General features: G+C 36.9%; 101 protein-coding genes and 1 tRNA gene (2 of these 102 cut by a window edge). 52 read left to right on the forward strand and 50 right to left on the reverse strand.

What is annotated here, in order from left to right; translation table 11 throughout:
• The 6 genes from KFE94_13990 to KFE94_14015 form a co-directional block, all read left to right on the forward strand.
• Positions 1–627 carry the 3' portion of an NAD-dependent epimerase/dehydratase family protein gene (locus KFE94_13990; protein ID UTW65754.1) on the forward strand. It extends 42 nt beyond the left edge of the window, so 627 of the gene's 669 nt are visible here — the last part of the coding sequence; its start codon lies off the left edge, out of view; the stop codon is at positions 625–627.
• A 12-nt stretch (positions 628–639) separates the two neighbouring features.
• The gene (locus KFE94_13995) at positions 640–1605 is read left to right on the forward strand and encodes an alpha/beta hydrolase (protein UTW65755.1); all 966 of its coding nucleotides are present in this window, start codon (positions 640–642) and stop codon (positions 1603–1605) included.
• 97 nt (positions 1606–1702) lie between these two features.
• Positions 1703–4333 (forward strand): valine--tRNA ligase, encoded by a 2631-nt coding sequence (locus tag KFE94_14000; GenBank protein ID UTW65756.1) that lies wholly within the window; start codon positions 1703–1705, stop codon positions 4331–4333.
• Positions 4334–4337: 4 nt separating this feature from the next.
• Positions 4338–6239, forward strand: a complete 1902-nt coding sequence (locus KFE94_14005; GenBank protein UTW65757.1) for a hypothetical protein — start codon at positions 4338–4340, stop codon at positions 6237–6239.
• Positions 6226–7314, forward strand: a complete 1089-nt coding sequence (locus tag KFE94_14010; protein UTW65758.1) for a hypothetical protein — start codon at positions 6226–6228, stop codon at positions 7312–7314. Before KFE94_14005 ends, KFE94_14010 begins: the two co-directional genes overlap by 14 nt.
• 252 nt (positions 7315–7566) lie before the next feature.
• Entirely contained in the window at positions 7567–8694 is a 1128-nt protein-coding gene (locus KFE94_14015; GenBank protein UTW65759.1) for a phytase, read from the forward strand.
• On the opposite strand, the gene KFE94_14020 is transcribed toward KFE94_14015, so the two are convergent.
• From KFE94_14020 to KFE94_14030, 3 genes are all read right to left on the reverse strand, one after another.
• Complete coding sequence (locus KFE94_14020) at positions 8691–9671, reverse strand: hypothetical protein (GenBank protein UTW65760.1); 981 nt, start codon at positions 9669–9671, stop codon at positions 8691–8693. The genes KFE94_14015 and KFE94_14020 overlap by 4 nt on opposite strands.
• A 68-nt stretch (positions 9672–9739) precedes the next feature.
• Positions 9740–11023, reverse strand: coding sequence for a hypothetical protein (locus KFE94_14025; GenBank protein ID UTW65761.1), 1284 nt, complete (start codon positions 11021–11023; stop codon positions 9740–9742).
• Positions 11024–11049: 26 nt separating this feature from the next.
• Positions 11050–13863 (reverse strand): TonB-dependent receptor, encoded by a 2814-nt coding sequence (locus KFE94_14030; GenBank protein ID UTW65762.1) that lies wholly within the window; start codon positions 13861–13863, stop codon positions 11050–11052.
• 291 nt (positions 13864–14154) lie between these two features.
• Here KFE94_14030 and KFE94_14035 point away from each other — a divergent pair, with 291 nt between their 5' ends.
• From KFE94_14035 to KFE94_14070, 8 genes are all read left to right on the forward strand, one after another.
• Positions 14155–15039 carry a UDP-2,3-diacylglucosamine diphosphatase gene (locus KFE94_14035; protein UTW65763.1) on the forward strand — a complete coding sequence of 295 codons (885 nt, stop codon included), beginning with the start codon at positions 14155–14157 and terminating at the stop codon, positions 15037–15039.
• Between the two features lie 6 nt (positions 15040–15045).
• Complete coding sequence (locus KFE94_14040; GenBank protein UTW65764.1) at positions 15046–16029, forward strand: glycosyl transferase; 984 nt, start codon at positions 15046–15048, stop codon at positions 16027–16029.
• Between the two features lie 88 nt (positions 16030–16117).
• Entirely contained in the window at positions 16118–17023 is a 906-nt protein-coding gene (locus KFE94_14045) for a hypothetical protein (GenBank protein UTW65765.1), read from the forward strand.
• A gap of 580 nt (positions 17024–17603) precedes the next feature.
• Positions 17604–21203, forward strand: a complete 3600-nt coding sequence (locus KFE94_14050) for a right-handed parallel beta-helix repeat-containing protein (GenBank protein UTW65766.1) — start codon at positions 17604–17606, stop codon at positions 21201–21203.
• Positions 21204–21394: 191 nt separating this feature from the next.
• Positions 21395–23176, forward strand: coding sequence for a hypothetical protein (locus tag KFE94_14055; GenBank protein ID UTW65767.1), 1782 nt, complete (start codon positions 21395–21397; stop codon positions 23174–23176).
• Positions 23177–23457: 281 nt separating this feature from the next.
• Entirely contained in the window at positions 23458–25857 is a 2400-nt protein-coding gene (locus tag KFE94_14060; GenBank protein ID UTW65768.1) for a hypothetical protein, read from the forward strand.
• A gap of 65 nt (positions 25858–25922) precedes the next feature.
• Positions 25923–26630 carry a hypothetical protein gene (locus KFE94_14065; GenBank protein ID UTW65769.1) on the forward strand — a complete coding sequence of 236 codons (708 nt, stop codon included), beginning with the start codon at positions 25923–25925 and terminating at the stop codon, positions 26628–26630.
• Entirely contained in the window at positions 26630–27439 is an 810-nt protein-coding gene (locus KFE94_14070; GenBank protein ID UTW65770.1) for a hypothetical protein, read from the forward strand. The genes KFE94_14065 and KFE94_14070 overlap by 1 nt, the downstream gene beginning before the upstream one ends.
• On the opposite strand, the gene KFE94_14075 is transcribed toward KFE94_14070, so the two are convergent.
• Positions 27436–27783, reverse strand: coding sequence for a hypothetical protein (locus tag KFE94_14075; protein UTW65771.1), 348 nt, complete (start codon positions 27781–27783; stop codon positions 27436–27438). The genes KFE94_14070 and KFE94_14075 overlap by 4 nt on opposite strands.
• A 204-nt stretch (positions 27784–27987) precedes the next feature.
• On the opposite strand from KFE94_14075, the gene KFE94_14080 reads away from it, so the two are divergent.
• From KFE94_14080 to KFE94_14165, 18 genes are all read left to right on the forward strand, one after another.
• Positions 27988–28872 carry an ABC transporter ATP-binding protein gene (locus KFE94_14080; protein ID UTW65772.1) on the forward strand — a complete coding sequence of 295 codons (885 nt, stop codon included), beginning with the start codon at positions 27988–27990 and terminating at the stop codon, positions 28870–28872.
• A gap of 18 nt (positions 28873–28890) precedes the next feature.
• Positions 28891–32469: a hypothetical protein gene (locus KFE94_14085; GenBank protein ID UTW65773.1), complete on the forward strand. Its 3579-nt coding sequence runs from the start codon at positions 28891–28893 to the stop codon at positions 32467–32469.
• Between the two features lie 103 nt (positions 32470–32572).
• Positions 32573–33088 carry an SRPBCC family protein gene (locus KFE94_14090; protein ID UTW65774.1) on the forward strand — a complete coding sequence of 172 codons (516 nt, stop codon included), beginning with the start codon at positions 32573–32575 and terminating at the stop codon, positions 33086–33088.
• 107 nt (positions 33089–33195) lie between these two features.
• A complete protein-coding gene (locus KFE94_14095) occupies positions 33196–33402 on the forward strand; it encodes a YqaE/Pmp3 family membrane protein (protein UTW65775.1) in 207 nt (68 codons plus the stop codon).
• Between the two features lie 387 nt (positions 33403–33789).
• Positions 33790–34695 (forward strand): hypothetical protein, encoded by a 906-nt coding sequence (locus KFE94_14100; protein ID UTW65776.1) that lies wholly within the window; start codon positions 33790–33792, stop codon positions 34693–34695.
• Between the two features lie 376 nt (positions 34696–35071).
• Entirely contained in the window at positions 35072–35773 is a 702-nt protein-coding gene (locus tag KFE94_14105) for a suppressor of fused domain protein (GenBank protein ID UTW65777.1), read from the forward strand.
• Between the two features lie 17 nt (positions 35774–35790).
• The gene (locus KFE94_14110) at positions 35791–36306 is read left to right on the forward strand and encodes a DUF4738 domain-containing protein (protein ID UTW65778.1); all 516 of its coding nucleotides are present in this window, start codon (positions 35791–35793) and stop codon (positions 36304–36306) included.
• 58 nt (positions 36307–36364) lie between these two features.
• Positions 36365–37552: a hypothetical protein gene (locus KFE94_14115; protein UTW65779.1), complete on the forward strand. Its 1188-nt coding sequence runs from the start codon at positions 36365–36367 to the stop codon at positions 37550–37552.
• Between the two features lie 200 nt (positions 37553–37752).
• The gene (locus KFE94_14120) at positions 37753–38367 is read left to right on the forward strand and encodes a hypothetical protein (protein UTW65780.1); all 615 of its coding nucleotides are present in this window, start codon (positions 37753–37755) and stop codon (positions 38365–38367) included.
• A gap of 127 nt (positions 38368–38494) precedes the next feature.
• Entirely contained in the window at positions 38495–38947 is a 453-nt protein-coding gene (locus tag KFE94_14125) for a hypothetical protein (protein UTW65781.1), read from the forward strand.
• Positions 38948–38981: 34 nt separating this feature from the next.
• Entirely contained in the window at positions 38982–39464 is a 483-nt protein-coding gene (locus tag KFE94_14130) for a hypothetical protein (GenBank protein UTW65782.1), read from the forward strand.
• A 72-nt stretch (positions 39465–39536) separates the two neighbouring features.
• Positions 39537–39911: a DUF2007 domain-containing protein gene (locus KFE94_14135; GenBank protein UTW65783.1), complete on the forward strand. Its 375-nt coding sequence runs from the start codon at positions 39537–39539 to the stop codon at positions 39909–39911.
• A gap of 15 nt (positions 39912–39926) precedes the next feature.
• Positions 39927–40985: a histidine kinase gene (locus KFE94_14140; GenBank protein ID UTW65784.1), complete on the forward strand. Its 1059-nt coding sequence runs from the start codon at positions 39927–39929 to the stop codon at positions 40983–40985.
• Positions 40972–41685, forward strand: a complete 714-nt coding sequence (locus tag KFE94_14145; protein UTW65785.1) for a response regulator transcription factor — start codon at positions 40972–40974, stop codon at positions 41683–41685. Before KFE94_14140 ends, KFE94_14145 begins: the two co-directional genes overlap by 14 nt.
• Before the next feature lie 155 nt (positions 41686–41840).
• Positions 41841–44177 (forward strand): TonB-dependent receptor, encoded by a 2337-nt coding sequence (locus KFE94_14150; GenBank protein ID UTW65786.1) that lies wholly within the window; start codon positions 41841–41843, stop codon positions 44175–44177.
• Positions 44178–44189: 12 nt separating this feature from the next.
• A complete protein-coding gene (locus KFE94_14155) occupies positions 44190–44996 on the forward strand; it encodes a DUF4249 domain-containing protein (GenBank protein UTW65787.1) in 807 nt (268 codons plus the stop codon).
• An 18-nt stretch (positions 44997–45014) separates the two neighbouring features.
• Complete coding sequence (locus tag KFE94_14160; protein ID UTW65788.1) at positions 45015–45323, forward strand: hypothetical protein; 309 nt, start codon at positions 45015–45017, stop codon at positions 45321–45323.
• A 79-nt stretch (positions 45324–45402) separates the two neighbouring features.
• Positions 45403–45717: a thioredoxin family protein gene (locus KFE94_14165; protein ID UTW65789.1), complete on the forward strand. Its 315-nt coding sequence runs from the start codon at positions 45403–45405 to the stop codon at positions 45715–45717.
• Between the two features lie 2 nt (positions 45718–45719).
• On the opposite strand, the gene KFE94_14170 is transcribed toward KFE94_14165, so the two are convergent.
• Together KFE94_14170 and KFE94_14175 are read right to left on the reverse strand one after the other, a co-directional pair.
• Positions 45720–47372: a tetratricopeptide repeat protein gene (locus tag KFE94_14170; protein ID UTW65790.1), complete on the reverse strand. Its 1653-nt coding sequence runs from the start codon at positions 47370–47372 to the stop codon at positions 45720–45722.
• A gap of 18 nt (positions 47373–47390) precedes the next feature.
• Positions 47391–48773 (reverse strand): VWA domain-containing protein, encoded by a 1383-nt coding sequence (locus KFE94_14175; protein ID UTW65791.1) that lies wholly within the window; start codon positions 48771–48773, stop codon positions 47391–47393.
• Positions 48774–49127: 354 nt separating this feature from the next.
• Here KFE94_14175 and ychF point away from each other — a divergent pair, with 354 nt between their 5' ends.
• Positions 49128–50228 carry a redox-regulated ATPase YchF gene (gene ychF, locus KFE94_14180; protein ID UTW65792.1) on the forward strand — a complete coding sequence of 367 codons (1101 nt, stop codon included), beginning with the start codon at positions 49128–49130 and terminating at the stop codon, positions 50226–50228.
• 163 nt (positions 50229–50391) lie between these two features.
• A complete protein-coding gene (locus KFE94_14185; GenBank protein ID UTW65793.1) occupies positions 50392–52860 on the forward strand; it encodes a TonB-dependent receptor in 2469 nt (822 codons plus the stop codon).
• A gap of 47 nt (positions 52861–52907) precedes the next feature.
• Here the strand turns inward: KFE94_14185 and KFE94_14190 are convergent, their stop codons facing one another.
• On the reverse strand, positions 52908–53075 hold the full coding sequence (locus KFE94_14190) for an Arc family DNA binding domain-containing protein (protein ID UTW65794.1): 168 nt from the start codon (positions 53073–53075) through the stop codon (positions 52908–52910).
• Positions 53076–53079: 4 nt separating this feature from the next.
• Positions 53080–53931 carry an SPFH domain-containing protein gene (locus KFE94_14195; GenBank protein ID UTW65795.1) on the reverse strand — a complete coding sequence of 284 codons (852 nt, stop codon included), beginning with the start codon at positions 53929–53931 and terminating at the stop codon, positions 53080–53082.
• A 162-nt stretch (positions 53932–54093) separates the two neighbouring features.
• Here KFE94_14195 and KFE94_14200 point away from each other — a divergent pair, with 162 nt between their 5' ends.
• From KFE94_14200 to KFE94_14225, 6 genes are all read left to right on the forward strand, one after another.
• Complete coding sequence (locus KFE94_14200) at positions 54094–56001, forward strand: gliding motility-associated C-terminal domain-containing protein (GenBank protein ID UTW65796.1); 1908 nt, start codon at positions 54094–54096, stop codon at positions 55999–56001.
• A gap of 71 nt (positions 56002–56072) precedes the next feature.
• Positions 56073–56624 (forward strand): RNA polymerase sigma factor, encoded by a 552-nt coding sequence (locus KFE94_14205; GenBank protein UTW65797.1) that lies wholly within the window; start codon positions 56073–56075, stop codon positions 56622–56624.
• Between the two features lie 35 nt (positions 56625–56659).
• Entirely contained in the window at positions 56660–57112 is a 453-nt protein-coding gene (locus KFE94_14210; protein ID UTW65798.1) for a hypothetical protein, read from the forward strand.
• Between the two features lie 10 nt (positions 57113–57122).
• Positions 57123–57584 carry a hypothetical protein gene (locus tag KFE94_14215; protein UTW65799.1) on the forward strand — a complete coding sequence of 154 codons (462 nt, stop codon included), beginning with the start codon at positions 57123–57125 and terminating at the stop codon, positions 57582–57584.
• 61 nt (positions 57585–57645) lie between these two features.
• Entirely contained in the window at positions 57646–58839 is a 1194-nt protein-coding gene (locus KFE94_14220; GenBank protein UTW65800.1) for an aspartate aminotransferase family protein, read from the forward strand.
• A 12-nt stretch (positions 58840–58851) separates the two neighbouring features.
• Positions 58852–59199 carry a DUF1801 domain-containing protein gene (locus tag KFE94_14225; protein ID UTW65801.1) on the forward strand — a complete coding sequence of 116 codons (348 nt, stop codon included), beginning with the start codon at positions 58852–58854 and terminating at the stop codon, positions 59197–59199.
• On the opposite strand, the gene KFE94_14230 is transcribed toward KFE94_14225, so the two are convergent.
• The 5 genes from KFE94_14230 to KFE94_14250 are packed head-to-tail and all read right to left on the reverse strand — an operon-like array spanning position 59196 to position 62353.
• A complete protein-coding gene (locus KFE94_14230) occupies positions 59196–59741 on the reverse strand; it encodes a hypothetical protein (protein UTW65802.1) in 546 nt (181 codons plus the stop codon). The genes KFE94_14225 and KFE94_14230 overlap by 4 nt on opposite strands.
• Before the next feature lie 9 nt (positions 59742–59750).
• Positions 59751–60125 (reverse strand): CoA-binding protein, encoded by a 375-nt coding sequence (locus KFE94_14235; GenBank protein ID UTW65803.1) that lies wholly within the window; start codon positions 60123–60125, stop codon positions 59751–59753.
• Positions 60122–60850: a DUF547 domain-containing protein gene (locus tag KFE94_14240; GenBank protein ID UTW65804.1), complete on the reverse strand. Its 729-nt coding sequence runs from the start codon at positions 60848–60850 to the stop codon at positions 60122–60124. The genes KFE94_14235 and KFE94_14240 overlap by 4 nt, the downstream gene beginning before the upstream one ends.
• A gap of 11 nt (positions 60851–60861) precedes the next feature.
• The gene (gene hutI, locus KFE94_14245) at positions 60862–62124 is read right to left on the reverse strand and encodes an imidazolonepropionase (protein UTW65805.1); all 1263 of its coding nucleotides are present in this window, start codon (positions 62122–62124) and stop codon (positions 60862–60864) included.
• Positions 62117–62353 (reverse strand): uroporphyrinogen decarboxylase, encoded by a 237-nt coding sequence (locus KFE94_14250; GenBank protein ID UTW65806.1) that lies wholly within the window; start codon positions 62351–62353, stop codon positions 62117–62119. The genes hutI and KFE94_14250 overlap by 8 nt, the downstream gene beginning before the upstream one ends.
• Before the next feature lie 156 nt (positions 62354–62509).
• Here KFE94_14250 and KFE94_14255 point away from each other — a divergent pair, with 156 nt between their 5' ends.
• Complete coding sequence (locus tag KFE94_14255) at positions 62510–63427, forward strand: patatin-like phospholipase family protein (protein UTW65807.1); 918 nt, start codon at positions 62510–62512, stop codon at positions 63425–63427.
• Positions 63428–63430: 3 nt separating this feature from the next.
• Here KFE94_14255 and KFE94_14260 read toward each other — a convergent pair whose 3' ends face one another.
• Together KFE94_14260 and KFE94_14265 are read right to left on the reverse strand one after the other, a co-directional pair.
• A complete protein-coding gene (locus KFE94_14260; protein ID UTW68285.1) occupies positions 63431–64792 on the reverse strand; it encodes a sugar transferase in 1362 nt (453 codons plus the stop codon).
• 59 nt (positions 64793–64851) lie between these two features.
• On the reverse strand, positions 64852–65733 hold the full coding sequence (locus KFE94_14265) for a hypothetical protein (protein UTW65808.1): 882 nt from the start codon (positions 65731–65733) through the stop codon (positions 64852–64854).
• Between the two features lie 374 nt (positions 65734–66107).
• Here KFE94_14265 and KFE94_14270 point away from each other — a divergent pair, with 374 nt between their 5' ends.
• The 3 genes from KFE94_14270 (at position 66108) to KFE94_14280 (ending at position 69982) form a co-directional block, all read left to right on the forward strand.
• Positions 66108–66773, forward strand: a complete 666-nt coding sequence (locus tag KFE94_14270) for a protein-L-isoaspartate(D-aspartate) O-methyltransferase (protein ID UTW65809.1) — start codon at positions 66108–66110, stop codon at positions 66771–66773.
• Positions 66774–66908: 135 nt separating this feature from the next.
• On the forward strand, positions 66909–68198 hold the full coding sequence (locus KFE94_14275; GenBank protein ID UTW65810.1) for an SH3 domain-containing protein: 1290 nt from the start codon (positions 66909–66911) through the stop codon (positions 68196–68198).
• A gap of 35 nt (positions 68199–68233) precedes the next feature.
• Positions 68234–69982 (forward strand): hypothetical protein, encoded by a 1749-nt coding sequence (locus KFE94_14280; GenBank protein UTW65811.1) that lies wholly within the window; start codon positions 68234–68236, stop codon positions 69980–69982.
• A gap of 1 nt (position 69983) precedes the next feature.
• On the opposite strand, the gene KFE94_14285 is transcribed toward KFE94_14280, so the two are convergent.
• The gene (locus tag KFE94_14285; GenBank protein UTW65812.1) at positions 69984–71099 is read right to left on the reverse strand and encodes an oxidoreductase; all 1116 of its coding nucleotides are present in this window, start codon (positions 71097–71099) and stop codon (positions 69984–69986) included.
• Positions 71100–71152: 53 nt separating this feature from the next.
• Between KFE94_14285 and KFE94_14290 the strand changes: the two genes are divergently transcribed.
• Entirely contained in the window at positions 71153–71461 is a 309-nt protein-coding gene (locus tag KFE94_14290; protein UTW65813.1) for a DUF3784 domain-containing protein, read from the forward strand.
• Between the two features lie 75 nt (positions 71462–71536).
• The gene (locus KFE94_14295; GenBank protein UTW65814.1) at positions 71537–72745 is read left to right on the forward strand and encodes an aminotransferase class I/II-fold pyridoxal phosphate-dependent enzyme; all 1209 of its coding nucleotides are present in this window, start codon (positions 71537–71539) and stop codon (positions 72743–72745) included.
• 59 nt (positions 72746–72804) lie between these two features.
• Here the strand turns inward: KFE94_14295 and KFE94_14300 are convergent, their stop codons facing one another.
• The 29 genes from KFE94_14300 to KFE94_14440 all read right to left on the reverse strand — a co-directional run bounded on the left by KFE94_14300 (position 72805) and on the right by KFE94_14440 (position 100294).
• Positions 72805–73155 (reverse strand): DUF4180 domain-containing protein, encoded by a 351-nt coding sequence (locus tag KFE94_14300; GenBank protein UTW65815.1) that lies wholly within the window; start codon positions 73153–73155, stop codon positions 72805–72807.
• An 11-nt stretch (positions 73156–73166) separates the two neighbouring features.
• Positions 73167–75386, reverse strand: a complete 2220-nt coding sequence (locus KFE94_14305) for a CRTAC1 family protein (protein ID UTW65816.1) — start codon at positions 75384–75386, stop codon at positions 73167–73169.
• A gap of 168 nt (positions 75387–75554) precedes the next feature.
• Positions 75555–77198 (reverse strand): hypothetical protein, encoded by a 1644-nt coding sequence (locus KFE94_14310; protein ID UTW65817.1) that lies wholly within the window; start codon positions 77196–77198, stop codon positions 75555–75557.
• A gap of 51 nt (positions 77199–77249) precedes the next feature.
• Complete coding sequence (locus tag KFE94_14315; GenBank protein ID UTW65818.1) at positions 77250–78155, reverse strand: cadherin repeat domain-containing protein; 906 nt, start codon at positions 78153–78155, stop codon at positions 77250–77252.
• A 130-nt stretch (positions 78156–78285) separates the two neighbouring features.
• Positions 78286–78837, reverse strand: a complete 552-nt coding sequence (locus KFE94_14320) for a hypothetical protein (GenBank protein UTW65819.1) — start codon at positions 78835–78837, stop codon at positions 78286–78288.
• A gap of 87 nt (positions 78838–78924) precedes the next feature.
• Positions 78925–79857 (reverse strand): hypothetical protein, encoded by a 933-nt coding sequence (locus KFE94_14325; GenBank protein UTW65820.1) that lies wholly within the window; start codon positions 79855–79857, stop codon positions 78925–78927.
• Positions 79858–79982: 125 nt separating this feature from the next.
• The gene (locus tag KFE94_14330) at positions 79983–80618 is read right to left on the reverse strand and encodes a response regulator transcription factor (GenBank protein ID UTW65821.1); all 636 of its coding nucleotides are present in this window, start codon (positions 80616–80618) and stop codon (positions 79983–79985) included.
• A 5-nt stretch (positions 80619–80623) separates the two neighbouring features.
• Positions 80624–82567, reverse strand: coding sequence for a tetratricopeptide repeat protein (locus KFE94_14335; GenBank protein UTW65822.1), 1944 nt, complete (start codon positions 82565–82567; stop codon positions 80624–80626).
• Positions 82568–82761: 194 nt separating this feature from the next.
• Positions 82762–83172: a nuclear transport factor 2 family protein gene (locus KFE94_14340; protein UTW65823.1), complete on the reverse strand. Its 411-nt coding sequence runs from the start codon at positions 83170–83172 to the stop codon at positions 82762–82764.
• Between the two features lie 2 nt (positions 83173–83174).
• Positions 83175–83699, reverse strand: a complete 525-nt coding sequence (locus KFE94_14345; GenBank protein UTW65824.1) for a TetR/AcrR family transcriptional regulator — start codon at positions 83697–83699, stop codon at positions 83175–83177.
• Between the two features lie 447 nt (positions 83700–84146).
• Positions 84147–85346 (reverse strand): FAD-dependent oxidoreductase, encoded by a 1200-nt coding sequence (locus KFE94_14350; GenBank protein ID UTW65825.1) that lies wholly within the window; start codon positions 85344–85346, stop codon positions 84147–84149.
• 3 nt (positions 85347–85349) lie between these two features.
• Positions 85350–85928, reverse strand: coding sequence for a hypothetical protein (locus KFE94_14355; protein ID UTW65826.1), 579 nt, complete (start codon positions 85926–85928; stop codon positions 85350–85352).
• 16 nt (positions 85929–85944) lie between these two features.
• Positions 85945–86451 carry a hypothetical protein gene (locus KFE94_14360; GenBank protein UTW65827.1) on the reverse strand — a complete coding sequence of 169 codons (507 nt, stop codon included), beginning with the start codon at positions 86449–86451 and terminating at the stop codon, positions 85945–85947.
• 78 nt (positions 86452–86529) lie between these two features.
• The gene (locus tag KFE94_14365; protein ID UTW65828.1) at positions 86530–87273 is read right to left on the reverse strand and encodes an SDR family NAD(P)-dependent oxidoreductase; all 744 of its coding nucleotides are present in this window, start codon (positions 87271–87273) and stop codon (positions 86530–86532) included.
• A gap of 64 nt (positions 87274–87337) precedes the next feature.
• Entirely contained in the window at positions 87338–87913 is a 576-nt protein-coding gene (locus KFE94_14370) for a Crp/Fnr family transcriptional regulator (GenBank protein UTW65829.1), read from the reverse strand.
• Between the two features lie 14 nt (positions 87914–87927).
• Entirely contained in the window at positions 87928–88590 is a 663-nt protein-coding gene (locus KFE94_14375; GenBank protein ID UTW65830.1) for a pyridoxamine 5'-phosphate oxidase family protein, read from the reverse strand.
• 51 nt (positions 88591–88641) lie between these two features.
• Positions 88642–89373: a carboxypeptidase regulatory-like domain-containing protein gene (locus tag KFE94_14380; GenBank protein ID UTW65831.1), complete on the reverse strand. Its 732-nt coding sequence runs from the start codon at positions 89371–89373 to the stop codon at positions 88642–88644.
• A 73-nt stretch (positions 89374–89446) separates the two neighbouring features.
• A complete protein-coding gene (locus tag KFE94_14385; GenBank protein ID UTW65832.1) occupies positions 89447–89824 on the reverse strand; it encodes a hypothetical protein in 378 nt (125 codons plus the stop codon).
• A 5-nt stretch (positions 89825–89829) separates the two neighbouring features.
• On the reverse strand, positions 89830–90225 hold the full coding sequence (locus tag KFE94_14390) for a hypothetical protein (GenBank protein UTW65833.1): 396 nt from the start codon (positions 90223–90225) through the stop codon (positions 89830–89832).
• Between the two features lie 59 nt (positions 90226–90284).
• Positions 90285–90812, reverse strand: coding sequence for a hypothetical protein (locus tag KFE94_14395; protein ID UTW65834.1), 528 nt, complete (start codon positions 90810–90812; stop codon positions 90285–90287).
• Entirely contained in the window at positions 90812–91198 is a 387-nt protein-coding gene (locus tag KFE94_14400; GenBank protein UTW68286.1) for a lactoylglutathione lyase, read from the reverse strand. Before KFE94_14400 ends, KFE94_14395 begins: the two co-directional genes overlap by 1 nt.
• A gap of 37 nt (positions 91199–91235) precedes the next feature.
• Complete coding sequence (locus KFE94_14405; protein ID UTW65835.1) at positions 91236–92129, reverse strand: ADP-ribosylglycohydrolase family protein; 894 nt, start codon at positions 92127–92129, stop codon at positions 91236–91238.
• 41 nt (positions 92130–92170) lie between these two features.
• The gene (locus KFE94_14410) at positions 92171–92800 is read right to left on the reverse strand and encodes a hypothetical protein (GenBank protein ID UTW65836.1); all 630 of its coding nucleotides are present in this window, start codon (positions 92798–92800) and stop codon (positions 92171–92173) included.
• Between the two features lie 27 nt (positions 92801–92827).
• Complete coding sequence (locus KFE94_14415; GenBank protein ID UTW65837.1) at positions 92828–93661, reverse strand: tetratricopeptide repeat protein; 834 nt, start codon at positions 93659–93661, stop codon at positions 92828–92830.
• A gap of 43 nt (positions 93662–93704) precedes the next feature.
• Positions 93705–96608, reverse strand: coding sequence for a type I restriction endonuclease subunit R (locus KFE94_14420; protein ID UTW65838.1), 2904 nt, complete (start codon positions 96606–96608; stop codon positions 93705–93707).
• Positions 96601–97248 carry an abortive infection family protein gene (locus KFE94_14425; protein UTW65839.1) on the reverse strand — a complete coding sequence of 216 codons (648 nt, stop codon included), beginning with the start codon at positions 97246–97248 and terminating at the stop codon, positions 96601–96603. The genes KFE94_14420 and KFE94_14425 overlap by 8 nt, the downstream gene beginning before the upstream one ends.
• Positions 97249–97251: 3 nt before the next feature.
• On the reverse strand, positions 97252–98460 hold the full coding sequence (locus KFE94_14430; GenBank protein UTW65840.1) for a restriction endonuclease subunit S: 1209 nt from the start codon (positions 98458–98460) through the stop codon (positions 97252–97254).
• Entirely contained in the window at positions 98453–100054 is a 1602-nt protein-coding gene (locus KFE94_14435) for a type I restriction-modification system subunit M (GenBank protein ID UTW68287.1), read from the reverse strand. The genes KFE94_14430 and KFE94_14435 overlap by 8 nt, the downstream gene beginning before the upstream one ends.
• Positions 100055–100084: 30 nt before the next feature.
• Positions 100085–100294: a helix-turn-helix transcriptional regulator gene (locus tag KFE94_14440; GenBank protein ID UTW65841.1), complete on the reverse strand. Its 210-nt coding sequence runs from the start codon at positions 100292–100294 to the stop codon at positions 100085–100087.
• 168 nt (positions 100295–100462) lie between these two features.
• On the opposite strand from KFE94_14440, the gene KFE94_14445 reads away from it, so the two are divergent.
• On the forward strand, positions 100463–100681 hold the full coding sequence (locus tag KFE94_14445) for a hypothetical protein (protein UTW65842.1): 219 nt from the start codon (positions 100463–100465) through the stop codon (positions 100679–100681).
• 235 nt (positions 100682–100916) lie between these two features.
• Here the strand turns inward: KFE94_14445 and KFE94_14450 are convergent, their stop codons facing one another.
• The 4 genes from KFE94_14450 to KFE94_14465 all read right to left on the reverse strand — a co-directional run bounded on the left by KFE94_14450 (position 100917) and on the right by KFE94_14465 (position 105701).
• Positions 100917–102302 (reverse strand): hypothetical protein, encoded by a 1386-nt coding sequence (locus KFE94_14450; protein UTW65843.1) that lies wholly within the window; start codon positions 102300–102302, stop codon positions 100917–100919.
• Between the two features lie 197 nt (positions 102303–102499).
• On the reverse strand, positions 102500–102994 hold the full coding sequence (locus tag KFE94_14455) for a hypothetical protein (GenBank protein ID UTW68315.1): 495 nt from the start codon (positions 102992–102994) through the stop codon (positions 102500–102502).
• A gap of 440 nt (positions 102995–103434) precedes the next feature.
• Positions 103435–103521: transfer RNA gene (locus KFE94_14460), tRNA-Ser, on the reverse strand.
• 125 nt (positions 103522–103646) lie between these two features.
• Positions 103647–105701 carry an HDIG domain-containing protein gene (locus tag KFE94_14465; protein UTW65844.1) on the reverse strand — a complete coding sequence of 685 codons (2055 nt, stop codon included), beginning with the start codon at positions 105699–105701 and terminating at the stop codon, positions 103647–103649.
• A 169-nt stretch (positions 105702–105870) separates the two neighbouring features.
• On the opposite strand from KFE94_14465, the gene KFE94_14470 reads away from it, so the two are divergent.
• The 5 genes from KFE94_14470 to KFE94_14490 all read left to right on the forward strand — a co-directional run bounded on the left by KFE94_14470 (position 105871) and on the right by KFE94_14490 (position 114941).
• Entirely contained in the window at positions 105871–107661 is a 1791-nt protein-coding gene (locus tag KFE94_14470; protein ID UTW65845.1) for a DNA mismatch repair protein MutS, read from the forward strand.
• A gap of 20 nt (positions 107662–107681) precedes the next feature.
• Positions 107682–108692, forward strand: a complete 1011-nt coding sequence (locus KFE94_14475) for a bifunctional oligoribonuclease/PAP phosphatase NrnA (GenBank protein ID UTW65846.1) — start codon at positions 107682–107684, stop codon at positions 108690–108692.
• Positions 108693–108695: 3 nt separating this feature from the next.
• Positions 108696–109220, forward strand: coding sequence for an FKBP-type peptidyl-prolyl cis-trans isomerase (locus KFE94_14480; protein UTW65847.1), 525 nt, complete (start codon positions 108696–108698; stop codon positions 109218–109220).
• The gene (locus KFE94_14485; protein ID UTW65848.1) at positions 109217–110077 is read left to right on the forward strand and encodes an FKBP-type peptidyl-prolyl cis-trans isomerase; all 861 of its coding nucleotides are present in this window, start codon (positions 109217–109219) and stop codon (positions 110075–110077) included. Before KFE94_14480 ends, KFE94_14485 begins: the two co-directional genes overlap by 4 nt.
• Positions 110078–110234: 157 nt before the next feature.
• On the forward strand, positions 110235–114941 hold the full coding sequence (locus tag KFE94_14490) for a PAS domain S-box protein (protein ID UTW65849.1): 4707 nt from the start codon (positions 110235–110237) through the stop codon (positions 114939–114941).
• Here KFE94_14490 and KFE94_14495 read toward each other — a convergent pair.
• Positions 114938–115343, reverse strand: partial view of a DUF1684 domain-containing protein gene (locus KFE94_14495; GenBank protein UTW65850.1) — the 3' portion only. 218 nt of this gene lie beyond the right edge of the window; the window shows 406 of its 624 coding nt (coding positions 219–624); its start codon lies beyond the right edge, outside the window — the gene reads right to left on this strand; its stop codon occupies positions 114938–114940. The genes KFE94_14490 and KFE94_14495 overlap by 4 nt on opposite strands.

Here is a 115343-nt window from a genome sequence, read left to right on the forward strand (position 1 = left end):
GGAGTGTTATTAGAATGTTTAAACCATTCAGATGTATCGGAAGTTTTGGTGATCGGAAGGTCATCTACAGGAATAACACATGACAAATTAAATGAATTGCAACACAAAGACTTTTCAGAATTCGATTCTATTTCAGATCAACTCAAAGGGTATGATGCCTGTTACGCGTGTATGGGTGTAAGTGCAGCCGGAATGTCAGAAGAAGACTATACCCGAATGACCTATGGTTTCACCATGGCATTGGCGCAAAAGTTATACGCGTTAAATCCAAATATGACCTTCAATTATGTGTCAGGACAGGGAACCAATTCTTCTGAAAAAGGAGGCAGCATGTGGGGACGTGTAAAGGGAAGAACCGAGAATGATATTTTTAAATTGGGTTTTAAACAGGCATTTGCTTTTCGTCCGGGAATGATCATTCCTGAAAATGGAATTCAACCAAGTAGCAAACTTTACAAAGTCCTGATCAATAATTTAACCTGGCTGTTGAAACTTATGAAAAAAATGGCTCCAAATTCGGTGGTAAGTACCACGCAGATCGGTTTGGCAATGATTCATGTTTCTAAGAATGGTTATGCGCAAAAGATTTTAGACCCAAAAGATATTCTTATTTTGGCCGGCCAATAAAAAGGTAGATTTATGGCGAAAAAGAGATGGAAAATTGGGGTGAGGTTGATTTTACTGATGCTGATTGTTCCGATTGTTGCATTAACCTATTTTCTATTTGCAAATGAAGCACCTATTCTGGAAGGGAAGATCATTTATGGTGAAGCCTATCGTCCCAATCAGGAATTGGATATTTATATGCCCACAGAGCGGAAACATGAGCAGATTCCGGTAGTGGTTTTTGTACATGGCGGAGCCTGGATTGGAGGTTTTAAGGAATCTGTGAATAGCAATCGTTTCAATGAAGTTTTTAATCGACTACGTGCCAACGGTTATGCCATTGTAAGCCCCAATTACACGCTGGCGCGAAATGGCAAAACACCTTTCCCGGATTGTATTCGAGATGTATATGAAGCCATGTATTGGGTGGAGCAAAAAGCAGATTCATTTGACTTTGATTTGAATAACGTAGGCATCTTTGGAGAATCCGCGGGCGCACATATCTCCATGATGGTGGCATTTGACTCGGCCCAGAAGTATACCGATAAAGTATTCACGTATCCATTGCGATATGTCGTAGATATATATGGCCCCAATGAACTACAGGGTATTTATCATCAACACACCGTAGACTCTATGAATGCACTCATTGAAGAATTACCGGAACCGATTAAGTCCAGTGTAAATATCACAGAACACCTGTTTGGATTTGATCCTAAAACCGATTCGGCACGAGCCACCAAATATTTAGTGGAAAACTCACCAAGAGTATATGCCCATCAGGAAGTACCTCCCACCTTGATCATTCAGGGCGATGAAGATTTAATTGTACCATTAAGTCAAAGTGTAGAATTGAGTCAAAAACTGGATAGTTTGGAAGTTGTAAATCATCTGCATATCATTCCTGAAGCCAATCACGGATTCATTGGAGCCTCTAAAGATCAGAAAGCACAAATTCATAATTGGATCTATGAATTTGTTGTGGAATATTATCAGTAATTGTTGATATTGTTCGTTTGATTTTATTGGGCTTTAGCCTAGCTGGAATAGACCAAAAAACTATTTTTGCCTCCATTAAAAAAATACAGATTTAGTAATGGAGATTTCAAGTAAATATGCCCCGGTAGAGGTAGAGAAGAAGTGGTATCAAACCTGGATGGATCAAGGATATTTTAATTCTAAGCCAGACGAAAGAGAGCCATTTACAATAGTCATCCCTCCACCAAATGTAACCGGTGTGTTGCATATGGGACATATGTTGAATAACACCATTCAGGATGTATTGATTCGTAAAGCCCGTATGAATGGGAAAAATGCGTGTTGGGTTCCGGGAACCGATCACGCTTCTATTGCTACGGAAGCAAAAGTGGTAGCGAAGCTGAAAGACGAAGGCATCAATAAAGCAGATTTAACACGTGAAGAGTTTTTAAAACATGCCTGGGATTGGACCGATAAACACGGTGGAATCATCTTAGAGCAATTAAAAAAATTGGGAGCTTCATGTGATTGGGATCGTACGGCTTTTACTATGGATGATATTCGTAGTGAGTCTGTAAATCAGGTTTTTGTTGATTTGTACAACAAAGGTTTGATCTATCGCGGTTACCGAATGGTAAACTGGGATCCCGAAGCGCAAACTACAGTTAGTGATGAGGAAGTAATCCATAAGGAACTGAACGGAAAACTATACTTTATGAAGTATATGGTTGAGGGGTCAGATGAATACTTAACTGTAGCAACGACACGTCCGGAAACTATTTTTGGAGATACTGCTGTTTGTGTAAATCCGAGTGATGAGCGTTACACACACTTGCACGGCAAGAAAATTATCGTTCCATTGGTAGGAAGAGTGGTTCCGGTTATTACCGATGATTATGTAGATGTAGAATTCGGAACAGGTGCATTAAAAATTACGCCTGCACACGATATTCATGATAAAGAGATCGGTGATAAAAATGGTTTGGAAACCATTGATGCGCTGAATGATGATGGAACTTTAAATGCTTATGGAATGCATTATGAAGGGAAAGATCGTTTTGTGGTGCGTAAGGAAATCGTAAAAGAATTAGAGTCTTTAGGTTTATTGCTTAAAGTAGAAGATTATACCAATAAAGTAGGAACCTCAGAAAGAACAGGTGCCGTAATTGAACCTAAAATTTCGGTACAATGGTTCCTGAAGATGGAAGAGTTGGCTAAGCCTGCTTTGGATTTGGTAATGGATGATGAGGTGAAGTTAATTCCTTCAAAATTCAAGAATACATACCGTCACTGGATGGAGAATGTACGTGATTGGTGTATTTCTCGTCAGTTGTGGTGGGGACATCAAATCCCGGCTTTCTATTACGGAAAAGGGGTAAACGATTTTGTAGTGGCAAAAACCATTGAAGAAGCATTGACTTTAGCGCAAGAAGCTACCGGAAATGCAGATTTAAAAGTATCGGATTTAAAACAAGATGAAGATGCTTTGGATACCTGGTTCTCTTCATGGTTGTGGCCAATGTCAGTGTTTGACGGCATTAGAAATCCGGAAAACGAAGAAATTAAATATTACTATCCCACAAATGTATTGGTAACTGCACCGGAGATTTTATTCTTCTGGGTAGCGAGAATGATCATTGCGGGAAATGAATATCAAGGTGCAAAACCGTTTAACGATGTGTATTTGACCGGGATCGTTCGCGATAAGCAAGGTCGTAAGATGAGTAAGTCATTAGGAAACTCCCCAGACCCAATCGGATTGATTGAGAAATATGGAGCGGATGGGGTACGTGTAGGAATGTTGTTGACGTCTCCTGCCGGAAATGATTTACCATTTGATGAAAGTTTGTGTGAGCAGGGACGTAATTTCTCAAACAAAGTATGGAACGCTTTGCGTTTGGTAAAAGGATGGGATAGTGATGACAGTATTGCACAACCGGAATCTGCTGTATTGGCCAATCAATGGTTTGAGTCTCGTGTGGCTGAAGCGATGAAAGAAATGGAAGATAGTTACTCTAAATTCCGTCTATCAGAAGCGCTAATGACGACTTACAAACTGGTTTGGGATGATTTCTGTGGATCTTATTTGGAAATGATCAAACCGGCATACCAGCAGCCAATTGATGGTAAAACATTAGCAGAAGCGATTGCCAATTTTGAGATCATCGTGAAATTAATGCATCCGTTCATGCCTTTCATTTCAGAAGAAATCTGGAGCTTGCTTACAGAAAGAGCAGAAAACGATCATATCATTGTAGCTTCATGGCCGGAGATGAAAGAAGTAAATCAAGAAATTCTGGATTTATTCAATGCCACTACTAATGTGGTGACAGAAGTTCGTACTTTCAGATTGAATAATGGAATTCCAAATAAAGATGCCATTAAACTGATGGTAAATGGAAAGTCCGGAGTAAGTGCTAAATTCGATTCTGTTTTAATCAAGCTTCTCAACCTAAGTGAAGTAACGACCGTAGAGGAAAAGCCGGAAGGTGTATTCACTTTCGTAGCAAATAATGCGGAATACTACATTCCTGTGGAAGGAATGATTGATGTGGAAGCAGAAACCGCAAAGATTGAAGAAGAATTGAAATATGTACAGGGATTTATGACTTCGGTAAATAAAAAGCTGGGGAACGAACGTTTCGTAAATAATGCACCTGAAAAGGTAGTAGCTATGGAACGTAAAAAACTAGCAGATGCTGAAGCTAAAGTGAAGATTTTAGAGCAACAATTGGCTGACTTGAAATAGGAATATGATATTTAACGATAATATCAGTTTTTTCTATGTTGTAGTCTTTATTGTTGTTTACAATGTCGCAAAATCATTTATAACCCATAAATCGGTTAAGAACATCTTATTGCTATTGGGAAGTGTAGTCGTATTGACTACACTCACCAATATCGCTTCATTGAGCTTGATTATACTCGCTTCTATTGGAGTGTATTATGGAGGTGTTTTCTTAAGTAAGAGAGAAAAGAATAAACCATTTCTGGCTTTATTTATTGGCGTTTTGATCACGCTCTTTGTACTGAAAAACTATAAGATAGCCGATTTTGACCTTTTACAACGGGTTGGATTGTCATACATCTTATTTCGTCTGATTCACTTTTTGATTGAAAGCTCAAAGCGTCAAATCCATCGATATAATCTTGGATCGTTTTTAAATTACATCATATTTTTTCCCACGTTTATTGCGGGTCCAATTGATGAATACAACAACTTCGATTATTGGGTAACTATAGATCGATTTAAATACGATACGGTGCTGTTTAAAACAGGGTTGTTTAAGTTATTTGTAGGAATCATCAAGAAGTTTGTTCTGGTTCCGGTAATTGCCGTATATGCAACAGATTTTGCTTTGTTTGAGGTGAATCATGTGTGGCAGGTAGGATTGATGTATAGTTTGTTGCTGTACTCTGCGTATATCATTTTAGACTTTTCAGGGTATTCGGATATGGCTATCGGAACAGCATATTTGATTGGAATTAAAACACCGGAGAATTTTGACAATCCTTATGGAGCCAAGAATCTATCAACGTTCTGGAAGAAGTGGCATATGACATTTTCGAACTTCCTGTTTAAATATGTATTTAAACCGGTCGTTGTGAATTTGTCCAGTTGGTTTCCAAACACCAAAAGACTTACCATTTCGCTATTGGGGTATTTAATCACTTTTACGATTTGCGGGATCTGGCATGGACCGACCATGAACTTTATTTATTGGGGATTATGGCACGGGGTGTTTTTATATTTCTATAAACTCTGGGAGATTTATGCATTGAAAAAAATGGTGCCTCAGGAAAGTTCTTCAACCCGAAAATTAATTTCCGAATATAGTGGCGTTTTGGTGACTTTTATAGTAGTGACCATCGGATGGTTTTTCTTTAACTATCAAACTGCAACGATATCGGTTATTGGCCAAAATTTATTCTCTTCAGGATCATCAGAGATGAAAGTGTCTACGGTGGTTTATGATAAAATGCCGGTTTTAGAAGTGGATTTACTTCAAGATGATTATGAGCAAATCTCCAGTATTGATATTGAACTTATTGGAGCAAGAGATCATGAGGTGTATATGTATCGAGATATTCAGCCCAATAATACCAACTCCTACTTTGTATTACCGCAAAGGTTGGATAAAGCACTATTTGAAGTGAATGTGAATCTGCATTTGAAGAACGGGCAACAGAAGCAATTGAAACAAGTCACCTATTACTTTAACAATGCTTTTTATCCTTCGGAATTACAGGCGACTTTATTTGGTCAGAATGCGCGAACCTTAATATCCGATTTAAAAGGGCAGGAATTAATGTTATCTGAAATTTATTTACCGGCAGAGTTTGAGGAATTTGTTTCGGCAGAAACGAGATATTTTGACGGTTATGGTTGGGCTATTCAAGCCAATTATAAGGAAATGCCTGAGTACGAAATTTGGGTAGAATACCGACCAAAAGGAGGAGAATGGCAAGTGGACACAGAGCATAGGGAAGGCAAGTATAATTTTTATCATATACATGGAAACTTTGCCCATGAAGGTCTCAACAGACATATTGCTCCGGGAGATTATGAGATCCGTTTAAAATATGTTTCCGGACTAAATAGTAGTAGATGGTTCTATACCACCGTTAAAATGGCAGATTATGTTAACAACTAAGAATGTATTGAAAAATAGTTTGTGGGTGTCGGCATGTTGCACATTACTTATTGTAGGTGTATTGATTCCTGGATATATCTTACTTCAGGATTCTTCAGATCAAGTGGAAGTTCCAAAAGGGAAGCATATCAAATCGGGAAGTAGATTGTTATATAGTTTTTTAGAGCAGGTCAAAGCGGATGAAGATTATCTGGTATTAGGAACCTCTGAAACTGGAATCTATATGGATGGATTGAATTTTTGGGGATTGCTGGATAAAGACTCCACTTTAGCACATCGTTTTTACAGTTTTGGAGGAGCAGGGAGATGTTCATATGTATATTTCCCATTGATTCTGGATAATCCCGAAGTATTTAAAGATTTAAACCTCATATTGTATATAAATCCCACGTATTGGAGAAAGGGACTCAATAATTTCAGAGAAGATTATTATAACAGATATATCGCCAATGGATTAGTAGGTGCAGTGAAGTCTCCAGCTAAAGATATAGGAATCTATGAGGAGTTTATGGCTCCCGTAGCTCCAATGGTTTCGGTTCCGGTATATGGGGCTAGAATCGTGGATAATTTTAGAAGTTTGTATTATCATGATTTAAATCAAATACTTTCTGAAAAAGAGCAGGATAAATTCCAAAAGAATCTGGTAGTGGATTCTGTGGGACTGAGAAATGTATACCAACAAATGACAGAAACGTTGGATATGGAATTAAATTCCACTCATGAATATGCCCAAAAGAATAACGGATTTACTGTGATAGATCAGGAATCGGAGTTCCAGTCCAATATGTTACGTGCTTTTATTCAATTGGTAGAGAAATATGATATCAATTGTTTGTTTTATGTAGGTCCGGTCAATGAAGTATATGGAATGCAGAAAAACCCGGATTATGTACCCGCGCATCATGAGGTGATGAAAGAAATCAAACAGATTTTGGATGAGCATCAACAACCATATTTAGATGGTACAGCTCAGGGTAAAATTCCCGGAACATTTTCAGATGTACAACATATCTCGGAATATGGGGCGTATTTAACAGCAATGCAGATCAAAGAATATTATGAAAAAGCTCAATAAAATATTCTACACGGTGGTACTGACTATTTTGTTTACAGCAGCTTGTGTCTATCTTTTGATGCAAGATAATGTAGCGGATATCCCATATATGTATCTGGAGTTTTAATCCTTCCATAAAGATCTATTACGATCTCGGAAAAGTTAGATTCTAATTACGGTAACATAGACAGGGCCTAAGTTAGCATGAAGTTAATATCGATTTAATTCAGAGTTATCATAGTGCCTCTAATTTTGTTTCAAATAAGAATTGGAATGAAATCACCTAAAAAAACAAGCATTAACTGGTCTTTGGCATTACTTACTGTAGGGTACGGTTTTTTAATGAATACCTGTATGACGGAGACCAGAGAATTTAACGATGCCATTGCAGTAGCTAAGGTTAAAGCGATGGCACAAACTACTCCGGTTTCTATTGATGATGATGCTGCAGACGACCCTGTGATTTGGATTAACTCAAAAGATAGTACCCATAGCTTAATCTTTGGAACCAATAAGAAAGAAGGAATCGAAGTATATGATCTGAAAGGAAACCGTGTAGCGCAGTATCCGGTAGGTCGTGTCAACAATATTGATTTACGTTATAATTTTATCTTGGGAAGTGATACCATAGATTTGATTGGAGCGACCAATAGGACGAGCAATACATTAAGCTTTTTCAGAATTCATCAGGATGGGAAATTAACCCCCGTGGGAGATTCTTCATTTGTTTCGAACATTGATCCGGTATACGGGTTTACCATGTACCAATCTAAAAAAGATTCTACGGCTTATGCTTTTGCGATTAGTAAGAAAGGACAGTTGGAACAATGGAAGTTAAACGGGGCGGATAGCAATTTAACCGGAGAAATTGTAAAGACGTATGATTTTGGAAATACCTGTGAAGGTCTGGTAGCAGATGATTATACAGGGTATTTATACATTGCTGAAGAAGATAAAGGAATCTGGAAATGGAATATTGATGCGCATAGTACGGAAGCTCCGGAATTGATTTTCTCATTGGAAAAGAGTACCAAACTAAAAGGAGATATTGAAGGGATTGCCTTGTATTATGTGGATGAAACCCAAGGATATTTGATTGCTTCAAGCCAGGGGAATAATACCTATGCGGTATTTGATCGTGAAGCACCGCATAAATACCGAGGAAGTTTTGCAGTGGAGGATGGGGATCAAATTGATGGTACAGAAGAAACCGATGGGTTAGATGTATTGAATTTGAGATTACCAGGATATCCAAATGGAATGTTGGTAATTCAGGATGGGTATAACATGGAAAATGGAGATACCATCAATCAGAACTTCAAAATTGTAGATTGGTCAGACGTGGCCAGAGGTATGAATCCACCTCTGGAAATTTCGAACGGATTTGATGCTTTACATTAAGGATTGTAAACTCTAAATCCTGGTAATACACCAGACTTAAATTCGCTAATGGTTACGTAAGACATACTGTTGGGCTTCCAGGTAACGGCTTCTCCTTGTGGTTCCGCCTGATACGTTAATCGAACCGGAATTGTTTGTAAAGCGTCTACAACCGTTTGATTCGTTTCACGTTTCCAGTAGTAGATATAATCATAAGACTTGATCAGGATATGTTTACCATCGGCAGAAATATCGGCAGCGGTAATCTTTTGATATCTGAAGTTCAAATCCCCGATGTGTTTTAAACCTGCTTCTTTGCCAAATGGAAGAGGTGCTTCTAAAGTCATCACCTTACACAAGGTAGTGTTTTTAGAGAAAATGAATAAATCTCCTGAAACCGGATCAATAAAGAATGCTTCTGCATTTTCAGGATCATCACTAGATGGATATGTTAACTCTAAAGCTTCCACTTGACGGATATCGCTCGAAATACTATCCGCCATAAAATCCGGTTCAGGAAATCTGTAAATAGTAATATGAGGTCTGGATTGGCTGTTATCTCCAATATCCCCCAGGTAGATGTAATCTAAGTTGTTTTGAGGCCCGAAACCGTAAGAAATATCTTCATAATCGCGTGCTTCAATCCCATGAATATCGTATCTCTTTTTTCGGGTGCCATCTTCATGATACAGGTAGATGGCTGCGTCAGAACCCGAATCTTCATGAAGCCAGTACATATTAGGATTTTTACGAGAAGCTAAAATTCCGGAAGCTTCTTCCAGGGTAGGCTGTAAAAGATTTGATGTGGGAACCTGTGCATTAAAATGGACGGTATCCAAATCTAATTGCAGAGAGTTATAACTGAGATCAAAAATCAAAGTATCCTCACCCGGGTTTTGAGGATCATCATTTTTATTTTTCTGAGTACAGCTAACCAATCCAATAGAAGCCATATAGAAACTCAAAATAAGCACGGTGTAATTAGAGATCTTATACATGATGCAAAATTATTTAGTAAATAAAAAAAGGCGCTGTAAACAGCACCTTTTCATGAAAAAGAATAAACTTATTTTGTTGCTAAAGCACCAAAATGAGAACTAGGGTTAGGTGTGGTGAAGGTAATTCCTCCTATAGATAAAGAACTAAACTTAGGGCTAAATGAAGTATATGCTCCAGTTAATGCGTTAGAACCTGATTTTAAGTGGAAATCCACATTTTCGATCGCCAGGTTTTCTAATTTACCAGTTTGAACATTGTAGTTTTCAAACATTGGATCGTTTTCGTTTATAGCGCCTGCCACATCGTTTCCGGTCATGCTTGCATCCAAAATACCATGAGTAGGGTAGAACTCATCTACCATGATTTGCTCATTTCCGTAGTACCAGCTGTAGTTACTTTTCGTATTTGCGATATCAGCAGCATCGTCACCACCTACAACACGTACACCGTATTTACAGTTTACCATTAAGTTGTTGTAGCTATTTCCACGTGCACCTTTTTCAATGTTAACAGATCCACCACGACCTTCTTTGTTTCTTCTCCATCCACAGTTTACAAATGTGTTGTTGTAAGAATTACAATCAGTTTGTGGAGATCGGCTTCCGGAGTTAGACCATTTTGTTCCGTTAGTCGCTAAGTTGTAGAATACATTGTAAGCCATATCACCTTCTACACCTGATTTTAGGTTGATCGCTTCACCACCAGTTTCACCAATGTAAGCCATGAAGTTGTGACAGATAGAAATTTTACCACCGATTACACGCATTCCATCATCAGCAGTGTTTAATAACTCAGAGTGGTGTAAAGCGAATTTGCCATCAATATTACCAAAGAAGATTCCGTAACGTGGGTCTCCTTCATCTTCTCCTTGCTCCACAAATACTGAACTTGGACCTGCAGGTGCTCCTGCGTACTCAATACGTGCGTATTTAATCGCTAACTCATCACAAGTAGCCGCACATTGGATACCTCCCCAAAGACCTAAATATCTGTTTGCTTCAGTTTGTTTGTCAGTAGGAACAGTAAATGTGACCATTTTTCCAGCTTCTCCTAAGATATATAATTTACCTCTTACTTGAAATTCCGGAGCAGTAGCTGATCCTAAATTATCACCGTCAAAGATGATTTTCGCGCCAGCTTTAATCGTTAGGGTTTGTCCTTCAGGAACTACCACATCTTCGGTAATGGTTACGATGGAGTTCCCATCCCATGTTCCGGAAACTTCTCCCGCAGCAGTTAATTCTTTAAATTGAGGAACTTGTTCTTCATCTTTACTACAAGATGCCATTCCGGTCATGAATAATAGCGAAAGCCCCAGCCCCCAAATTGATAGTGTACTTTTTGTTTTCATTTTTGATTTTAATTAATATATAGTCTTTATAATTTAAGTTTCACACCAAGTCTAAACTCTAATCCCACCTGCTCTGAACCGGTTAACACGTCATCTCCGGGATTCCCCTGATAAGGGAATTCTGAGTTTTCCTGACTCACAGGTTGTTTGATGAAAGTTTGATATTTAGAGTTCAATAGATTTCTCGCTTTGAGATAAACTGCAAAGTCTTTTTTGAATTCTTTTTCTATTGAGAAGTCCAATCTGAAGAAGTTTCCTTCCCACTCATCGTTATTGTAAAAGTTAGATACTGTCCGGATTCTCTCTCCTGTAAATGAACCGGAAATCTGTGCTTTGATGCCGTCAGAGAGTCCTTTGTATAGCAATGAGATATTCCCAATATGTGCAGATTGACCTTGCAACGGGCGTGTTTGATCAATGGAAGTTGTTATGATTGGAGAAGTATCATCATCAGGGTTTTCTCTGGACCGTAATGACTTTTGAGTAGTCACCGAAGAGTTGGTATAAGAGTAGTTGAATTTAACTCCAAGGGTTTTGTGATACTTGATGTAGTTAATCTCTAAACCATAATTAGTGGCGGTGCCAAAATTGTCAGGTCTCCGTACGATATCGTTAATACCAAAGTCTTTTCCGTCTGTTAATACATACTCAATCGGATCGTTGATTTGCTTGTAGAAGATGCCCACTAATAATTGATCGGTAGGGTTAAAATAGTTTTCATAACGTAAGTCCACATTGTGGGTACGAATCTTCTTTAAATCCGGATTACCCATTTCAATGTAGTCTTCCATTCGATACATATAAGGGATGATTTCAAAGTATCCCGGACGGATAATAGAGTAGAAGTAAGAGAAGCGTACGTTGCTCTTATCGCTTAGATTGTATTTCAAAGAAATACTGGGTAAATAATCTATATAGGTTGATGATTGAGAAGGAACCTGATCTGCACGAGGTGCTAAAAGTTCATAACCCTGATCCGTATGTTCCATACGTAATCCCCCAATAACTTCAATGAGTTGCGCGTGGTTTAATTTCACCTGTCCATATGCAGCTGCAATGTTTTGATGCGCATTGTTATTCAATTCATTTCGGGTAGAACCTTCCGGGTTACGGATTCTAAATTGTACATCACCATATTTTTCCCAGGTACCATATTCAGTAATATTTGGATCATCTGGTTTCCAGTCGTAACCGTAAGCCTGTACTGCAGGGTCCGGATTAAATCTGTATGTGACAATAAAGCTATTTCTGTTTTTCAATCGATATAAACCACCCACTTTAAAAGTCAGGTTAGATTGATCCGTTTGCAGATCAAAGGAGTAATCCAGTTTTCCGGTAATGTCTTTATCGGTGTTGTATTCCCAACTTCTTTGGTTATCTCCATCTTCAGCAATCAAGATGCTTTCCTGGTCCTGTACCAACGAGTAATTATTAACCGTTACAAAATCCGCATGATCGGGGCGTTTTTTTTGAGCCTTGGAATAAGCCACTACCCATTTGATTTTTTGGCTTTTGGTGATTTTATGATCTCCCTGTAGTGTATAATTGTTGATGAGATTTGTGGTTTGGCGAAAACGTTGACTGATCACTTTAGGAGTTGGATCTCCCGGATTAACACCCCACAAACGGCTCTTTTCTTGTTCTCGAAGTTGGTTGTTGTTTAAGTTCAGAAACAATCCCGAAAGTTGAATCTGATGGTTGGAATTGATGTAATAATCTGCCAATGCATTTAAACCGAATTGGGTGACACTATTGTAATAAAATCTTTCAGTCATATTGGTCAGTACGGGTAAACTACTTCCGTCTCTGGTTGTGCTTGGTTCAAAGCGTACAGACCTCGCTCCTGTGTGCATTTGATTAGCCGTTCCGGTTACAATCAATCCGAATCTCTTTTTTAAGAAGCGTTTCCCGTATGATAAAGAGGCATACATGTCCGGAGCAAATTCTTTGGTATAGGTTTCTCTGTTTTCGGTGGTGAAATCATCAGCAGAGGCTTTGTAATCCGGGCCATATTTTTGGAAAGGGCTGGTAGCATCGGTTTTAGAAGCATCAAAGTAGTGGAAGTTATTGTTGAAATAGATGGAATGATATCCCACAAATGCGTTGACTCTAAAAGTAGGTTTTTCAGGTGCTTTCTTCATCACCATATTTACCACACCACCTACAGCATCTCCTTCCATTTCTGGAGTAAGAGATTTAATGACTTCCAATCTCTCTAACAAATCAGAAGGGAAGAGGTCTAAAGAAACAAATCGGTTCTTATTGTTCGAACTCGGGATTTTGATCCCATTAACCAGGGTGTAATTGTATCTTTTAGGCATTCCTCTAATAATGGTAAATGAAGATCCGGTCCCACTTGGATTACTTTCCAGAGTAACGCCCGAAACACGTTGAATAACTTCGGCTACAGAGTTATCCGGAGAAAGCGCAATAGCCTCTGATGAAGTAATGTTAATCACCTGCTCGGATTTCTTTTCTTTTAAACGTGCTCCGGCCATGCTTCCCCCATTTACATTGGCAATGAGATTAAAGGAATTAAGTTGAGTCGCATTTTCTTCCATTTTAATCACTAAAGGAGAAGTATGCTGATCCATTTGAATGGTTTGAGACCAGTTTTTGAATCCCATAAAAGAAACTTCCAGTAAAATGGTTTGGGTATCAATTTCCGGAAAATGAAAACTCCCATCCATTCCTGAAACGGTATGTAGATTTAAGGAAGTGATTTTAACATGTGCGCCAATAAGTGGGAAATTTTGATCGTCTTTAATCACACCATTAAAGCTCTTAGCCCAACTTAATGAACTTAGAATTAAAAGAAAAAATGTAATGTATTGCTTCATCTTATTGTATAGATGCAAATAAGCAGGGTGAACTTATTTTAAAAGTTTCGGGTATGATAGAATTTGGTTAAGCTACCGTTAATAATCTACCGATCAAGTTTTATAAATTGTTAAATACACGAGTTAAAAACACCCAAATCGCAATACATTTCTTAATGTAGTTGTTACATAACATAATGATTATTTGAGTAATACTTAACGCAGAGAAAACGACACGATGAAATGCGCAGGGTAATTTTACAATGAAATCTATGTGATCTTCAAAGTTTAAATCGAAATAATTATTTAGCTATGACAAAGGAAAGTCAAAAAAGAGATGTAGAAATTGTGGTCATTTCGGATGTGCATTTAGCCACTTATGGATGTAGAGCACAAGAGTTATTAAACTACCTACAAACCGTTAATCCGGAGATCTTAATTCTTAATGGAGACATTATAGATATGTGGCAGTTTAACAAACGTTACTTTCCAACCTCACATATGAAGGTCATTAAATACATTACGTCTCTAATGGTTAAAGGAACGCAGGTATATTATATTACCGGGAATCACGATGAGATGCTGAGAAAGTTTAAGGGGTTTCAAATGGGCTCGTTCCAAATTGTCAATAAACTGGTTTTAGATTTAAATGGAGAAAAGGCATGGTTTTTTCACGGTGACGTTTTTGACGTGACTATGAAGCATTCCAAATGGTTGGCAAAGTTGGGTGGTCACGGATACGATATGCTGATTCTATTAAACACATTTGTGAATTGGGTAAGCCAAAAAATGGGGAGAGGTAGATTGTCTTTATCTAAAAGAATAAAAAATACGGTAAAGCAAGCCGTAAGTCATATCAACGATTTTGAAAAGATTGTTGTAGATATGGCCATGTATAAAAAATACGAGTATGTCGTATGCGGACATATCCATCAACCACAATCGTTAGAAGTTTTAGGCCCGGAAGGAAGAAAAGTGACCTATTTAAACTCAGGTGACTGGGTTGAAAATATGACCGCTCTGGAATTTAATAGAGGTCAATGGAAAATCTACGAATATTTAAAGGACCCTATAGCGCAAAGCTTAAATGGGGAAGAAACCGAATTTGATATTCGTGAAAATGAAATGATGGCGAATTCAAAAGAGATCTTTAATGATCTGGTAAAGGAGTTTGAATTTGACGCAGTTAAAATGTAGAAAAGAATGAAAGTATTATATGCAATTCAGGGAACAGGAAATGGACATTTAAGTAGAGCCAATGATATTATTCCCTTATTAAAAGAGATCGCAGATGTCGATGTGTTGATTAGCGGAATTCAATCAGATGTTACTATTCCGTTTCATATTAAATATCGTTTGAATGGATTGAGTTTTATCTTCGGTAAAAATGGAGGCGTAAACCTATGGCAAACGGTGAAGTCATTTCGTTTGTTTCGCTTGTTAAAAGACATATTTACATTACCGGTTCGTGAATACGATTTGGTGATTAACGATTTTGAACCTGTTTCTGCCTGGGCGGCAAAATTGAAAAATGTACCAAGTGTATCTTTAAGTCATCAGGCTGCTGTAATCGATGAAAAAGCGCCAAAACCGGAAAAGGATTCTAAATTGGGAAAGTTGATTTTAAAAAAATATGCCCCAAGTCAACAGTCCTATGGATTTCATTTCGAGAAGTATCAGGATCATATTTTCACACCGGTAATTCGTAAGCAAATTCGTGAATTAAAGGTAACCAATCGTGGACACTTTACGGTGTATTTACCTGCATATGGAAACGAGCTATTGATCAACTATTTGTCTCAGGTAGAAAATGCGAATTGGGAAGTGTTTTCTAAGTTCTGTACTTCAGAATTTCAGTATAAAAACGTAAAAGTAAAACCGATCAATAATGAGGCGTTTATCAGAAGTTTAGCATCATGTGCAGGAGTACTTTGTGGTGCGGGATTTGAAACTCCGGCAGAAGCATTGTTCATGGAAAAGAAACTGATGGTGATTCCAATGAGTAACCAGTATGAGCAGCAATGTAATGCGATGAGCCTAAAGAAAATGGGGGTGCCGGTACTGAAAGGTTTAAGTCAGGAAAGTGTAAGTGAAATTCAGGATTGGATCAATAAGGCGCGTAATGTTAAAGTAAATTACCCGGATATGACCAGGGAAATTATCGGGAAAGTGATCCGTGGTATTTAATATAGGTACCGAGCGGATTTAAAGTAGCCCGATGTGAATCCATATAAATAGAAATATTGGTTTACTTTTATCTTCTAAAATTTAAAAAATGAATTTAAAGAACCGCACAAATCTGATTGCTATTATTCTGTTTATTTTCCTTTCAGGAGTCACCTATGCACAGGAAGGGTATAAAATCACTACGGGAAAGAGACTCTTAAATGCCAAAGACAGTACTGTTTTTGTATTGGAAGTTGATCGCGCATTAGAAAAGGATGTAGTGAATTCCTGGAAAAAATCTCTGGAAAAAAGAAAAGTAAAAGCAGAAATTAAGAATGATCAATTGACCGTAAAAGGGATCATTATTGAAAGTGTGGATTCTGATCCAATGGACATTTATTCAACGGTAGTTCAACAAGACCATAGTGTAAAACTATATTCCGTTTTTATTATTGATGGTGTGAGAGTAGACCCGGATGGTAAAGAAGGAGTGAGTGTGAAAGTACGCAAGCTATTGGCCAACTTTGGTGCACAGGTTTATAAAGAAGTGCTGACCAGAGAATTGAAGGAAAAGAACGTGAAATTGAAAGAACTGATTAAGATTAGAGATAAAAACCTGGAAGATCAGGATGATGCAGAAAAGTCGATTCATAAAGACTCTTTAAGAATTCAAAGTGAGGAAACGGAGATTAGTTTATTAAAAGGGCAATTAGAAGGCGCAACGGATAGATATACCTCCAAGAAGAATAGTATTGCTTCAACCAATTATGCCAATAAAGATGATGCAAAAACTGCAAAATCGGAATTAAAAGAATTGGACAAGGAAAGAAAGGATATAGAAAAAGATATCGAAAAGCGAACGGATAAAATTTTAGATCTAAAAGCAGAGATCAGAAATCTATGGTATGAAATAAAACAACTCAAAGAGGCAGAAGAAAGAAATGAGGAAAAACTAATTCAGCAAAGGGAAGTGGTAAAAGCTGCCGAAGAAGAGTTAAATAAATATGGTCAATAGTATAATTTAGGTATTACGTTAAAACGGGAGCAATTGTTCCCGTTTTTTTTATGCCTTAAATTTTGAATACAATGAATTTCTGAATCCCGATTCGTAAAGTGGAATCAGATTTTGGTACGTAATATATTGTTATGGATGCCTAACATAATGATACATCTGAATCGAGAGTGTAAATCGTGATTTGATCTATCTGTTTGTTTAATAGTTGCTTGTGGGAGGTTTGAATGCTGTTGAGTACGTATTTACCACATTGAAAAAATCGTGTAAACCACATATAAATTTCCGTATTTACCCTGATGGATGAAATCGTGAACGTGTCGTACTTTGCCATGGTCTAAGGAGTAACTTACCGATTCTTTAGCGAACTATACTAAACAACACTTTATTCAATTAGGGTGGCATAACTTACTATTATGAAGCTAACTACCACAGGTATGCTGGATGCATATTACCCGATTTTACGATTTCAAAAAATCGAAATACCATATCTAAGAAGTCAGAAACCCGACTCACTGTTTATCAGGTAATCCCCCCATCCCAAACACGTATTTTCTATTTATTAACTTAAAACATAACAATTATGAAAAAAAACAAGACAAGTTTTTTGATTTTAATCTGTGCGATGCTGTTTCAACCCGCATTGTTCGCCCAGGAGACGGTCGTGCCCGAGGGCTTTAAAGAAGATGTACGGAAAGAGTACAACCAATTGGACCATCACCGCCAACACGAACTTCCGTTTAGCGAATATTATCGCTTTAAATTGGAAGATTACAAACGTATTCAGTCCACTCCTAGAAGTGCGATGGCCGTACCAACGCCTACTTCAGTTTGTGGAAATGGAGATTTTGAATCCCCTTTATCAACAGCAGATTGGTTTGGAGAATATGGATCATTAGATGCTGCTGATTTACCTGATTTCCCCAACTTTAGTACTGGATTTCAAAGTGGACCGATTAACTCTGCTTCATCCAGACATACTATTGTTCCTGCTGGAGCAGATCCAAATGTGCCAATTAATACCACGCCATCAGGTACCGGCAATTCTTTAAGGATTGGTAACCAGGTTAATGGTAATGGTGCAGAAATGATTTCTAAAAGATTCACTGTAACTTCAGCGAATGCCTTAACTGGTTTTTGGTATGCGGTGGTTTTACAAGATCCAAATCACCCAACAGAATCTCAGCCATCTTTTTGGGTGCGTGTGATCGACCACACTGCTGGAGGTGTTGAAGTGAGCGGATTGGTGAATCTAGGAAATGGATCTGAAAAGATTTATGCAGATTTGAATGACCCATTTTTTCAAACTCAAGGAAGTATCGCGTATAGAGATTGGACTTGTGTTCAAATGAATTTAACTTCATTAATGGGACATGATATTGAAGTAAACTTTATCAATGAAGATTGTGGTTATGGTGGTCACTATGGCTACACCTATATTGATGATTTCTGCGGAAGTTGTAGTGGAAACCCAACCGGAAATTTTGATATGGATATCAAAAAAACAGATACATGTGGCCCGGGTGAAATCTGTATAACTTATGAATTGCCAGAAGCTCCGGACGGAACTACAGGTGGATTAAGTGTAGTCGTGAATATTTACCAAAATGGTGCATTTGTGGGTACATTACCTGGAATTAGCTTAATCGCTGGAACGAGTTATTGCTGGCCTGTGACATCTACATTCCTTGCGAGTTTAGACCAGTCTGCTGGAGGATTTGATTTTGTAATTCATGGAGACTTCTACCTAAATGGAGGTGTCATTGGTAGTATGGATGTCGGAACGGTCCCTCAGGGTATAGAACCTGGTTTAAACAATGACTATGAACTGGATTGTGGTGATTGTTGGTTAGATGATATTAAACCAACTGACTACACCGTAATTCCGGCAAGTATTTCCATTATCGCGGATCAATTATGGGAAGGTAAGTATTACATTCCGGATAATGTGATCGTAAATGTGGTAGGTGCTACAATTGATTTAACCAATGTGGATATCATCTTCGGAGAATGTGCTGGAATGGTATTCAGTAGAGATGCTGAGGTAAGAGTGAATAACTCTGTATTCCGTCCATGTGATATGAATACTACCTGGTTAGGATTTGCATTCAAAGATCAGGCGTATGGTGTGATCAATGAGTCTACATTCAAAAATGCACAGGTGGCATTAGATTTCCAGAATATGGATGCTGCATACGTAAGAGTAGCCAATAACTTATTCGAAAACTGTAGAGTAGGTATCGGAACCAGAAGTGTCACATTTATGGATGGAATTACAGGTAATACATTCAATGTGGACAGAAATGAAATTGATTACCGTGTAGATTGTAACTCTCCATACGGAGAACCTGTATTAGGTGGAGGGACCTATGCACAGGATCACTGGGGAATCTTATCAATGCAAACCAGATTCGTTGGAAATATTTCACAAAATGACTTCGTGAGTGTTCAGGAAGGATCAGGAACCGGAACAGGTAAAAAATTCTATGGAATTTCATTAATTGATGAAACTACAGCGACTGTTTCGGATAACAACTTTACAGATATGTACAGAAGTATTGATATCAATAAATCTTACAATGTAAATGTGGATAACAACGAAATGGAAGTGAACTCTATTGATCCAACGGCAGCTTTTGTAAGCGAACATCAAATTAGATCAAGTGCATCATCTTCTATTCATGTCACTTCAAATGAGATGTTGTATGGATATAAATTCCAACAAAATAATGTTTCATGGAATTCACATTCTGCCATTTATTTTGAGGATGTATCACGTTCGTCTATCACAAACAATACCATTACAGGTTTTGAATCAGGAATCCAAATGATTAAATCAACGAACTTAACAGTGAAGGAAAATCAGTTGGCTGATATGGGATATTGTGGTATTCATGTAGCGTACGGATCTTCAATTGATGTGATGTGTAATACCATCAACATGGAAGATGATTACAGAACAACAGCATTGGGTATTTACTATTTAGTGGCTGAAAGAGAAGATCAAAGAGTGAGATTCAGTGGTAACTGTGTGTTTGAAGCAAGTACAGCGATTCTGGTAGAAGGATCACCAGGTTCATGTGCGGCATTACCGTTGATCACGAATAACTTCTTATACAACTACACTGAGTTTGGTGTTGATGGAAGATATGCACAAGGAAACATTGGCGCTGCTGGTAGTGCTGCAAGTGGAGGTAGAAATACTTTTGCAAGTAACAATACCGGTTTAGGTGCAATTGATATCCGTGCTATCAGTTGTCCAATCAATACGGATGGAAACTTCGGTGTATTGGCAACAAGTGGTCCGGTAACCGTTGGTAGAAACCAATACTATTCTACAGCTTCTTGTGGAACTCAGGTTACTGAAGATTATGACAAGTTGAAAGAAAATTACAATGAAACTTGTGATCCTAAATTCTCTCCGGAAGGAAATGTAATTGAAAGCATTGCAGGTAGTAATACTTTAATTGAAGGTTATCCTGAAGCATTATCTCAGGTAGGAGATATTAATACTGAAGTTTCAAACTGGTTTGCTGCATTAAGTGCAAATACTTCAACAAAAGAAATGGATGCATTGTATCAAACATTGATGAATGGGTCTTATGACTTAGATGAGTCATTAGTTTCATACTACTACTATTTCCACAAAGGAGACTACACTAAGGCAACTGGTGAGTTAAGTGGAATCCAATTGGATTTACACGCTGACTGGTACACTCTAGAGAATATCAAACTTGGTTTGGCACAAGAATCTAGAATGTTAAATGCTGCTGATGTAGAAATCATTAAAACTTTAGAAACATTAGTTGACGATCGTCAGGTATATTATGAGGCAAATCAAATGTTACAAACAGCTGTTGCTGGACATGATTTCCCATTTGTGGCGATTCCAAAAGTTAAGGTGATTGAAAGTACAAACGTGAAAACTTTAGATCAGAATAGAGTGGTCGTATATCCAAACCCAACTAATCTGGAGTTAAATGTAAATTACTTCTTTAGCACGGATGGACCATCTAGTATCAAAGTGATTGATTTATTAGGTAAAGTACTGAAAAGTCAAAACATCGATAATCAATCTGGATACATCAGCTTTGATGTGTCTGATTTGGAAGAAGGTGTGTACATCGTAGAAATCGTAGATTACTCTGGTGCCAGAGAAACAATCAGATTTGTAAAAATGTAAATCCAATATTCTCCATAGTGAATATAAGAAGGGTCGTCTTTTTAGGCGGCCCTTTTTTTATGCGTAAGTAATTTGCCATAAAATGAAAAACACGTAAAAACACCCATGTCAAATAGTTAGCTGCGATTTAATTTCGGAAACCTAAAGCAAAACACTTAGAATCAATTATTATCAATCAAAAAAAATCAAAAATGGTAACGAAGTTTAAAAAGTCAATATGGAATATTTCCATTGTGGTGACTGCAATGTCACTGGTCACGTTTTTATGGCATTCTTGCGCTCCTGCAGAAAAAGGAAAAAGTACGGAAGTGAAATCAGCAACAGTGAGTGTGGTTCCAGATAATTCTCTGAATTCTTGCCCGATTACACCTTCAGAATTTAACTCCTGGTTTGCGAGTGGAACGGTAACTGAAAATGGTGCGGTGAATGCGGCCAACAGTAAGGATTTCCCATCGCAAAATACAAACTGCGATTTTTATCGTTGGTCAGAACAAATGTTCTTATGGATTGTTTCACCTGCCCCGGGGTATGCTGGAGTATTTGACTCTCCGGTATTTTATGATGTATCTCCTGAAAATGCCAATCAAGAGCGTTATTTAATCCCGCATCAAAAAGGGGTATTGAGAAACTTTAGCCCGAAAGTAATTCAGAACGGACCTCAGGGACTTCCTGTATTAATTCATCCAAAAACAGGAAAGTTGATGGAAATTGATACCCCTAAAAAATCTGATGCAGGAATGCATCTGGTATCTAATGCAATGGGAGAAAATATGGAAGCAGCTAAATTGGAGTTGGTGGATAATAAACTGGTGTATTACAATGCGAATGGGCAGGTGATTGAAAATGTAAAGCCAATGTTTACAGAAGGGTTAAGTACTGGTGATTTGGTGCAAAAAGTTTCTGTTGGAGGAAAAAGCATTTATGTAGATGCGAACGGTGATTATGTGGATGAAGCTGAGCAAGGTCAAGCCGGAGGAGGTGATGTTTTAATGTCTCAAAACGGCTCTTTGGTATATTATACCATATTGGTGAATGATGTCTATGCGGTCTTTAAATCGATGTACCCGGATGCTAAAAGATTCCCTGAAACTGAAGCCGAGTTAGATGCGATTGTTGCACAGGCGGCTCAGATGGGAATTACCATTGATGATAAAGATGCATTGGCTGTAGAATTAAAGATGTCCTGGGTATTGGCAGATAGTTTACCGAATGATTCGGATTATGTGACAACTATGGCGGAAATTCCAACCTATACCCCAAATAGTACCAATACCAAATGGATTAAAAATGGAACGACAACAGCAAAGCTGGCTTTGGTGGGAATTCATGTGGTAGGAAATGTGGCCGGACATCCTGAAATGTTATGGTCAACATTCGAACATGTAAACAATTCGCCTTTGGCGACTTATAGCTATCTGGATACAGAAAGTAATAAAGTAACGGTAAATTCAAGTACAGCAGGGGTTTGGAACTTTAGCACGAATGGAGCATCCAGCCCGTTTAATACGCCTCATATGGCTATGGATACAGTGATTGGAGATACGATTATTGCAAAGGGCGGATTTACTATTACTCCAAGTAATACTTTAAGAGATCAACCCTGGGGTGTGGTTGAAGGAACAGTTCCAAATCAGAATGTAACTAGTGCGGCAGAATCCAATTCAGAAATTATTTCAATTAATCATAATGTGATGACGATGTTGATTGGAAATGATGTGAGAAAGAATTACATCCAAATTGGAAATACATGGACTATGAATGGGGCATATCCAACAGGAGAATATCCAAGTGGAGGGAATGAAATAGGAACCAGTAGATTGGCAAATTCTACAATGGAAACCTATCATCAGGATTTAAACTGTTTTGCGTGTCACAGCAATTATCCGTCAGATTCTAATGACGCGTATGGATATGTTGGACTGAGCCATATTTTTGGAGATATTGTACCAATGGATACAACAACTGTAAAGTAAGCGATAATAAAACCGTGTAAAGCCAAATACGCATGCGTATTTGGCTTTTTTGGGGTATAAACCACAATTATAAAATACGTATTTACCCTGATACCCAAACCAAAAAGAATCATTTATTTTCGGCCTGACTTATAGAGTGCTTCAGGTGTCACAATCTTTGAAGTCTCGTTAATCTACAAAAGAAGAAGGCCCTCCCTGTCCGATTTCTTTCAATCCTCCCTGTAGTTTTTGAGAAGATGCAAATCTTCAATTAGGAATGTAACCAACAAAAACTAAATACCATGGCGTGTAATATTGCTATTAATGACGTTATCGGAGTCGATAACGAATTGGAAGTCGGAGAAATAATTGTTTCCGGAACTGCCGAAGACTGTGCATCCATAAGAGTCGAAATCAATATCGGAGATGTGATTTTTGTAGGAATTGCAGATGTGAATGAGGGCATTTGGACTGTGAATATCCAGGTGGAAGATGTAAAATGCGATGCCTCTTATTCCATAGAAGCAAAATGTGTAGATGGAAATGAACATTGTTCGGAAAATATCTCGGGTCGATTAAGATGTAGTGGACCGGAATGCCCTATTCTCGAAGGCGAACCGATTTTTGAAGAAGAACCCTGTAATGAAAATGGAGGACGTAATTTAAATGTTGCGTTTACGATCAATGCACCTCAAATTGTGATGGCAGCAATAGATTTTGGAAATGGTCTTGTAGATAATCGACCGTTGATTCCGGGATTAAACCCTTTTAGTTTTCGGCCACCGTTACATGATATTTCATATCCTCCTGGAGCACATCAGATTGAAATTAGATTCGAAGGTGAATGTGAACCTTTAAATATTCCTTTTGTGATTAATGCATGTGAAACACCGAATGATTGTTTGCGACTGGTAGAGTTGGAGATAATCTCTATCGGAGATTGCAACGAGGATGGACAAAGGGATGTAGAATTGAGAATGGTGGTAAACTCTCCTGTGGCGCAAAGAATTACAGTCAATTTTGGAGCGGATGTTTCTGTGGAAGAAGTCGTGTTACCAGGCGAAAATGTATTGACCTGGGAAGCACCTGTGATTTTAAGGTTTGATCCGGGAATGATTGAAGGAATCATTACTTCAGAAAATTGTCCTGATGTCCCGTTTAGATTTGAAATACCAGGATGCGGAGAGATTCCATGTCCAATTGTTTGGGGAGATGCGCAATTGTTTCCAATTGAATGTGAGGGAAATAGAAGTGCGGTTCGAGGTTCAGTGGTATACGACAATAGAAGCAATGAAGTTGTACGCGCGTCTATTGATTACGGGAATAATCAAAACGTAGATGATGTGGATTTAGCCGCGGGTGATAATCATGTATTAAACTTTGAAGTGACATATGATGCACGTGAAGAACCATATCAGATCGTCATTCGTACCGAAGATAAATGCCCGGATAAGGTGATAGATATCGGGGTGATAGAAGATTGCAGATCATGTCCGGAAATTGGAGATGTGAGTTATGAATTTGAAGATTGTGTTCAGCAAGATGGACGAAGAATGCGCGAAGTGATTGTGATGTTTGCATATGATGCAACCCACCCATGTCAAATTACCATTGACTTTGGAGTGCATGGTAGTTTTGATTTTGGACTAATGGGGGAACAAAATTCCGTGTTCAGAGAAGTTATTCACTTACCGGTAAATGAAGAATTAAGAGGACGAATCATTTTCACATGTGATGATTTGGAATGTGCAAATGTGCCTTTAACCATCAAAACAGTAGCGGATTGTGAAGGTGCAGTTTGTGGGAGTTTCGAAGAGATTGGAGTGAATATTGGCGAATGCCATGATGGTATAGCCAATGTGACGGTTGAGGTAGGCGTGAGTCTGGCGGTAGATACGCGGGTAAATATTGATTATGATGATGGAGAAACCGTGGTGAGAGAAATGGAAGCGGGAGAGTACCAGATTGTTTTAAATCATTCATACCCAGAAGGCGCAAGCCCGGAAATAGAGATTTCTCAGGATTTTCCGGCAGATTGTGAGCCTACAACTATTTCTGTCGGTGAAATTATTTGTAATCCAAATGACGATGATGATCACGATGATGATCACGATGATGATGACAATGGAGGTGGAAATGATGGAGGAGAAGGAGCTGGGTGTATGACTGCAAGATGGTTAATTGCTATAGGTTCAGCGGTAGTAATGCTAGCGGGGTTATTAATGATATGTGTACCAGCAGCTACTGCCGCGTTAATTTGGGTAGTTGGAATAGCGGCAGGTGCAGCAGCGCTGGCAATTGCAGCAAGATGGGTTGCAGATCGATTGGGATACGCATGTCCAAACCCTTGTGGAATGAACTTATTGATTACCTGGCAGGTGATGTTCGGAGCGGGAGTAGGTGCCTTATACTTTACTAGTTGTTGTCCTTGGATTTTTTGGGTTGGATTGGGAATGGTTCTGGCTTCGTTAGCATTGGCATGGAGATGGGCGCAAAATTGCAACATAGGATTATGTGGATTTTTAGCAGAAATTACAGTTGTATTGGGTGGTGTCGTGATTCCGGTTATAAGTTATATTGAAGACATACCAGTACTAAATGGTTGTGTCAATGTGGTCATTGCCAGAATTATAATTGCAATTTCTGCCGGATTAGGTATCTGGTTAGGAGGTTGTGTAATTAGAGGGTTAAATGAAGAATAAAAAACAAACTCGGAATCAAATCGGAATTTAATTCCGAGTTTTATATTTACAAGAAATAAAAGAATATGGAAATCATAGCAAAACTCAAGGAAACCGAAGCGGAACAAGTGAAAGAGGTTTTTGTACAATTACTATCTGATTATTTGCATCCGGCATATGGTTCGATGTCTAAGCGAGATTTCGATATTCTTTTATTTATCAAACTTCAAAAACTTGGGGTATTTGAAAAGAATCCGGAGATTTATGATTTGGTGTCGCAATTAAAAGTAACAAGATCCAAAGCACGAAATCTATTGTATGAATCAAAATTGAGACAAACCAGTGTGCCGGAATTGGATGAAGAACTAAAGAGGGTATTACAAAATCCGATTTTCCTAAAAGACCAGGACAAAATTGGAATCGAAATAGACAACCCTTACCTCATTGATCATTTACGTTCCAAACTCAAAAGACTAAATCATATTACGGATGGATCGTTTTCCAGAGAGTTGGTCAAACTCACTACGGATGCTTTTGTGGATTTGTTTGAATCCTATATGCCGAATGAAAGTAAATCTCAGATTAAAGAATTGTTTGTTCAGGTAGGTGCGGAACCGGATACCAGTTTTAAAGGCGTTCTAAAAGGAGCTTTAAAAAAGATTGGCCAGAAAATTGCTTCCGATGCCGGAGGTAAAATTGCTGAGGCTGCAGGAAGTTATTTGGAACCCATTATTAATGGAACTATCGATGTGGTTAAAGATAAAATAGCAGTCCTATATCATTCAGATGAATAATGAAAACAACAATTACATTTCTGTTTTTCTTATGGAGCTTTTTCTTAGGAAATGAAGTATTTGCAGATTGTGCTTCTGAATTCATGTTAGCATTGCCCAATAAAGGAAAACTACATGTTGGAGAGATCATTATTCTGGAGGGTTGTGGAGAAGGTCAGAAGGTAATTAGAGGGTTAGGAACTGAACATCCCGTTTTTTTAGAATCATCAGAACATCTGGTGAAATTGGAAGTTAAAGATATAAATCTGGGAATGTATGAAATGTCTCAGGCGATATTGGTACCGACTGAGCATCTTGAAGTTGGAAAAGTGTATCACCTGAGAATAGATCACTTAACAGACCGACAAGAGAAACTATTAATCCAGAGAAACGTGGATACATTTGAAAATGAACCTATTTCATGGTTTATTGAAGAAGATGTGGATTCGGAAGAAATTCCCATTTGGAAATCGAAACCGGTATTTATTGAAAGTAATTTTCATCCTACGGGGTGTGGACCTACAATGAGCTCAAGTTTTAGGCTGCATCTTGAACCCAGACGTAATTTCTACGTCAAAGTAGAGTTGAAAAATCTATCTGATGGAACAGTAAATTCTTATTATATACCTGTAACAGAAACGCAATTTATAAGTATCGGTCACGGAATGTGTTATGGGCCGTTTTCGTATAAACCCAAAATAGAATATCAGATTAGATTTAATCCGCTAAGCATTTATGGTCACTCCGATGAATCATCGTGGTCAGAATGGATTTCGTTGGAAAATCCATGGGAATTAGCAAAGAAAGAGGAAAGCCAGTTTGGAAATTAATTCGACCTTACCTTGCTATTTAAATCCTTAAAAAGTTTGGTGATCAGTGGGTGTTCAATTTCTACATTTAACAGCTCCTGAAATTCTTCCAATTCCTCATTGTTAAGTAGGAAATTAAAATTATCATCCGAAATAGGAATGACAATCTTGCGGTCAAATGGAGAATGGCGGTTACGATCTTCCCATTTTTTACCCTCCACTTTCCGCATATATCTTGCAAACGTTTTAAAGTCTTTTTTAGAGAAATTAAAGTTGAGATTCTTAAACTCAATGTGGATCAACTTACAACCCGAACAGTAATACATCAGGCCGTTGGTAGAGCGATTAATAATTCTGTGTGCCATTAAAAATTATTTAGAATGATTCTAAATAACAAACCTAATGTATTTTTTCATGCTGCAATTCATCTCAGGCTAAATTTATTCAGATTTACAATTTTTTGACATTTGGGGTTTAAATCATAGGAAATACATGAACGGCAAAATTCAAGAACGAAAAACTCTAGCTTTGAAGATTCAATCATTTAAAAACATATAAAGCCTGTTATCATGAGCGTTTTAAAAATCAATAATCTTTCGAAGACCTATCCCAATGGTGTAAAAGCCTTAGACAATGTAACTATTGAAATTGAAAATGGCATGTTTGGACTGCTGGGACCAAATGGAGCTGGTAAATCTTCATTGATGCGTACATTGGCTACTTTGCAGGAAGCAGATTCAGGAAGTGCTTTTTTAGATGATTTGGACATTTTTAGTGAACCTACCGAATTGAGAAAAGTTCTGGGATATTTACCACAAGAGTTTGGTGTGTACCCTAGAATTACAGCCGAACAACTTTTAGATCATATGTGCATTCTAAAAGGAATTACGCAAAACTCTCAGCGTAAGGAACTGGTAAAATATCTATTGGATAAAGTGAACCTTTACGATAAGCGTAACAAAAGTGTAAAGGGATTTTCCGGAGGTATGAAGCAACGAGTGGGAATTGCGCAGGCTTTGATTGGAAACCCAAAATTGATCATTGTAGATGAGCCTACCGCAGGTTTAGATCCGGGGGAACGCAATAGATTTTACAATCTTTTAGCGGATGTAGGTAAAGAGGTGATTGTGATTCTGTCTACGCATATTGTAGATGATGTACGTGAATTATGCACCAATATGGCGATCATGAATACAGGGAGTATCGTATATCAGGGATCTCCGCAAACTGCCATTGATGATCTGAATGGAAAGGTATATCAGAAAGCGGTTTCAAGAGAAGAACTCAAAGAATATGCAAACAATTATTCGATTATTTCGAATAAAATGGTGGCTGGGTTACCATTGATTCATGTGTATAGTGAATCTGATCCGGGAAATGGTTTTGAACCGGTATTACCAAATCTGGAAGATGTATTCTTTTCTAAGATCAATACCGCACACGCAATCGTATAACCTCTAAATCAAATCAAAATGTTTAAAGTTTTCTTTTTAAATGAGCTGAGGTATACCTTAAAACAACCTATGGTTTACATCTTCACCCTGATGATAGGACTATTGGTTTTCGGTGCCACATCCAGCGATAGTATTGTGATTGGAGGTGCTGTGGGAAATGTACTTAAAAATGCCCCACACATTATCACAACCTTTACCCTGATCATGAGTTTGTTTGGTTTGTTGATGGGTGCAGCGTTTTTCAATAATGCGGCCTTAAGAGATTATAACAATCACTTCAATGAAATTCTATTTAGTACTCCGTTGAGCAAATTCGGTTACTTCTTTGGCAGATTTGCAGGAGCTCTGATCATTTCAACATTGCCTTTGATGGGTGTATTTATCGGTACAATTGTAGGCTCCAATATTGCACCATTGGTGGGGTGGGAAGACCCGGAAAGATATGGGATAATCCAAATGCAGACTTTTATCAATAACTATTTCTTGTTCATCCTGCCGAACATGTTTTTTGCAGGAGCCATTATCTATTCTTTGGCAGTAAGTTTTAGAAGTACGGTGATCTCTTTTGTGGGAGCCATGATCATTCTAATCACGTATCTGATTTCAGGGTCTTTGATTACGGATATTGACAATGAGACGATTGCAGCATTAACAGATATGTTTGGATCAAGAACATATGCGTTAACTACCAAATATTACACGCCAATTGAGAAAAATACACTGAACCCGTCTTTTTCAGGGTTGATCATGATCAATAGAGTTTTCTGGATTTCTGTTGGAGCCGTAGTATTGTTTGTGAGTTATTTAAGATTTTCATTTCTAGAGCGCAATAAGAAAGTCAAAAAGGAAAAAGAAGTAAAAACATCAACGTCTACCACATTTACCTTACCGAAGTTAACACCAACTTTTAATGGTTCAACAGAGTGGGCACAGTTTAAAAGTTTCTTTAAAATGAATGTCTTAAGTATTGCCAAGAGCATTACGTTTAAGATTCTATTTGTTTTTAGTGCGATTTTATTGTTTACCGGCTTATACGGTGGATTCGAATATTTTGGATTGCAATCTTATCCGGTCACTTACGATATCATTGATCAGATCGATAACTCCACTTTGTTATTTATCATGATCATCCTGGTATTCTTTAGTGGAGAATTGATCTGGCGTGATCGGGACAATAAGATCAATGAGGTCATTGATGCCTCTCCGCATACTTCATTTGTATCCCTGGCGGCTAAATCCCTGTCATTGGTGACGATTACTTCATTACTCAGCTGGTTCTTCATAGTCTGTGGAATAGTTTACCAACTCGTGAATGGATATACTCGAATTGAATTGGACGTATACTTCATAGATTTTGTCATGACCAAGTTGAATATTTATATCATCTGGGCAGGTTTGATGATTATGATTCAGGTACTGGTCAATAACAAATACATTGGATATTTCGTATCCGTACTCGTGATATTTGTTTGGGACCTGATATTACTGATGATGGATGTAGAAACGAATATGTTGTCTATCGGTGGGGCACCATCATTGACATATTCTGATATGAACGGATTTGGTTCCGGAGTATATGGCGCTATTTGGTTCAATACCTATTGGGTTTTAATTGGAGTTATTGCAGTTTTAATTGCCGGAGCGTTATGGAACAGAGGCGTAGCCAATTCTTTGGCCATTCGTTTTCAAATAGCTAAAAAACAGTTGCCTTCAAAGTATAGACTTGCAACTTTAGGAGTTTTGGGTATCTGGCTATTGGTAACAGGTTTTGTGTATTACAATACGCAGGTGTTAAATGAATATGTGACATCTGATGAGGTGGAAGTAGCACGTGCAGATTACGAAAAGAAATACAAGAAGTATGAAAGTATTACACTCCCAAAGATTACGGATATCAAATATTTCATTGACATTTTTCCAGAAGAACGCAATGTGAATGTACGTGCGCTGATGACCTTAAAAAATGAGTCGAATGAACCTATAGACACCATTCCATACAATTTAAGTGGAGATTGGAAATCGGAAATCAATATTCCGGGTGCAGAGTTAATCTTTGATGATGAAGATCTGGATTTCCAGATGTATCGTTTACAAAAAGATTTGGCTCCCGGAGAAAGCATTGAGGTGGAAATTAAAACTAAATATGAAACCAAAGGATTCCAAAACCGTAGGGGAACGACCAGTGTATGCGCAAACGGAACGTTCTTTAATAACAAGTCGGTTTTACCTTCATTGGGATACAATGCAGGACAGGAATTGAGTGATAAGAATACGCGTAAGAAATATGATTTGCTTCCAAAGAAACGTATGCCTGAATTGGAAGTACATTGTTCAGAAGCCTGTATGGCCAATTATCTTACAGATGGTGTTTCTGATTACATCATGGCGGAAACAGTGATTTCAACTTCTGAAGGTCAAACGGCTGTTGCTCCGGGATCATTAATCAAGCAGTGGAACGAAAATGGGCGTAACTACTACCATTACAAAGTAGATCATATTTCACAGGATTTCTATTCATTTATTTCTGCGGAGTATCAAGTGAAAACCAGAGAGTGGAATGGAGTAGATATCGAAGTGTATTATGATGAAAAACACGAAGTGAATGTAGATATGATGTTGGATGCAGTAGAGCGTTCATTGGCATATTATACAAAGCATTTCGGACCATATTATCACGAACAATGTCGCATTATTGAGTTTCCAAGATACGCCACGTTTGCTCAGGCATTTCCAGGGACCATGCCGTATTCCGAAGCCTTTGGATTCGTAGTGAACTTAGAGGATGAAAATGAAAACAATGTGATTGATGCCGTGATCGCTCATGAGATGGCACACCAGTGGTGGGCACATCAGGTAGTTGGAGCTAATATGCAGGGTGGAACATTAATGAGTGAGAGTTTTGCAGAATATTCTTCATTAATGACGATGAAGAGCATTACGGATAACCCTATGAAAATGCGTAATTTCTTAAAGTATGATCATGATCGATACTTAAGAGGTCGGGGACGAGAATTACAAAAAGAATTGCCTTTATATAAAATGGAAAACCAAATGTATTTGCATTACGGAAAAGGAAGTGTGATCCTTTATGCATTGCAAGACTATATTGGAGAGGATAAGGTGAATTTAGCAATGAAACAGTTCCTGGAAGAATTCAGATACAAAGAACCACCATATCCCACTTCTTTGGACTTCTTAAAATATCTGGAACCGCAGGTACCGGATTCACTTCAGTATTTGGTAGACGATTGGTTTAAAGAAATCACGTTGTATGACAATCGTTTAAAAGAGGCGACTTACAAAGAACTGGACAATGGTCAATATGAAATCACCATGGAAATTGAAACTGTAAAGATCAAAGCAGATTCCATGGGGGAAGAAACTAAAGTACCGATGAATGACTGGATTGATATTGGTGTATTTGCAGATGATGACGAAGAAGAATTGATGTACCAAAAACGGGTCAAATTCAATCAACCGGAAATGACCTTTACGTTTGTGGTGGATTCTTTACCGGCCAAAGCAGCGATTGACCCAAGACATATTTTGATCGATAGAGTCTATAAAGACAACATAAAAACATTAACGGGAGAGTAGGATAAAAGCATCCCACAAAACACTCGTTTTGTGGGATGTGTTTTAATATTTCCAACCAAAACTTACGATTACTTATATTTGAAATAAAATAAATCTCCCTGTTATGAAATATCTAAAATATCTCCTGTACGTAGTAGTGATCCTTGTTGTGATCTTTTTTGGTAATGGTATGATTACACCATCCATCTCTTACGAAAACGAAGTAGTTGTGAATAAATCGGTAACTGAAGTTTGGGCCGTCATGGAGGATGATTCTCGTATTTCTGAGTGGTTACCTGTAATTGATCGAATTGAACCGGTAAGTGGTGAGCCAGGTACCGTTGGCGCTGTATCCAATATTTATGTCAACGAAAATGGAGAAGAAATGGTGATGCAGGAAACCATTACGGCAAAGACCCCAAATGCACACATGGCCATGACATTCACCATGGATTTTATGGATATGGACTATGATATGAAGCTGGTAGAGAAAGAGGGTAAAACATACATTACTACGACTTCAACAACTACCGGGAATGGGATGTTTTCCAAATCTATTTTGTCGTTTATGTCTGGAGCGATGAGCGAACAAGAGGATGAAAACCTAAACAGATTGAAAAAGGTGATTGAAAACAACTAATACCCATTGGTTTAGAGATTAGTACTTCATCCGATTAATAATACCGCTCACATAAAATGTGTTGTGATTGGCTTTTTGTGGTTATATCTTAGTTCAAAATTTACGTTATGATTTTAATTGCCGTTTTAGTTCCATGGTTGTCCTTCTTTTTAAGAGGTAAAATCCTTTCCGGATTATTGTGTTTGTTTTTACAAATTACGCTTATCGGTTGGTTACCTGCAGCCATTTGGGCCGTTGCATCTCGAAGCAATGCGATGACTAATAAACGGATCCGCAAAATGGAACGTAGAATTTTAAGAGCGCAAAGGGCATAAATCTCTTTTTTTGTAAGTACCTGACCCGATATTTATTGAATAGTAGCCATTGGAAAAGATCAAAATAATTTTTTTAAGCGCTGCAATTTCGATAGCGTTAATTCTGGTTACAGGTTGGATTGCATTTTATAGCCATACTAGCATTGATATTTTATACAACATTTGTTTTCACTTCCATTTGATTCCATTTGGAATTGGTTTCACGGGAGGTAGTATTTCTCTAATTGTTCTTTATTATTTAATTCTATGGAGTGCCATGACACTCCTTTTAATCCCGATAGTTAAAATATTTAATTCGCTTAAGAATTAACACTTTTACACTAATTTACATTACTTAAATCTACCTGGAATAGGCGCTTCATACTTTTAGCCAAACAAATAAAAGTTATGAAAAATATAAGCCTTAAAGTATTGGTCGTACTAGGTATGACCGTACTTGTATCTTGCTTACAAAGCAATACCCCAATTCAAAACAATCCGGAAAAAGTTGTGGCCCGGTCGACTCCACAAGAACAAGAACCCCATCGATATGGAGGATGGTATTGTCCCGATAATTTAAGAGGATTTCCCGCAGTAGATTTTCAAAACTGGCAAAGTGTTCCGGTAGTAAATGGAAGAATGGCGACCAAAGAAGAAGCTCAAAATGGAACATCATTAATTTTTGTAGATATGGAAAAGTATCCAAATGCGAAACCTTTGGATATGCAAATGCCCAGGTTAGCCAGATATTATAGTCGCCATACCCAAAAAGAAGAATTGGTGATTGTGATTCAGGCATTGAATATTTCCAATGATTCCATTGTTGGATTCAGATATCTAAATGGAGGTAATGGAAGTGCCCGTTTAAATGAAGTCAGATTCCTTTCAGATCAGGAAATCGAAAAGATAACTCCGGCACGTTTTGTATCATTTGATATTGAAATTAAAACAGAGCCAACTAGAATTTGGAAGGTGCTCACCGAACCGGAATATTATACTTTCTTACAGCCTATTTTCGATCCGAATAATACGCTAAAAGTCGATAAAGGAACAACCGTAAATTATAAATACCTCAATGCAGGAACCATAACCGCTGAATATGGAGATTTGTTATTTGGAAATTATTACATCCAGATCGATAGTGAATTTAATGAAGCGCAATATGTAGAAAAGTTCATGTTGACTGTAGATAAAGAATCGAAGAATACCATATTACATGTGGTTTGTGGACCATACACCTCAGACTATGAATCACAAGAAGATATCTTAAATAACTGGGCGGAAAAAGTGAAAGAATTGAGTGAAACCCCATAAAGGTTATTTTAAAATAGCTTTATTATAAAACTAAGGTTGGATTTGAAAAAATCTGATTTTGAGAAGGTGTTATTTCGAAGATATTAAGATGGCATTCTGAAAGGTTTGGTAGAAAGCAAGAAGAATGTAGAGGTAATCGAACCCATGTTTGAGCTCAGACATCGACTCGAAGAGGCGTTAATGTCGTTTGCGAGTTTGGGTGAGATAGCGGAATTATTCGTTAGCTTTCAACAAAGTTTTCGGTAGCCTTGAACTTTTTGGTCCTTTTTGGTTCAAGCCAAAATAGGACTGAAGGTGAAGGTCATTAAGTGTTTCCTCAATTATACTACAAAACATTCTTAAAATTTGTAATATTGAAGGAGTAATTCTAAGGCAAATGTCAACGTATCAAAATCCCTTTTCCAATAGAAAACATTTTTACGAACATCCAGAATGGATAGATGCGCATCTGGCTAAATTCTTTGATGAAGATCAAATTTCTGTGTTTCATGAAATACCAACTTTGGATTTACATCTTGACATTTATTTAATTCAACCCAAAGAGACGGATTTCAATATTTTGATGACTTCGGGAATGAGTCTCCTAAAAATGAATATTACAGATCAGATGGAAAATCCAAATGACTTTGAATTTTCAGAACTGATGATGATGATTCCGAAGCGTATTGAATTTGGAAAAGTTTATACCGGAAAGAATAAGAATGATTGGATTTTGTCAGTTCTTAAAAAGACTGCAAAATTCCCTCATTTTTATAATACCTGGATTGGGGTAGGACATACGATTCAAGCCGAGGAGGATTTAACTCCATATGGTAAGGATACAGATTATGTGGGCGCGGTAATCCTACCTTCTGTAACCTATGACAAAGACTTTACAGAGATTCATAGAAATGGACGTAGAATTAATATTTATTGTGTTTTTCCACTGTATAAAAATGAACTGGAGTTTAAGGTCAAAAATGGATACCACAAATTCCTGGATGTTTTAATAAAAGCCAATAACACAGAAATGCTGGACGTAAATAGAGAAAATCTATTTCCGCAAAAAAGCTTTTGGAATAGAGTGTTTGGAAATTAATAATATCAGATCACGACATGAAGAATGTGGTTTTTATTTTATTGGTTATTTTCAGTTTTTCGTGTTCTGAGAATGACTCTAAGGTTAAAGAGACGAAAAAAGAAACTATAGTTCGATTCTTTCCTGAAGAAATTAATATGAATACAAAGTTTACTGGTGTAAATGATTCGATTCAATTGATTGTGAAGATGAAAAGTTCGGATAAAGATTTTGTAACTTTTTCCAGAGTCTCTAGAGATACTGTTTGGGAGGATAGATATAGAGATAATTCGGTGGAATTGAGTTTAAGTTTAAACCAGACTAAATTCTTTGCCAAGACCTTTACTAAGCATGATCTGTTAGAAACCATGCCAAAGGAATTCATGGATCAGTCTCTCATATTTGATGTCTGGTATGAATCTTTTGATCCAAAGGTGGAAGAAGTGAAATTGCAAATGACGGTTTGTAAACCTGAAACGGATTATTGTTATTTTTATAGCATATACATTTCGGTTTCCGGTACTTTTAAAATAGAATTGGAAGAGATAAGTTAGTAACTTATTATTAGCAAATAAAGTTATGCGTAGAATACCCTATTTAATAGTGATAATAATGATCACTATATCATGTGAATTTCTTAATGATAATCATAAAAAAATACACTTATTTAACTCTAAGTTATCCCCAAATCAGGCAATGGTTATTGATAAGTTAGCCCAAGAAATGGATAATTGGTTTTATGAATATTCGGGAGGGTTGGATTATAATGGGAAGCAAATGAAAGCTTTGTTGCTTGAGTTTTCGAACTATAATAATATCGGAAGCTTAGTTCGGAAAGCGATAATTTGCGAAGCTAATTTTCCAGAGCCTGAGATAGATATTTTGTTTGATATTGGATCAATAAGTCTACAAATACGGACTGATTATGGTACTAGTCATAGAGGTTTGCTCAATAAAAGTAATTGGCTTGGGAAAGCCATATGTGAATATGCTATTGAACAGCAAGACATATTGTTAGAAAACTGGTGTAATAACGAAAACGATGTGGTTTATTTATCAGAAATGATTTGTTTGGATTATGGCTCTATGACAAGCCAACAATTAGAAGACCCCATAATTAAACGGATGCTATATATGGAGTTAATATTACCTGAAATGTTGGAGCATTGTTATGCTGAAGAATTTGAAAAATCAAAATCAAATACGGAAAATGTAATAGAAGAGGAGAATCCAATCACCATAAGTTCAAACGAGTATCAACTTGAAAATAAAGAGGAGGAACTATCGAATAATTGTTTTTTTCGGCAGCCTGATACTTCGGTTATTGGAATCTGTATTTGGAATCCTCGGAGTACCGAAAATGTTTTGGGCGAGGATATTACAATGAGTGGTGATGGCACTTATGGATTTATATCCAAAGACGAATTACAATACATAAATCTTACGGTTCACCCTGCTTCTTATCTAAACCAGATAAGCATCTTTGAAGTAGGATATGTTCAGGATAATGAGACTGAGGTGGATTTTAATCATAAAGAACATTTAGAGGTTAAGGTTTTAGCCACAGAGAAAGAAATAAAATTAGGAATAAGCAAAGAAGAATTGATATCGAAACTAGGCGGATGCTATAAATTGCTTGATAGTACGGAACACAATATATCAATTGAATATCGAATGGATATGGAACAGGGACCTAAGAGTGAGTTTTTATATCGATATAATATGCCTATTTATTTTGCAGAATACGATTTTAAGAATAATAAATTACAAAAATTCATATTTGGGTTTGAGTATCCTTAGAAAATGTGATAATGAAGGGGAAAGTTAATTTAAGTGTTTGGTATGGTTATTTAATTATAATATATGTAATATCAGCGTGTTCTATAAGTAAGAATGTTCTTTTTAAAAATGATTTGGAACTTCCTCCTAATTGTTTTCAAGTTGATTCGAATCTTTTTTGTGATGAAACGGAAATAAAGAATTTAGATTGGTTAGAATATATGTATTGGAATAGGTACATTTTTGGTGTCAATTCAATAGAGTTTAAAGAAACACTATTAGATACAGCCAAATGGAGAATAGACTCTTGTCTCTTAGAATATTCAGATTATTATCTTAGACATCCGGCTAATAGAGATTACCCGGTAGTGGGTATGACTCAGAGTCAAGCAACACGATTTTCAAAATGGAGGCGAGATAGAGTTTTCGAACAGATGCTAATCAGAGAAGGTCATTTTGAGTATGATGGAAATCAAACCCCGAAGAATTATTTTACAACAGAAAAGTACTTTGCTGGAAATTATAAAGGAATAATTCCAGATTCGAATGTGTTATACCCAGATTTTAGACTTCCAACTTTAATTGAACGAAATTACATTATGAGCCTTATCGGTTCAGTTAGGGCTCATAAGAATACTTTGCGAAAAACAGATGATGAGTTTGTAGAAAAGTATGGAACAATCGTTGGAGGTGTTTCTATGGATTTTATTTGTGACAATAATAGAGTTCCCTTATATCCGGTATACAAGACGTTTAATCCAAAATCAACTGAAATTATACATCACCTTAGAGGAAATGTTTGTGAATGGAAAAATTGGAAATATGATATGCCATAGTTATATGTCAGATATGCCTTTCAAATGAATAATTTCAAAATTCAGTGTTTTATTGGAAATGAAGCGTTTTATCAACTGTTCAGTATGAATTTACGTGTATAATGAAGACTCTAAACAAGTTCTTAAAATGATCAGATCATTCTCCATTTTCATTTCGATGTTCTTTCTATATAGCGTAAACGTACGAAGTCAATTTATTGATCCAGGTTCTTGCTATGAAATATGGGAAGTAAAAATGGTAATCCCTAAAGAAAAGCAGGTTTCAGATGAGAATTATATACGTTTATTTAAATCTATTTCTTTAAAGCTTGATTCAAATCATTCGGTGAAAATTTCTCATATTCCAATTGCGGGGCAGTATAGTGGTGAAATTATAAGCTATTTTGAATTGTTTCAGAATGCAACATGGAGACAGTATTACATAGATGATTTAGAACTTTTTATTGTCATAGATTCGGAAACAGAACAATCTTTAGTGTCGTTTACTTCTAGAAGTACTTCAACCATATCATTGAGCTTTGGGTATAAAGCCCCAAGAGAGTTTTGGGGTTATGAACTGGTTTTAGAAAGAATGAGGTAAATAAATTTTAAAAGAAGGCTTATTTGACTGTAAAATGAGAAAAATATTGTTTGTCATAGTATTCATATTTGCATTGGTTTCTTGCAGAGATAAATGTAGATATGTAGACCCTGTCTCAATTTGTGGAGCTGATTTAAGGTTTGAAATTTTGGATTCGTTAGATATAAATTTTTTTGATTCAACTTTTCAAATAGATTCCTTCCAGATAATAAATGATTTGGGAGATACTATTCCGCATAATTTATTTATTGAAGACCGTTATTGGCAGAACGACCTTCAATTTTCATTTGAAATTTTTGATTGTGGCTTAGAAAATGAAAAATTCAATCAAACGATAACAAAAACATATTTGTTAAGATTCTCTTCTTTGGTAACAGATACAATGCATATTGAATTTAAACCAATAGATCAGGTAGGAGAATGTGGTGGAACAAATTTTCATTTTTTAAGAATTAGTTATAATGATAGTATTTACGATGGAACTTATTATTCATCCGTTAATACACTATATCGTTAAACCTTAAGTAGCCAAGCGCATCGAGCCTCACTTTTGCAGTTCAATATATTTATCCCTATCATTGTTTACGTTATGGATTGGATTACGGTACACGCATTTACATATCCACATGAGGCACATATTGCCAAGGTGAAATTAGAATCTGAAGGGATTGAAGTGCGTTTATTGGATGAGTTAACCACACAGGTGCATAATTTTTATTCCAATGCCATTGGTGGAGTAAAACTGCAGGTAAAGGTGGGAAATGAAGATACTGCCAAGGAGATTTTAAAGGAAATGCATGTGATAGAAGAAATGCCACAAGAAGCCAGCCCTTTTTTAATTTACCTGGATGCATTCACACGTAAGATTCCCTTTGTGGGAGATACCATTTTAGAATTAAGAATCATTGTATTGGTCGTATTGATTCTGCTTTTGCTGTTCTTACCCATGGCCATTTTTCAATAACCATTTTCTACGGCTATGTTAAAAGAGAAGGAATATCTCATCATCCAGATTGTGTATGCTCTATTGGTATTGGGGAATATGTTTTATACTATCTCACAATACCATTCTGTATCTTATAGCCTGCTGATATCCATAGGAACAGTTGCGTTTTTGATTGCCATTGTGGTGTTTAACAATAAGGTGATTTTGCCAAAAGTCATTACCGCGCGGTATGTAATGGTCTATATCGTATTTCTAACCGGCTTAATGTTTTTTGTTCGCTACTTATTAGTGGCTTTCTTTTCGTTTGAAGATCCTGATATAGAAATCACAGTTTATAATAAAGTCACTGGAACGATTGAGGTTAAAAACCAAACCAGGGGAGTGCAAAAGGTGATCATGATTGCTCTGGGAGCGACTTTGTTTTTCAACACCTCATCCATTCTCATTAAGAAAATTCTGGAGGAAAGAGCCAAGCATTTTACCAGCGAGGTAGAACGTAAAAAGGCAGAATTGAAATTATTAAAAACACAATTCAGTCCGCACTTTTTATTGAATGCGTTAAACAATCTGTATTCAGTATCTAAACTTCAACCGGAAAGAACTTCTGAACAGGTGCAAAGGTTGAGTTCGTTGTTAAAATATATTACCTATGATCAAACCAAAAACAAAATCTCATTGCAAAAAGAGGTGGCGTTTATTCGGGGTTACGTGTATTTTCAGCTGGAAAAAGGAGAAGAGCATTATGAAGTCGTTCTGGATTTTGATGAGGTGAATCCGGAGATGATGATCGAGCCAAGAATTCTAATTCCGTTTATTGAAAACGCGTTTAAGCACAGTTATGTGCCAGGAAAAAGGGCTTTGGTCAAGCTGAGATTAAAAAGTCTGGATACGCAGCTCCATTTTACCATAAGTAATTCGATCTCTCATTATCAAAGGGCCAGAGAAGAAGATGGATATTTTGGAGTGGGAATAGAAAGTGTAAAACGGATCCTTGATACCGTATATGAAAATGCCTATACGTTGGCAATAAATACAACGGATACCAGTTATGAAGTGGATTTAAAAATAAATACGGTACATGCACAAACGTAAATTAAGATGTGGTGTGGTTGATGATGAAAAACACGCAAGAGATTTATTGGCACATTATATTCAGGAAGATGAACGTTTGGAATGTAAGTTTAAATACGCCACAGTATTTGAACTGAAGCAAAACCCGAATTGGCAGGACATTGATATTTTGTTTTTGGATGTGGAAATGCCCGGTACAGATGGAATTAGTTTTTTGAAAGAAGATGAGGTCAATTGTAAAATTGTGTTGACCACGGCATATAAAGATTACGCTATTGATGGCTATAATCTGGATGTCACCGATTATTTGCTCAAACCCATTTTTGATGATCGATTTACCAAAACCGTAGATAAAATCAGTGCTTTAACGACTCAGGAATTTAAAGCCCGGGAATATGATCGAATTGAAAAAACGGAGGATGAGTTTTTAACCCTCAAATCAGGTAAATCAGAGATCAAGATCAAAATTTCCAGAATTATTTATATCTCCGCTCAGGATGAATATGTGTGTTTTCATTTTGCTGAAGGCAAACGATTGGTATACATAAGGTTAAAAGAAGTTGAAACTTTGTTGCAAGACAATGGTTTTATCCGCGTACATCGATCCTATATCGTAAACGAACAGACGATTACAGAATTACAACCGAATCAGATTACCATCAATGATCAGGTAAAAATCCCAATAGGACGCTCTTATAAAGACCGATTAAAAAGGTCGTAAATGTCGTTTACTGAAAATACAATGTAGTTTACTGAATAGTCCCTAAATCCGGGTTCCGAATAGGAATTTATAATCAAAATTTGTGTGCTTGTGAGATAACGTGAGATGCATCTCCACATCAAAAGCAAGTTAGATTATTCAATTAAATAAAGTTTATGGGGTTAGGCTTAAGGCACATGATCATAGTGCTTTTAATACTGGCAGGTGGTGAAGCCATCGCACAGGAAAAATTTACAATTAGTGGTAAGATTAAAGACGCAGCAAATGGAGAAGATATTCCATTTACCAATGTGCTGGTAAAAGAATTATCGGGAGTAGGGGCGACTTCAAATGTCTACGGATTTTATTCATTAACCATTCCGGAGGGGGATTATACACTCATCTTTCGGTTTGTAGGATATCAAACGTTAGAAAAAACGATTTCATTACGTCAAGATATGACTCTAGATGTGGAATTGGAAGCTACAGCAACTGCTTTGGAAGCTGTGGTGATTACTAGTGAAGCAGAAAATGAAAATGTAACCAATAACGAAGGAAGTGTCACCAAGATCAGTATGAATACCGTAAAAGAGGTACCTACTTTTGGAGGGGAGCCGGACATTTTACGAATTGCACAAATGAACCCGGGAATTAAAACAGCGGGTGAAGGAAATTCCGGATTTTATGTAAGAGGTGGAGGATTAGATCAAAACCTGGTTTTGATTGATGAAGCTCCGGTCTATAATCCGTCACATGTATTGGGGTTTTTCTCTGTGTTTAACGGAGATGCGCTAAAAGGGGCCACGGTATATAAAGGAGGAATGCTTCCGGAGTATGGCGGTAAAACAGCATCGGTGATGGATATTCGAATGAAAGATGGGAATAGTAAAGAGTTTCAGGTGACCGGAGGAATTGGCTTGATTGCTTCGCGTTTAACCTTTGAAGGGCCAATTGTAAAAGACAAAGGATCATTCATGATTTCTGGACGAAGATCGTACGCAGATTTATATCTCAGACCTTTGGAAGATGATCGTTTGAATAGTACTAAATTGTTTTTCCACGATTTAAACCTCAAAGCCAATTATCAAATCACTGAAAAGGATAAGATTTATGTTTCGGGGTATTTAGGACGTGATGTTTTTGGATATCGAGATGATTTTGGATTTGATTGGGGAAATATTACCGGAACCCTTAGATGGAATCATGTGATAAGTAACAAAATGTTTTCCAATACCTCTTTGATTTATAGCAATTACGATTACAATATTTCCGTAGGAAGTGAAAGTGCTGGCGAGGATATTGAAATAAAATCACAGATTGAAGACTTCAATTTAAAACAGGATTTTTCGTTCTATCCGAATTCTAATAATTCCATCAAATTTGGCTTTAATGTCATTCATCATACGATCACATCCGGAAGTTTGGATGGCGGAGAAAATTCAGGAATTAACTCGGATGCTGGAGATTTATCCTATGGCTATGAAAGTGCCATCTATTTGCAAAATGAGCAAAAGATTAATGATAAGTGGAGTGCGAATTATGGACTACGTTATTCATTTTTCCACAGAATAGGTCCGGGAAGCGAATACCTGTTTGATTCCGAAGGAAATCTGATTTCGGAAGAAACATTTAGTGATGGATCTTTAATGGAATATATGGGCGGATTAGAACCAAGATTGGCTGCAACCTATTTGTTAAACAAAAAGAGTTCATTGAAATTCGTCTATAATCGAAACTACCAGTATTTACATTTGCTAACCGGCTCTACCGCGTCTACACCTATTGATGTGTGGGTTATGAGTTCTAATAATATCAAGCCCCAGCAAGCGGACCAAATCTCACTGGGATACTTTAGGAATTTCAAAAAGAATGTCTATGAGGCATCTGCCGAAGTGTATTACAAATCCATGCAGAATGTGATTGATTATAAAACCGGAGCCAACACATTTCTAAATTCTCAATTAGAATCAGATTTAATTTATGGAACCGGAGAAGCTTATGGATTAGAGTTGTTTTTAAAGAAAACCAAAGGAGATTTAACTGGATGGGTAGGATATACGATTTCCAGAACCACCAGGAAGTTTGATGAAATTAACGATGGTAAACCATTTTCTGCAAAGCAGGATAGAACCCATGATATTTCTGTAGTGGCGATGTATAAGATCAATAAAAAACTGAGCGCTTCGGGAAGTTTTATCTTCTACACCGGAGATGCGGTTACCTTCCCAACAGGGCAATATACTGTGGAAGGAATCACCACACCATATTATACTGAGCGAAATGGCTATCGGATGCCGAATTACCACCGAATGGATTTGGGGTTAACATGGTATTTGAAAAAAACGGATAAACTGGAATCCAGCTGGAACTTCTCGGTATACAATGCATACGGAAGAGAAAATCCATACATTATCAATTTTGAGCCCAACGAGGATAATCCGAACATTAATAACGCGGTACAAATCTCTTTATTCAGATGGGTGCCTTCAGTTACCTACAATTTTAAATTTTAAGAGTTGAGTAGTATGATACAGTTATCAAGATTCATAATACTGGCTATTTCAGTATGGGCATTGAGTTCATGTGAAAAAGTCATTGATATAGAGTTAAACGAAGAAGATCGTCAAATAGTGATAGAAGCCAGATTACGTTCAGGAGATCATCCGTTTGAAGTAAAGATCAATAAAACTACGGGGTATTTTTCCAGTGAGACTCCAATTCAGGTGATGAATGCCTTCGTAGAACTTAAAGACGAAGATGGAAATACATATAGTATTCCACATGTAGGAGAGGGGAGATATGTTAAACAAATCAATGCAGAAGAGAATAAACAATATACATTGACTGTAGTTGCAGAAGGTCAAACATACAAAGCCTCTTCATTTATGAAATCACCTGTTCCGTTATTGGGATTGGCGTCAACCTACGAAGAAGAAACATCTAATACCGAAGCGCATTACCGGGTGAAATACAATTTTACAGACCCTGCGGATCAGGAGAACTGGTATCGGATACGCAATTACGTAGATGGTGTGGAGCAAAGAGAAGTGGAAGATTTGGTAGTGCTTTCAGATGAAAATTTTAACGGACAAAATAGAACGAGAACCTTAAGAAATGGAAGATACTATCCGGGAGAAGAAGTGACTATTGAATTGGTACATATTGAAGAAGCTGCGTTTGAATATTATTCCTCATTGCAGGATATCGTGGGGGGCGGATTTAGTGCAGGAGTAGCAGCACCAGGAAATCCAACTACCAATTGGTCTGACAAAGCATTGGGGAGTTTTATAACCTTTAGTTCAGATCAACAAAGTATCGTTATCCCGGGTTAATCAGTTAAAGATTACGGCTTGAAATATATTGTGAAGAGAACAGGATATGTGCGGGAAAAACAACCCTGTGAAGAAGCATATCCGGATGTCCATTACGTTGTGGAACGCTTTCAAAGAGGGCAAGATGTAGAGACTACATATCAAATCACCAAAGAAGGGCAGATGGTCAAAAGGATTGCTGAGGAAGAAAGATGGACTATTGAATTGAATTCATTGGAAGATCTAATGCGTTTTATAGACAAGTATGGACAAGTGGTAATCAATACCGGGCTGGGCACTACAGAGTCACCGGTGATAGAAATATATGATGATTGGAGAGAGTGCTAATATTTCGAATCAGATATTGGTGTCATAAATCACAAAGCAAGATGAAATATCATTTTACTTTTGCAGCCAAATTTTGAAAATGACACCGGAAGAATTAAAAGAAAAAATAGCACAAACTCCAGGATTGGTTCTGTATTTTAAGAATGATATGTGTTCTCCCTGTATGGCTTTAAGACCTAAGGTGGAAGAGTTGGTGCAATTGCAATTTCCAAAAATGGAGTTTTTGATTGTGGATACCGTAGAACAACCGTTGTTGTCCAGTGCTTACAATGTGTATGCAAATCCTACAATTTTGGTGTTTTTTGAAGGTCGTGAATACATTCGTAAGAGTAAATACATCGGAACTTCAGAGTTAGAGCAAGAAATAGATAGATTATACCGAATGGTGTTTTAAATCTATTCCATCTTTGTTTTCGAAAGTATCATCTGCTTCAATTGCGGATTTAAGGTATCGTAATAGATGCGTGCATTTCGAGAGCTTTTGGTAAAACCGTAACCTTTAGTGAGATTTGAAATGGCTGCGGATGTATCCTGTCTTTCCAGTTGTACCTGTCCGATATAAAAGTAGACCGAAGAACTGTCTTTAGTGGCTATAAATTCCGCTTGCATAAGACTATCCGCTAAAGCATATTCTTTTCGTTCTTCATGAATTAATGCCATACCCATTCTAACGTTTTCACGGTCCGGTCTGATATCTACTACACGTTGATAGTATTTTAATGCAGAGTCGGTTTCCTGATTCAAATGATAACTCCATGCCATTCCATTATTTGCAAAAGCCGAATTAGGAGAATGGTAAACCGCATTAGTCCAAAACGCTTGTTTGTCTACAAAAGCTTTTTGAAACTGTAGGTTTTCGTATAAGAATAATCCGGCCAAACCAACTAAAAAAGCCACTTGAAGTTTTTGATCTTTAAATGACCACTGACGGTCAAATGGTCGAAGTAAAAATGCCATGCCTACCAATGGAATAAACAATCTATGGTAGTTGAGAAAATCAGATAACGTAGTCGGGAAGATGAATAAGAACATCCATAAGAACCCTAAAAAGACATTTTTAAAAGATGTGTTTAACATCTTCGGTAAAGCAAAGAATAAGATAAACCCGGGTACTGCCATTAAAATATATGGCCAGGTAATCTCCAGAAATACCTGTAAATTAAATGGAACGAATACGGTCCCGAAAAGAATGATGAGTTCTTTCCAACTTGTACTGATTTGAAATAAAGCACTCATGATTCCAAGTGGATCATCTGGCAGCGCATTTTTCCGCATCACTTGCCATAAAGTTAATGAGAGCAACCAACCAATTAAAATCGGATAGTGGGTTTTGATCCATTGGAATACCTCTAAAATAAGTGCCTTCCAAATGCTAAAACTGAGGAATTGTTCCCATTTCCATGGATTTTGATTCGGTGTTTTATCAGAGAAATACAGTGCGATTAAAATGGAAATAACCGGAATGACAATACTGGTTTCTTTGGTAAACATTCCCAAAGCAAAAAAGAAAACATGCAAAATACCCCATATAGAATTTGAGGTACGAATCCATAGTATAAAACACCAAATGGAACTGATCACAATGAGAAACAGGAGGATGTCTACACGTCCCGGAATCCATGCTACCGCAGGTGTCAATGCAGGGTGAATTAAAAAGAACAAGCTAAAGACAAATCGAAATTCAGCGCTAAAGTCAAATAATCCCAGAAAAAAATACAGTTGTACCATAGCAACTGCAAACATCAGGATATTGATGATAAAGAAAATTTGTGCCGTGGGTGTATCGCTATTGGCGATAAAAGCATCTGGCATATAACTCAGAATCTGAATAGGACGATAGTAGGAGCCCTGAGCGCCATTAAAAACATCTTCTGTAAAAGCGGTGTAAATGTGATTTAAATCTGTAAGATGATCCCAGTTTTCCTGAATCATCAAAAGATCATCTAATCCTGAAAAGCCATTATGAATAGAGGAGTAAAATAGGAAAAGTACTCCAACAACCAATAGTGCTGGATAAACAAAAGAAGCTTTGATTCTCGATGAAATCATGATGAAACGATAACGGAATTAGAAACGAATCACGGTAGAAGCGCCACTGGAAACTTTAAAATCTTTCCATTTCGTGTTTTCCGAATTATGATCGTTATGTGCACGATACATGACCATATAGTTTCCAGGTAATAGTTTGATGGTTTCGTTTTTTGCTTTTTGATTTAAGTCTACGACCCATTCAATTTTTCCGTTGCGTTTCACGAAAATAGCACCGTAACCTACATAATTTCGAATTAAAGTCACCTGACCCAGATTCGGAAGTTCAATTTTGGTATCGGTACTTTGATTGACTTCAACATCATACAAATACGTACGTGGTAAAGTCAAAATTTCCAAGTCATATTTTCCTACCAAATACTTCTGGGTAGAACCCACCGGTTGTGCATAGAGCGTTTCCATAGTTCCGGCTTTTCTCACAATCGCTATAGGTTGAATCTGCGTAGAACGTGTATTGATCTTTAATGTTAACGACCCTTGAGGGGCATCAACCGCTATGATGTTATGAATGGCAGGTTTGATCTGAACATCCTTTTTGATAATCTTAGGAACAGTGTAGACATACATATCATATTTCACAGATGGGTCAATGTATAACGTATCCGGATTCCCGCGAGTATTCATCGTATGCATATAACGATAATCGATGTCATTATAAATCGGATTAAAAAATAGCATGGGTACATTCGTTTCTGTAGGGCTTTCATATGAATCCAGTAAATTCACTTGCGCTGTGGTGGCATTTAAGGCTTGTGAAATCACAATATCCAATACATCGCCAAATACGGTTGGACTGGTCACATCAAAATAATTACCGACACATTTAAATTGTTTTTTAAAGTCATCCTTTAAACCTAAACCAATCACAAAAGGTTTAAGGATAATGTTATTTTTCTGTAAGGCTAGAGAAACCGCACAAGGATCACCATTACATTCTTCAATTCCATCAGTGATTAGAATAATGATATTCCGACAGTCTTTACAATATGGGAAATCGTCTTTACTACGCTCTAAAGAAAGCGCAATAGGAGTCGTTCCCTTGGGTCTGATTTGTGCCATTTTTGCTTTGATCTCATCAAAGTTGTTGTTTTTAAACGGAACTTCCAGTTTAGTATCATTACATTCCTGACCGGTCAAATAACTTTTATTGTGTCCGTAAACACGTAATGCCACTTGCAGGTTTTCAACATTACGTAAACTATCTAACGCGGTGTTCAAAAGGTTTTTGGCAGTCACATGCTTTGATTGGCCTTCCCATTTTCCATTCATGCTATTCGAGCCATCATAAATAAACAAAATCCGGGTCATGGTTTGTTTGGCTTTCTGCGCCATTACGATCTGAGCAGAAAACAATAGAATGAAGATCAATAGGTAACGAGGAAATGAAAATGTTCTACGCATATAAAAACGATTTGCAATCTAAGATTCAAAAATGATGCCTTTTAAAGGAATGACAATGCGAGTAGTGGAAAAATAATGGTTTGATATCTTTTTTGCGGAGTTTTCTTTCCTTTTTTGCTTGCACAAAAAACGAAACCAAAAAAGTGCACTCTTCTCAAGGCATTTTTAGCTTCATTTCATTTCGCTAAAACCGAAGTTTAATAACTAAAATGGCTCCAAGGCTTCGCCATTTCTTTACGTTATTAACTTCTATGCTGTAAGAAGAGGATTTTATTTTATACTGTTAGTCGACTGTCAAATACATTTAAAATCACAGATAATAATTACTTTTGCGCGCTCTAAATTAAAAGAACTATGGCGTTAAAATGTGGTATTGTAGGATTACCTAACGTAGGAAAATCAACTTTATTTAACTGTTTGTCAAATGCGAAAGCACAATCGGCAAACTTTCCATTTTGTACGATTGAACCTAATCTGGGGGTGATTACTGTTCCGGATGACCGTTTGAACAAATTGGAAGAATTGGTGAATCCGGAGCGTGTATTACCTACGACCATTGAGATCGTGGATATTGCGGGATTGGTAAAAGGAGCAAGTAAAGGTGAAGGATTAGGAAATCAATTCTTAGGAAATATCCGTGAAACAGATGCCATTATTCACGTATTGAGATGTTTTGAAGATGACAATATTGTACACGTGGATGGCCGAATTAATCCGGTAGAGGATAAGGAAATTATCGATGCTGAGTTGCAGTTAAAAGATATTGAGACTTTAGAGAAAGCTTCTGATAAAGTACGTAGAGCAGCTAAAACGGGTGACAAAACCGCCCAAAAACAAGCTGCATTTTACGAAAAGTTAATTGAGCATCTGAGTGCGGGTAAATCTGCACGTTCCGTAGAAGCATCTTCAGATGATGAAGAAAATGCTTTGAAGAGTTTACAATTGTTGACGAGTAAGCCTGTACTGTACGTATGTAACGTAGATGAGGCTTCTGTGGTAACTGGAAATAGTCACGTGGAAGCTGTTCGTGAAGCGGTTAAAGACGAAGATGCAGAGATTATTGTTTTAGGTGCTGCAATTGAAGCAGACATCATGGAATTGGATACTTATGATGAGCGCCAAATGTTTCTGGAAGAATTAGGTTTGGAAAAACCAGGTGTATCGCGTTTGATCCAATCCGCATATAAATTATTGAATCTGGAAACATATTTCACCGCAGGACCAAAAGAAGTACGTGCGTGGACGATCAATGAAGGTACCAAAGCGCCACAAGCGGCAGGTGTGATCCATACCGATTTCGAAAAAGGTTTTATTCGTGCAGAGGTGATTCATTATGAAGATTTCGTAAAATATGGTTCGGAATCCGGAGCACGTGAAGCAGGTAAACTATCTGTTGAAGGAAAAGATTATACCGTGGTTGATGGAGATGTGATGCACTTTAGATTTAACGTGTAATCAAAAAATATAAAAGTGAAAAGGGCTGTTATTTAACAGCCCTTTTTTTATATCCGAATGATTAATTTTAAGAAGTCTTTTTATTTCTTTTACATTGTGGTTTAAACCTTTTTAGGTTTTGAATGTCCGATAGGGACAAACATTACAATTTGATTCAATGATGATGAAAACAATACAGCTGTTTTTCTTTTTTCTAGTACTCTGTAATTGGGGATATGCCCAAAGTCGTCAGGACGGCAAACCAGATGGCAAGCGTAAAGGTAAACCAGAGATCAAAGCGGAAATATTAGGAAAGGTGATTGATGCGCAAAGCGGAGAAGCATTGGAATACACAAATGTAACGTTGTACTCTTCCAAGGATAGTTCACTGGTTACGGGCACGATCACTTCAAAAAACGGAGAATTTCATTTGGAAAATATAAAAGGAGGCCGTTATTACTTAATTGTAAATTTTATAGGATATCATAACCATGAGATTCCGAACCTTCATCTAAATCCAAACAATCTGTATGTAGACCTGGGGAAAATCCAATTGGAAATGAAGGCGGAAGTTCTGGATGCTTTTGAAGTCACATCTGAGAAAGAAGGCATAGAGTTTAAGATGGATAAAAAAGTGGTTAATGTAGATAAGTTTTATACGGCCACAAGTGGAACGACTGTAGATATCTTAGAAAACGTGCCGTCTATATCTGTAGATGCGGAAAGAAATGTAACCCTTAGAGGGAGCTCAGGTTTTACGGTTTTGGTGGATGGTAGACCTACGGTGATGGATGCAGCAGATGTATTGGAGCAATATCCTGCGAGTTCGGTAGAGAGCATTGAAATCATAACAAATCCATCAGCCAAATACGATCCTGAAGGAACCGCAGGAATCATAAACATTATTACCAAAAAACAGAAACAATTAGGCATAAGTGGAATCGCTAATGTGAATGTGGGAATGTATGACAATTACGGAGCCGATGCGTTGTTACAAGTTAAAAACAAAAAGCTGAGCTGGTATGTGGGGTTAGACTATAATAAAAGAGGAAGAGTAGGTCAACAGGAAACGTATAATGCCACATTTAACTCGGATACTATAAATATTGTGGGCGGAGATGGAGATTTTAAAGGGTATAGATCATCAGGAACGGTAAGGGCAGGTGCAGATATAAAATTGAGTAATAAGAACTTCTGGTTAATCGAAGGATCTGCCCAGTTTTCGGATAGAAAAAGGACAAATGATCTGGATTATATCGAGTCAACCAATGGGATTGTATTAGATCATTACAATAGTTTAAATGAAGGGAGTAGAGAAGCTACGAATTGGAATCTTAATTCGGATTACACGCATAAGTTTAAAGGAGAAGATAAAGTTTTTTCCTGGCAGGTATCCTGGAGTCGAAGCGAGGGAGATGAGTATAATCTGAATGAACTTTTTGATATAGAGGGAAATTATCTAAGAGAGGGGCAGAGAACAACAGAGGTGGGACCGAATATGAAAGGTCAGACACGTTTGAATTTTGAAAACAAAATACATGATTCATTAAAATATGAAATTGGTTATCAAGGAACATATGATGCCAGTAAAGATGCTTTTGGAACATTAAATTTCGATTCATTAAGTGGAGATTACGTGGAAGATGAAAGCTATAAGCGAAATTCCGAGTTTTATAGATTTATTCACGCTACATATGCCGTATTCTCTGGAAGTCGTGGAAATTGGGGTTATCAGTTTGGGCTTAGATCAGAATTTACCAATCGGAATGTGAAGATTATTGGTGATCCAACAGAGTACCCCATCAATAGGGTAGATTTATTCCCAACGGTACATTTTTCTTATAAACTGGATGATAAAGGGCAATTTATGGGGAGTTATACCAGAAGAATTCAACGACCGAGGCCCTGGTATTTAGAACCTTATGTTACTGCCCGGGATCAATGGAATTATAGAGGAGGTAACCCGAATCTGGCACCGGAATATATTGATGCGATCGAATTTGGCTATCAAAAAAGAGTAGATAAAATCTTTTTTTCTGCGGAGGTTTATTATCGCTATACTAAAGATAAAGTAGAACGTATTAATCAAGCATATACCGAAAAAGGGCCTGGAGTTACGATTCAAATTCCGGAAAATGTAGGATTTGATCAGGCACTTGGGCTGGAGTTTATGTTGAAGACTCCTGTGGCTAAATGGTGGGATTTAAATCTAATGGGTAATTTTTATGATTATCGTGTACAGGGGAGTTTCACGGATATTGTAAATAACACGACTTATAGCTTTGATAATAATAGTACGAATTATACCATAAGATTAAACCAAACTTTTAAGTTAAACTCAAGATTGAAATTTCAATTTAATAGTAGTTACAACAGTCCAACGGTATCCGCACAGGGTAAGCGGTCTGAATTCTTTGATTTTAGTTCAGCGTTAAGAGCAGATGTGATTGATAAAAAACTGTTTTTTAATCTTCAGGTTAGAAACATGTTTGCGACCGCAATTCGCGAACATGTAGATTATGGAGTCAATTTCGAGTCCAGAGGTAAATTAACAATGGCAGGACCGGTAGTGACTTTTACAGCCACATATAAGCTGAATAATTATAAAGCCCGGTCAAAAGGAGAACGTGGAAATTCTGGAAATGGGGAGTAAACGAATAGGAGATAAAGCAAAAAGGGCTGTTATTCAACAGCCCTTTTTTATTCCTTCTTCTTTGCTTTAGGAAGCCTTTTGGCATCTTTTAATGATTTATGAATCATCCATTCCAATTGCCCGTTGACACTTCGAAATTCATCATCCGCCCATTTTTCAACTTCCTTGAAAACATCGGGATGAATTCTTAAAACAAATGATTTCTTTTTACTCATACTATTAATGTAATGAACCTGTGTTGATCACCGGAGTGGCTTCTTTATCACCACACAGTACCACCATCAGATTACTGGCCATAGTAGCCTTTTTATCTTCATCAAACTCTACGATTTCATCATTTGAAAGTTTCGTTAAAGCATCTTCAACCATACCCACAGCACCTTCAACAATCTTTTTACGTGCAGAAACAATGGCCACAGCTTGTTGACGTTTTAACATGGAACTTGCGATTTCAGGAGCATAAGCCAAATAACCGATACGTGCTTCCATTACTTCAATTCCGGCTATCGCCAAACGCTCTGTGATCTCATGCTCCAATGCATCGTTCACTTCCTCCATTCCGGAGCGCAAAGTTATTGCAGTTCGCTCATCATCAAAATTATCATAGGGGTAAGATCCTGCTAATTTTCGTACTGCGGCATCTGTTTGAATACGTACAAAGTTTTCATACACATCTACTTCAAAAGCAGCTTTATAAGTATCGCTTACTTTCCAAACTAAAATCACATTGATGAGGATGGGGTTCCCGATTTTATCATTTACTTTAACACGTTCACTATCAAAATTTCGTGCACGTAATGATATTTTTTGCTTGGTATAAAACGGATTGGTAAAGAAAAAACCATTGTCTTTAACCGTTCCTTTATATGCTCCGAACAAAACCAGGACTCTGGAACCATTTGGATTGACAATAAAAAAACCGGGTAACAATCCGATAATAAATGGAGCAGGGATCAACATCATCGGGTTTCTAGTTGCAATTACTCCGGTAACAACAAGGATGAATGCTACAATAACTATGGTTAGCATTACATAACCATTGGCAGGCTTAACATATTTTTCTGATTTCATAATAATATCATTTTGATATCAAAAATAGATTTTAAAAGTTGGAAATAAAAATTTTATTTAATGATTTCATATACCAACGGTTGAGCTGAGTTAACGTCTATGTAAATGAGTATGCTTAATTTAGGGTTCTACTATATGATTTCAAACAATTCAAAAATCGTTATGTTAAAGTCTTGGCTGGTATTGCTTTGTATAGCTTTTGGTAGTTTAAGTTATGCGCAGGAATTGTTCTTAAAGCAATTGGATCACCGTACAACCGGAGATAACGTAGTGGTAAAACCAACTCCAGATGGTGGTTGGATAGTTGCTTCATTAGATAGTGTACAACTCAACAAGTTTGATGCATGTGGTCAAATAGAATGGTCTAAATATTACGACCTGGAAAATCATGTGTGTTGCGTGGGGAACCGATTGGTAGTCACTCAGAATAACAAGATCAAAATTCTAACACATGAAATCTCAAATGGGCTAAGGCAATTTAGAGTCACTTCATTAGACCTTCTGGGTAATGTAGAATGGAGTAAACTCTATTCTAAACCTAATTTGGATGTGTATCCATATGAACTCATGGAAAATCAGGAAGGTGATATTTTAGTGTATTATAATAGTTCTCCGGCAGGAGCGAGTTTGCCAAATAATTTAACCAAGATGGATGCGAGCGGGAATATTATTTGGTCCAATAGTTACTCCTTTGGAAATGTATGGGGAACAGCAATTGTCACACAGGACACCGGAACTCTATTTAGAACAGGAAAAACCGTTTTTAAATTAGATAAAAATGGAACTGTGGAATGGACTTCCAGATTGGTAAACCCTGGCTCATATTATTATTTGACTCCGATTGAAGTGAGCGATGGATACATTTTTAGTCAAAGTAAAACGGGGGCTACAGATATAGGGTTTTATAAATTCGATAAATTCGGAGTATTGATGTGGGGTGGGGTTTTATATACTGGAATTCCCGGAGTCCCCAATCCATTACGCAAAACGGCAAGTGACGGATTTGCAACTGTTTTTAATGCATTCGTTTCAGGACAGAATTATCCTGTTGTGATAGAGTTTGACAAAGATTTAAATGTGATCAAACAAAATGTATTGAAAGTACCTAATGCTGATTTGATTGTTACAGATTATGCCCAATTAAATTCTGGGAATAGATTAGCAACCGGATTTGTTACTTCAGCCAATGATCATATTTTTCATGCGAAGTTAGATGCTGATTTAGAGATGGGTTGTGATTCTACGATTAATTTTCAAACTACCTTGGAACCTGCAAACTATAATCAAAGTACACATCCAAATCTATCATTTGGTTTAAACTATACCGATCAAACGGTCTCTGTTTTGGATATGACGGTTTCTGATCTTTTGTTATGCGGATATCAACCGGTTAAAAATTTGGATTTAGGACCGGATACAACCATTTGTTTGACCACACCTTTAACGATCCAAAACACATCTTCGGATGTATTTAACAGTTATCTGTGGTCTACAGGTGCAACAACTCCTTCAATTGAAGTAACTGCATCTGATACATATTGGGTGGAAACAAGAAGTTCATGCGATACCAATGTGTATAGAGATACCATTGTTGTGGATGTGGTAGATTTTCCTACACCTAATTTGGTTTCGGATACTTCTTTATGCGGAACCAATGGAATTTTGTTGGATGCAACGATTCCAAACGGGACCTATTTATGGCAAAATGGAAGTACATCACCAACGTATTTTGCTACGGTATCAGGAGCATACCACGTGGATATTACCTATGAAAAATGTACCAGAAGATTTATTTCCAATGTATACGAATGTGAAGAGGTCTTGATCCCCAATATTTTTACTCCAAATAAAGATGGATACAATGATGCATTTGAAATTGTTTATGAAGGTATCCAACCCTATAAAATCAGTATTTACAATAGATGGGGTGTACTTCAATTTGAAAGTGAACAACGGATTTTCCATTGGGATGGAACAGTGAATGGAACCCCTGCTTCAGCCGGAGTATACTACTATATTTTAACCATCGGAGACAAAGTGTATAAAGGTGCTTTGCAATTGGCTATCTAGATTTTCATATAAATGTGAGAAATTTTAAAGGAAGATTAAACCTTTTTTACTTTTAGCTATCTTAGTAAATAATGTCGGATCTTCTGGAAAAACAAATTAAGGGCTGTATAGCTGAAAATGACTACGACCGTGCTTTTGCTTTGGTGATGTCAGGCTATAAAGAACGTTTATATTGGCATATCCGGAATATGGTTTTATCACATGCAGATACAGATGATATTTTACAAAACACCTATGTGAAAATCTGGAGGTATTTACCCAAATTCGAAGGACGTAGTCAGGTATTTAGTTGGGTGTATCGAATTGCAACCAATGAAACCATCAGTTTTATTGAAAAGAACAAACGTGTCAAGGCAGATAGTATAGACGATACTGCAGGAAGCGTAGCCAATCATTTGATGGCAGATCAGTATTTCGATGGTGATTTTGCCGAAGCCATGTTAAGAGAAGCAGTGAAAACACTGCCAGAGAAACAACAACTCGTGTTTAATATGAAGTATTTTCAGGATATGAAATATCAGGAAATATCGGAGGTATTGGAAACATCAGTTGGAGGTTTAAAAGCCTCATACCATCATGCAGTGAAAAAAATTGAGGAGTATATAAAATTGAAAACGAGCTGAGTTAAACCTTTTGCAAAGCATAAAGTCTAATGAGTATGCACACAAATAAAAATATAGATTTTGATTTTTTTGATGAGGGAAATGGTGCAAAAAAATCCGGGATGAAAATGCCGGACGGTTATTTGGATCATTTGGATATTGAAATACAATCTAAAATCAAATCGAAAAAAGAATCAAATAAAAAGATTCAACCGATTGGGAAGTTTACCCGTGTAATGAGTGTTATTGCTATTGCAGCATCATTACTTTGGGGTGGTTTATTTATGTACAATAATCAGACAGAAATTCCGCAAGCAGAAATAGCGGAGATGACTGTTGATGATGTAGCAGATTTTTATGAACTGGATGAATATGCGATGGCGGAAAGTTTAACGGATACGGAAATAGAAAATTTATATATAGATGATGAATATATTTCGGCTGATGAAGCATATGCTTATATATTAGACGAAAATTATTCGGAATATACTTTATTGGAAAACCTTTAAAAATACCACGATGAAATCTAAAATTGTTATAGGATTAATTGTCATGTTAACCACACTGGTACAGGTGAGTTGGGCTCAACCTCCCGGAGGCCCTCATGGTGAGAAGAAAGAAAAGATTATGGCGATGAAGGTAGAGTTTATTACCAGTAAACTGGATCTTACGGTTGAAGAAGCCCAAAAGTTTTGGCCGGTGTATAATGAATTCGTAGCTAAAATGGATGCACTAGAGCAGAAACGTAGGCAAATGAGGCGTCAGAATAGAGGAAAGGAATTGACTGATGCTGAGATCAATAAATTGATCGAATTTAATTTTGATATCGAGCAGGAAATCCTTGATTTAAAGCGGGAATACGACAAAAAGTTTAAGCAGGTAATTCCGGTTCAAAAAGTAGGAAAACTATATCAGGCCGAGCATGAATTTAAAAGAGAGATTCTAAAAAGACTGAAAAGAGGAGGACCTCCACCAAGATAAATTTTACAGACTTAAAATGAAGATAGGAGAGCAGATACATTTGCTTTCCTATTTTTGTTTTATGCCGAATTCAAAAGAGATATTTTATAAGCATTTAGCGCAAACAACTCCTTTCCCAATTGGGATTGAAGTGGAGTCTGCGCAAGGATCCTGGTTACATGGAGTGAATGGAGAAAAATGGTTAGATATGATTTCCGGAGTAGCGGTTTCCAATATCGGGCACAACCACCCCAGAGTAGTGGAAGCGGTGAAAAAACAGGTTGATCAGCATATGCATTTGATGGTATATGGGGAATATGTTCAGAAAGTGCAATCTGATTTAGGTTATGAATTATCTCAGATTTTACCAGAGCATTTAAGTACCAGTTATTTCGTAAACTCTGGAACAGAAGCCAATGAAGCTGCGCTAAAATTGGCGAAACGTGTGACCGGGAGAACACAATTAATCAGTTTTAAGCAATCCTATCATGGAAGTACGCATGGATCATTGAGTGTTACCGGAAATGAGAATAAAAAATATGCTTTTAGACCGTTTTTACCGGATGTAAAGTTTTTGGATTTTAATGTATTAGAAGATTTAAAAGAGATTTCAGATAAAACCGCAGCGGTAATCGTAGAAGTCATTCAGGGAGATGCCGGAGTAAGAGCAGCTTCACCAGAATTTATGGGCGAACTTAGGCGGGTTTGTGATCAAACTGGAACCCAGTTGATTTTTGATGAAATTCAAACGGGTATGGGACGTACCGGAAAAATGTTTGCATTTGAACATTATGGTGTCTATCCGGATATTCTGACACTAGCTAAAGGATTTGGAGGAGGAATGCCGATTGGGGTGATGATTTCAAGTTTTGACAAGATGAGGTTGTTGACCCACGATCCGATGTTAGGACATATTACCACATTTGGAGGACATCCGGTGAATTGTGCTGCTGCATTGGCTAATTTAAGAGTCATTCAGGACGAAATAGATTTTAATGAAGTCGAGCGTAAAGGGGCTTTGATCGAAAAAGGTTTACAACATACGGAAGTTAAAGAAATCAGACGAAAAGGAATGTTCTTTGCCGTAGATATGGATAGCTTTGAAAAGGTAAAAACCGTTGTGGATTATTGTTTGGAAAAAGGCGTATTGACCTTTTGGTTTTTATCGACCAGTTATGCTTTTAGGTTGTCGCCACCGTTAAACATTTCAGATAAGGATATCGTCTATGCATGTCAGGTCATTCAAGAAGGATTTGACCTGGCCGAAAAAGTCTAAAGAAATAAAGTCATGGATATAAATGTGATAGACCAATACTTTTTGAAGTTTGAAGAACCACATCGTTCGTGTTATTTATCCCTGCGTGAAATCATCTTAAGTTTTGATGAACGTATTACAGAGCATTGGAAATATTCAGTTCCGTTTTATTACTATAAAAAGAAGCCCTATTGCTATCTCTATCAGGATAAGAAAACCGGAGAACCTTATATAGGTATGGTCAGAGCCAATAACATGGTGCATCCCAGTTTATATCAGGGAAACAGAAAAAAGATGAAAATCATGCGAATCGATCCTGAAAAGGACATTCCTATAGATGATTTACATGAAATTCTGGATGCACTTAGACAGTTGTATTAGTTAGTTACCTGTACGGTAAGAAAGATGGCAAATTGAAGATCTTCCTCAAACTTAATATCCGGAAAATCTTCTTTTAATGCATCACCGGAAAATTTACCTGTGATTTGAATCATCACAGAAAAATCCTGAATCCCACGAATTTTAGAAATTTTAAAGTCTACAGGAATCAGATTTTCTTCATCGCCAACAGCCACATTAATCTCATCTGTAAATTCTTCTACGGGAATAGTGGTTTTGATGCGTTCATCTAACCATGCATATTCATTCCAGAATTGAATGGTAATATCTGCACGTTCGTTATCATCTAAAGTAGCAGGTGTGTGGTCCACAATTCTTGCATCTTGATTGTTATATTCTACACTGAGTTGCCCCAGTTCACCATTGATCAATACTTTGTTGTTTAGATTTTCAATGATTAAAGTATCATGGTTAATGATCCCGGAAATCAGAACTCTATTGGATAAATTGACATAACTACTTTGCGCGTATAATCCGAAAGCACAGACTTGTAAGAAAAGAAATAGTATGAGTGTTTTTTTCATAGATAGTAATTAATAGAATGAATCCGTAGACAGTAAAACCAATGTACAAGCTTCTTCATATTGAATTCCGACTTTCTCCAGTTGACTATAAAACGCAGGATTTTCTGTTCCGGGGTTAAAGATAACCTTTTGCGGTTGAAGTTGAATAATGTAATCGTAAAACTCAGGTTGACGATGCGGACCGATATAGAGGGTAACAATCTTTAAATTCTCAATCTGATCGGGCCAATCTGTAACGATGGGCTGATCTCCAACTATACCAGATCTAAATCCTAGCGGAATAACCGGATATTGGTGTTTCTGTAACCGTGTAGTCGCAATATATGCGTAACGATTTTGATTTGGAGTGAGCCCAATTACTGCGGTATTCCAGTTGACTTTCATTTGAGTTCTGCTATTTTATCCGAAAATACAATTTTTGGTTCTTGATCTTCCGGAACTACCGAAGCTCTTTTTAATCCACGAATAATACCCGCTGTTTTACCAAATTCTCTTTTAAAATGTTTGATCCACTTCGGAAGATAGACCTCGTTTTTATCAACGTTATAATATACCCGAGCTTTTAAAAACAGCATCGCAATTTCATTCAGTTGATCATCAATATTTTCAGGTTCATAATAAGTCACTGCATCCGCAATTTTTTGATTTCCTTCGATGGCCAACAGAATACGACCATCCGGATAATTTACACGGAGTGCTTTTTCCCATTTCGGACTGATGATACGTTTACCCCTTGTAATGGTAGATTTAGAGTGGAGTAAAATACGATAGAGGATATCATTTAAACTAAATACACGATTGGCTACAGTAATCGTTTTTTTACGCTTACATGGTTTATCACATTCTCCGTATTCTGAAAGTAACTTTTGGCTATAAGCAATGTACACATTAATCCAAAAAGCCTGTTTCTTTTGATCAGTATTGAGCTCTTCCGTTAATTTTTGAAAAGGAATATTGGCCAATTCTTTTTCAAAGTCCGTGATAGATTGATTCATTTTTATGCTGGTCAACATATCCTGCGAAAGCGATATTGCATTTTGAGCATAAACAGAAACGGAAACTAAAAGGACTAAAGTTAGTGTAGCTATAATGTGGCGAATGCTTTTCATGTGTTTTAAGATTAAATTATGGAAGAAGAATGATGAACTGTTCGTTTACCATTTAGAATGACCTGTTCAATTGGATTTACTCCAAAATAATATGGTAGATAAGCAATAGAACTCATCGGTTGTGTAATCATGATATTGGCTTTTTTACCTTTGGAAATGCTTCCCATAGAATCACTGATTCCCATTGCATAAGCACCATTAATGGTAGCTGCGTTTATGGATTCTTGTGGAGTCATTTTCATTTTGATACAAGCGGTTGAAACCACAAAGTTCATATTGCCAGATGGAGTAGAGCCCGGATTAAAATCCGTAGCCAAGGCAACAGGTAAACCTCTATTGATCATTTCTCGTGCTGGTCCGTAAGGAATACTTAAGAAATAAGAACAAGATGGAAGTAGCGTAGGGATGGTATGACTATTTTCTAAAAAAGAGTAATCATTTTCATCCATAACCTCCAGATGATCTACAGATAAAGCATCAAAATTTACACTCGCTTCAATTCCGCCAATGGCGTTGAATTGATTAACATGTGTCTTTGGAATCAAACCATGTTTTTTACCAGCTTCTAAAACTCTATTCGTATGTTCAACAGAGAAATAGCCTTGTTCGCAGAAGATATCAATATATTCTGCCAGGTTTTCTTTGGCTACGCGTGGAATCATTTCATTGACGATTAAGTCAATATACCCATTATGATCATTCTTATAAGCTTCCGGGAAAGCATGTGCGCCAAGGAAAGTCGATTTAATGGTGATCGGATGATTTTGCTTTAATCGTCCAATAACCTTCAGCATTTTAATTTCTGCATCTACAGATAGACCATAACCACTTTTAATTTCAACGGCTCCGGTACCCATAGACATAATCTCATTGAGTCTGAAATAAGCAGCTTCATAAAGTTCATCTTCACTGGCGTTGGCCAATCGTTTAGCAGAATTTAAAATTCCACCACCACGTTTGGCGATTTCTTCATAGGAAAGTCCATTGATTCGATCTTCAAATTCTTGAGAACGATCTCCCGCATACACCAAATGCGTATGTGAATCACACCAGGTCGGTAAAACAAACCTTCCTTTTGCATTAATGGTTTGGTCAAAATCTCCGGAAGGACAGTCTTCCATCTTTCCATAATCCAGAATCTCCTCATTTTCGATAATCAAAAATGCATTGTCAATGGCAGGAAGTGTTTTCATGTCCTCTCCCTTCTTGATCAATTGATTATTTTCATTGATTTGTAAAAGAGATTTGATATTTGATATTAAGATTTTACTCATTTTGATCTGTAGATTTAAAGAATAAATGATAGGTGTGAAGCAAAATAATTCCGGTATTAAATACGACTATGGGATAAGCTGTTTCCAACATAATTCCATAGGTAACAAATACTGCGGCACCCACCATATTAACCAGACGCAACTTTTTTACGTTTGAAAAAGAAAAGGAAAAAAACACAATAGCTGAAGCTAAATATCCAATCCAATCTGTTAAGGTAATATCAAACATAAACTCGCGAATTATATCGTTTTTTTGAACCTTATCGTTCAGCGGACTAAAGTATCAAATTATTGATTTAGGCGCTGTGGGAAACTAAATAAATTAGGATGAAAAGTTACCTTCTTCATTTATTTCTTTTTAGGGTAAAACATATATTTTTATGGCATGAAAAGAGCATTAGTGATTTCCGGTGGTGGATCGAAAGGAGCATGGGCCGGAGGTGTTGCTGAATACTTAATTAGAGAGAAAAAACATGATTATGTGTTAGGGGTGGGGTCATCCACTGGTAGTATCTTACTTCCACATCTGTTAATTGGGGAGATTGAGATTATCAAACATATATATACGCATGTAAGAACCCGTGATATTTTTTCTCTAAACCCGTTTATTATTACGAAAGAAGATGATGATTTTAGTGTAAAACTGAATCACCTGAATATTGTCAAATCATTTATTAAGAGAAACCCAACGTTTGGGAATAGTCACCGACTTCTAAGAAAATTAAGACGTGAAATCACGTTGAAGCATTTTAATAAACTTCAGGAGTTGGATAAGGAAGTGATTGTAACAGTAAGTAATTTAACGCAACAAAAATTAGAGTATAAATCCTCTAAAACGGAGCGGTATGCTGATTTTATAGATTGGATTTGGGGCTCGGCCAACTATGCACCTTTTATGTCTATCCTAAGAAAAGGAGGACAAGAATATGCAGACGGAGGTTTTGCGACTTTACTTCCCATTAGAGCTGCAATTGACCTTGGAGATGTGGAGGCGGTTGATGTCATTGTTCTATCTCCAAAAGATCCACATAAAATATTACCGCCATCTACGAATGCGTTCCAGACAATGTCTAAAATTTTTGATGTGTCTATGAATCATAGCTTTAATAAAGATTTGATGTTGGGTCAATTGAAAAGTTTAACCCGAAAAGTAGATGTGAATTTGTATTATACTCCGGATTTACTGACGGAGTATCCGTTGGTTTTTGATCCAACTACGATGCGTAATTGGTGGAAGATGGGATATGAGTTTGCGAAATCTACCGAACCGGAATGTCATTGTTACCGTCCGAAGAAAGATTAGTGTTTACTTTCCTTTTCCTTTTAAGACAATAAGAACAGTATAGATTAAGATTTTAAAATCAACCAGTAAAGACATGTTTTCGATGTAAAGAATATCGTATTCCAGTCGTCTGACCATTTCATCTACATTTTCAGCATAACCGTATTTCACCTGTCCCCAGCTGGTAATACCAGGTTTTACCTTTTGTAGATGTGAATATTGTGGCGCCTTAGCTTTAATCAAAGTAATATAGAATTGACGTTCTGGTCGTGGGCCAACAATAGACATGTCTCCAATCAAAACGTTATAGAATTGTGGAATTTCATCCAAACGCGATTTACGAAGAAAACGGCCAAATGGTGTAATTCTGTTATCGTGTGTACTGGATAATAAAGGAATGTCCGTCTCTGCATTTTCATACATTGATCTAAACTTATAAATCATGAACGGTTTGCCATGATGTCCAATACGTTCCTGAGAATAAATCATAGGTCCTTTAGAACCTAATTTTACCATAATTCCGATGAAAAGATATAGTGGAAAGAGCAGTGTCAATACACTAAATGAAACCACAATATCAAACATCCGCTTGAAGGATTGTTGCCATGAAGGCATGATTTCTTTACGAATATCAATGAGAGGTGCACCAAATATGGATGACATTTTTACTTGTCCGGTTAGGATCGTATACATGTCTGGAATAATCTTAATGCTTACTTCAGCTTCATCCAGAACAGAAATAATTTCTTCTATTTTATGATGCTCTGAAGGTTCAATTGCTATGATGACTTCCTCAATTTCGTTTTCTATGATGATACGTTTAACCTCCTTGAGATGTCCCAGATGGTTTACTTTTCCTTCAAGTAAATGATTGGAGCTTCCGTTTACATTGATAAAACCTTTGATCAGAAAACCACTGGATCTTTTTGCGCTTTCCAGATCATCAAATAGTTTAACCGCATTTTCGTTACCTCCTACAATTAGCGTATTGTAACCGATAATTCTGTTGTGTACTTTGTGTACAGTATTGCTAATCAGGAAATACCTAAACAAGAAAGTAGTTGTAAAATGCAGGCCAAATAAAGTAAAGAACGAGGTGTAGTAACTCTTGTAATTTGGAATTTCATCATCCAGGATCACGGTGAAAAACAAGATGAGTACACCAATCAAAGATTGTAATAATGTAACCCCAAACTCGTTCAATCGGGATTTTCTAAAAGGGTCCTGATAGTATCCGGAAACAAAATAAAACAGAGCCCAAAAAATAGGGATGAGTATTAGTCCTAGATAAAATTGATTGTCAAAGGTGATTGGAACGGGCTCAGCAAACTTAAGCGGTTCCAGGTATTTCTTTCTAAAAATGAAAAAGGCAACCCAGGTCGTCATTGCAGAAAACAAATCCGCAATAAGATATTTTAGTAGTTCTTTTCGTTTGTTTAAACTCACTATTTTGTGTTTACCACCTTGGCATTATCAATATACACAAGCCCTTCAGGATTTCCATCATTATAGTATGCGGTAAATCCAATACCAAATCCGGTTGCATTCACCAGGCCGGCAAAACGATCCGTAAGATCAATGTATATATGTTTCCATTTAAGTTCCCCGTTTTCTTCAGTTGATCTTAATGTGATCAGAGGATTCTCTACCGTTCCATTTCCAGGTTCCTGAATAAGCGTACTGATAATTAGATTTTGGTTGCATTTATAGTCCAATTCCAGATACATTGGTAATGTGGAACTAACAGGAACCATAAATAAATCAGTATTGTATGCTTTAAATCCAGGTTTGTCTTCAGTCATTGTTGCTTTACCTACAAACTTTCCCAGGTAGGTCGGACCATTCGTGACTAATGTTTTCACCAGTGCCACATCACTTGATGGAGCAGTATCGATTTTGGAAACGGCATTTTCAAATTCTTCCTTAAAAGAGATGCCCGTATCCGTGAAATAGCGAACTTTAGGTTCTGCAACTACAGTATCCAGAGGAGTTAGAGTAACATCATCGTTCCACTGTTCATAGAAAGCATACCTTTCACGAGTAGAAGAAATACCGTTTAGTTTAATGCCGGCAGCTACAGTAAGTTTGTGACTCCCTTCAGCAGCAACCGCTACCGTAGCAGGAAGTTCAAAAACACCCAGTAAATTATCGTTATCAAAAACCCAGGCATCAGTGATGGCCGTACCACCATTACCCAAAACACTGACATTATCGTAATTAAAGTCAATTTTTTCTATAGTAATATATGCTGGGATTCTTTCTCTTTTGCCTTCACAAGAAATAAAAAGTGGAAATAAAATTATTGCAAAGCGTAACAGTCTAATCATGTACCCAAATAATGTGGTTGGCAAATATAACGTTCTTTGTAACGTAATTATCATCGTTGAATTGTGGTTTTGGGTATAAAGTTTTTAAGAAAATGTGATATTGTTTTATGCTTTTGATTTTTAGTGTTTTGAGAGGCGGTGAGAATGTGTTAAAGTATGTTTACCAATGGAATAATATGTGCTTTCTAAACTTTGAATAACGAGATTGGGCGTAAAACACATATAAATAATGTTTTATCATAATAGGATAAATCGGGACTGGAGAGTCAGTGAGTAAACCTTTAAAATACTTTGCTTTTTATTCCTTTTAAAGATCAACTTTTGTATTTAATATTGGCCAAAATAAGAAACTCTTTAAACGATTAACAGAAAGAATGCTAAGAGCGGATACAATGAAGTTGAAAGGTGCCAGAAGAAGAATGGTACAGGAAGTGGAACAAATGTTGTCCCAAATTGGAATAGCTGATGAAAAAGTGATGGAAGCGTTAATGTCGGTTCCTAGACATCAGTTTTTTGATAGTGCGTTTGATATCAATTTTACCTATCAAAATAATGCCTTTTCTATTGGTGCTGGACAGACAATTTCTCAACCGTATATCGTGGCTTTGCAAACGCATCTGTTGGATATAAAAAAAAGAGATAAGATATTGGAAATAGGTACGGGATCAGGATATCAGGCCGCTGTGCTTTTAGAACGTGGAGGGCGCGTGTATACCATTGAACGTCAGAAACAGTTGTTTGATAAAACGAGCAAGTTACTCCCTAAAATGGGCTATATGCCTAAGTTCTTTTATGGTGATGGTTATAAAGGATTACCGGAGTTTGCTCCATTTGATAAAGTGATTATTACCGCTGGAGCACCATTTGTTCCTGAGAAGCTGATTGAACAGTTAAGAGTAGGTGGGGTAATGGTCATTCCTATTGGGGAAACCGAAAAGCAAACGATGTATCGGATCACCAAGGTTTCTGAAACCGAAACCACAACCGAAGATTTCGGACCATGCAGTTTCGTACCAATGTTGCCAAAGGTGGAAAGATAATCGCATAGATCATTATGCCTGCATAATTAAAATACAAGAATCAAAACCAAGAGTTTAAAAACCTTTTGTTATACGATACACTTTTGGCACAAGTATTGTAAATTTGGGACAACTTTAAAACAAAACATATCTATTATGAAGAAAAATTTTACTATCGCATTAACGGCCGCAATTTTAATTTTTTCTCCCATATTCGTTCAAGCTCAATTAAAGTGTTACAGCTTAAAAGCCCCTGAAAAGACTATCGAAGGAATGAAGAAATTGGCGATCATGAATTTTGAAGATCGTCTAAATAATAACTGGCGATACAATTACAATGATTATGGTTCGCAACTGGCGGATTATATGATTGCGAAACTTTTAGAAGAGCACAGAGGTGTTTATGCTCGTGGCGAAAACTATATGGAGCGTTATAAAACTAACGTGTATACCGTTGTTGAGCGTAGCGAGATTGACAAAATTATGGCTGAGCAAAAATTAGGTGCTAGTGGTGCAGTATCTGATGGTGATGCAGCTGAAGTTGGAAAGTTATTGGGATTAGATGTTATCATTACAGGTGGATACTCTACTGATGTAAAGACAAGTTCTAAAACAAATACGCATAAAAACTCTAAAACCGGAGCGACAACGTATACTTACAGTGCTTATAAAACAGCAACTATTGAAGTAACTATGAAAATTATTTCTGTAGAAACTGGACAAATCTTAAGTGTTGTAACTAAAACAAAAACACAAAAAGCATCTGCAAGCAGTAGTAAAAATAAATCTGAAGCTTATAATAAACTTCCTACGAACCAGGCGGTAATTACTAACGGAATGAAAGCGATTTCTTTAGACCTGGTATCATACTTTACACCAGTATTCGTTTATCAGGGTTTAACTGTTGAAAAGCCTAAAGTAAAAGATTATAAGGATGAGTTTAAAGAAGCAAAGAAACAAATAAAAGAAAACAACTTGTCTAAAGCTTTTGCAATTGTAAAAGGTGTATATGATGCAGATCCATATGATGCTGCGATGGCACACAACATGGGTGTATTATACGAAGCTGTTGGTAACTACGATCAAGCAATCCAATACCACCAAACTGCATACGAGTTAGATGATTCTAAAGATCACAAAGCTGCATTGGAAAGAGCAATGAACAGTAAAGAAGCATTAGAAGAATTGGGAAAACTAGGTGTAGAAATTACTCCTTATGTTTTTGATGAGTCTGAAGGTGCGAAATTGAACATCGAAAAAGTTAAGACTGCTGGTAAGAAAAAAGACAGAATTAGTGTGTATGCTGAAGCAAACAAAGGTGCTGATAGCATCGCAAAAGTTCCTGGAGATACCGAATTCGAAGTATTAGGTAGAGAAGGAAGCTGGGTGAAAATCAAACTTCTTGGAGGAAAAGAAGGATGGATTAACAAAAGCGATATCGACTAATTTTCTAGATAGTAGAACACTATTATAACTGATCAATGAAGAAGCTCATACTTTTCACTTTCCTATTAAGTGCTATTCAAACTTTTGGACAGGCGCCAGGATGGATTTCCGCAGATACCAGATCAAACATGTATCCAACAGCGTTGTTTCTAACCGGGTATTTTGAAACATCTGATATCAATAAAAAAGAAATAGATGCAGAACTGCAATTGCTTGTAGATGCAGCCAAAGCGCAGCTAATACAAAGTGTTAAAGTTCAGGTGAAAAGTGTGAGCACTTCTAAAGTTTCCGATTTCAACGGGGAGATTGATGATTATTTTAATCAGAAAACGACTTCACAATCGGATTTACAACTTATCGGGTTACAGACGGATTCGTACTACGATAAGAAAAACAAAAAAGGTTATGGATTTGCGTATGTAAGCAAATCTCAAATGATTGAATATTATCGTTCTGAAATTGGTAAAAACATTTCGGATATCGAGAATATTATTTCTCAAAGTCAAACTCTAAAAGATGATGGTGATTTAAAGAGAGCCTTTAAAAAAGGTCTTGGCGCATATAACAAGTTCTTCACCATTGATGAATCTCAAAAGATTTTAATGGCCATAGGCGCAAATGGCGATATGGATGTTAGAATTGATGAGGTAAACGGATTAAATAGTAAGTTCAATAAATTAATGCTGGCTATCCAAAAGGATAAAAGAATGAGCATTGATGATATGGGATATATTATTGCAAATGGTTTAATGAAGTCTCAAGGTGATAATCACAAGAGTATTCATTTAAAACCGTTTACTTATGAGCAAACTGGATTTACTTCTGATTTCTCATATAAATTAGATAAAACCATCAAACAATCTTTACCGGAAGAAATGCCTTCAGCCGGTTATATCATTGAAGGAGTATACTTTCATGAAGGTGAAAATATTGTAGTAAAAAGTAGTTTGATTGATTCTAAAACAAAAAAGGTAGTGGGGCGTAATGCGGTTCAAATTACAGAATTAGAATTGATTAATAGTAGTGTAGCAGTAGTTCCACAAGACATTAAAAACCTAAAAATGTTAGAGAAAATTCAGATCACTTCTCATACTATTGGTGCATCTGGTAAAGCAGGATTAGGTTTAGATAAAGATTTGGTAGCTTCTGTTGTAGTGGATGGAAAAGAATTGGAAGGTATTCCGGTTCGATTCTTTAATAACAATGGAGGTACGGAGTATTGCTCAACAATTACAGACAAATCTGGTAATGCGACCTGTAAAGTGAAAAAAATCAGTGGGGAGTATAAAAACCAGATTATTGTAGCACAGATTGATCTGGCGGAATTCTTATCCAATGATACCTCTGAGTATGTGAAAAGCATGCTGAAGAATAAAGAATTGCCTAAAGCTTCTTTTAAGGTGACAGTCATGCCAAGTACGATCAATATTCAGGCTGAAGAAAACAACTTTGGTAAATCATTAGATGTAAAGTTAATTGAGCCACAGATCAAAGAAAGTCTGGCAACAAAAGGTTTTGATTTTAGCGAAGATTCAGGAGATACAGATTATGTGATTAAGATTCGTGCATCCTCGCGTAAAGGCGGATATTTTGGAGGTGTTTGTTTTGCATATGTAGATGTTACTATTTCTGTATATGACAACAATCAAGGAAAAGAGATCTATAAAGAAAGCATCAACAACGTAAAAGGTGGTGGTGGTACTTTCGATCAGGCAGGAGGAAAAGCGTACTATCAGGCTTCTGAACAAGTGAAGGATAAGGTGGTAGAAATCTTAGTGAAATAGATCAGCGCTGACCTTTATTCAAAGTCAATTTTCCAATTTTTTCATTACCCGAAATCCAGGCCGCATTTGGCGAAGCAAATTGTATAGCCAAATAATTGGTATTGTTCCATTTTTGCCAGGATTCACCCATATTGGAAGAGTAATACATCTGAGAAATACCGCCACGTGAACGACCACTTAAAGCAAGTATTTCTTTTCCATTGGATCCGGGTACAAACTGAATACACGAAATATAACCGTTCATAGAATTATCATTTAAAACTTTCCAGGTTTGCCCACCGTCTCGGGTAAGCGCCATATGATTGTTTTTTTCGGTAACATTTTCCCAGTTTCCACCAGCAATCATTCCGATGTTAGGAGATATAAATTGAACAGAATAGATCCCGGTCATGGTTTGACCTGAGACAATCGGTGTTTCCTCAACATCCCAATCCAATCCATAATTGGAGCTATGATATACACGTGATTTTGATTTTCCACCAGTAACAAACCATGTATGCGAATCGGACAAAGAAACATTGGTATTGCTAGCTGCAAAAGGGTTTTCATTTTCTAAAGCAGGAGGGAGCTGCGAACAATTTACCCTTTGCCAGGTGTTGCCTCCATCATTGGTGGTTGCGATGTGAAAACATTGATGAACAGCATCCCCAAGTAAAATTCCTTGTTCATCATTCCAAAATTCAATGGCATCAAAAAATGCATTTTCGGAAGTATCCTGATATACCTTTTTCCAGTTTTGACCTAAATCGGTTGATTTAAAAATGGCTGCAGGATGTGCAATGCTGACTAAATATATGAATCCATTATCGGTGATAGCGATAGACCTAAACTCAGGAAAAACAGTATCCAATTGCATTTGATGAATATGCCAATCCTGGCCATTGTTTTCGGTATATCCCCAGTAACCATTTGATCCGGCAAACCAAACCGTAGAGTCATTTAAAGCTTCCAATGCTCGAATACTGGTATTCGGAATATTAAACTCCTCTAGAGCATATGAAATGGTATCCTTAGATTGTTGATCTTGATTTTGAGGAGATTGGGAAGAGTTCGTTTGACATGAAGACCAGGTGAGAACAGCTGCGATAAAAAATGGTATATATTTGAGTGATGACATGATTTCGTTGGATTGAAAAACGAAAATAACGATAGCAATCAAAACATTACAATATGGATTCCGGACAATTGGCCTTAGCTTTCTTTTTTATGGCACTTGGAGTTTTGGTGTATAGATTCCCAAATCTTCTGGCAGGCTACAATACCATGTCTGAAGAAGACAAAGCCAAAGTAGATGTAGAAGGTTTAAAGAAATGGTCTCGGAACGTGTTTGTGATCATTGGAGTTTTGTTGATTCTTAGCAACTATGTGAGTCATTCTTTTGCCGATCCCAATTATGCGGATTACCCATTTTATGTAATTGTTGTAGTTGGTCTGGTTATTTTGATTGCGGGAGCGCAGAAATTTAGTGCACGTAAATAGAAGCAGATTTATATATATAAATCAGGTTTTAATTTCTTTGTCATTCGTACATTTGGGGACATTAATACGATAAATATGATTGATAAGAAATTTGATCCGGCATCGGCTGTTCAGGATACACAAAATTTTGGTGAGTTTGGAGGGGTAAACCCGTCTATTACAGATAGTTCAACATATACATTCTTAAAGGCTGAAAGTATGGAAGGTACTTTTGGTGGAGAGACCGAAGGATGTTATTTATATTCCAGACACTGGAATCCTTCAAACAAGTATTTAGCAAATGCTTTAGCAAAAATGGAAGGTGCGGAAGCGGCTCAGGTAGTTGGCTCAGGTATGGCTGCAATTTCCAATGTGACCATGCAAATTTGTGCAGCAGGTGATCATATTATTTCATCACAAACCATATACGGGGGTACGTATTCTTTATTCCATTTTTACCTGCCAAAATTTAATATCAATACGACTTTATTAGATATTACCGATTTAGATGCGGTAGAAAAGGCGATTACCCCAAATACAAAAATGATTTTTTGTGAGGTAATGAGTAACCCGCTATTGGAGATTGCAGATCTAAAAGCGTTGTCTGAGTTGGCGCATAAAAACGGAATCAAACTGGTTGTGGATAACACGTTTACTCCGATGGTATTTTCTCCGTTAAAATTTGGTGTGGATGTAGTGATTCATTCCTTAACGAAGTTTATTAATGGTGCAAGTGATACGGTAGGTGGTGCAATTTGTAGCACGGAAGAGTTTATCAATTCTTTGATGGATTTGAATACCGGTTCTACCATGTTATTGGGTCCAACAATGGACGGTGTACGTTCAGCAAGTATTCTAAAAAACCTGCGTACATTACATATCAGAATGATGCAGCATAGTAAAAATGCGATGTATCTGGCGAATAGATTAGAGGAAGATGGCGTACGTGTACGTTACGCGGGATTAGACAGTCATCCGTCATATGACTTGATGAAGAAGCAAATGAATGCGGATTATGGTTTTGGGGGGATGATCTTAATTGATTGTAAGTCCAAGGAGAACGCATACAAATTGATGGATTCTATGCAAGAGGATAACGTAGGTTATTTGGCTGTGAGTTTAGGTTTCTACAAAACATTGTTTAGCGCTCCGGGTAGTAGTACTTCATCTGAAATTCCTGAAGAAGAACAAGGAGACATGGGGTTAAGTCCGGGGTTAATCAGAATGTCTGTTGGTTTGGATATGGATATCGAACGTACTTATGAAACGATTAAAATTAGATTGGCTGAAGTAGGTTTAATCTAAGCTTTAAGAAGATAAATTTGAAGAGCCATTCTCAACTTGTTGGGGATGGCTTTTTTGTTTTAAGCTTCTAAGACTTCATTCAGAGAACTCGCAAAATGAATCTGTTTGGTTTGATTACATTCAAATTTGAAATCGTTAAAACTTTTACTGGTGTATTTGGATAAGTCTCCTATGATGGCCAAACGCATTCTGTAGTTGGAGAACTTTTGAAGTATTTCTCCCGCCATTTTGGTTTTTAGATCAAAGAAATCGGAAGTGAGATTTTGTTCGTAAATAATGATACGATCATAACCTTGATAATATAAATCACCCATGAGGTTGGTTCCATCTTCAATAGATTGTATCAATATTTCATCGGAGATGAGTTCCGCACTTTTTAATTGGGCTTTTTGGTGTGATTTGATTTGCATAAGGAGCAGAATTAATGATGATAGTGGACTGCATCTTTACGGAAAGGAATGGTGGTATAATCTTCAACCTGAATTTGTTCCTTACCCTCCCGGATTCGAATTTTCTGGTGACCATTTATATCGTAAAATACCTGAGGTTTAGAATTAGACCAGTAAATAGTAAGTTGCTGTATTTTTTGTGCCGTCCCCAATCCAATTTCTTGTTGTAAGGGGGAAGCTCCGAAAGTGCCTCCGGTAGAAACTGTTCGATAAATCTTTTGTCCGGAATCCAAAGTCAATGCTATTCGTGTACCCACTGCGCTCTTATTGGATTCAATACCTTCCAGTTGGATCACGATCCAATTATTTTTAGATATTGGGTTTTCGAATAAAACATTGGTAAAGACATCGCCTTCATAGGCCCCTCCTAATACTGTATAAATATCCTGATCACCATCACGATCTAAATCCGCAAACGCCACACCATGCCCTTTTTGAATGTGACCAAAATGTCCGGCTGTGGTAACCTCTTCAAACTTTTTTCCAGCCATATTTCTAAACATTCTATTGGGAACAATAGTACTAAAGTCAGGAGCCCCAGTGCCTACATAAAAATCTAAGAATCCATCATTATCCAGATCACCAAAATTAGCGCCCATCGCAAACATACTTTTGGAGATTTTAAAATCCTCAGTCGTTTCGGTAAAGGTTTCATCTCCGTTATTGAGATATAAACGTGGTTTTTCAGATTCAAAGGGAAGTCCCTGCATTTCTTTGGCATATTCTCCTGCCACATCTTCTAAATAGCGAAGATCATAACCGCTTACAAAAAGATCCTGATGCCCATCATTATTGACATCCCAGAACCAGCAAGGAAAACTAAAGAATGGTTCACCCACACCCGCGGATGATGTGATATTGGAGAACTGCCCTTCTGTATTTTTAAATAGCATATTCTCTCCCCCTAAAACTGAAATATATAAATCGATCCAGCCGTCACTATTGATATCTCCCCAGGTGACCCCTTTTACAAAACCGGTAATATTGGGAAGTCCGTATTGATTGGAAACTTCATTAAAAGTTCCATTACCATTGTTTTGAAAAAGCTCACAGGGATGCGGATCATTTTTACCACTTTCGTTACCAATAAAAAGATCCAAATCTCCATCCCGGTCAAAATCTCCCCAACTGGCAGTTTGGGTAGGGTGGAAGGATAATATTCCGGCAGATTGGGTAACATCTTTAAAAGTACCGTCTCCCATATTTTTAAGCAACGAGTTGGGATGTGTACCTGCTTTGCCTAGCCAGGCGCCTCTTAAAACAAGAATATCCGTATATCCATCGTTGTCATAATCAGCATGAATACAATTGAGTCCACTCACAATACCTTGAAGTCCGGCTTTTTGTGTGACATTGGAGAAGCCTCCATTTTGGTCGTTCAAAAATAATTGCACATTATCTTCCATGCCATAGGACGTGGCAAATACATCTAAGAAACCATCATTGTTAAAATCATCGATACAAGTACCTCCGGAAAGTCCGTTTTGCGCTAAACCTATGGACATGGCAATATCTTCAAATGCAGGAAAATTGTTTTGTTCCGATGCATGTGGAAAATCAATTTTATAATCTTTTGGAACTTGATTAGGATATTGTCCTAAAGTCATGTAGGCTACATTGAGGAGCCATTTATATTTGTCATTCGGGAAATGATCCTGAAGCAAACTGTAAATTTGAATCGCATTTTCAGAACCACTTTTTAGTTGATGTTGCCCCATTTTTTGAATGGGAACAATACAAGATTGATTCGTATGGTTGTTCTGACAATTTTCTTGCTCTCCTTGTCTTAAATAGGCTAAAGCCAAAGCTTCAAATAATACTTTGGTTTTTGCATTAATGATTTCTTCATAGGGTTTTTGTGATTGATTTAAATAACCGGATATTTCATCGATACATACTTGATAATTACCAGCATTTAAGGATTGTTTGCAGTATTCAAACCAGGAATTCATTTGCTGTTGCATAGATCCCTTCTCCATATTTTGTAGGTGTAAAGCGGCTTGTTTTCCATTCCAGTGATAATAGGTCATGGGGTCACCTGTGAGAACTAATTGTTTTAGTTCTTCAGGCATATTGTAGGCAGACGGCTCTTTAGTTGTTGGAGTTACCTCCTGATTCATTTGGGAAGGAGTAGATGAATCGCAAGCTATTAGTATGATTCCAGAAAATAAGTATAGTAATAAATAGCGCATCCCAATTCAGCTAATAATGTGTGGAAGTATGAAACACCGAAAATAAGATTTGCATGGAGTTTATAGAAGGAATTAAATAAAAAGGTAAAATTGAAAAGCGCCATGACAATTATGACATGACGCTTTTTGGTTTGAGTTCACGGTTCTGATTTAGGAATGACTACAAGATCATTTGATGACTACAATTTTTTTAGGTGTATTAATGAATAGATGCCCATCTTGACTTAATGTACCTGGAAAATTACCCACAATAAAATCATCGATCTGGATGACGTTTGAAGCTTCTTTTTTAGCGAGATTAATTTTGATCACATATCCAGCGTTTTGGGATTCATCAAGTCTATAAGAATGTGTATACGTTGTTGTGGTTTTGATTCCTCCGCTCGAATAAGAAGATGAGGTAACGTCTGTGTACACACCTTTTTGGTATCCATCAACTTCTGATCGAATGACAGCATAAAATGTATCTCCATTTGAAATTATTCGAACGGGTAATGACGATAATAATTTTTCATCGCTTAAAGGTTTGACGGCCGGAAGAGGATATGAAGCAATTAAACGACCATCAGTTGATATATGTACCATAAGAAATACTTTTTCGGTACCGTTGGACGTATTTTTTACAGCTTCAATGAGAACCAGTAAATCACCATTATCTGTTTTAATGACTTTTTGAATAAAAGGCATTTTAAACTTATTGATTTTTACTTTCTCCTTTAGCGGTTGTATTGCGTAGTTTAATAAATCTTCGTTAGTATAAGATTTGCTCCAGGATTCTTTACCATTATCTATTTTTGAAACAGAGATTCCAATATCTCCACCGGTAGCACCTTTTGCAGTTGTGGCAAAGCAAAACACACTATTCTTTTCGTTCAATAAGAATGTGGAAGGTTGTACACCGTTTTGCCCTCCGGTTTTAGGTATAGAAAGTGAAATGATACTTTTTTTTGCGCCTGTATTGGAAACATGTAAATAAGTGAATTTATCTTTTGATGGAATGAGAATCCCGGTTTCATCATTATTGAGCTTGACGTAATTCCTTTTTCCCGGATATATGGGATGAGGTAACTCAATTTCATGTTTGCTTACCCAGGTATTTGTTTTTAAGTCCATGATGCCACTTAAAAACATTTTGCTTCCTGAAACGGCCATCAAACCTCCAATGTACGCTTTGTTTTCTCTGGGCATAAATGAGTTTCTACAACTAAAAATGGCTCTGGCCAATTTTTTACTCGGTGCAGGTTGAATCAAATAATTGTTTCGGTCAATGACGTTATCACCTATGGGGTAATATACCTGAGCCCAAAATTTTTCATTTAGTTCTATGCTGTTTTCCTTTTGGAACTTGTATCGTAGAAAAACACCCAGGTCGTTGGTTTCTGGAACTAGTTTTCCATTCACCAGATTAGGTTTACCCGCCAGAGTAGGATTATTGATATAAGAAACCTTTAGATTGTTTAGATTTTTCCTGGACTCTTCAATGTTGTCTTCGAACCTATGGATATTGTATTTGGAGAGACTCTCATCAGTCATGGGCAATACTTCAACTTTGATGAACTCACCATTTTGATTGTACGTTTGAACCTCCAGCATCTCTGCGTTCGTTTTTTTATCAGTAAATGATGAGAGTTTATAGAGTTTGGTCTGATCTTCACTCATGAAGAAACCTGCATTGTACAAAGAACTATTCTTAGATGCTTTTAAAGCTTCTTTGGAATATCCCATCTTAATATCAGATGCTTTAATAGATTGAGATTGGAGATTGAAAATTACTGTAACCGTTAGAGCTACAGAACAAATTAGATTTTTCATTTTTTGTAGTTTAAATATGCTTTTGATTGTGGAAAAAGGGGCTACGGTCACCTATTTGAAGTGAATCAGTTTTAGACTATTGTCAGATAATGCATTGTAATCCGATAAAGCAAATGTGAACTTGATATTAAACGTTTCCGTGCCAATACTTCCTAATCCGCCTCCAATTTCAAAGTCTTTAATCTCAACAGTCACATCACCTCCTGAAATGGTTAATTGTGCTTTGTGTTCAGCGTTTGGTTTCCACCAATAGTTTTTCTGAGACCCCAGACTGATTTTTTCGACCACAAATTCTCCCGGACTTAGTTTAACATTAGCAGGGGAAGAACCTGCCGAAGAAGTATAAGTTTTATTAGTTGCGCTTATACCAGAAAAATAAATGAGTAATCTCTTCCCATTTAGAGGTTCTCTGATGTCAAATTTCAATGCCCCTTCGGGATTTCCTGAAGCTAGATAAACATTATCCCATTTCTGCGCATACATATGAGATATTTCGAAATCCTGTGCAGTTCCGGTTATTTGTCGTAAAGTATTGTCTTTGGTCGGAGTAGCGTTTTCGTTGACATCGTTGATCGCAATGGTAAAGTTGGCTGTATCCTGAACTGTCCCAATCGTTGCCATAATATTTCCGGTGATTTGTGTATTGGTTTCATAATCGAACTTGCTCACATCTGCAATGATGATATCATTTCCATTGATTTGAATGGCTCCATTCGGATTCTGATTAAGAATGGTAAATACAGGTTGATCATTAGAGTTTTCTACGGTTGCTAAAATGGAGCTAATGACCGTCCCGTTTGGGCTATTCTCGTCAATAGATAGTCCGGATAGATCAGAGATACTAATGGTTATTTCAGAGCCTGTTCCACCCGAATTGGATGAAGGATTTATATCCTCTTTTTTACATCCGATAATAACAGTGCCGATGAATATGATACTAAGAATTGTTTTTTTCATTTTATAAGTTTTAATAATTAATATGTTGTGAGAAGTTTAGTTTGTTGTCTCATGATTCGAGTCAAAGGTTTGGAAATCCCCAACCAATTGGAATACGTGTTTTTCGGAAATCCATAGGTAGTTTTGCTTATCAACTATGGGCTTCAAAGAGTTGTAATAACTCTCTGGTAGATTTACAATTTGTTTTTTGTAGAATTGAAGATCGATGCCCCTCAACGGTCCGTACGCTAATGTTTAATTGTTCAGCGATTTGTTTGGATTTATAACCTTTAACAATCAATTCAAAAAGTTCCAATTCTCTGCGTGTCATTCTGTATTTGATGGCAAAACCTTGTAAATTTCTACCGTTTTTTTGTCGATCCAGACATTTTTGAATTTGCTGTATGACTTGATCTGCAGAATCATTTTTGTTGAAATAGATTTCAGAAATAGGATTCGTTTTATATGGATAGTGGTCATAAATACAAATCACTTTCTCGTGAATAGAGAGCTTTCTTGGACTGATAAAATGGATGAAATAACTTACATCCACCAGAGCTATGGAACAAGAGGGTAGTTCCTGTAGAAATTCGGCTTCGGTTTTTACCTGAATAACCCACATTTCTTCATCCTGTAATATATTTTCAATACCGCGAATAAATCCGGTATCCAATGAAGCAATAATGACTTTGGAAAGTTGCACTTTGATAGTTTTCGTTGAGACTTTTGTCAAAGATGATTTTACCCCTGACAGAAATATAAGATCAATTAAGTTTCTGGGTAGTTAGAATTAAACACCTAAAGTCCAACGTTTGATTTTACTTTTAGGAATCGGAATTTGTTTGAACTCTGCATTATCAGGAGTTAAATTTAGTCGCCCGATTCTCAGTATTGGAAATCCTATTTTGAATCCCAAAAAACCGACACCCCCAGGTTTTACGCCCAATTCAAAATCGACATTATAACTTTGTAAAATTCTATTTTTAACAGAGTTCGATCGCATCACCGTACTGCCCATGGTAATAGAAAAACCGATGTTGCTACCATTGGCTTTGGTGTCATCAATGTATGAAGGAACTCCAATGAAAATGTTGAGCCCTTTTCTGAGATCAAAACGGCTTTTAAGTGTACAATCCTCCACTTGAATTGTGGCTGATTTACTGGTGTTTGAAAATAGTCCTAAAACAAGCCCGGCACCAGAGAGTGTGTTATGATCTAGAGGATAATTATCATAATATCCACCGACCTTGATAAAGCGTTCGATAACCGTATTGTACTGAAAGTCGAGATATTTGGTTTGGGTTTCTGACCCGGAGACTGTAGGCGTATATTTTCGATCTAAAACAAACCTTTCGTTCTGACCTTCTAGTTTTACTTTTTTCTTTCTCCAGGCATAATTAAAGGTCGCATCAAAATAAATGCCCCCCATGTTTTTAAAGCTATCCGGAGTACTCCCATCATACTTACTACGATAATTGTTAAGGTACATGGCAGACATAAGATTTCCTTCCACCATCATTCTGGAGTTGAGTCGAAGACGGCTGGTTACACCAGGACCCATATTGGCTCCTTTTCCATCTAATGGGTTGACATAGAGTTCCAGTAAATTTGCTTGAGGTCGATTTTCAATAAGTTCATATTGAATTTGCCCGTTTTGCGCATATAAGATGATAGAAAAACAGCAGGTAAGCAGTAGTGTGAGTGATAAAATACGTGATTTCATGATTTATGATTTTTGTTGATCACAAATCTATTTTGGGGTGAAGCGGGAGAATACAGTAGTACTACCGCTTTATCTAGGTAGTTTTACTGAATTTGACTATTTAGTGGCTTATTTGGATGCTTTTTTTAATCTATAAGCGCATTTTTAAATGCAAATCGAACCAGTTCAGCAATATTTTTTACATCTAGTTTTTTCATAATGCTCAGTCGATGCGAATCCACAGTTCTGATGGAAATAAAAAGCTGTTCGCCAATTTCTTTCGTGCTAAAACCATCAGCGACTAATTGCAGTATTTCCAGTTCGCGTTGGGTCAACTGAAACTTCTTTTGGATATCTGAAACATGAGAAGTCTGATTCATCAACGAAGTGGTAATGTCCGTAGAATAGTATTGTTGACCTTGTGCTACTTTTTTCAAAGCCAAAATGATTTCTTCCTCTGAGGTAGTTTTAACCAAAAAGCCATCGGCACCAATGGAGACCAATTCTTTTACCAATACCGGGTCCGTGTGCATAGAAAGGACAATAACCTTTATCTCGGGATAGTTTTCTTTAACTCTTCTGACCAAATCAGAACCATGCATTTCAGGCATGTCTAAATCAGTGAGAAGAAGGTCTACCGGCATATGCTGTAACAATTGAAGTGCCTGATGTCCTGAATTGACATTTCCCATGACTTCAAAAGCATTTGAATCTGTAATAATTCGTTTTAATCCATCTAAAACAATTTGATGATCATCTACAAGAAGTACTCTGCTTTTCATTCTAATTACGATAATGGGATTTTAATATTGACCAGGATGCCTTCGTTATTTTCATGATTCCAATTCATGACACCATTAATAATATCCAATCGTGTTCTGATACTATTTAATCCATGTCCGTCTTGCTCGGAGTTAATACCGATTCCATCGTCCTGATAACGCAAAATAAGATGGTTCCCTTTTTCTTTTAATTGAATCGTAATGTTTTTGGCTTGCGCGTGTTTGATCGTATTGTTGGATAATTCCTGACAGATTCTAAATAACTGAACTTCGATACTTTCATTATATCTGTTTTTTGATTGATCAGTTTGAAATGTACACGTCAGCTCACTCATTTTGTTCAACTGAAGCGACAGACTTTCCAGCCCTGCACGGAGACCGAATTTTTGTAAAACCACGGGCATCATTTGGTGCGAAATGGATCTAATATCATCAGCTGCCTGATTCAACTGCGTTTCTAAATTCTCCAGGTCATCGTTGGTGTTGTTTTGTTTTTGTATGATTTGGTGAACCCCTGATTTAAGAAGTGTAAGTTGTTGTCCCACACCATCATGTAAGTCCTGTGCAATACGCTTACGTTCTTTTTCCTGCGCATTAATGACCGCTTCAATTCCTTTTTTCTTTTCTTTAAGAAGTGCATCGTTTTTTTCAGCTTCTTTCTTTTTGATTGTATTTTGACGAACTAGAATGATCCCTAAAATGAGTACAATGGCGAGTCCGATTAAAATCCAAATCTGCTGATTTTTTTTCAGGATTTCAATGTCCTGTAGGGCTGTTTCTTTTTCAGATTGCGCCAATTTTTCTTTTTCGAATAAAAGCTCTTTTTCCTTTTTTTCTGTCTGATACTTCTTGTCTAATTCCAATAAGGATTTTACCCGCCCTTCTTCCAAAAGACTGTCTTTTAATTGGTTGTATTTTCTTTCGGTTTGAAAGGCCTTTTCGTATAATTTTAGTTGAGAATAGGTTTTTGAAAGGTATTGATAGGCATCTAGTTCCTGTTCTCTAAAGCTTTGTTTTAAAGAAATGTCCAGTGCCTCTTCTAGAATAGGTTTAGCATTATAAGCGTTATTTTGAACAAGGTAGTGATTCCCTAAAATGATCTGACTATTGGCCAATTCATACCAGTTTTGATCGAGTTTGAAATCTTGTATGACTTTTAAATGTAATTTTCTGGCTTCACTATATTTTTTTAAACTGTCATATGCGATAGCAATGTTGCTTTCCATATAAGGGACATAGCGATTGTAACCTAATTCTGCATACAGCCTCGCGGCTTTACCTGCGTAATAAATGGTGCTGTCATAATCACCTGTTAGCAGATAAATGGAGGACATATTCCCGGTAGTAATGACTTCACCAACTGCATAATCATTTGCTTTATAAATGGATATGGCTTTATTGTAGTAGTTCAATACTTGATCATACTGTTTGAGTTTTTTATAGATGATGCCAATATTCACATATACCATGGGTACTTTTTGAAATTCATCGGTATATACTTCGTAGATTTCTAGTGCTTTGAAGTAATAATGTAGCGAAGCTTCATTATCTCCCATGAAATCATATATAATTCCCAAATTGTTGTAGGTATTTCCAATTCCAAGCGTATCTCCATCTGCTTGTTTTAACTCTAAACTCTTGAAGTAATAAACCAATGAACTATCGTATAGAGATGAAGCTTCATAACTGTTGGCCAATGTATTATATGCTGAAGCCAGAGCTTTTGAATTATCTATGTCCTGGGCTAATTGAACAGCTTTTTGCGCAAAGAGCAGGGAACTGTCTAAATCAATGCTTTTATATTCCCATGAGATTTCATTGTAAGTGTGGACCAAATCAAATCCATTTTGAGAAGAACTTTGATCAATTAAACTGTCGAGTCTATTAATTTGAGAACTACCATCTAAAATGATAAATGCCATTAAAATGGATAAAAAGTATGGTTTCATATAGAGCTGACGTAATCTTAAATAAATATAGTAAGAACCCGGTTCTATCTTATTTGGTTTGTTTTGAAATGTGTGGAGGTGAGTCTGGTGTCAAAGAAACACCGAAAATAAGGATTAACTTACGGTAATAAAAGAATTAAATAAAAAGGTAAAATTGAAAAGCGCCATGACTTTTATGACATGACGCTTTTTGGTTATAGTTTGCGTTCGCTTTCTTCAATGGCTAAATCATTGATACTGGCAAAACGTTTTTGCATGAGTCCGTTTTCGTCAAATTCCCAGTTTTCATTTCCATATGCCCTAAACCAGTTGCCTGCTGCGTTTTGGTATTCATATTCAAAACGTACCGCAATTCGATTATCGGTATGTGCCCAGTATTCCTTTTTGAGTTTGTAGTGGCGTTCGTTCTGCCACTTATCGGTTAGAAAGGCAACGATTTCTTTACGCCCATTGACAAATTGGTTCCTATTGCGCCATTCGCTATCTACGGTATACGCTTTTGACACTTTATCAGGATCTTGGCTATTCCAGGCGTTTTCTGCCAATTGGATTTTTTCTTTTGCAGTTTCCTCGGTAAACGGAGGAAGTGGAAATTTTTGTTCCATAATTATGCGATTAAACGTGTAACAATATTTTTTGAAGTATGGATCAGTTCGTTCGATTTGAACATCTGACTTTCTATGATGCTGCTTTCAAAAAGCAGGTAAATATGATCTGATAATTCAGGAGAACCTAGTAGGTCTGTAAAAAATAATCGCAGATCATTTTTATGACCCTGAATCACTTTTAAGATTCGGGTATTATCAGATGGGATTTCGGATAGAATATTGAGAAAACTACATCCTCTAAAGTTTTCTTTTTGGTTCATATGAATCAGAAAATCAAATGAGGTAAGCACTTTTTGAGATGGAGTGGAAGCTGAGGAGATAAAGTCTTGAAGCGCTTCTAACCAATAATCATGTCTCACATCTAGAAATGCGATACATAAATCTTCTTTGGATTTAAAATGGTGATAAAAACTAGCTTTTGCTACGGCAGCTTCTGCAATGATCTGATTGATTCCGGTGGAATTATATCCTTGTTGATGGAATAATCTAAATGCAACTTCCAGGATGCGTTCTTTTGGTTTCATGGTATGCAATTGGATTGCAAATATAGAAAAGAACAGACAAGTCTGTATGTTTTTTGTTGAGGTAATATTTATGGTATTGCAGATTGTTGATTTTAAGTCATAAAAGTTTGGTTTTCCATGAAGCGTAGCGATTGGAAAATTCATTCTCAAAAGTGCCTTTTCCTGCGCTGAGCTTGTCGAAGTGTCGTTCTTTTTTAGGGTAAGTAACCTAGTTTGCAAGCTCACGAAGTAAAAAAGGACATAGAGAAATAGGCTTATTAATATGATCACGTACTTTAAGGTTACTATGTCCTTTTTGGCTTGACACTTCGACTTCGCTCAGCGTCCGACCAAAAGGACCAGCCGGAATGGAGTGAAGGAAAAGCACACAAATCAAAATTTAAGAGATGTGTTTATTCGAAAAAGACAATAAAAAATTACTGTAAAAGCTATGTGAACGAGTTAAACCTAGTTATTCAAAATCTTTTCTACTATGGTATAAGCCGTTTCGGCTGCTCCATGTACTGTGGCTTGATTGTTTACGGATAGCGCTTCTCCGGCAAAATAGATTTTTTTATCTACAGGATTGAGCAGTGTATTTACCGTTGCATTTTGATCTTGCGTGAAACTATCAGAATAGGACCCTTTAACATACGGTTCTTTTGACCAGTTTTGAATCACATGACGCATATAGTTTTGCGAAGCTTTGCCGTCAAAAATAGAATTCAACTCGCTCATGATATGTTGAATAAGTTCCTGATCGGTGGCAATATCTGTATACTGCGATGCGGCATCTTGTACGGTAAATAAACCTAAAACGTTCTTATTGGTATTTTTTCTGAAAGCAGCATTATAGTAAATCCGCTCTGAGGATTTGAAAGCAGAAATGAGTCCACCCATAAAGAGTATATCCGGATAGAAGTTTTCTTTAAACTCTATAAACACTTTTAATCCATCTCCCATTTGAATGCTATTGTAAGCATTGATCTTGTCATTCGGAAGTTGGGGAACAAAATCAATCATGCCACTTTTCAAGATATTGACTGGAACCGTTACCAAAACTTTGTCTCCTTCATAGGTGGTTTGATCCGTTTGAACAGTGATCTTGCTTCCCGAATAATCGATTTGTTGGACGGGAGCATTTAAACGGATTTTATCCTGAATTTTAGGAACGATGTATTTCTCAAAAAATCCAAACCAGGTGGTGCTTTTAAACTTATACTCACTGTAATAGTTATTGGCCCAGTTTTGCTTTTTGAGTTTTCCGTTTTTCCAGTTATATATGGTTTGAGGATTATAGGTAATATAATCTACCGTAGCATTGGATTTCGGATCACGTAAAATCTCTCCCAGAAGGGTAGGTTGGCCATGCATCCATTCAGCTCCTATGTCAATTGGGAAATCGGCCAATTGTGTCATACGTTTTACCCGTCCGCCATATTGTGGCGCAGCTTCGATGATTTCAAAATCAATACCATGTCGGTAGAGTATATATCCTGCGGTAAGACCTGCGGCTCCAGCACCTACAATTAGAACCTTCCCGTTAAAATTGACATCAAACTGCGGAAAGTTAAAATCTTCTTTTTTACACGATTCTAACAACATGGAAAGAAACGGAGCACTCACTCCAAGGGCGATACTCTTTTTGATAAATTCACTTCTTTTCATCTGCTATTCGTTTGAGGTGTTTTGTAGATTAAATTTCAAACCGAGTTCCGCTCCGTAGAAACCAGAATCTTCGGCACCAAAAGCCATTTTACGACCAACAAAGAACTTAAAATAATATCCCAATTTATCGGTAGGTGCTTTACCAAATTCATAACCGAGTGTAGGAAGTATTGATGAAACGTTTTCACGTTCTTTAGTCATTTCACCGGTACCTAAATGCACACTTCCTGAAACGATATGCGAAGTGAGTAGGTATCCCAGTCCAAATGTGGCAGCTCCATACCATTTTTTATCATCCTTCTGGGTTCGATAGCCCAATTCGAAATTGAGCAAATAGTTATAATGGTTTTTGGGTTTAACAAAATATCCAATTTGCGGACTCAGATATAGGGTTCTATATCGCGATTCACCTGTTTGACTAACGAGCTCCCAGTTTTTGAGATGAATAGAAGTACTGACTTTTCCTCCAAACTCTACAAAGAAAGGGGTGAAGTAACCGACTGAAATATCCTGTAATTTGTATTGCGCAGAAAGTGTGAATGTACTGCTTAAAACGAATAGTAATAATAAGACCTTTTTCATTTTACAAAGTTGGATTTTATTGAACTCGATGGTAGTTAAACTTCATTTCTTTACTTTCTCCATGGTTTTCAAAAACCACGTACACATTGATTTCATTTTCACTCACTTTTTCAAAAGTAAATCCATCAAAATACACTTTGTTTGGAGTGACTTTAACGAGTTTAAAATCCAGGGTTTCATCTTTTTCTTCCCAGCCTTTCAGATCTGAATGGAAATGTTTGAGTTTTAAAATCAACGTATTGTTGACCTCCGATAAAGTCACGATTTCATAAAACTTCACGAGATCATCCACAACCAGTTTAAAAGTGCACATCATAGAACCACCCAGCGGAGGGCTCCACATTTCCTCGGTAATTCCACCTAGAGCTTCACCTTTCCAGTGACCTGCAATCCAACTCACATCTTGAATAGTGGCAGCAGGTGAACCCTGAGCGTTATCGTAAGAAATGGTGTTGGTGAATTGTCCAAATAAAGTCGATGAAAAGACGATAGAGAAAATAACTAAAAGACTTCTAAGTTTCATGTTGATTGTGTTTGGTAAGAATAATGAACTTGAATGGCCATAAAATTAATTAAAAGTAGGTGTTATTATGTGTCTGATTTAATCATTCAAATGATTGATTTTCTTTAATGCAAAACCCGGGGCAATTCGAGACAAGAGGTGGAGTAGTTTCACTTTGGCAATTTTGATTTCGGTCTTTCCCTTTTTCAATTCCCGGAGCATTTCGTTAACTGCTCTTTGAGGCGAAATCGCAATTTTAGGTGGATTTCCTTTGTGCCATGGCGTATTGACTGCGGGCATCATGACTTCAATAATATGGACAGAAGACTGTGCTTCCTGGATTCGGAGTCCCTGGGTAAAAGCATGGAGTCCCGATTTGGTCGCATTGTAAAATGGATAATCCGCACGAGGGGCAAAGACTAACCCTGTGGTGATATTGATAATTTGTGGAGCCGTATTTTTTTGAAGTACCGGATACAAATGATGGATGAGTCGAATCGGGGCGAGTAGGTTTGTGGCAATTTCATTTTCGGCAAATTCTAAAACAGGTACATCACTGATAAATCGTCCATTGTATACTATAGCGGCATTGTTGATGAGCACATTAAGTTCGGGATGATTTTGACTTACCCAGTCTGCAAGATTCTGACACTGTTGCGGATCAGCCAGATCACATTGAAAAATTTCAAGTTGCGGAATCTGCTGTTGTGCGCTAAGAAGTTTGTCTTTAGATCGGCCGCAAATCAATACTTTGTTTTCTCTGGCTATAAATTGTTTGGCCAGTTCAAAGCCAATTCCGGAACTTCCTCCGGTGATTAAAATGGTATTTCCTGATAGTTGCATGTTTTTGTGTTTTAATATGAAAGGCAATATTAAAAGCACAAAACAACGGTTGCATTGACCTATGTTAAGAGGACATTTTTTTGCGAATGCGACTCAACGATTCAGGTTGAATGCCCAGGTAAGACGCAATGATGGTTTGTTTGATTCTCCCCTCCATACCTGGATATTCTTTTAGAAAATTCTGGTAACGGGTTTCCGCAGGAAGTAGGAGTAAATCCCGTTCGCGTTTTTCTTTAGTGATAAACCCTTTTTCGATAAACTTCAATAGAAATCCAGTCCAAAACGGATCCTGAGCGAGTAGGGTTTGCCATTTATGGTAAGGAATCACGAAGACCACAGCATCTTCTAATGCTTCAATAAAAAAATGTGAACCACTTTGGGTAATCATCGCGGAGTAGGAGGATATAAAATCACGTTCCTGAATCAAGCTCTTGGTAAATTCCAAACCTTTGTCATTGATGTAGACATAGCGGAATAAACCGGTTAATACAAAAGCGAGTTTTTGCGGAGTTTCGCCTTCACGAATAAAATATTCACCCGATGACAGAGTTTTTAATTGCCCAATAGCCATTAAATCCTCCAGTTGATCCGGTGGTAAAACCTGAGCAAGTGTGGTTTTGATTTCTTCCAGGTGGCTCATTGCAGACCGTAAGGTTATTGTGTTTTTTTATAATCAATAAAATCCAAAACGTGTTGCGGCACTTCGCTACCTTCTTTTATATGCACATCCGGAGTAGGTGTACCGTATTCCATTCTCACCGGAATTTCTCCGGCCCAATAATCCAGTTCATAATCTCTTTTATTGTCGTTGGGTGGTGCTGCGGCAATTTTGGCCGAAGCTGTATCAATAGAGAATTCCAATACCCGTGTGGCTTTGAGCTCTCCGGCATTGGGTGCACGACAGTGTTCCCAACGATTGGGAACAAAGTGATTGATGATACTTTTTAAACCTACCAGTTTATCGTCATCTTCAGTCAGTTCTCTAACGGTTCCAAAAATCATAGCCGAACGATAATTTACCGAATGGTGAAAAGCTGAACGTGTGAGTTTCATGGAATCTAAAAGCATCACGTTCATACAGACCTCTTTGGCTTGAATCAAAGCTTCAGTCATCCGGTTTTTATATGATCCATGGATATAGATCTTATCTCCATGGCGCCCGAAATTAATGGGTTGCACAAAGGGTTTCTCCTCATAAATAAATGCAATATGACAAATTTCGGTGGCGTCCAGGATTGAGAAAATCACTTCCTGATCGTATGATGCTTTCTGTGCACCACGCTTAACTTCGTTGATTTTTGACTTTGGGTATTCCATCTTTTCCGCATTGAATTATTGGCCGAAAAGATAGCTTTTTTATTGATGATATTAAGGAACAATAAAGCTCGTTGTTGTGGCTTTCCAGAATATATTCGGGAAAACACGGTAGTTTAAATTTGGATCATCATAATCATTTGAAAAGAAGGATTCTCCTACCACATTCACATAAACCGTTTCACCCGTTTGAAAACCCATATCCACTAAATCGGTACGGGAATATTTAATGGTAAACGGATTGATCTGTTTGACGTATGCCGGAGAATACGCATCATATTTTTGCGCACTCAAATCACTGTTTTTCCCCATAAAAACACGTACATATTTCGGATTTGAAATACTGGCGTTTTGAACCAGTGTAGTGTTCAATATCACCGTGTCATTTGAAATATTTGTGGTGAGTTGCGAAACACTGGTGGTACTCTCCATCCCCAATGAAGGATTTTGTGTAATGATCGTGTGGGTATTACTGGTATGATCAACGTTAAACCTTTTGAACGTACCATAATTGGCTTTCTCAAAAGTGAGTGTATACGTTCCTGAGGTCACTTCAGATAGGTTAAAATCTCCATCATTGTCGGTAATTGCGGTGATCGCAGGATTACTCCCCACCACGGTGACCAACATACCCGAGTCAGAAATAGAAGCGGTACCTTCATCATAGAGATTGACCGAACCTATGATATCATATTTTATGGTGGGTGAAGGTGTCTCCGGATCGTCTTTTTTGCAAGCGCTTAAACCAAGAATAGCGAGTAGGAAAATAGAAATTGTGATACGCATAGGAAGTTGAATTTTTTATTTTGGAAATGAAGCCTTAATGACCTTCTCCAAAGTTAGGAATTTGGACTGATAATCAGTAGTCGAGTTCAACTATTTTAAAACCAACAATTAATGTATTAGAATCCACCGGGCTTGAGGAATCATCTAATTGCAAGTGCAGATACTTGGAATACACCGGATCAATATTCCATCCATAATCTTGCACAATTCGATACGTCATTTCATAAGGGTTATGATCACAATAATTATCAGGTAGGCCCAGTAACTCCACCGTTTCCTGAACCGTTTTGTCTTTTAACGGGTAATTCTCTAATAGATCATCCAGCATTTTCTCACGATGGGGATAAGTACCGTCTACTGTGATTGCCCATTTTTGCGCATCAAACTTTTGTTGACACCCTGTGAATCCAATGAGAAGTGTAATAGCTATTATGAATTTAAATGTCTTCATTCTAGTTACTGCACCCTTTTGAAGTAAGTGTAAATGACCTGAGATTTACCTTCCAGATCTTTTGAGTAAAATAGATTATCATCCTGCCATTGGATGGTGTAAGATACCGGAGGAGCCTTCATATTCTTTTTGTCATCAACATCAATGATCAGCGTTTGTCCATCATATTTCCAGGTTCCGGCATAGTGTTGTTGTTTCCCATTAAGGATGAGTTTTCTATCATCCGTGAAGGTTCCGTCTTCATAGAAATGATAGGTTACATAACTTCCTGTTTCACATGTTTCATGAGGATTAAAAACGGCATTGGTACAAACTTTCCATTTTCCAATAATATGTTGTTGGGATTGGGAAAATGCTGTAATTCCAAATAAGATTAAAATGAAGAGTATCACATGTTTCATAACCAAGGTTTTTTAGGATGATGCAAAGAAAACGTAAGATATGGTATTTTATGATGAGGTCAAGAAGTGATTTTTTTCAGAATCTTTAATGCCCTTTTTTTAAAGTCGTTGGAGTTTTTGTCGAGTTGATCTTCAATACCGAGTCGCAATTCGTTTTTGAGATCGGGATAGATGTCAACCAAATCAGATAATACAAACAAAGCTCTGGATTTGATGGTCACATTGGTTTCGGCAGATTGCAACCAATGAAACAAAAGATCAATGGCTTCAGCTTCATTTTCCGGTGGGACTCCGCAAAAACGCCAATAGTTGGCAAATGAAGCTTGCATATCTACATGGGTGATGTGTTTGCTTTTTTCAAATAACGTGGGTAATACGGCATGGAGTTTTTGAGGTTGTTGCATGGCGATTCCCGTAAGCATCCATAGAAAACGTGTAGCAATTTTAGGCTCCTGATCAATCAAAGAGGAAAGTTCCAGAATATCAAAATCGTTTTCAATAATGGTATGGACCCATTGTTGTCGTTCTGTCCCGGTACTCTGGGGCAGATGGTTTTCCAGAGTGGTATAGAATTGCTGAAAAGTCATTACGAGTTCGCTTCGGCAAATGCAATCACATGTCCATCCGGATCAGCCATATATCCTGCTTGATCGCCCCAATTACGTATTTGTAACGGACTCACTTCTGTAGCTCCGGCATCAATTCCGCGTTGCATATATGCTGCTGCATTGGGAACTTTTAAATACAATTCACATCTGGGAATTCCGGTTCCGGTTTGCGGGTGGGGAAGTGGACCGGATATGATTTTGGCAATTCCCGTTTCGGGCATTAAGCCGAGTTTTACATTTTCTGAAAGTAAAAACTCTGTCATTCCCGGTACATCTAGATGGGGTTCTAACGTCAAAATCTGTGTATAGAAATCTCTACTGGCCGTTTGGTCTTTTACATACAATATGAATTCTATTTCGGTCATGGTGATGTTTAATTGAAGTACAATTTTACCAATTATTTTATTTTTCAATGAATCTAGCCATTGTATTATAAATCCAATCACTTTCTGAAAGCTGATTGAGTTGCTCTACAAGATGAGTTGGAATCTGATCAAAACCAATTAATGCGCCTGCTATTTGACCTGCAATTGAACAGTTGGTATCTGTATCGCCACCAATATCAATTAATTGCTGAAGCATGTTTTCAATGCCCAACTCAGTAACTTTATTGGCAGCAGCTAGAGCTAAGGGAATAGAATCTACCACATATCCGCTATTTCCCAAATGTCCAACTTCCTGAAGATTTTCCATATGTTGAATTTGAATCAAGCGGTCTTTAACTCGGGTATCAGGGATTTGTTGAAGCACCATATCTATAAGGTTTCCCTTTCCTATCCATTGACCATTAAGTGCGCTACGAATAGAAATGATTACACAAAGCGCCCCAATATAGGCTTCTTCATTTTGATGGGTGATATAACAAATATCTCGGATGGTTGAATTTGAAATACGATCTACAAACGCCAATGGAGCAGCGCGCATTGCGGCACCGTTTCCGGCAGCGTATTCACCCTTGCGACCAATTTGACTCCAATGTCCTCCAAATTCTAACTCCCTTAATGCTTTTAAAGTACTGGCACCAATACCGCTTAATTTTTTGGATTGATATAGTTTTAAGAAGTGATTGGCAATGTTATCAGGATTTGCCCGTCCTAGTTCTGCAATAGACTCAATGGTTGCAAGAGTTAATTGAGTATCATCGGTAATTTGCCATATGGGTTCTTGGGGTTCAGGTTTACCGAATGGATAAAAGGCATGATCCTCATTTTGCACTACATTTTCATAGCCACTTCCCATCGCATCGCCAATGGCTCCGGCAATGATGCATCCTTTAAATTGGTTGGCTATGTTCATTTATATGTGGTTTAAATAAATTATGAATGTACTTTTAACAACTATTCTTTAGGAGAACTAAAACACCAATTGATAATAGGCAGTTTACGTTTTTCGTTCACATTCCATAAGCCTATTTGGATTCCCTTTGTTTTTTGAGATCTATTAAACAGTGCAATTTGGACTCCTTTTAGACTATATGTAGAATTACCTCCCAAACCTAATTGGACCCCTTTTATCGAATAAGTATCATTCCCCATAATAGATAATTGTAAACCACAGAACCGCGTAGATATATTACCTGCCAAACTGATCATGACCCCGTTTACATTATTTAGAGCTTGTGCAAAGCCTCCAATTGCAAGTCCATTTAGATTATCAAATTTAATAGTTCCAAATAAGGATAAATTGATTCCGTTTATGGTTCCTGTAGGTGGTTGATTCATAATAATAGAGTCATTAATGTCATGGGAAGGCCGAAACCCTAAAAAGCCTATTCCTAAACCTAAACCAATGGCTTCTAACCTGACTCCATTCACATTCGTGATACAGGAGTCTTTAATATCGGCCAATCCAACGGCAATGCCATGAATCGTATTCCCACAAGATGGAAATGCCCAAATAGGAGTTTTATTTTGGGTGTAAGAGGTAAGCGATACCAGGAAGAGGGATAGCGTAACTACATATTTCATTGTATTTGTTTTACGGAGAGATTCAGGTTACTTACAATAATCCATCAGTTCCTGAATGAGTTCTCTACCCCAAATACGGATAAATCCCAGTTCTATTGCTTTATCCAGATTTTTACAAGCATTTTTTTGATCCCCTTTGGCTTGATACAAGATACCGAAATTGCGATAGGTCCATTCATTTTTGCTGTCCATTTTAAGCGATTGTTGCAGATATTTCTCTGCATTATCCAGGTCATTGAGTTTACATAAAACATACCCCAGATTATTAAAGTTATTGGTGAAATCTGGATATTCCTGAACAAGAGTCTCTAAATGTTTCCTAGCTTCAAGATAATTTTCTTGAATGATGTGTAAGTATGCAATATTCGTTAGGGCTTCCATGAAATTTGAATGAATTTCCAGGCTTTTATCAAAATAAAACATTGCACTATCGAATAGGTTCCAATCTATAAAGTTGTTTCCCATTTTTAGATATAACGTGTCCAGTCCTGTTCCGCTATGCTTTGAAAGAGCTTGTTTGAAATATTTATCTGCTTTTTCATATTGCTTTAATCTTGAATAAACAGTGCCTAACTCTGCATATGCTTTGAAACCTTCTGGGTCGATTTGAATGGCCGTGTTTAAATATTTAATAGCTAAATCATATTCACCAATTTCTTTATAATCAGTCCCAATATTTAAATATGGCGAGCTATAACCTGGCTCCATTTCTATAACTTTGAGATATGTTTCTATTGCTTTGGTATTTTCTCCATTCATGGAATACTCGTAGGCTTTGTCAAAAAGCTTTTTTGTTTTTTTACTCTGTCCGTAAACGGTAAATACGGAAAGTATCATGGCTAGGGTAAATATGTGTTTCATTTTAAAATATATGTTTCTTTTTTGTTGTAGTGATAATTATATGTTATTCGGCAATCCCATTTATAAAGGTTTCTACAAAATCGGTTATTCGATTAAGTATTCTATTACCTAATTTTTTCCGTTGTAATAAGCTTGGTTTTTCACCTTCAAGGAGTTCTAAAACTTCATCTCTTAGTGGTGTTTTTTCTGCAAACAGATAGTCCTCAATTAGCTTTTCGGTTTTTTCGGAAGATAGCTTTTCTTCTTCTACCAATTTGTCAAATGCCTTTTGTTGTTCTTTACTCCAGTATTTATCAAACTCAGGTACTACTTCTTCAGAATCAGCTATTACTGGTAAATTTTCTTCAATAAATTTTTCTATCAACTCACGTTTACTTCGAAGTGTTGTTTCGGTATTAAGTAAATTAAATATTTCTTTCTCTGCTTTGCTTGTATCTTTTTGTGTGTCAGCTTTGAGTTTAATTAAAAGTTGGATAATGTAAGTGACATTAATTTCATCACGGTGAATCAACTCTAATTCAAAATCAACATCTTCTAAGATAGAGACTTTTTCTTTTTGGTTATTACTTTTTACTTTGTCGTATAAATCGAGGTATTTGCTTTTATAATCTTCAAATTCTTGTTCTGACATTTGTAAGCTTTCCCAGTTAAAGTCAGAAAAAGCTGAAAGAATATTTTTAATGCGCATCAAATCACGAAATGCCTTAATAAAATTTAATTCGTCTTCTTCAGTTACTAAATCATTTACACTGTCAACTGTAGGAGCATAATTTTTTAATTGTTCAAAAGCTTCATCAAATTTAGACGCGTATTCTTCATAAGGTTGCATTACAATTACTTCAATAGCTTCTTTATTGCTAAAGAGAGTAATTGCTTCATCTGTTCTATTTTTTAGATTTCTAAATGCTACGATATTTCCTTGTGATTTTTGTTCATTCAAGATTCTATTTGTTCTTGAATAAGCTTGTATGAGGCCGTGGTATTGAAGATTCTTATCTACGTAAAGTGTGTTCAATGTTTTACTGTCAAAACCAGTAAGGAACATATTAACGACTAATAAGATGTCAATTTTACGCTCTTTTACTTTTTTGGAAATATCATTGTAATAGTTGTAAAAATCTTGACTATCCTTAGTACTATATTTTACACCGAAGAGTTGATTGTAATCTTCAATGTATTCGTCTAGCTTTTCTCGGGTATGTTTGCTTTTTTGATATTGCGCACTGTCTTCTGCTACGACATTAAAATCGAAACTGTCAAAGTCTTGTTCAAAGTTGATAAACCCGTTTGCATCTTTGTCAGATTCATTAGCTCCATAGCTGAAAATGGTCGCAATTTTTAAATTATGTTCACCTGCCTCTTTTTTTCTTTTAAGTATGTCATAGTACTTAATTAGAGTAGGGACACTATTAACACAAAACATAGCTGTAAACTCTTTATTGTGTGTTTTACGATTGTGATTAGCAATGATATAATTGGTTATTTTTTCCAACCGTTTTTCATCTTCCATCAATTCTTTAGTGTCAATGTCTTCAACTTCAATGTCTATTTCTGTTACAGAATCTTTCTTTTTATATCTGCCAACATATTCAACTGAGAATTTTAAAACGTTTTCATCTTTAATCGCATCAGTAATTACATACTTATGCAAACATTCATCAAACAGGTCTTTAGTTGTTCTGGCTATAGCTTCACTTTTGTTCGCATTTTCTTTTAATATTGGTGTTCCTGTAAAACCAAACATCTGATTGTTGCTAAAGAATTCCTTTATGCGCTTGTGCGTATCACCAAATTGGCTTCTATGGCATTCATCAAAAATGAAAACAATTCTTTTGTCTTTCAAGTCAGCCATTTTCGCCTCATACTTTAATTTGGTGATAGCTGTATTTAGTTTTTGAATGGTGGTAACAATCAGCTTGGAATTTTTAGATACACCTTTTTTGTCTTTATAAGTTCCAGTGAATTGTTGAACTAGGTTTTTAGTATTATCTGTTCCGTCAATGCAACCTTCACTAAAGCTATTAAATTCTTTAGTAGTTTGATAATCTAAATCTTTTCTATCCACTACAAACACCACTTTATGAACTTCTGGAAGTTTCATAATTACCTGACTTGCTTTAAAACTGGTTAGGGTTTTTCCTGAACCTGTGGTATGCCAGATATATCCGTTTTTGGTGGAGTTCTTTACGCGATCAATAATAGCTTCTACTGCATAATATTGGTACGGACGCAAAACCATAGGGATTTTTTGTGCCTCATTCAGTACAATGTATTTACATATCATTTTACTGAGATGGCATTTTTCTAAGAACGAATCGGTAAATCCATTAAGTATATTTGTTTCTCTTTGGTTTTCCCTATCCGTCCAAAAGAAGGTTTGTTTGAAACTTTGACTTCTGTTGTTAGCGTAATATTTAGTATTTCTACCGTTACTAACAATAAATAGTTGAACATATTGAAATAAGGCATTACCAGAACCAAAAGAATGTCTTTGATAACGATTAATTTGATTGAATGCTTCTTTGAGCTCTAAACCACTCCGTTTGAGCTCTATTTGAACCAAAGGCAAACCATTAATCAAAAGTGTTACATCATAACGGTTTTTGTATTTACCTTCTTGGGTAATTTGATTTGTGACCTGATATTGATTTCGACACCAATATTCTGTGTTTAGAAATTCAAAGTAAAGGTTATCTCCATTGTCTCTAACAATGTGTTGTTTTTCTCTAAGAATTTTACTTTTCTCAAATACAGTTCCTTTACTTAAGATATTAAGTACTTTTTCAAACTCAGATTGTGAGAAAGTTATACTGTTGTGCTTTTCTAATTGTGACTTTAAATTGATGAGCAAATCTTTTTCACTATTAATTATAGCATATTCGTAACCCAATTTTTGTAACTGAGTTATTAACTTTTCTTCTAGTATTTGTTCCGACTGTTTACTCATCTGTTTCGGTTTCTATTGATTCTCTTTCATCAATGAATTCTTGAAGCTTTAACTCGTAGGCCACAAAATCTTGATTAAAAAGTGCTTTGCTATAGCTTAGATATTCCTCCAATGGGAATTTCATATCTAAATCCTCGTTAAATTCTGGATTATCTTCATATTCTAGTTCCTTGGTAATTGGGATTTTGGAAAAACTGTTTAATAGATATGAAGCAAAAGAATCACTCAAAGTCATGATAAAGGAAGAAAAATGTGGAGAACTTTGAATAGGCTTCGGTGTTAATCTTCCATGAGAAATGTCTCCTCTATCATTTCTTATATTACCAAGTTGTTCTAAGGATTTAATTAAACTTTTGGAAAAATCAGATTCAAATTCAATATCTTCTTTTTCCAACAGTTCTACAGCTTTCGAAATGGCTCTTTTGTACTTAAAATTGTCAACAATATTGAAATTCAAACTTTGATCAATGTTTAGGATTATAAACTTTCCAAGTCCTTCCATAAGGGATTTACAGCTCTCTATCGAGATGTCAGGATTAGATTCAACGTTTTCTTCTATTTTTTCAATAATGGTGTAGTAGTAATCAATATTGAGAAAATGAGGCTCCAGTCGTTTTAATATGTCCTTTGTTAATTTCATATTTTAGCAAAACATTTTTTGGAGTAATCCTTTTTTCCATTCTACTGTTTCCTGCAGCTGCTTATCTACAGCTCCTATCTTTTTATCAATAGTTGAAAGGAAGTTGGCAATTTTTATTTGTTCATCTTTGTGGGGAAAGGGAAGTAGAATTTCTGAGAAATACTTGTAGCTAACCATCTTACCATCCCTTATGCCTTCAAGTTTCCTGTTTAATTCTTTTACGTAGCTTTCAGTTTTTAGATAATGTTTGTAGAATTGATCATCAATATCGACAAAAGGTCTCAAAACAATGTACGCTGGACTACATATGCCTTTGTAGTTAGAATACTCTATTCCTCCTTGAAAGGATCTCAAACTAATAATGAAATCACCTTTTTGAACAACTTTATAAGTACTAACACTTTTCTCGGATACTGAAATTTTATAATTGATTAACTCTCTAGGAATGGCTCCATGTTCTTGAGTTATTGCAAGAATTGGTAAGTCTGAGTTGTGATCCTTGTCAGATATGCTTTTAAAGACCTTATTCCCATTTTTATAATTCCATTTTGGAAATTCTTTTCCTTTATCATTTTTGAATCTAATTTTTTGAGAAAACAATTTTTGAGCAACTCCTCTTTTGTATTCTTCCAGTAGCTCTTTTTTATTCGAAAGGGAATTGATTTTGCAATCAATAACAGAAAAGAATGATGTGATTTTTTGTTGTTCTTTTGAGCTAGATGGAATATAGATTTTACCTTTTAAAAGGTCATCTGGGTCAACTGTTATGTATCGGTCGCCTACTAATACGTATTTCTTTAAAAAGTTGTTTGCTCGATTTTGATGACTGAAATAGCAATCTAGATATGAGGGAAGAACCTTGTTTGATACCTTGAAAGTAAAATAGAGAGTTGAGAGCAATCCATCCCTTACTTTATTTGCCTTAAAAACTCCATATGGAAAATTAGAACTGATACTTTTTCCAAAAACAAAATCATTGAGTCTTGTCTTAATATAGTTTTTATGATTTACTTTATCATAAGTGTCATCTAGTAGTTCTTTTCTATCTACAATTCCATAACGAGTTGAAAGAGACAAAATATCATCAATACTAAATTCTTCGTCTCTATTATTTTCAGAAACTCTGGACATTAATTTTGATAACTGATACTTTTTATAATTGTCGGAGAATTCAAACCTAATGGCTGGAGCTATGTGTTCATTTTTACTCATGCTTGAATGGTGTTGCTATTTTCAGTTCTACACAGAATTCTTCAATTTTTTGATCTAGATTAATCATTAATTCTTCCTCTTTGACAATCAGTTCCGCAACTTCATCAATATTAATATCGATTTCTTCTTCATAAGTATCTACGTAACGAGGTATGTTCAAATTGTACTGATTCTTTTCAACTTCTTTTAGAGAAGCTTTGATGCTAAATTTGTCTTGCTCCTTTCTACTTTGGAAGGCATCAACAATTTTATTGATATGTTCCTCCTTTAATACATTCTGCCCTTTACCTTTTTCAAACTCATTGCTTGCATCAATGAACAGGATGTCATCTGGATTTTCTCTACATTTTTTGAACACCAAAACACACGTTGGAATACCTGTGCCATAAAAAATGTTGCCTGGTAAACCGATTACAGCATCTAAGTAATTTTTGTTTTCTATTAGGTAGGTTCGAATGTGTTGTTCAGCTCCTCCTCTAAATAAGACACCATGAGGAAGTACAATTGCCATAGTCCCATTCTCAGCCAAATGATGAATCATGTGTTGAACAAAGGCGAAATCTGCTTTACTACTTGGAGCTAGTTTGCCATATTGGCTAAAACGATCATCACTCGTAAACAATGGGTTAGCACTCCATTTTGCAGAGAATGGAGGATTAGCTACAATGGCTTCAAATTCCATGTCAATATGCTGTGGTCTCTCCAAGGTGTCTTCTTGTTTAATGTCAAACTCACGATAATGCACACCGTGCAAAATCATATTCATTCGTGCTAAGTTATATGTGGTACGGTTCATTTCTTGTCCGTAAAAATCTCCTACATCATCTACTTCTTTTGCCACACGAAGGAGTAATGATCCCGAGCCACAAGTTGGATCATACACAGATTTAAGTTTCTGTTTACCTGTTGTTACAATCTTTGCCAAAATCATAGAAACTTCCTGTGGTGTATAAAATTCACCTGCCTTTTTACCAGCATTACTTGCAAATTGTCCAATCAAATACTCATAGGCATCTCCTAGTACATCTAGTTCAGTATGTTCTAATTTGAAATCAATTTTATCAAGATGAGTTAAAACTTTGGCAATAATGGTATTTCGAGCTTCAGGAGTTTTGCCTAGTTTGGTACTGTTTAAGTCCATGTCCTCAAAGAGATTGTCAAAATCTTCTTCACTATCAGTACCCATAGTACTCAATTGAATATTGAGTAATATTTTTTGAACATCTTCTAATATGAAGCCTGTTTTTTCTTCATCAAAATGATCGTCTTCATTGTTTTCTCCTTTACCTCTTACAGCTACTTCAGAAAACAATTCTTCAGGTTTTAAGAAGTAACCTAGCTGTTCTAATGCTTCTTCTTTGATGGCTTTCAAATATTCATCAAAGTCAGGCATTGAAGGGTTTATCTGTCGAAATTTTATTTTGTCTTGTTTCAAGATTTCGTTGGCGAAAATTTCCATCTTTTCACTCAGATACTTGTAGAAAATGAATCCTAATATGTAATCACGGAATTCATCCGCATTCATTTTACCTCTTAACGTATCAGCAATATTCCAAAGTTGCTGTTTCAATATTTTCTTATGGTCTTCAGACATTATTTGTTTTCTTTTTACTAATTCCAAATACTAATTTCTTGTTGATACTAGTAATTCTCTTACGTCTATGTCTAACACTTTGGCTATGTGAAATAGGGTTTCAACCCTTGGTTGCATTTCATTTCTACACCATTTGGAAACAGTTGTTCTGTTCATTTCCAGTTGGTCAGCAAGCCAATTATTTGTTTTCCCTTGTTCCGCTAAAACTGCTTTTATCCTGTTATAAACTTCTTTATCCATGATAAATTTTTATTGTTCAAAGTCAAATGTAGCGACTTCTTTTGAGATGTTTTTAGCATTATTATATGCTTTATAGTGTTCAATTGAATGTTTTAAATATCTTTGTTTTGCTTTTAAAGCATAAATTGAACCAATTAAAGTTTTTTTTGAATATTTAAAAATATCATTATGAGTCGCAGATACACCAAAGCGCATTTAGAGGAGGTAGTGAACATGCAGTTTGAAAATTTAAATGCCATCCATGATTTAATCAGTATCATGAAACATCAAAACGAACTGGTAAAAAGTGCCAATAAGAAATTGAGAGATGAAATCTCAGATTTTAAAAAGCAGTTGTATCCCAAGATGGAGAGAAGGAAGAAAGATGAGCGGGAGAGTAATGAGTGATGAGGGCACTTCGACTCCGCTCAGTGTCCCTCTTCGGCTCCCTTCGACTCCGCTCAGGGCACCGTGCTCAGGGTTCGGTATACAATTCAACAAGCGCAGTGCTGGTCGCTCAGTGTTCTCAGTAAGAAGATCATTGAAGTATGAAAAAGGTTGCTGAGCGGAGTCGAAGTAACCTTATAAATAGTTTATTGAACGCTTGGGCCTCGCACGGGTTACTCTGCAAGTTTGGATTAGTTTACTCGGACACTGAGCGGAGTCGAAGTGTCACTTTTTTAAACTCTTTTAATATTCTTTCTTGTTCGGCTTTGAGGTATTCTTGAGCAAAAGGAGCGCCACAGTCCTGGTTATAGAGCTGGCGAACGAGTTGGCCGTTGATGAAATAATTCCGGTGTTCGTGAATATCCGATTTATCGAAATCAAAAACTTGATCGTCATGGTTTTCAATCATAGATGCAGAATCATAAAAGAGCGGACGGTTGTAGATGATTTCTTTTTCGAAAGCAAATGAAAGTTGACCATCCAGTAAATAATACTCGGTTAAATCTTGACGGGTTTCTCCAAAATGACGTACCAATACTTTTTCTAGAGTTCCATTTAGGTAGAAAAAATTAGCATGCCCGCCTTCGGTAGATTCCCATATTTCGATCGTATCAATACGATCCCATTTTTCAATGGAGTTGATCCGTTTAAAATTATCGCGGATAGGTTGCAGTTCTTTGGTGAGGTATTCCTTGAAATCTTCATCAGTCATGTTTTTGGATGCGTGAAGCAATCCGGTCACTTCGGCTCCGCTCAGCGTCCTGCGAAATTGATCATTTGGAATATACTCCGTATATGCATTGGAATTGATCTCATCTTGATCGAGATAGAAACTATCTATAGAAATGGTTTTGGGTTGATCTCTTAAAATAGAATCCATTAAGGTGGATCTGGGCATTTGATAAATGGTGCGTGTATCTATATAATGCGATTGAATACGATCAGCACAAAGGTCTTCATATACTTTTTGATAGGCCTTTTGAACTTCGGTGCCATTAAACGGGATATAAGGATAATATCTTTGAGGGGTAAAGTAATAAGCGGTCAACAGGTTTTTGTTGTTGGTACAAGTCTCATGAAAGAATTGTTTATCCAGTCGCAAATCATTCCCTTGTGGGTCCAAGGTATGGATTCTATATCCCGGCAGATCTTCAATTAAGGTGGACGTAACCAGAAAACCACTTTCGGGCATGACGAATTTCTTTTTCCAAAGAATAGACATCGGTAGGGGTGGTGCATCTTTGATTCCAAATACGATGATGGCTTCTTGTTGGGTACCTTCAGGAAAAATGATGGTGGTTTCCCCTTGATATCTGAGGTAGCTTAGTCCATAAATCATTAGTACTAAAAAAACGATACTGATCTGTCCCGTCCAATATTGCGTTGGAGCATGTCTTTTTCGCGCGATAAAAAAATCAACTATATATAAAGTGATCCCACCCAATAGTGTTCCTGCAATCAAAGGAATATTCCCTTCGGTCCACATAATGGCTACAGTCAGGATAAGACTTCCCCAGAGAATCATCAATGCTGCCAATGTTTTTATAGGAGAACCCAGAATTCTATGAAGGAATGAAGACATGTGTCAAATTTAATGTTAAATGGGTAATGAGTAATGAGGGGACTTCGACTTACTTCGACACCCTTCGACTCCGCTCAGGGTTCGATATACAATTCAGCAAACTCGATAGAAGTCGCACAGTGTCCTATATGCTAAGATTATTGAAGTATAAAATGGTTGCTGAGCGGAGTCGAAGTAACCTTTTTGATGAGTTAAATCTAATCAAACTCATCATCGTCTCCAATGCGATCAATCAATATATCAATTTCCTGAATGGTTTCTTTTCGTTTTTGTTTGGCTTTGGCGATAATTTCCGGAGTGTTATGCGGACTGGAGATTTGGATATTGTAATAGTCGATCAAGGTTTTTAATGCATTTAAACGGGAGGCAATTTTCATTTGTTCTACTTGTTCAATCAACGCTTTTTCAGAATTCTTTTGGGCTTTAGCAGTCTTTTTAAGTTCCGTACGATTGAGTGCAATTTCATTTTTCTGAAATTCTAAATCATTTTTTTGCAATACGATTGTATAGATTAATCCGGCAAAAGCTAACCCGGAGAATAAGGCATTCACCGCCCCAAATAAATCACCAAAAGTTCCACGGTCTGACCAGTTGTCTAATCCGAAAATGATCAGGATGGTAGAGAGTCCCCAAATGAGTATAACAAGAACAATTAGTTTAGTGAGTAGTCCGATTTTTGATCCGATATCCATGGTGTGTTGTGTTTTATATTTTGTGGTGTTCCGAATTTAATAATTTGTTGGGAGATAGAGTAAGGAGTAGAGAGTAATGAGTAGTGAGTATTGAGGGTTGAGTAATGAGGGTGCTTCCTAGTTTCGTATTTCGATAATATAATGAGCCGTTTACTGAGCGGAGTCGAAGTAGGCGAATGGATAGTTTGATGGAAAGCCTAGCTACGCTCGCTTTCTATATTATTTATTAATCAGATTATGAGGTTGAATATTGGTTCTTCGCAACTTTCCACTCCAAACTTGAAAAGGATTACTTCGTGATCCCTTTTTGGGGTTTAATGACACATCAAAAATGTCGTTACACTCCTTTTTTTTATGCCTTATATTTTCTCCCTTGAGCGTTGCTCAGACTCGAAAAATAAGGCATAAAAAAAGGCCTTCTAACGAAGACCTTTTTGATGCGGAGAGTGAGGGATTCGAACCCTCGATACCCTTACGAGTATAACACCTTAGCAGGGTGCCGCTTTCAGCCACTCAGCCAACTCTCCAACGGTCGGCAAATTTATAAATAGATTTGATGTACCCAAGCGATATTTTTTAAATTCTCACAGTTTTTTTCAGAATGATCTGTTGTTTGAATGTGAATTTAAAGTCAAGAAATGATAAAGTGTTGTTACGCACTTGGATATGCTACACGTACATGATAAATGTTCATGATCTTTTTTTGCAACAATTTTTTCAATGCGGTGATATTTTGTAGTGTAATCGGGGCATAATCGAGTTGATTAGACTCTAAAATGGTCTCAAAAATGCCATCAATAAGTTTGTTGATGGATTCGGCTGAGTATTCCGGTAAACTTCTTGCTGCTGCTTCCACACCATCGCACAACATCAATATAGCCGTTTCTTTGGAGAAAGGAAGTGGACCAGGATATTGGAATAAACCCATATCGATATCCGCATCTTTTTTCTTTGCATTGAAATAGAAATAACGCGTAACGGTAGTCCCATGATGGGTACGGATAAAATCAATGATCTTTTCAGGGAGTTTATGTTTTTTGGCCATTTCAATACCATCCAATACATGGTTGATAATAATCTGTGCACTTTCGGTTTCGGATAGATCGTTATGAGGATTGTGTCCTCCAGATTGGTTTTCAATAAAGAAACTCGGATTCTTCATTTTACCTATGTCATGATATAAAGCTCCGGTTCTAATCAATAAAGCATCTCCACCAATTTCTAAGGCACATTCTTCGGCCAGATTTGCCACTTGCATAGAATGCTGGAAGGTACCAGGGGCTTTCTCGGCCAATTGACGTAACAAAGTATTGTTGGTATCTGCCAATTCCAATAATGCCATTTCACTAATCAATCCGAAAATGCGCTCAATTAAATACACCGTTGGAATAGCCAATACAGTTAATAGAGCACTGGCTGCAAACCAGCCAAAGTTGGTAATGTCCACATTACTAAGGTGACCCTCTTTAATAATACTGGATGCAAAGTAGAGGAGTGATGAGGTAATGAAAACCACCAGCAAAACGCCCATGATTTGCGATCTTTTACGTAGGTTTTTAAGCAGTAAAATGGCTAACAAACCTGATGGAGCTTCAATCCAAATAAATTCTACCCCATTAGGCGCATACAATCCGGCAATCATCATCATGATCATAAATACGATCACGGCTAACAAACTTCTAAAGAATGATTGTAGAATAACTGCAAAGAGCGCAAACGGCAACATGTACATGTTGATATCCGGGAAGATACGCGGAATGTTGGCCATAAAGAAGTTGAGGAAAAATAAGATCAGAATCAAGGTAAAAGCATTCGTCTCAGAATAGGTGAAAGGACTAAATATCTTAAGTATTAAGATCAATAAGAAAGTACCTAATGTGATGAATATAAACGTACCACCATATACATACCATTGTGACATATTGGTACCGACTTGTTTCTCGTAGTTCTCTTGTAGCGAAGTCAATTTTTGGAAAATCTCAGGAGTGATGATTTCTCCCTTAGCTACAATCTCTTCACCCTCATTGACTTTCCCATACACGGTGGTCAATGCGGCTAGTTTTTGATCTAAGATTTCACGGGTCAGTGATGGATCAAAAGTGATATTGGGGCGGATGTTTTCAAATACAGAGATTTGAAGTAATTTACCATTATCGACTTCGCTGGTCCATGCTTTTACTGAATCAAAAGCCTGATTTAAAGTTAGGAAATTTTGAATTTCAAATTCGGTTTCAGAATGGTTGTCAATGGTTTTGATAATAAAGTCTGGTGGTTTGTTGAGCAGACTATCTTCATTGGCAATAATCCCGATTTGATACAATTGGGAGATGAGTTGAATTCCGGTTTGCTCAAATACTTCCGGATTTTGAATGAGTCGAACGGTATCATTTTGGATCAGTTCGGTCGCTTTATTTTTAAAGGCTGAAACCATACTGTCTCCAACCGTTTTGTCCAGATTGAAATACAAATAACTATTCGATAAAACTTCCTGACGTTCCGTTTGAATTTGCTGATCGGTTTTGTTAATCGCAAAAGAAAATGGGGCATATAAAGGTTGATGTACCCATGGATAACCTTGTTCAAATTCGTATTGAAACTTGGAGGTACTTGGAGAAATATAGACCATCAATCCAATGATGATCCCAACAATAACGATTCGGTAAATCTTGCTGTAATTGTGTCGTAAAGTAGAATTTATTCCAAGCATTTTTTTGATTCAATCAGTAAACGAAATTAAGCAGAAGCACGTAACAAAAAAGCGCTTTTTACATTTTGTTATTCACGTGGCATTTTTGATCGTTTTTGTTGGTAAAATCTGCCTGTTTTCAATTTACCACACGTTTGATTTGGCTTATTTTGCGCACTAAAATTAGTACATGGGGTGTGATTATCAATCACGTGTGGATCAGTTCAATACTGAGTTAAAACAAATTAAAACGAAATCCAGATGGATCTCGGTATTAAGGTTAAGTGCATTTGTACTCATCATTTTTGGGGTATACCAGTTCTGGGGTAATCCATTGTGGGTATTTGGAAGTGTAGGTTTGGGCGGCATATTGTTTTTGAATCTGGTTGTATGGAGTAACCGCATCGGACAGCAGATTATTTTTCTGGAAGCCAAATTGCAATTAAATCAAAACGAAATCTCCGCAGTACAAGATCAGTTTGACTTTAATTCGGATGGACGTGAATACATTCAACCTACGCATGAATACACTAATGATTTTGATGTTTTTGGACCGCATTCTTTTTTTCAATATCTCAATCGTACCGTAAGTGTTTTTGGGCGAAATCAATTGGCGCAATGGTTACAAGAACCGGTATTGAATAAAGAAGCAATTCTACAAAGACAAGATGCGATTCGGGAATTGGCGGCTAAATTGGAATGGCGGCAGGATTTTTTGGCTTCGGGGATGATGCATCAACTGAATGAAAAAGATCAGGAAAAAATGAAGAATTGGTACCTCCAAAAAAATAAGATTGGAGGAAGTACAGTATATCGTTTGGTATTAATTGCTTTACCAATTTTGACTATAGCGTTGTTTTTATTGGCATTATTTGAAGTAATGTCATGGACTCCATTTACCTGGTGGATTTGGGTACCCATTGCTTTTGTGGGGAGTAAGTTGAAAGCCATTAATGAAGTGTATCACCAGCTCTCTAATATGGTGGGGAAATTGGAAGTGTTATCCAAATTGACCGAAAAAATTGAGGAAGAAACTTTTCAAACAGAATTACTTCAAAGCTGGAAAGCAGAATTAAATACCCATGAGCTTCCGGCTTCTAAAAAAATCAAAGCGCTACGAAAGCTGTTGGATATGTTTGAACAGCGCAATAATATTTTGGTGGGAATTGTATTGAACATCTTTTTACTCTGGGATTTGAATCTCATGGAGCGGATGCATCAATGGAAATCAAACAATGCATTGGAGTTGGAAGAATGGTTAAATGTAATTGCACAATTTGACGCGATGATTTCGATGTCCAATCGATCTTTTAATGATGGGGAATTGATTTATCCCGAGGTTTCAGACGAAGAGTTTGAATTGAATGGGCAGGAATTATTTCACCCCATGTTAAAAAAGGAAGAAAGAGTTGGGAATGATTATGCAATTTCCGGTAGGGGAACCATTCATATTGTGACCGGGGCAAATATGGCCGGGAAAAGTACTTTCTTGAGAACAGTTGGAATGAATTTGGTGTTGGGCATGATTGGGATGCCAGTGGCTGCAAAAGCATTTATATTTAGTCCCATGAAAGTATTTTCAAGTATGCGAACGGAGGATTCTTTGGCTTCGCATACCTCATTTTTCTATGCGGAATTGAGCCGCCTGGCACGTATCTCCGATATGTTAAAAGAAGGCGAAAAGCGATTCGTGATTTTGGATGAAATTCTCAAGGGAACCAATTCAGAAGATAAAGCGCGAGGATCTTATGCTTTTGTAGAAAAAATCATCGGATACAATATGATGGGGATAATTGCCACGCACGATTTAAGTTTGTGTAAATTGGCAGATCAATATCCTGAAAGAATTCAGAATAAAGCATTTGAAGTGCAGTTTGTAAAAGACGAATTGCAATTTGATTATAAATTGAGAACCGGAGTGTGTCAAAACATGAACGCTTCGTTTCTATTGAAAAAGATGGGAATCGTAGATCATTATTGATCTAGACGTTAAGAATAAAAATGAAAGAACTAGAACAATTACAATCCATATTATCAGAACCAGTTAAAGCATTGGTTATTCCTCATATGAATCCCGATGGAGATGCATTGGGTTCCTGTTTGGGATGGATGCACTATTTGAATAAAAAGGGACATCAGGCGGAGGTGATTGCGCCAAATGCGTTTCCGGAGTTTTATAGTTGGATGCCGGGAGCAGAGAATATTTTGTTACATGCTACGGATACAGAAGTAGTAGAACAAAAGATGTCTGCATACGATGTGATTTTTTGTTTGGATTACAATGATCTGAGAAGAATTGGGGATTTTAAAGATGTGGTAGAAAGTCATACGGGAAAGTTTGTGATGATTGATCACCACCAGCAACCTACCGATTTTGCAGATGTGATGTTTTCTGATCCTAAGAAATCTTCTACATCGGAAATGGTGTATGATGTGATTTGTGGTTTGGGAGATCAACAATTGATTGATAAAACCATCGGAGAATGTTTGTATACCGGAATCCTGACCGATACAGGTTCTTTTAGATTTGGGTCTACGACAAAAGAAACACACGAAGCTGCAGCTTATTTACTATCCGTAGGTGTTAGTCCTGATGTGATTCATACACGCGTGTATGATAATAATACTTTGGATCGTATGCATTTGATGGGATACGTATTGGCAGAAAAGTTAAATCAGGTGGAAGGTCTATGGGCCTCTTACATTTCAATCAGTGAAGAAGAACAACAACGATTTAATTTTCAGAAAGGAGATTCCGAAGGATTTGTCAATTTTGGTTTGTCTATAAAAGGAATGAAATGTACCGGGTTCTTTAGAGAAAGCGAAGGGTTTATCAAAGTATCATTGCGTTCAAAAGGCGATTTTGATGTCAATCAAATTGCACGTCAGTACTTTAACGGTGGTGGCCATAGAAATGCAGCCGGAGGAAAGTTAGAGATGAGTTTAGAGGAAGCGGTTGCGCATTTTAAATCGGTGATGCAACAATATTCTGAAGAATTAACAGTAGAATAAGTCGTGAGGTCAATAAAACATATCGGGATATTATTGGGGGTGTTGATTTGGTTTTCGGGATGTGAAGACCCTAAACCAAAGAAGCCGCAGAAGTATCTGTCCAAAAAAGAGCTGATTCAGAATAACAAGAAATCGGTACGCGTGGAGTCTGATCAGATTGATTTGTATATCAAACGGAGAGGCTGGAATATGGAGAAAACGCGTTCGGGGTTACATTACATGGTTTATGAAGAAGGATCGGGAAAAGTACATCCGGAGGAAAATGATACCGTATTTGTACAATACAAGGTGAGTTTAATTAATGGCAAACAAATTTATAGTTCAAGTAAAGAGGAACCGGCAAGCTTTGTTGTAGGGCATGATGATGTGGAAAGCGGATTACAGGAAGGAATTCGATTCCTGACTACAGGAGATAAAGCCATGATGATTATTCCTGCACATTTAGCACATGGCTACACGGGCGATTTCAATAAAATTCCACGTTCTTCCACAGTAATTTTTGATATTGAGTTGTTAGACATAAAATGAGAAATTTAGGGGCATTTCTTTTTATCGTTTTTTTATTAGGGGCATGTAATTCGGTAGATGATCATGGGTATTCAAGTACGAAAACCGGATTAAAATATAAAATTCACTCTATTGGAGATGTAGATCATGTGATTCATGATAGTGATGTATGTACGTTTGATTTTCAGGTGTATACTTTACAAGATTCGTTATTGTATTCGACTTCCCAATCAGAAGAGTTGTTGTTTACCCAAAAGAAAGACACCGGATGGATGGAATGGATAGAACTACTTGCGGTAAACGATAGTTCTACGGCTATCTTATCAAGCGCAAAACTCAAAGCATTTATCCCTGACTTGAATCAACAGGATGTGAAAGTATCTATGGTCATTAGGTCTGCACAAACATATAAGCAATGGCGGTTTTATAAAAAATATCCTGAGCTAAGCGAACGAGATTTGGAGTTGGAAGAACAGGTAGATTTGCGAAGGATTTTGTCATCTTATGTTTCGGATAGTATCCAATGGGTGAATGGAATTTTTATGATCAATCAAATCACAGGGAGCGGATCATTACCCATAGCCGGAGATGAGGTGGTTATCCATAGTTCAGGCAAAACCTTAGATGGAAAATTAGTAGAGTCTACCGCGCATCGATCAGAAGCTTTTAGTTACATCATTGGACAGAAAGACCAGGTACTTCCCGGATTCGATTTGGCAGTTCGAAACATGAGAAAAGGCGCAAAAAGCATAGCCATTGTGCCGAGTTATTTGGCTTATGGAAGTTCGGGTTCAAGTACCGGAATTGTAAAGCCTTATAAAACCTTGATATTTGAAATCGAAGTATTGGAGTTAAACTCTCCTGCCCAAAACGAATAAAGTTTTAAATTAAAAGTATTTTCGGTTGTAATTGTTTGATATTTAAATGTTTTCAGATTACTAACATAGGTGTGTGAATCGTATAGTTCTTAAAAATTCTAAAACAGTTTTGCAGATCGCTATTTTTATCACGTAGGAAATATCGAATGCGTTTAACATGATAGAAGAAGGTCCGATTCATGGTCAGAAAAACAGTAATATAAGTCATCAAATATTAATTAATAGTCCGGTTGTGACTTTTCTCTGGAGAAGAGAAAAAGATTGGATTATAGATTACATATCTCAAAATGTAGAAAATGTTTTGGGATATAAATATGAGCAACTGATATCACAAAGAGTTCTGCTTACTAAAATCATACACCCTCAGGATTTGGAAATTTGTACCAATGAGGTGAATCTGATTTCGAATACGGGAACCGGACATGGAATTCATCGCCCTTTACGCATTCGTAAAATGAATGGCCAGTATATCTGGGTAAAACTTCACACGCAGATTCGTAAAAAAGAAAATGATGTGCTCTGGTGTGAAGGTGTGATGTATGATATCACGCAAGATATGCATCGAGAGGAAGAGCTACAGAACGATATTGAAGAAAGCCGACTCAAGACCTTACAGTATAAGACCTTTGTGAATTCCAGTTTTGAGGGCATTATGATTAGCGAGAATGGAATTGGAGTGGAATGCAATGCGAAAGCGTTGGAAATGTTTGGCTATACCCTGGAAGAAGCTGAAGGTTTACCCGCAGTTTCGGTAATTACGGAAGAATATAGAGACCTTGTCATTAAAAACATACGGGAAGATTATACCAGGCCTTATAATGTTGTTGCGGTTCGAAAAGATGGAAGTCAGTTCGAAGCAGAAATTCAAGGGAAGAATTTTGTGCAGGGAGATCGTGTTTTGCGCATCACAGCAATTCGGGATATTACCGAAAAGAAAAAATCTGAAGCGGCATTGAATAAGAGTCGTGAAGAGTTGTATAAATCCAATCAAATTTTACAGCAACGTACCAACTTCTTAAAGACTGTAAATGAGTTTACGCATGAGCTGGCCCATTTTAAAACCATTAATGAAGTAACCTCATACATAAGGGACATTACCATGGCCAAATTTGGTTTTGAAGATTGTATGGTATTTATGTGCGATAAAGTCACACAGGAGTTGATTGTGGAAGGAAGAGCTTCCAAGAACAAACAGATTCTTAAGAAAGGTCAGGGTATTGTTGGTGCTGCGGTTCAAGAAGGAAAACCCGTAGTGGTTAAGGATACGAGCAAGGATAGTCGGTATGTGGTAGACCATGAAGTTAGGTACTCAGAATTAGCTGTTCCCATTATTTGTGATGGTGAGGTCTTAGGTGTGATAGACTCAGAACATCTGAAAAAGGATTATTTTACGGAGGAACATATTGAGGTGCTCAGTACCATTGCTAATATTTCCGGAGCGAGAATTAAACAAATTGAATCTCAAAAGGCGTTATTAGAAAGTGAATTGAAGCATCGATTGATTTTTGAAAAAGCCAAGGATTCTATTTTCCTGTTAAAAGAGGGTTTGTTTGCAGATTGCAATAAAGTGACGCTGAAAATGTTTGGTTGTGAGAAAAAGGAAGATATTGTTGGAGAATCACCAGCAAAGTTTTCTCCCGAACTCCAACCTGATGGCAGAGATTCGAATACAAAAGCGGAAGAAAAGATTCAATTGGCATATGATGGGAAACCGCAAACTTTCTATTGGTTGCATCAAAAATTAGATGGTACAACCTTCGATGCAGAGGTAAGTCTCAATCGTTTTTGCATGAATGATGAGATGTTTTTACAAGCTGTAGTTCGGGATATTACAGAACGGAAAACGATGGAGTTGACCCTTAAGAAGAGTGAAAAATTATATCGTAATCTAATAGAACTTACCTCCACGGTAGCCTGGGAAATTGATGTGAATACCGATCAATTTACGTTTATGAGTCCGCAAATTGAGGAGGTTTCTGGATACACTCCGGATAAGTGGGCAGATTTGGATTTTTGGGAGGCTACAATTCATCCTGATGATAGAGCAGAGGCTGTGAATTATTGTAGCAATGCTGCCGCAAGTGGTAAAAACCATTCTTTTGAATATCGTATGGTTCGGGCGGATGGCGAAATTGTTTGGATCAATAAGGTTGTGAGCGTTGTCAAACGTAATGATGAGGTGGTAAGGTTAAGAGGATATTTTCTGGATGTTACAGAACAGAAAATGTCTGAACGCATCAAAGAAGAGTATACGCAGAAACTGAGAGATAAGGTAACGGAACTTGAAGAAGCCAAAGAGAATTACCGAAAACTCTTTGATGAAAATAGAGTTTCACTGTTGGAAGAGGATTTTACAGAATCTTACAATCGAATTCAGGGATTAAAAGAACAGGGTGTAGAAGACTTTTTAGAGTATGTCAAAGCCCACCCGGAGTTTATCAATGAGTGTATTCGAGCGATAAAAGTAGTTCAGGTCAATAAGGCCTCAGTAGAATTATTTAAGGCCAATAGTAAGGAGCATTTAGTTCAATCTACAGGTCAAATTAAAACGGATTCTACACCGGGGCATTATACCAGGATATTTAATGAAATATTTAAGGATCAAACAGAGATTATTAGTGAAACCTCGTTTAGAGATTTAAATGGCCAGATTATATATGGAATCGAGAAGTTACATCTAAGCATTGATCAGAAGTTAGGCTCCATTACAGCTAATATCTCCATCATTAATATCACCGAACGTGTCATTGTGGAGCAAAAGCTTCAAGAGCAAAATGAACATCTGATTACAATTACAGAAGCATTGTCGGAGAAAAACAAAATGCTGAATGATAGTAGGTTTAGGTTTGAGAACTTATTTGAACAAAATCCAATTTCGGTTTGGGAGGAAGATGTATCTGAAACAATAGCTTTAATAAGGTCATTAAAAATGGATAGTTCTGATGTGATGGACTATTTGGATATGAATCCACATTTTGTTGAGAAATGTGCACGTTCTATTAAAATACTCAATGTAAATACCTACACATTGAAGTTGTTTGGAATTGAATCTAAAAATGAGTTATACAATATCCTAATCGAAAGCTTTAATCAAAAGTCATTTGATGCCTTTAAAGCAGGATTGGTTTCTCTACATAAAGGGGAAAAGAAATTTTCAAAAGAGACACAGTACAGAAAGAAAAATGGGGATATTATTCAAGCGATTTTAAAACTGGTTTTAATTAATGATGAAGGAACTGCGATTATTTCCATTATTGATATTACACCATTAAAGAAAACGCAAAAAGCTCTTCTACAAGCTAAAGAAAGGGCAGAGGAGAACGAAACCCACTTTAGAACCATTTTCGATACCTATATTGATCCTGTTTCAATTAGTCGGATGTCCGATTCTAAATTGGTCAGAATCAATAAGGGATTCACCAATAAGATTGGATACACTGAGGCAGATGTATTGGGAAAAACTGCGATTGAATTGGGTATCTGGGTAGATGTTGAAGCCAGACAACGTACCATTGAAGAGGTGAAAAGAATAGGGTTTGTTCATGGAGTCGAGATGGAACTCAGATTGCGAAATGGAGAGATCAGAACTGAACTGCTTTCATTGCGAAAATTTACCATCAAAGATGAAGCTTATGTTCTGGTGGTATCCCATGATATTACGCTGAGAAAAAGAACTGAAGATGAGCTGTTGAATAAGCAAAAGGAATTAATTGATGCAAAGGAACGCGCAGAAGAGGCTGATCGACTAAAAACAGAATTCTTAAATAATCTATCGCATGAAATCCGAACACCACTGAATGGTATTATTGGTTTTTCGAGTTTCCTTTCCGATGAGTTTTTATCAGATGAACTTCGCAATCAGTACGTAAAAATTATACAGAGCAGTGGTGGACAACTGGTGCGTGTGATTGATGAAATATTAGAGATTTCAAAACTTGAAAAGAATCAGTTGGTACCACAAAATGTAGAAGTTGATGTAGATCGTTTGTTATTTGACTTGTATTCTATCTTCAAACTGAAAGCCGAAGAAAAAGGAATTTCATTGAGTCTGAAAAGTGATTTGGAGATCGATGTGCATCGAATTATTACAGATGAAACCAAGCTGAATAAGATATTGAGTAATCTCCTTCAAAATGCATTAAAGTTCACTTCTAAAGGAGGGATTGATTTCGGGTATAAGGTAGTAGGTGGATTTATCGAGTTTTATGTTAAAGATACCGGAATAGGTATTGAAATCAATAAACAGCAAAGGGTTTTTGAACGATTTGCTCAGGAGGATAAATCTATCGCTCCAACCTATGGTGGGTTAGGATTAGGACTTTCAATTGTGAAAGAACATGTAGATTTATTGGGAGGAACGATCAATCTGGTATCATCAAAAGGAAAAGGTTCTACATTTTTAGTTTCATTGCCTTACGAACCCGTTGAATATACTAAGGTAGTTGCTCTTGAAGAGCCTGAAAAATCGGTAGATAATAATGCCGGTGCCATTCGGATTTTGGTTGTGGAAGACGATGAGGTGAGTTCAAGATTGATGATTCGGCTTATTGAGAAACTCCTGGTTAATTGTGTGGTAATCCACGCAGTGGATGGACAACAGGCGGTTGATTTTGTAAAACAGTTTGAAACGTTTGATTTGATTTTAATGGATATAAATATTCCGGTGATTAATGGATATCAGGCAACGGCTGAAATTCAAGAAATCAATCCGAATATTCCGATCATTGCGCAAACAGCGTATTCTACCACAGAAGACATTAAACGTATTGAAGATGCCGGGTGTATGGATTTTATATCCAAACCGATTAAGCCAACTTTATTGAAAGCTTTATTTGAAAAGTATTTACCGGAGAATATTAGTTAATGATATAGGATTTTCTCTCCGGCAGTAATCGGAATTGAAATATAATTCTCTTCCGGAGGGATAGGGCATGAGAATGCGATGTTATAAGCACAGTATGGGTTATATGCCAAATTAAAATCTACGAGGATAGAATCCGTACCAGAAACACCAAGGTTTAAATATCGACCTCCACCATAAGTCTCTTGTCCGCTGGTGAGATCTGTAAAAGGAACAAACAGTTCTCCTTTTGTATCTCCCACTTCCTGAAAAGCTATAAGTTCAAAAGGTTTGTCCTGGATCGTAAGCACAATTTTTGCATATGTGATCATAGAAGCCAAACGTTCCGTACTTGTGGCCATTTGAATGATTTCAGGGTTTTGAATAAGCTGTATAGAGGCATTGATTATCCAGGTACTGTCAGGA

Source organism: bacterium SCSIO 12643 (assembly GCA_024398135.1).
In the GTDB taxonomy this organism is placed as follows: domain Bacteria; phylum Bacteroidota; class Bacteroidia; order Flavobacteriales_G; family Salibacteraceae; genus CAJXZP01.

Excerpts from the sequence above, each read along its gene's own strand:
- KFE94_14405 (UTW65835.1), bottom strand. The coding sequence starts at position 92,129 with ATGAACATAGCCAACCAATTTAAAGGATGCATCATTGCCGGAGCCATT.
- KFE94_14440 (UTW65841.1), bottom strand. The coding sequence starts at position 100,294 with ATGGATAAAGAAGTTTATAACAGGATAAAAGCAGTTTTAGCGGAACAA.
- KFE94_14070 (UTW65770.1), top strand. The coding sequence starts at position 26,630 with ATGAAAACAACAATTACATTTCTGTTTTTCTTATGGAGCTTTTTCTTA.
- ychF (UTW65792.1), top strand. The coding sequence starts at position 49,128 with ATGGCGTTAAAATGTGGTATTGTAGGATTACCTAACGTAGGAAAATCA.
- KFE94_14150 (UTW65786.1), top strand. The coding sequence starts at position 41,841 with ATGGGGTTAGGCTTAAGGCACATGATCATAGTGCTTTTAATACTGGCA.
- KFE94_14345 (UTW65824.1), bottom strand. The coding sequence starts at position 83,699 with ATGAAACCAAAAGAACGCATCCTGGAAGTTGCATTTAGATTATTCCAT.
- KFE94_14195 (UTW65795.1), bottom strand. The coding sequence starts at position 53,931 with ATGAAATCAGAAAAATATGTTAAGCCTGCCAATGGTTATGTAATGCTA.
- KFE94_14100 (UTW65776.1), top strand. The coding sequence starts at position 33,790 with ATGAAAAATATAAGCCTTAAAGTATTGGTCGTACTAGGTATGACCGTA.
- KFE94_14385 (UTW65832.1), bottom strand. The coding sequence starts at position 89,824 with ATGAAGACATTTAAATTCATAATAGCTATTACACTTCTCATTGGATTC.
- KFE94_14410 (UTW65836.1), bottom strand. The coding sequence starts at position 92,800 with ATGAAATATGTAGTTACGCTATCCCTCTTCCTGGTATCGCTTACCTCT.
- KFE94_14085 (UTW65773.1), top strand. The coding sequence starts at position 28,891 with ATGTTTAAAGTTTTCTTTTTAAATGAGCTGAGGTATACCTTAAAACAA.
- KFE94_14275 (UTW65810.1), top strand. The coding sequence starts at position 66,909 with ATGAAGAAAAATTTTACTATCGCATTAACGGCCGCAATTTTAATTTTT.
- KFE94_14485 (UTW65848.1), top strand. The coding sequence starts at position 109,217 with ATGAGAAATTTAGGGGCATTTCTTTTTATCGTTTTTTTATTAGGGGCA.
- KFE94_14430 (UTW65840.1), bottom strand. The coding sequence starts at position 98,460 with ATGAGTAAAAATGAACACATAGCTCCAGCCATTAGGTTTGAATTCTCC.
- KFE94_14325 (UTW65820.1), bottom strand. The coding sequence starts at position 79,857 with ATGAAATCACGTATTTTATCACTCACACTACTGCTTACCTGCTGTTTT.
- KFE94_14295 (UTW65814.1), top strand. The coding sequence starts at position 71,537 with ATGATTGATAAGAAATTTGATCCGGCATCGGCTGTTCAGGATACACAA.
- KFE94_14020 (UTW65760.1), bottom strand. The coding sequence starts at position 9,671 with ATGTATAAGATCTCTAATTACACCGTGCTTATTTTGAGTTTCTATATG.
- KFE94_14120 (UTW65780.1), top strand. The coding sequence starts at position 37,753 with ATGTATTGGAATAGGTACATTTTTGGTGTCAATTCAATAGAGTTTAAA.
- KFE94_14130 (UTW65782.1), top strand. The coding sequence starts at position 38,982 with ATGAGAAAAATATTGTTTGTCATAGTATTCATATTTGCATTGGTTTCT.
- KFE94_14290 (UTW65813.1), top strand. The coding sequence starts at position 71,153 with ATGGATTCCGGACAATTGGCCTTAGCTTTCTTTTTTATGGCACTTGGA.
- KFE94_14375 (UTW65830.1), bottom strand. The coding sequence starts at position 88,590 with ATGGAATACCCAAAGTCAAAAATCAACGAAGTTAAGCGTGGTGCACAG.
- KFE94_14115 (UTW65779.1), top strand. The coding sequence starts at position 36,365 with ATGATCACTATATCATGTGAATTTCTTAATGATAATCATAAAAAAATA.
- KFE94_14000 (UTW65756.1), top strand. The coding sequence starts at position 1,703 with ATGGAGATTTCAAGTAAATATGCCCCGGTAGAGGTAGAGAAGAAGTGG.
- KFE94_14470 (UTW65845.1), top strand. The coding sequence starts at position 105,871 with ATGGGGTGTGATTATCAATCACGTGTGGATCAGTTCAATACTGAGTTA.
- KFE94_14175 (UTW65791.1), bottom strand. The coding sequence starts at position 48,773 with ATGCGTAGAACATTTTCATTTCCTCGTTACCTATTGATCTTCATTCTA.
- KFE94_14300 (UTW65815.1), bottom strand. The coding sequence starts at position 73,155 with ATGCAAATCAAATCACACCAAAAAGCCCAATTAAAAAGTGCGGAACTC.
- KFE94_14110 (UTW65778.1), top strand. The coding sequence starts at position 35,791 with ATGAAGAATGTGGTTTTTATTTTATTGGTTATTTTCAGTTTTTCGTGT.
- KFE94_14080 (UTW65772.1), top strand. The coding sequence starts at position 27,988 with ATGAGCGTTTTAAAAATCAATAATCTTTCGAAGACCTATCCCAATGGT.
- KFE94_14015 (UTW65759.1), top strand. The coding sequence starts at position 7,567 with ATGAAATCACCTAAAAAAACAAGCATTAACTGGTCTTTGGCATTACTT.
- KFE94_14445 (UTW65842.1), top strand. The coding sequence starts at position 100,463 with ATGAGTCGCAGATACACCAAAGCGCATTTAGAGGAGGTAGTGAACATG.
- KFE94_14165 (UTW65789.1), top strand. The coding sequence starts at position 45,403 with ATGACACCGGAAGAATTAAAAGAAAAAATAGCACAAACTCCAGGATTG.
- KFE94_14475 (UTW65846.1), top strand. The coding sequence starts at position 107,682 with ATGAAAGAACTAGAACAATTACAATCCATATTATCAGAACCAGTTAAA.
- KFE94_14005 (UTW65757.1), top strand. The coding sequence starts at position 4,338 with ATGATATTTAACGATAATATCAGTTTTTTCTATGTTGTAGTCTTTATT.
- KFE94_14170 (UTW65790.1), bottom strand. The coding sequence starts at position 47,372 with ATGATTTCATCGAGAATCAAAGCTTCTTTTGTTTATCCAGCACTATTG.
- KFE94_14145 (UTW65785.1), top strand. The coding sequence starts at position 40,972 with ATGCACAAACGTAAATTAAGATGTGGTGTGGTTGATGATGAAAAACAC.
- KFE94_14075 (UTW65771.1), bottom strand. The coding sequence starts at position 27,783 with ATGGCACACAGAATTATTAATCGCTCTACCAACGGCCTGATGTATTAC.
- KFE94_14215 (UTW65799.1), top strand. The coding sequence starts at position 57,123 with ATGAAATCTAAAATTGTTATAGGATTAATTGTCATGTTAACCACACTG.
- KFE94_14040 (UTW65764.1), top strand. The coding sequence starts at position 15,046 with ATGAAAGTATTATATGCAATTCAGGGAACAGGAAATGGACATTTAAGT.
- KFE94_14200 (UTW65796.1), top strand. The coding sequence starts at position 54,094 with ATGTTAAAGTCTTGGCTGGTATTGCTTTGTATAGCTTTTGGTAGTTTA.
- KFE94_14220 (UTW65800.1), top strand. The coding sequence starts at position 57,646 with ATGCCGAATTCAAAAGAGATATTTTATAAGCATTTAGCGCAAACAACT.
- KFE94_14265 (UTW65808.1), bottom strand. The coding sequence starts at position 65,733 with ATGATTAGACTGTTACGCTTTGCAATAATTTTATTTCCACTTTTTATT.
- KFE94_14025 (UTW65761.1), bottom strand. The coding sequence starts at position 11,023 with ATGAAAACAAAAAGTACACTATCAATTTGGGGGCTGGGGCTTTCGCTA.
- KFE94_14230 (UTW65802.1), bottom strand. The coding sequence starts at position 59,741 with ATGAAAAAAACACTCATACTATTTCTTTTCTTACAAGTCTGTGCTTTC.
- KFE94_14095 (UTW65775.1), top strand. The coding sequence starts at position 33,196 with ATGATTTTAATTGCCGTTTTAGTTCCATGGTTGTCCTTCTTTTTAAGA.
- KFE94_14050 (UTW65766.1), top strand. The coding sequence starts at position 17,604 with ATGAAAAAAAACAAGACAAGTTTTTTGATTTTAATCTGTGCGATGCTG.
- KFE94_14370 (UTW65829.1), bottom strand. The coding sequence starts at position 87,913 with ATGAGCCACCTGGAAGAAATCAAAACCACACTTGCTCAGGTTTTACCA.
- KFE94_14380 (UTW65831.1), bottom strand. The coding sequence starts at position 89,373 with ATGCGTATCACAATTTCTATTTTCCTACTCGCTATTCTTGGTTTAAGC.
- KFE94_14395 (UTW65834.1), bottom strand. The coding sequence starts at position 90,812 with ATGACTTTTCAGCAATTCTATACCACTCTGGAAAACCATCTGCCCCAG.
- KFE94_14225 (UTW65801.1), top strand. The coding sequence starts at position 58,852 with ATGGATATAAATGTGATAGACCAATACTTTTTGAAGTTTGAAGAACCA.
- hutI (UTW65805.1), bottom strand. The coding sequence starts at position 62,124 with ATGAGTAAAATCTTAATATCAAATATCAAATCTCTTTTACAAATCAAT.
- KFE94_14400 (UTW68286.1), bottom strand. The coding sequence starts at position 91,198 with ATGACCGAAATAGAATTCATATTGTATGTAAAAGACCAAACGGCCAGT.
- KFE94_14315 (UTW65818.1), bottom strand. The coding sequence starts at position 78,155 with ATGAAAAAAACAATTCTTAGTATCATATTCATCGGCACTGTTATTATC.
- KFE94_14425 (UTW65839.1), bottom strand. The coding sequence starts at position 97,248 with ATGAAATTAACAAAGGACATATTAAAACGACTGGAGCCTCATTTTCTC.
- KFE94_14280 (UTW65811.1), top strand. The coding sequence starts at position 68,234 with ATGAAGAAGCTCATACTTTTCACTTTCCTATTAAGTGCTATTCAAACT.
- KFE94_14390 (UTW65833.1), bottom strand. The coding sequence starts at position 90,225 with ATGAAACATGTGATACTCTTCATTTTAATCTTATTTGGAATTACAGCA.
- KFE94_14205 (UTW65797.1), top strand. The coding sequence starts at position 56,073 with ATGTCGGATCTTCTGGAAAAACAAATTAAGGGCTGTATAGCTGAAAAT.
- KFE94_14365 (UTW65828.1), bottom strand. The coding sequence starts at position 87,273 with ATGCAACTATCAGGAAATACCATTTTAATCACCGGAGGAAGTTCCGGA.
- KFE94_14465 (UTW65844.1), bottom strand. The coding sequence starts at position 105,701 with ATGCTTGGAATAAATTCTACTTTACGACACAATTACAGCAAGATTTAC.
- KFE94_14305 (UTW65816.1), bottom strand. The coding sequence starts at position 75,386 with ATGCGCTATTTATTACTATACTTATTTTCTGGAATCATACTAATAGCT.
- KFE94_14235 (UTW65803.1), bottom strand. The coding sequence starts at position 60,125 with ATGAAAGTCAACTGGAATACCGCAGTAATTGGGCTCACTCCAAATCAA.
- KFE94_14105 (UTW65777.1), top strand. The coding sequence starts at position 35,072 with ATGTCAACGTATCAAAATCCCTTTTCCAATAGAAAACATTTTTACGAA.
- KFE94_14135 (UTW65783.1), top strand. The coding sequence starts at position 39,537 with ATGGATTGGATTACGGTACACGCATTTACATATCCACATGAGGCACAT.
- KFE94_14270 (UTW65809.1), top strand. The coding sequence starts at position 66,108 with ATGCTAAGAGCGGATACAATGAAGTTGAAAGGTGCCAGAAGAAGAATG.
- KFE94_14060 (UTW65768.1), top strand. The coding sequence starts at position 23,458 with ATGGCGTGTAATATTGCTATTAATGACGTTATCGGAGTCGATAACGAA.
- KFE94_14455 (UTW68315.1), bottom strand. The coding sequence starts at position 102,994 with ATGGATATCGGATCAAAAATCGGACTACTCACTAAACTAATTGTTCTT.
- KFE94_14490 (UTW65849.1), top strand. The coding sequence starts at position 110,235 with ATGATAGAAGAAGGTCCGATTCATGGTCAGAAAAACAGTAATATAAGT.
- KFE94_14090 (UTW65774.1), top strand. The coding sequence starts at position 32,573 with ATGAAATATCTAAAATATCTCCTGTACGTAGTAGTGATCCTTGTTGTG.
- KFE94_14030 (UTW65762.1), bottom strand. The coding sequence starts at position 13,863 with ATGAAGCAATACATTACATTTTTTCTTTTAATTCTAAGTTCATTAAGT.
- KFE94_14450 (UTW65843.1), bottom strand. The coding sequence starts at position 102,302 with ATGTCTTCATTCCTTCATAGAATTCTGGGTTCTCCTATAAAAACATTG.
- KFE94_14190 (UTW65794.1), bottom strand. The coding sequence starts at position 53,075 with ATGAGTAAAAAGAAATCATTTGTTTTAAGAATTCATCCCGATGTTTTC.
- KFE94_14420 (UTW65838.1), bottom strand. The coding sequence starts at position 96,608 with ATGAGTAAACAGTCGGAACAAATACTAGAAGAAAAGTTAATAACTCAG.
- KFE94_14310 (UTW65817.1), bottom strand. The coding sequence starts at position 77,198 with ATGAAAAATCTAATTTGTTCTGTAGCTCTAACGGTTACAGTAATTTTC.
- KFE94_14140 (UTW65784.1), top strand. The coding sequence starts at position 39,927 with ATGTTAAAAGAGAAGGAATATCTCATCATCCAGATTGTGTATGCTCTA.
- KFE94_14010 (UTW65758.1), top strand. The coding sequence starts at position 6,226 with ATGTTAACAACTAAGAATGTATTGAAAAATAGTTTGTGGGTGTCGGCA.
- KFE94_14055 (UTW65767.1), top strand. The coding sequence starts at position 21,395 with ATGGTAACGAAGTTTAAAAAGTCAATATGGAATATTTCCATTGTGGTG.
- KFE94_14155 (UTW65787.1), top strand. The coding sequence starts at position 44,190 with ATGATACAGTTATCAAGATTCATAATACTGGCTATTTCAGTATGGGCA.
- KFE94_14435 (UTW68287.1), bottom strand. The coding sequence starts at position 100,054 with ATGTCTGAAGACCATAAGAAAATATTGAAACAGCAACTTTGGAATATT.
- KFE94_14260 (UTW68285.1), bottom strand. The coding sequence starts at position 64,792 with ATGACGACCTGGGTTGCCTTTTTCATTTTTAGAAAGAAATACCTGGAA.
- KFE94_14285 (UTW65812.1), bottom strand. The coding sequence starts at position 71,099 with ATGTCATCACTCAAATATATACCATTTTTTATCGCAGCTGTTCTCACC.
- KFE94_14185 (UTW65793.1), top strand. The coding sequence starts at position 50,392 with ATGAAAACAATACAGCTGTTTTTCTTTTTTCTAGTACTCTGTAATTGG.
- KFE94_14355 (UTW65826.1), bottom strand. The coding sequence starts at position 85,928 with ATGAAAAAGGTCTTATTATTACTATTCGTTTTAAGCAGTACATTCACA.
- KFE94_14415 (UTW65837.1), bottom strand. The coding sequence starts at position 93,661 with ATGAAACACATATTTACCCTAGCCATGATACTTTCCGTATTTACCGTT.
- KFE94_14335 (UTW65822.1), bottom strand. The coding sequence starts at position 82,567 with ATGAAACCATACTTTTTATCCATTTTAATGGCATTTATCATTTTAGAT.
- KFE94_13995 (UTW65755.1), top strand. The coding sequence starts at position 640 with ATGGCGAAAAAGAGATGGAAAATTGGGGTGAGGTTGATTTTACTGATG.
- KFE94_14240 (UTW65804.1), bottom strand. The coding sequence starts at position 60,850 with ATGAAAAGCATTCGCCACATTATAGCTACACTAACTTTAGTCCTTTTA.
- KFE94_14250 (UTW65806.1), bottom strand. The coding sequence starts at position 62,353 with ATGTTTGATATTACCTTAACAGATTGGATTGGATATTTAGCTTCAGCT.
- KFE94_14045 (UTW65765.1), top strand. The coding sequence starts at position 16,118 with ATGAATTTAAAGAACCGCACAAATCTGATTGCTATTATTCTGTTTATT.
- KFE94_14065 (UTW65769.1), top strand. The coding sequence starts at position 25,923 with ATGGAAATCATAGCAAAACTCAAGGAAACCGAAGCGGAACAAGTGAAA.
- KFE94_14340 (UTW65823.1), bottom strand. The coding sequence starts at position 83,172 with ATGGAACAAAAATTTCCACTTCCTCCGTTTACCGAGGAAACTGCAAAA.
- KFE94_14350 (UTW65825.1), bottom strand. The coding sequence starts at position 85,346 with ATGAAAAGAAGTGAATTTATCAAAAAGAGTATCGCCCTTGGAGTGAGT.
- KFE94_14035 (UTW65763.1), top strand. The coding sequence starts at position 14,155 with ATGACAAAGGAAAGTCAAAAAAGAGATGTAGAAATTGTGGTCATTTCG.
- KFE94_14255 (UTW65807.1), top strand. The coding sequence starts at position 62,510 with ATGAAAAGAGCATTAGTGATTTCCGGTGGTGGATCGAAAGGAGCATGG.
- KFE94_14360 (UTW65827.1), bottom strand. The coding sequence starts at position 86,451 with ATGAAACTTAGAAGTCTTTTAGTTATTTTCTCTATCGTCTTTTCATCG.
- KFE94_14125 (UTW65781.1), top strand. The coding sequence starts at position 38,495 with ATGATCAGATCATTCTCCATTTTCATTTCGATGTTCTTTCTATATAGC.
- KFE94_14330 (UTW65821.1), bottom strand. The coding sequence starts at position 80,618 with ATGAAAAGCAGAGTACTTCTTGTAGATGATCATCAAATTGTTTTAGAT.
- KFE94_14210 (UTW65798.1), top strand. The coding sequence starts at position 56,660 with ATGCACACAAATAAAAATATAGATTTTGATTTTTTTGATGAGGGAAAT.